Annotated in this window: 116 protein-coding genes, 2 tRNA genes and 1 pseudogene (1 of these 119 running past the window's edge); 60 read left to right on the forward strand and 59 right to left on the reverse strand. The window is 33.1% G+C overall.

Annotation, left to right across the window (positions count from 1 at the left end; genetic code table 11):
* Positions 1-240 precede the first annotated feature (240 nt).
* Positions 241-762, reverse strand: a complete 522-nt coding sequence (locus tag GTZ96_RS08535) for a DUF7935 family protein (protein WP_161643109.1) — start codon at positions 760-762, stop codon at positions 241-243.
* Positions 763-1,033: 271 nt separating this feature from the next.
* Between GTZ96_RS08535 and GTZ96_RS08540 the strand changes: the two genes are divergently transcribed.
* The 5 genes from GTZ96_RS08540 (at position 1,034) to GTZ96_RS08560 (ending at position 6,520) form a co-directional block, all read left to right on the forward strand.
* Positions 1,034-3,367 carry an ATP-dependent helicase gene (locus GTZ96_RS08540; RefSeq protein WP_161643111.1) on the forward strand — a complete coding sequence of 778 codons (2,334 nt, stop codon included), beginning with the start codon at positions 1,034-1,036 and terminating at the stop codon, positions 3,365-3,367.
* Position 3,368: 1 nt separating this feature from the next.
* Positions 3,369-3,767 (forward strand): hypothetical protein, encoded by a 399-nt coding sequence (locus GTZ96_RS08545; protein ID WP_161643113.1) that lies wholly within the window; start codon positions 3,369-3,371, stop codon positions 3,765-3,767.
* 501 nt (positions 3,768-4,268) lie between these two features.
* Positions 4,269-4,778: a HEPN domain-containing protein gene (locus tag GTZ96_RS18470; RefSeq protein ID WP_161643115.1), complete on the forward strand. Its 510-nt coding sequence runs from the start codon at positions 4,269-4,271 to the stop codon at positions 4,776-4,778.
* A 2-nt stretch (positions 4,779-4,780) separates the two neighbouring features.
* Positions 4,781-5,401 carry an L-threonylcarbamoyladenylate synthase gene (locus tag GTZ96_RS08555; RefSeq protein WP_161643117.1) on the forward strand — a complete coding sequence of 207 codons (621 nt, stop codon included), beginning with the start codon at positions 4,781-4,783 and terminating at the stop codon, positions 5,399-5,401.
* Positions 5,402-5,482: 81 nt separating this feature from the next.
* Entirely contained in the window at positions 5,483-6,520 is a 1,038-nt protein-coding gene (locus GTZ96_RS08560) for a carboxypeptidase-like regulatory domain-containing protein (RefSeq protein ID WP_161643119.1), read from the forward strand.
* 94 nt (positions 6,521-6,614) lie between these two features.
* On the opposite strand, the gene GTZ96_RS08565 is transcribed toward GTZ96_RS08560, so the two are convergent.
* The 3 genes from GTZ96_RS08565 to GTZ96_RS08575 all read right to left on the reverse strand — a co-directional run bounded on the left by GTZ96_RS08565 (position 6,615) and on the right by GTZ96_RS08575 (position 8,972).
* A complete protein-coding gene (locus tag GTZ96_RS08565) occupies positions 6,615-7,445 on the reverse strand; it encodes an OmpA/MotB family protein (RefSeq protein ID WP_161643121.1) in 831 nt (276 codons plus the stop codon).
* A gap of 75 nt (positions 7,446-7,520) precedes the next feature.
* The gene (locus tag GTZ96_RS08570; RefSeq protein ID WP_161643123.1) at positions 7,521-8,510 is read right to left on the reverse strand and encodes a glycosyltransferase family 2 protein; all 990 of its coding nucleotides are present in this window, start codon (positions 8,508-8,510) and stop codon (positions 7,521-7,523) included.
* 18 nt (positions 8,511-8,528) lie between these two features.
* Complete coding sequence (locus GTZ96_RS08575) at positions 8,529-8,972, reverse strand: type I restriction enzyme HsdR N-terminal domain-containing protein (protein ID WP_161643341.1); 444 nt, start codon at positions 8,970-8,972, stop codon at positions 8,529-8,531.
* A gap of 91 nt (positions 8,973-9,063) precedes the next feature.
* On the opposite strand from GTZ96_RS08575, the gene holA reads away from it, so the two are divergent.
* The 4 genes from holA to ettA all read left to right on the forward strand — a co-directional run bounded on the left by holA (position 9,064) and on the right by ettA (position 12,481).
* On the forward strand, positions 9,064-10,068 hold the full coding sequence (gene holA, locus GTZ96_RS08580) for a DNA polymerase III subunit delta (protein ID WP_161643125.1): 1,005 nt from the start codon (positions 9,064-9,066) through the stop codon (positions 10,066-10,068).
* Between the two features lie 46 nt (positions 10,069-10,114).
* Positions 10,115-10,297: a CAL67264 family membrane protein gene (locus GTZ96_RS08585; RefSeq protein WP_026713689.1), complete on the forward strand. Its 183-nt coding sequence runs from the start codon at positions 10,115-10,117 to the stop codon at positions 10,295-10,297.
* A 35-nt stretch (positions 10,298-10,332) separates the two neighbouring features.
* Complete coding sequence (locus GTZ96_RS08590) at positions 10,333-10,722, forward strand: four helix bundle protein (RefSeq protein ID WP_140485887.1); 390 nt, start codon at positions 10,333-10,335, stop codon at positions 10,720-10,722.
* A 64-nt stretch (positions 10,723-10,786) separates the two neighbouring features.
* Positions 10,787-12,481 (forward strand): energy-dependent translational throttle protein EttA, encoded by a 1,695-nt coding sequence (gene ettA / locus GTZ96_RS08595; RefSeq protein ID WP_161643127.1) that lies wholly within the window; start codon positions 10,787-10,789, stop codon positions 12,479-12,481.
* Between the two features lie 83 nt (positions 12,482-12,564).
* Here the strand turns inward: ettA and GTZ96_RS08600 are convergent, their stop codons facing one another.
* Both GTZ96_RS08600 and GTZ96_RS08605 read right to left on the reverse strand, forming a co-directional pair.
* Complete coding sequence (locus GTZ96_RS08600) at positions 12,565-13,095, reverse strand: hypothetical protein (RefSeq protein ID WP_161643129.1); 531 nt, start codon at positions 13,093-13,095, stop codon at positions 12,565-12,567.
* Between the two features lie 22 nt (positions 13,096-13,117).
* Complete coding sequence (locus GTZ96_RS08605) at positions 13,118-14,905, reverse strand: ABC transporter ATP-binding protein (RefSeq protein WP_161643132.1); 1,788 nt, start codon at positions 14,903-14,905, stop codon at positions 13,118-13,120.
* Between the two features lie 214 nt (positions 14,906-15,119).
* Between GTZ96_RS08605 and GTZ96_RS08610 the strand changes: the two genes are divergently transcribed.
* The 9 genes from GTZ96_RS08610 to GTZ96_RS08650 all read left to right on the forward strand — a co-directional run bounded on the left by GTZ96_RS08610 (position 15,120) and on the right by GTZ96_RS08650 (position 22,787).
* Positions 15,120-15,197: transfer RNA gene (locus GTZ96_RS08610), tRNA-Val, on the forward strand.
* A 168-nt stretch (positions 15,198-15,365) separates the two neighbouring features.
* Positions 15,366-16,349, forward strand: a complete 984-nt coding sequence (locus GTZ96_RS08615; protein ID WP_161643134.1) for a helix-turn-helix domain-containing protein — start codon at positions 15,366-15,368, stop codon at positions 16,347-16,349.
* 117 nt (positions 16,350-16,466) lie between these two features.
* Positions 16,467-17,540 carry an alkene reductase gene (locus tag GTZ96_RS08620; RefSeq protein ID WP_161643136.1) on the forward strand — a complete coding sequence of 358 codons (1,074 nt, stop codon included), beginning with the start codon at positions 16,467-16,469 and terminating at the stop codon, positions 17,538-17,540.
* A complete protein-coding gene (locus GTZ96_RS08625; RefSeq protein ID WP_161643138.1) occupies positions 17,540-18,463 on the forward strand; it encodes an NADP-dependent oxidoreductase in 924 nt (307 codons plus the stop codon). Before GTZ96_RS08620 ends, GTZ96_RS08625 begins: the two co-directional genes overlap by 1 nt.
* Positions 18,464-18,845: 382 nt before the next feature.
* Positions 18,846-19,439, forward strand: coding sequence for a TetR/AcrR family transcriptional regulator (locus tag GTZ96_RS08630; protein WP_235972919.1), 594 nt, complete (start codon positions 18,846-18,848; stop codon positions 19,437-19,439).
* A 133-nt stretch (positions 19,440-19,572) separates the two neighbouring features.
* Positions 19,573-20,370 carry an SDR family oxidoreductase gene (locus GTZ96_RS08635; protein WP_161643140.1) on the forward strand — a complete coding sequence of 266 codons (798 nt, stop codon included), beginning with the start codon at positions 19,573-19,575 and terminating at the stop codon, positions 20,368-20,370.
* Positions 20,371-20,379: 9 nt separating this feature from the next.
* Positions 20,380-21,384, forward strand: a complete 1,005-nt coding sequence (locus GTZ96_RS08640) for an NADP-dependent oxidoreductase (RefSeq protein ID WP_161643142.1) — start codon at positions 20,380-20,382, stop codon at positions 21,382-21,384.
* A 31-nt stretch (positions 21,385-21,415) separates the two neighbouring features.
* On the forward strand, positions 21,416-22,363 hold the full coding sequence (locus tag GTZ96_RS08645; RefSeq protein WP_161643144.1) for an NADP-dependent oxidoreductase: 948 nt from the start codon (positions 21,416-21,418) through the stop codon (positions 22,361-22,363).
* Between the two features lie 37 nt (positions 22,364-22,400).
* Positions 22,401-22,787 carry a DUF4345 family protein gene (locus GTZ96_RS08650; RefSeq protein ID WP_161643146.1) on the forward strand — a complete coding sequence of 129 codons (387 nt, stop codon included), beginning with the start codon at positions 22,401-22,403 and terminating at the stop codon, positions 22,785-22,787.
* A gap of 12 nt (positions 22,788-22,799) precedes the next feature.
* Here the strand turns inward: GTZ96_RS08650 and GTZ96_RS08655 are convergent, their stop codons facing one another.
* Entirely contained in the window at positions 22,800-24,248 is a 1,449-nt protein-coding gene (locus tag GTZ96_RS08655) for an FAD-dependent oxidoreductase (RefSeq protein ID WP_161643148.1), read from the reverse strand.
* A gap of 208 nt (positions 24,249-24,456) precedes the next feature.
* Here GTZ96_RS08655 and GTZ96_RS08660 point away from each other — a divergent pair, with 208 nt between their 5' ends.
* The 4 genes from GTZ96_RS08660 (at position 24,457) to GTZ96_RS08675 (ending at position 28,245) form a co-directional block, all read left to right on the forward strand.
* Positions 24,457-25,305 (forward strand): chromate resistance protein ChrB domain-containing protein, encoded by an 849-nt coding sequence (locus tag GTZ96_RS08660; RefSeq protein WP_161643150.1) that lies wholly within the window; start codon positions 24,457-24,459, stop codon positions 25,303-25,305.
* A 78-nt stretch (positions 25,306-25,383) separates the two neighbouring features.
* Positions 25,384-25,884, forward strand: coding sequence for a hypothetical protein (locus tag GTZ96_RS08665; protein ID WP_161643152.1), 501 nt, complete (start codon positions 25,384-25,386; stop codon positions 25,882-25,884).
* Positions 25,885-25,896: 12 nt separating this feature from the next.
* Positions 25,897-27,060, forward strand: coding sequence for a chromate transporter (locus GTZ96_RS08670; protein ID WP_161643154.1), 1,164 nt, complete (start codon positions 25,897-25,899; stop codon positions 27,058-27,060).
* 180 nt (positions 27,061-27,240) lie between these two features.
* Positions 27,241-28,245 carry an LLM class flavin-dependent oxidoreductase gene (locus tag GTZ96_RS08675; RefSeq protein WP_161643156.1) on the forward strand — a complete coding sequence of 335 codons (1,005 nt, stop codon included), beginning with the start codon at positions 27,241-27,243 and terminating at the stop codon, positions 28,243-28,245.
* A gap of 271 nt (positions 28,246-28,516) precedes the next feature.
* Here the strand turns inward: GTZ96_RS08675 and GTZ96_RS08680 are convergent, their stop codons facing one another.
* The 9 genes and pseudogenes from GTZ96_RS08680 to GTZ96_RS08720 form a co-directional block, all read right to left on the reverse strand.
* Positions 28,517-29,449: a transglutaminase gene (locus GTZ96_RS08680; RefSeq protein ID WP_161643345.1), complete on the reverse strand. Its 933-nt coding sequence runs from the start codon at positions 29,447-29,449 to the stop codon at positions 28,517-28,519.
* A gap of 20 nt (positions 29,450-29,469) precedes the next feature.
* Positions 29,470-30,321 (reverse strand): substrate-binding domain-containing protein, encoded by an 852-nt coding sequence (locus GTZ96_RS08685; protein WP_161643158.1) that lies wholly within the window; start codon positions 30,319-30,321, stop codon positions 29,470-29,472.
* Positions 30,322-30,332: 11 nt separating this feature from the next.
* Positions 30,333-30,563, reverse strand: coding sequence for a hypothetical protein (locus GTZ96_RS08690; protein WP_161643160.1), 231 nt, complete (start codon positions 30,561-30,563; stop codon positions 30,333-30,335).
* A 4-nt stretch (positions 30,564-30,567) separates the two neighbouring features.
* Positions 30,568-31,434, reverse strand: coding sequence for a nucleoside phosphorylase (locus GTZ96_RS08695; RefSeq protein ID WP_161643163.1), 867 nt, complete (start codon positions 31,432-31,434; stop codon positions 30,568-30,570).
* A 102-nt stretch (positions 31,435-31,536) separates the two neighbouring features.
* Positions 31,537-31,869: a translation initiation factor gene (locus GTZ96_RS08700; RefSeq protein ID WP_161643165.1), complete on the reverse strand. Its 333-nt coding sequence runs from the start codon at positions 31,867-31,869 to the stop codon at positions 31,537-31,539.
* 134 nt (positions 31,870-32,003) lie between these two features.
* On the reverse strand, positions 32,004-32,954 hold the full coding sequence (locus GTZ96_RS08705) for an isopenicillin N synthase family dioxygenase (protein ID WP_161643167.1): 951 nt from the start codon (positions 32,952-32,954) through the stop codon (positions 32,004-32,006).
* Between the two features lie 139 nt (positions 32,955-33,093).
* Positions 33,094-33,174: transfer RNA gene (locus GTZ96_RS08710), tRNA-Tyr, on the reverse strand.
* A gap of 188 nt (positions 33,175-33,362) precedes the next feature.
* Positions 33,363-33,749 (reverse strand): annotated as a pseudogene (locus tag GTZ96_RS18475) (TlpA family protein disulfide reductase); the annotation flags it as partial.
* A gap of 18 nt (positions 33,750-33,767) precedes the next feature.
* Positions 33,768-34,547 (reverse strand): DUF4369 domain-containing protein, encoded by a 780-nt coding sequence (locus GTZ96_RS08720; protein ID WP_161643169.1) that lies wholly within the window; start codon positions 34,545-34,547, stop codon positions 33,768-33,770.
* A 229-nt stretch (positions 34,548-34,776) separates the two neighbouring features.
* On the opposite strand from GTZ96_RS08720, the gene GTZ96_RS08725 reads away from it, so the two are divergent.
* Complete coding sequence (locus GTZ96_RS08725) at positions 34,777-35,001, forward strand: hypothetical protein (protein ID WP_161643171.1); 225 nt, start codon at positions 34,777-34,779, stop codon at positions 34,999-35,001.
* Positions 35,002-35,037: 36 nt separating this feature from the next.
* On the opposite strand, the gene GTZ96_RS08730 is transcribed toward GTZ96_RS08725, so the two are convergent.
* The gene (locus GTZ96_RS08730) at positions 35,038-36,582 is read right to left on the reverse strand and encodes a hypothetical protein (RefSeq protein ID WP_161643173.1); all 1,545 of its coding nucleotides are present in this window, start codon (positions 36,580-36,582) and stop codon (positions 35,038-35,040) included.
* A 154-nt stretch (positions 36,583-36,736) separates the two neighbouring features.
* Between GTZ96_RS08730 and GTZ96_RS08735 the strand changes: the two genes are divergently transcribed.
* The 18 genes from GTZ96_RS08735 to GTZ96_RS08820 all read left to right on the forward strand — a co-directional run bounded on the left by GTZ96_RS08735 (position 36,737) and on the right by GTZ96_RS08820 (position 55,898).
* Positions 36,737-37,912, forward strand: coding sequence for a 2-isopropylmalate synthase (locus tag GTZ96_RS08735; RefSeq protein WP_161643175.1), 1,176 nt, complete (start codon positions 36,737-36,739; stop codon positions 37,910-37,912).
* Positions 37,913-37,971: 59 nt separating this feature from the next.
* A complete protein-coding gene (gene leuB, locus GTZ96_RS08740; RefSeq protein ID WP_161643177.1) occupies positions 37,972-39,090 on the forward strand; it encodes a 3-isopropylmalate dehydrogenase in 1,119 nt (372 codons plus the stop codon).
* A 276-nt stretch (positions 39,091-39,366) separates the two neighbouring features.
* Positions 39,367-41,040: a dihydroxy-acid dehydratase gene (ilvD, locus tag GTZ96_RS08745; protein ID WP_161643179.1), complete on the forward strand. Its 1,674-nt coding sequence runs from the start codon at positions 39,367-39,369 to the stop codon at positions 41,038-41,040.
* Between the two features lie 110 nt (positions 41,041-41,150).
* Positions 41,151-42,839: a biosynthetic-type acetolactate synthase large subunit gene (ilvB, locus tag GTZ96_RS08750; protein WP_161643181.1), complete on the forward strand. Its 1,689-nt coding sequence runs from the start codon at positions 41,151-41,153 to the stop codon at positions 42,837-42,839.
* A 4-nt stretch (positions 42,840-42,843) separates the two neighbouring features.
* Positions 42,844-43,371, forward strand: a complete 528-nt coding sequence (gene ilvN, locus GTZ96_RS08755) for an acetolactate synthase small subunit (RefSeq protein WP_128195401.1) — start codon at positions 42,844-42,846, stop codon at positions 43,369-43,371.
* Between the two features lie 15 nt (positions 43,372-43,386).
* Positions 43,387-44,859, forward strand: a complete 1,473-nt coding sequence (gene ilvC / locus GTZ96_RS08760; protein WP_161643184.1) for a ketol-acid reductoisomerase — start codon at positions 43,387-43,389, stop codon at positions 44,857-44,859.
* Positions 44,860-45,311: 452 nt separating this feature from the next.
* Positions 45,312-46,298: a DUF4238 domain-containing protein gene (locus GTZ96_RS08765; protein WP_161643186.1), complete on the forward strand. Its 987-nt coding sequence runs from the start codon at positions 45,312-45,314 to the stop codon at positions 46,296-46,298.
* A gap of 36 nt (positions 46,299-46,334) precedes the next feature.
* Complete coding sequence (locus GTZ96_RS08770) at positions 46,335-46,556, forward strand: hypothetical protein (protein ID WP_161643188.1); 222 nt, start codon at positions 46,335-46,337, stop codon at positions 46,554-46,556.
* 100 nt (positions 46,557-46,656) lie between these two features.
* The gene (locus GTZ96_RS08775) at positions 46,657-47,343 is read left to right on the forward strand and encodes a hypothetical protein (RefSeq protein ID WP_161643190.1); all 687 of its coding nucleotides are present in this window, start codon (positions 46,657-46,659) and stop codon (positions 47,341-47,343) included.
* Between the two features lie 123 nt (positions 47,344-47,466).
* On the forward strand, positions 47,467-47,877 hold the full coding sequence (locus GTZ96_RS08780; protein WP_161643192.1) for a nuclear transport factor 2 family protein: 411 nt from the start codon (positions 47,467-47,469) through the stop codon (positions 47,875-47,877).
* Positions 47,878-48,102: 225 nt separating this feature from the next.
* Positions 48,103-50,010, forward strand: a complete 1,908-nt coding sequence (acs, locus tag GTZ96_RS08785; protein WP_161643194.1) for an acetate--CoA ligase — start codon at positions 48,103-48,105, stop codon at positions 50,008-50,010.
* A gap of 111 nt (positions 50,011-50,121) precedes the next feature.
* A complete protein-coding gene (locus GTZ96_RS08790; protein ID WP_161643196.1) occupies positions 50,122-51,261 on the forward strand; it encodes an NAD(P)/FAD-dependent oxidoreductase in 1,140 nt (379 codons plus the stop codon).
* A complete protein-coding gene (locus GTZ96_RS08795; RefSeq protein WP_161643198.1) occupies positions 51,255-51,968 on the forward strand; it encodes a methyltransferase domain-containing protein in 714 nt (237 codons plus the stop codon). The genes GTZ96_RS08790 and GTZ96_RS08795 overlap by 7 nt, the downstream gene beginning before the upstream one ends.
* A complete protein-coding gene (locus GTZ96_RS08800; RefSeq protein WP_161643200.1) occupies positions 51,965-53,017 on the forward strand; it encodes a type III polyketide synthase in 1,053 nt (350 codons plus the stop codon). Before GTZ96_RS08795 ends, GTZ96_RS08800 begins: the two co-directional genes overlap by 4 nt.
* 15 nt (positions 53,018-53,032) lie before the next feature.
* A complete protein-coding gene (locus GTZ96_RS08805) occupies positions 53,033-53,464 on the forward strand; it encodes a 3-hydroxyacyl-ACP dehydratase FabZ family protein (RefSeq protein WP_161643202.1) in 432 nt (143 codons plus the stop codon).
* A 39-nt stretch (positions 53,465-53,503) separates the two neighbouring features.
* The gene (locus GTZ96_RS08810; protein WP_161643204.1) at positions 53,504-54,778 is read left to right on the forward strand and encodes a beta-ketoacyl-[acyl-carrier-protein] synthase family protein; all 1,275 of its coding nucleotides are present in this window, start codon (positions 53,504-53,506) and stop codon (positions 54,776-54,778) included.
* Positions 54,779-54,791: 13 nt separating this feature from the next.
* Positions 54,792-55,046, forward strand: coding sequence for an acyl carrier protein (locus GTZ96_RS08815; RefSeq protein ID WP_161643206.1), 255 nt, complete (start codon positions 54,792-54,794; stop codon positions 55,044-55,046).
* A 351-nt stretch (positions 55,047-55,397) separates the two neighbouring features.
* Entirely contained in the window at positions 55,398-55,898 is a 501-nt protein-coding gene (locus tag GTZ96_RS08820) for a 4'-phosphopantetheinyl transferase family protein (RefSeq protein WP_161643208.1), read from the forward strand.
* On the opposite strand, the gene GTZ96_RS08825 is transcribed toward GTZ96_RS08820, so the two are convergent.
* Positions 55,890-56,489: a 3'-5' exonuclease gene (locus GTZ96_RS08825; RefSeq protein ID WP_161643210.1), complete on the reverse strand. Its 600-nt coding sequence runs from the start codon at positions 56,487-56,489 to the stop codon at positions 55,890-55,892. The two genes, GTZ96_RS08820 and GTZ96_RS08825, sit on opposite strands and share 9 nt — an antisense overlap.
* Positions 56,490-56,493: 4 nt before the next feature.
* On the reverse strand, positions 56,494-58,398 hold the full coding sequence (locus GTZ96_RS08830) for a DUF294 nucleotidyltransferase-like domain-containing protein (RefSeq protein WP_161643212.1): 1,905 nt from the start codon (positions 58,396-58,398) through the stop codon (positions 56,494-56,496).
* 354 nt (positions 58,399-58,752) lie between these two features.
* On the opposite strand from GTZ96_RS08830, the gene GTZ96_RS08835 reads away from it, so the two are divergent.
* The 9 genes from GTZ96_RS08835 to GTZ96_RS08875 all read left to right on the forward strand — a co-directional run bounded on the left by GTZ96_RS08835 (position 58,753) and on the right by GTZ96_RS08875 (position 65,176).
* Positions 58,753-59,880, forward strand: coding sequence for a hypothetical protein (locus GTZ96_RS08835; RefSeq protein ID WP_161643214.1), 1,128 nt, complete (start codon positions 58,753-58,755; stop codon positions 59,878-59,880).
* A 765-nt stretch (positions 59,881-60,645) separates the two neighbouring features.
* On the forward strand, positions 60,646-61,392 hold the full coding sequence (locus tag GTZ96_RS08840) for a hypothetical protein (RefSeq protein WP_161643216.1): 747 nt from the start codon (positions 60,646-60,648) through the stop codon (positions 61,390-61,392).
* 63 nt (positions 61,393-61,455) lie between these two features.
* Positions 61,456-61,836, forward strand: coding sequence for a hypothetical protein (locus GTZ96_RS08845; RefSeq protein ID WP_181033164.1), 381 nt, complete (start codon positions 61,456-61,458; stop codon positions 61,834-61,836).
* On the forward strand, positions 61,836-61,997 hold the full coding sequence (locus GTZ96_RS08850) for a hypothetical protein (RefSeq protein ID WP_161643220.1): 162 nt from the start codon (positions 61,836-61,838) through the stop codon (positions 61,995-61,997). Before GTZ96_RS08845 ends, GTZ96_RS08850 begins: the two co-directional genes overlap by 1 nt.
* Positions 61,998-62,477, forward strand: coding sequence for a hypothetical protein (locus GTZ96_RS08855; RefSeq protein WP_161643222.1), 480 nt, complete (start codon positions 61,998-62,000; stop codon positions 62,475-62,477).
* A gap of 135 nt (positions 62,478-62,612) precedes the next feature.
* Positions 62,613-63,206 carry a hypothetical protein gene (locus GTZ96_RS08860; protein ID WP_161643225.1) on the forward strand — a complete coding sequence of 198 codons (594 nt, stop codon included), beginning with the start codon at positions 62,613-62,615 and terminating at the stop codon, positions 63,204-63,206.
* Positions 63,207-63,347: 141 nt separating this feature from the next.
* Entirely contained in the window at positions 63,348-63,890 is a 543-nt protein-coding gene (locus GTZ96_RS08865; protein ID WP_161643227.1) for a hypothetical protein, read from the forward strand.
* A gap of 62 nt (positions 63,891-63,952) precedes the next feature.
* A complete protein-coding gene (locus GTZ96_RS08870) occupies positions 63,953-64,852 on the forward strand; it encodes a hypothetical protein (protein ID WP_181033165.1) in 900 nt (299 codons plus the stop codon).
* A 24-nt stretch (positions 64,853-64,876) separates the two neighbouring features.
* Positions 64,877-65,176: a hypothetical protein gene (locus GTZ96_RS08875; protein WP_161643231.1), complete on the forward strand. Its 300-nt coding sequence runs from the start codon at positions 64,877-64,879 to the stop codon at positions 65,174-65,176.
* 293 nt (positions 65,177-65,469) lie between these two features.
* Here the strand turns inward: GTZ96_RS08875 and fucP are convergent, their stop codons facing one another.
* From fucP to GTZ96_RS08895, 4 genes are all read right to left on the reverse strand, one after another.
* The gene (gene fucP / locus GTZ96_RS08880) at positions 65,470-66,789 is read right to left on the reverse strand and encodes an L-fucose:H+ symporter permease (RefSeq protein ID WP_161643349.1); all 1,320 of its coding nucleotides are present in this window, start codon (positions 66,787-66,789) and stop codon (positions 65,470-65,472) included.
* Between the two features lie 119 nt (positions 66,790-66,908).
* Complete coding sequence (locus GTZ96_RS08885; RefSeq protein WP_161643233.1) at positions 66,909-67,832, reverse strand: carbohydrate kinase family protein; 924 nt, start codon at positions 67,830-67,832, stop codon at positions 66,909-66,911.
* Between the two features lie 24 nt (positions 67,833-67,856).
* Positions 67,857-68,720, reverse strand: coding sequence for a sugar phosphate isomerase/epimerase family protein (locus GTZ96_RS08890; RefSeq protein ID WP_161643236.1), 864 nt, complete (start codon positions 68,718-68,720; stop codon positions 67,857-67,859).
* Between the two features lie 31 nt (positions 68,721-68,751).
* Positions 68,752-70,170: a carbohydrate porin gene (locus GTZ96_RS08895; protein WP_235972921.1), complete on the reverse strand. Its 1,419-nt coding sequence runs from the start codon at positions 70,168-70,170 to the stop codon at positions 68,752-68,754.
* 324 nt (positions 70,171-70,494) lie between these two features.
* On the opposite strand from GTZ96_RS08895, the gene GTZ96_RS08900 reads away from it, so the two are divergent.
* Complete coding sequence (locus GTZ96_RS08900; RefSeq protein WP_161643238.1) at positions 70,495-71,229, forward strand: NUDIX hydrolase; 735 nt, start codon at positions 70,495-70,497, stop codon at positions 71,227-71,229.
* Between the two features lie 265 nt (positions 71,230-71,494).
* Here the strand turns inward: GTZ96_RS08900 and GTZ96_RS08905 are convergent, their stop codons facing one another.
* The 6 genes from GTZ96_RS08905 to GTZ96_RS08930 form a co-directional block, all read right to left on the reverse strand.
* Positions 71,495-71,938 carry a hypothetical protein gene (locus GTZ96_RS08905; RefSeq protein ID WP_161643240.1) on the reverse strand — a complete coding sequence of 148 codons (444 nt, stop codon included), beginning with the start codon at positions 71,936-71,938 and terminating at the stop codon, positions 71,495-71,497.
* 484 nt (positions 71,939-72,422) lie between these two features.
* Positions 72,423-72,980: an RDD family protein gene (locus GTZ96_RS08910; protein WP_161643242.1), complete on the reverse strand. Its 558-nt coding sequence runs from the start codon at positions 72,978-72,980 to the stop codon at positions 72,423-72,425.
* A gap of 424 nt (positions 72,981-73,404) precedes the next feature.
* Positions 73,405-74,673: an NAD(P)/FAD-dependent oxidoreductase gene (locus GTZ96_RS08915; RefSeq protein ID WP_161643244.1), complete on the reverse strand. Its 1,269-nt coding sequence runs from the start codon at positions 74,671-74,673 to the stop codon at positions 73,405-73,407.
* A gap of 59 nt (positions 74,674-74,732) precedes the next feature.
* Positions 74,733-76,073 (reverse strand): DEAD/DEAH box helicase, encoded by a 1,341-nt coding sequence (locus GTZ96_RS08920; RefSeq protein WP_161643246.1) that lies wholly within the window; start codon positions 76,071-76,073, stop codon positions 74,733-74,735.
* A gap of 187 nt (positions 76,074-76,260) precedes the next feature.
* Entirely contained in the window at positions 76,261-77,808 is a 1,548-nt protein-coding gene (locus tag GTZ96_RS08925; protein ID WP_161643248.1) for a DEAD/DEAH box helicase, read from the reverse strand.
* A gap of 105 nt (positions 77,809-77,913) precedes the next feature.
* The gene (locus GTZ96_RS08930) at positions 77,914-78,441 is read right to left on the reverse strand and encodes a DUF6155 family protein (RefSeq protein ID WP_161643250.1); all 528 of its coding nucleotides are present in this window, start codon (positions 78,439-78,441) and stop codon (positions 77,914-77,916) included.
* Between the two features lie 102 nt (positions 78,442-78,543).
* Between GTZ96_RS08930 and GTZ96_RS08935 the strand changes: the two genes are divergently transcribed.
* Positions 78,544-78,843 (forward strand): DUF3817 domain-containing protein, encoded by a 300-nt coding sequence (locus GTZ96_RS08935; protein ID WP_161643252.1) that lies wholly within the window; start codon positions 78,544-78,546, stop codon positions 78,841-78,843.
* An 84-nt stretch (positions 78,844-78,927) separates the two neighbouring features.
* Here GTZ96_RS08935 and GTZ96_RS08940 read toward each other — a convergent pair whose 3' ends face one another.
* Positions 78,928-79,314, reverse strand: a complete 387-nt coding sequence (locus tag GTZ96_RS08940; protein WP_161643254.1) for an acyl-CoA thioesterase — start codon at positions 79,312-79,314, stop codon at positions 78,928-78,930.
* Between the two features lie 68 nt (positions 79,315-79,382).
* Here GTZ96_RS08940 and GTZ96_RS08945 point away from each other — a divergent pair, with 68 nt between their 5' ends.
* The 7 genes from GTZ96_RS08945 to GTZ96_RS08975 all read left to right on the forward strand — a co-directional run bounded on the left by GTZ96_RS08945 (position 79,383) and on the right by GTZ96_RS08975 (position 86,123).
* Positions 79,383-79,787: a glyoxalase gene (locus GTZ96_RS08945; protein WP_161643256.1), complete on the forward strand. Its 405-nt coding sequence runs from the start codon at positions 79,383-79,385 to the stop codon at positions 79,785-79,787.
* A gap of 286 nt (positions 79,788-80,073) precedes the next feature.
* The gene (locus GTZ96_RS08950) at positions 80,074-80,787 is read left to right on the forward strand and encodes an alpha/beta fold hydrolase (RefSeq protein ID WP_161643258.1); all 714 of its coding nucleotides are present in this window, start codon (positions 80,074-80,076) and stop codon (positions 80,785-80,787) included.
* 51 nt (positions 80,788-80,838) lie between these two features.
* Positions 80,839-81,786: an ATP-grasp domain-containing protein gene (locus GTZ96_RS08955; protein ID WP_161643260.1), complete on the forward strand. Its 948-nt coding sequence runs from the start codon at positions 80,839-80,841 to the stop codon at positions 81,784-81,786.
* Between the two features lie 174 nt (positions 81,787-81,960).
* Positions 81,961-83,067, forward strand: coding sequence for a carboxylate-amine ligase (locus GTZ96_RS08960; protein ID WP_161643262.1), 1,107 nt, complete (start codon positions 81,961-81,963; stop codon positions 83,065-83,067).
* Positions 83,068-83,109: 42 nt separating this feature from the next.
* Positions 83,110-83,940 (forward strand): type 1 glutamine amidotransferase, encoded by an 831-nt coding sequence (locus GTZ96_RS08965; protein ID WP_161643264.1) that lies wholly within the window; start codon positions 83,110-83,112, stop codon positions 83,938-83,940.
* Between the two features lie 142 nt (positions 83,941-84,082).
* Positions 84,083-85,273: a hypothetical protein gene (locus tag GTZ96_RS08970; RefSeq protein ID WP_161643266.1), complete on the forward strand. Its 1,191-nt coding sequence runs from the start codon at positions 84,083-84,085 to the stop codon at positions 85,271-85,273.
* A 52-nt stretch (positions 85,274-85,325) separates the two neighbouring features.
* Entirely contained in the window at positions 85,326-86,123 is a 798-nt protein-coding gene (locus tag GTZ96_RS08975) for a hydroxypyruvate isomerase family protein (protein WP_161643268.1), read from the forward strand.
* A 7-nt stretch (positions 86,124-86,130) separates the two neighbouring features.
* Here GTZ96_RS08975 and GTZ96_RS08980 read toward each other — a convergent pair whose 3' ends face one another.
* The 16 genes from GTZ96_RS08980 to GTZ96_RS09055 all read right to left on the reverse strand — a co-directional run bounded on the left by GTZ96_RS08980 (position 86,131) and on the right by GTZ96_RS09055 (position 102,375).
* Positions 86,131-86,829, reverse strand: a complete 699-nt coding sequence (locus GTZ96_RS08980) for a DUF4240 domain-containing protein (RefSeq protein ID WP_161643270.1) — start codon at positions 86,827-86,829, stop codon at positions 86,131-86,133.
* A gap of 55 nt (positions 86,830-86,884) precedes the next feature.
* Positions 86,885-88,540, reverse strand: a complete 1,656-nt coding sequence (locus GTZ96_RS08985; RefSeq protein ID WP_161643272.1) for a M1 family metallopeptidase — start codon at positions 88,538-88,540, stop codon at positions 86,885-86,887.
* Positions 88,541-88,589: 49 nt separating this feature from the next.
* Complete coding sequence (locus GTZ96_RS08990) at positions 88,590-89,804, reverse strand: ATP-grasp domain-containing protein (protein ID WP_161643274.1); 1,215 nt, start codon at positions 89,802-89,804, stop codon at positions 88,590-88,592.
* 4 nt (positions 89,805-89,808) lie between these two features.
* The gene (locus GTZ96_RS08995; protein WP_161643276.1) at positions 89,809-91,239 is read right to left on the reverse strand and encodes a leucyl aminopeptidase family protein; all 1,431 of its coding nucleotides are present in this window, start codon (positions 91,237-91,239) and stop codon (positions 89,809-89,811) included.
* A gap of 12 nt (positions 91,240-91,251) precedes the next feature.
* On the reverse strand, positions 91,252-92,376 hold the full coding sequence (locus tag GTZ96_RS09000) for an alpha/beta hydrolase (RefSeq protein WP_161643278.1): 1,125 nt from the start codon (positions 92,374-92,376) through the stop codon (positions 91,252-91,254).
* A 136-nt stretch (positions 92,377-92,512) separates the two neighbouring features.
* A complete protein-coding gene (hisIE, locus tag GTZ96_RS09005) occupies positions 92,513-93,112 on the reverse strand; it encodes a bifunctional phosphoribosyl-AMP cyclohydrolase/phosphoribosyl-ATP diphosphatase HisIE (RefSeq protein WP_161643280.1) in 600 nt (199 codons plus the stop codon).
* A gap of 116 nt (positions 93,113-93,228) precedes the next feature.
* Positions 93,229-93,984: an imidazole glycerol phosphate synthase subunit HisF gene (gene hisF, locus GTZ96_RS09010; protein WP_161643282.1), complete on the reverse strand. Its 756-nt coding sequence runs from the start codon at positions 93,982-93,984 to the stop codon at positions 93,229-93,231.
* Between the two features lie 57 nt (positions 93,985-94,041).
* On the reverse strand, positions 94,042-94,407 hold the full coding sequence (locus GTZ96_RS09015) for a four helix bundle protein (protein WP_161643284.1): 366 nt from the start codon (positions 94,405-94,407) through the stop codon (positions 94,042-94,044).
* Positions 94,408-94,625: 218 nt separating this feature from the next.
* Positions 94,626-95,351: a 1-(5-phosphoribosyl)-5-[(5-phosphoribosylamino)methylideneamino]imidazole-4-carboxamide isomerase gene (gene hisA / locus GTZ96_RS09020; protein WP_161643286.1), complete on the reverse strand. Its 726-nt coding sequence runs from the start codon at positions 95,349-95,351 to the stop codon at positions 94,626-94,628.
* 79 nt (positions 95,352-95,430) lie between these two features.
* Positions 95,431-96,012, reverse strand: a complete 582-nt coding sequence (gene hisH / locus GTZ96_RS09025) for an imidazole glycerol phosphate synthase subunit HisH (protein WP_161643288.1) — start codon at positions 96,010-96,012, stop codon at positions 95,431-95,433.
* Between the two features lie 72 nt (positions 96,013-96,084).
* Complete coding sequence (hisB, locus tag GTZ96_RS09030) at positions 96,085-97,221, reverse strand: bifunctional histidinol-phosphatase/imidazoleglycerol-phosphate dehydratase HisB (protein ID WP_161643290.1); 1,137 nt, start codon at positions 97,219-97,221, stop codon at positions 96,085-96,087.
* A 39-nt stretch (positions 97,222-97,260) separates the two neighbouring features.
* A complete protein-coding gene (gene pip / locus GTZ96_RS09035; RefSeq protein ID WP_161643292.1) occupies positions 97,261-98,190 on the reverse strand; it encodes a prolyl aminopeptidase in 930 nt (309 codons plus the stop codon).
* A gap of 7 nt (positions 98,191-98,197) precedes the next feature.
* Positions 98,198-99,250, reverse strand: coding sequence for a histidinol-phosphate transaminase (hisC, locus tag GTZ96_RS09040; protein WP_161643294.1), 1,053 nt, complete (start codon positions 99,248-99,250; stop codon positions 98,198-98,200).
* A gap of 104 nt (positions 99,251-99,354) precedes the next feature.
* Positions 99,355-100,638 (reverse strand): histidinol dehydrogenase, encoded by a 1,284-nt coding sequence (gene hisD, locus GTZ96_RS09045; protein WP_161643296.1) that lies wholly within the window; start codon positions 100,636-100,638, stop codon positions 99,355-99,357.
* A 99-nt stretch (positions 100,639-100,737) separates the two neighbouring features.
* Positions 100,738-101,595, reverse strand: coding sequence for an ATP phosphoribosyltransferase (hisG, locus tag GTZ96_RS09050; RefSeq protein ID WP_161643298.1), 858 nt, complete (start codon positions 101,593-101,595; stop codon positions 100,738-100,740).
* Between the two features lie 282 nt (positions 101,596-101,877).
* Positions 101,878-102,375 (reverse strand): hypothetical protein, encoded by a 498-nt coding sequence (locus tag GTZ96_RS09055; protein WP_161643300.1) that lies wholly within the window; start codon positions 102,373-102,375, stop codon positions 101,878-101,880.
* Positions 102,376-102,591: 216 nt separating this feature from the next.
* Here GTZ96_RS09055 and GTZ96_RS09060 point away from each other — a divergent pair, with 216 nt between their 5' ends.
* Positions 102,592-104,688, forward strand: coding sequence for an LTA synthase family protein (locus GTZ96_RS09060; protein WP_161643302.1), 2,097 nt, complete (start codon positions 102,592-102,594; stop codon positions 104,686-104,688).
* A 1-nt stretch (position 104,689) separates the two neighbouring features.
* Here the strand turns inward: GTZ96_RS09060 and GTZ96_RS09065 are convergent, their stop codons facing one another.
* The 13 genes from GTZ96_RS09065 to GTZ96_RS09125 form a co-directional block, all read right to left on the reverse strand.
* Positions 104,690-105,631: a YeiH family protein gene (locus GTZ96_RS09065; protein ID WP_317168892.1), complete on the reverse strand. Its 942-nt coding sequence runs from the start codon at positions 105,629-105,631 to the stop codon at positions 104,690-104,692.
* 67 nt (positions 105,632-105,698) lie between these two features.
* Entirely contained in the window at positions 105,699-107,726 is a 2,028-nt protein-coding gene (locus GTZ96_RS09070; RefSeq protein ID WP_161643304.1) for a hypothetical protein, read from the reverse strand.
* 123 nt (positions 107,727-107,849) lie between these two features.
* A complete protein-coding gene (gene fabG / locus GTZ96_RS09075) occupies positions 107,850-108,596 on the reverse strand; it encodes a 3-oxoacyl-[acyl-carrier-protein] reductase (RefSeq protein WP_161643306.1) in 747 nt (248 codons plus the stop codon).
* Between the two features lie 132 nt (positions 108,597-108,728).
* Positions 108,729-109,121, reverse strand: a complete 393-nt coding sequence (locus GTZ96_RS09080; protein WP_161643308.1) for a DUF5053 domain-containing protein — start codon at positions 109,119-109,121, stop codon at positions 108,729-108,731.
* Positions 109,122-109,151: 30 nt separating this feature from the next.
* Positions 109,152-109,319 (reverse strand): hypothetical protein, encoded by a 168-nt coding sequence (locus GTZ96_RS09085; protein WP_181033166.1) that lies wholly within the window; start codon positions 109,317-109,319, stop codon positions 109,152-109,154.
* 129 nt (positions 109,320-109,448) lie between these two features.
* Entirely contained in the window at positions 109,449-110,288 is an 840-nt protein-coding gene (locus GTZ96_RS09090) for a hypothetical protein (RefSeq protein ID WP_161643310.1), read from the reverse strand.
* 66 nt (positions 110,289-110,354) lie between these two features.
* Entirely contained in the window at positions 110,355-110,654 is a 300-nt protein-coding gene (locus GTZ96_RS09095; RefSeq protein WP_161643312.1) for a hypothetical protein, read from the reverse strand.
* Positions 110,655-110,908: 254 nt separating this feature from the next.
* Positions 110,909-111,331 carry a hypothetical protein gene (locus GTZ96_RS09100; protein WP_161643314.1) on the reverse strand — a complete coding sequence of 141 codons (423 nt, stop codon included), beginning with the start codon at positions 111,329-111,331 and terminating at the stop codon, positions 110,909-110,911.
* 204 nt (positions 111,332-111,535) lie between these two features.
* The gene (sucD, locus tag GTZ96_RS09105; protein ID WP_161643316.1) at positions 111,536-112,408 is read right to left on the reverse strand and encodes a succinate--CoA ligase subunit alpha; all 873 of its coding nucleotides are present in this window, start codon (positions 112,406-112,408) and stop codon (positions 111,536-111,538) included.
* A gap of 167 nt (positions 112,409-112,575) precedes the next feature.
* Positions 112,576-113,508 (reverse strand): UDP-3-O-(3-hydroxymyristoyl)glucosamine N-acyltransferase, encoded by a 933-nt coding sequence (locus GTZ96_RS09110; RefSeq protein ID WP_161643318.1) that lies wholly within the window; start codon positions 113,506-113,508, stop codon positions 112,576-112,578.
* A gap of 119 nt (positions 113,509-113,627) precedes the next feature.
* Positions 113,628-114,194, reverse strand: a complete 567-nt coding sequence (gene efp, locus GTZ96_RS09115; RefSeq protein WP_161643320.1) for an elongation factor P — start codon at positions 114,192-114,194, stop codon at positions 113,628-113,630.
* Positions 114,195-114,332: 138 nt separating this feature from the next.
* Positions 114,333-115,118 (reverse strand): acyl-ACP--UDP-N-acetylglucosamine O-acyltransferase, encoded by a 786-nt coding sequence (gene lpxA / locus GTZ96_RS09120; protein WP_161643322.1) that lies wholly within the window; start codon positions 115,116-115,118, stop codon positions 114,333-114,335.
* 77 nt (positions 115,119-115,195) lie between these two features.
* Positions 115,196-115,343, reverse strand: partial view of a bifunctional UDP-3-O-[3-hydroxymyristoyl] N-acetylglucosamine deacetylase/3-hydroxyacyl-ACP dehydratase gene (locus GTZ96_RS09125; RefSeq protein ID WP_161643355.1) — the 3' end only. Its footprint extends 1,244 nt past the window's final position; the window shows 148 of its 1,392 coding nt (coding positions 1,245-1,392); the start codon falls outside the window, past its right edge; its stop codon occupies positions 115,196-115,198.

Consider the following 115,343-nt stretch of genomic DNA (forward strand, 5'->3'; position numbering starts at 1 on the left):
TAAGCTTTGCAAGCTTCATCATTTGGCAATTCTTTTATAAAGTTTAGTATGCTTTGTCCTTCAAATACTTCCATAACGACTGTTTTTAAAGACATAAAAATACAGAAACTAAATGACTAACTCAATTCTTTTATTTTGCCACAGATTAAAAAGATTAGCACAAATTAATCTGTTTAAATCTGTGTAATCCGTGGCTAAAAAATAAAAACTAAAAGGAAAATGCAGTTTTAATTGTTTGTTTTACCACAATTCGGCTACTTCATTTTTGATAAAAGCTAAAGCAGTATTACTTGGTGATGTTTTATCAAATAACTCAGTTATAACAAGAGTTCTTAATTCATCAGCATTGGTTACTTTTTCATTTTTAGCTGCTGTGCGAATCGTTTGTATGATTGTATTTTTGGCAGTTAAAATAATAGCCCAACACTTATCTGAAACATAAATTTGCTGCGCAATATTGTGTTCAAATTCCTGTTCGATTTGAGCAATTACATAATTCTCATAATCGTTTTTATCATTAGAAATAGGATTGATACGTACCATTAATTGCGAAGGATTAATGCGCTCCATCAACAAAGCCATTCTTTCGTAGGCTTGCAATCTTAAAGGCAAAGCAATTTTTTGATTGTCTTTTTGCAGCAACCAACGTCGGGTGTTTTGTTGGTCTTTAAAATGGGAATTGAATAAAAAATAGGCAACTCCGCCTGTTATTAATGAAGGAATTGTATAAGCTAGAATTTCTATGATTTTTGTTGAATCCATTTTGGTGTAAAATTTTGAAAACAAAAATATACTTTTTGTGTGTATGTAAAAAACTATTACGCAAAGATTCGCTAAGAAACACAGAGAGACACAAAGGATTTTAAGCTTTTTCTTTGTGAAACTTTGCGTATACTCTTTGCGAATCTTTGCATTATATTTTTCAAGCTTTTTTAGCGAATCTCTGTGAAATAAATCAATATAGTACTCTTTTTAAATCTGAGTCTATATTTAATTCTTAAATACTTATTTTTGCATAAATAGACAAAATACAATGCAACAATATATATCCCAACTTAACGAAGCACAGCGCGAACCCGTATTACAAAAAGACGGGCCCATGATTATTATTGCCGGTGCCGGTTCCGGAAAAACACGTGTACTGACTATTAGAATTGCCTATTTGATGCATCAGGGAGTTGATGCTTTTAATATTTTGTCGCTTACGTTTACCAATAAAGCGGCGCGTGAGATGAAAATCCGTATCTCGGATATTGTGGGCGCTAGCGAGGCTAAAAACCTTTGGATGGGAACTTTTCACTCTATTTTTGCTAGAATTTTACGTTCGGAAGCAGATAAATTAGGGTATCCTTCGAATTTTACTATTTATGATTCTCAGGATTCGCTGCGTGCCATTTCGGGAATTATCAAAGAAATGCAATTGGATAGAGATGTTTATAAACCAAAACAAATCTTAAGCCGAATTTCGACTTTTAAAAATAGTCTGATTACGGTAAAAGCCTATTTTAATGATCCTGATTTACAGGAAGCCGATGCGATGTCTAAGAAACCTCGAATGGGCGAAATTTACCAAAATTATGTAGATCGTTGTTTCAAATCGGGAGCGATGGATTTTGATGATTTGTTGTTAAAAACGAATGAATTACTGACTCGTTTTCCGGAGGTTTTGGCTAAATACCAAAATCGTTTCCGTTATATTTTGGTTGATGAGTACCAGGATACCAATCATTCTCAATATTTGATTGTTCGCGCTTTATCGGATAAATTCCAGAATATTTGTGTGGTAGGTGATGATGCGCAGAGTATATATGCTTTTCGTGGCGCCAACATCAATAATATCTTAAACTTCCAAAAAGATTATCAAGGCGTAAAAACCTTTCGATTAGAACAAAATTACCGTTCGTCCCGAAATATTGTTGAAGCGGCAAATACTATTATTGATAAGAATAAAACAAAATTAGATAAGGTGGTTTGGACTGCCAATGAGTTTGGCCCAAAGATAAAAGTGCATCGTAGTTTGACCGATGCCGAAGAAGGACGATTTGTTGCCAGTACCATTTTCGAACAAAAAATGCAAAACCAAATGACCAATGGCCAATTTGCTATTTTGTATCGAACCAATGCGCAATCACGCGCTATGGAGGATGCATTAAGAAAAAGAGATATTCCGTATCGAATTTATGGAGGTTTGTCTTTTTACCAAAGAAAAGAAATAAAGGACGTTTTGTGCTATTTGCGATTGGTTATCAATCCAAAGGATGAGGAAGCCTTAATGCGTGTTATTAATTATCCAGCACGTGGAATAGGGGATACTACTGTCGAAAAACTGACTGTGGCCGCTAATCATTACAAAAGATCGATATTTGAGGTGATGCAGAATATTGATCGTATCGATTTGAAACTGAATTCGGGAACCAAACAGAAATTGCAGGATTTTGTTACGATGATTCAGAGTTTTCAGGTGATTAACGAAAATCAAGATGCTTTTTATATTACCGATCATGTTTCTAAAAAAACAGGATTGGTTCAGGAATTGAAAAAAGATGCCACCCCCGAAGGAATGGCAAAAATCCAGAATATAGAGGAATTATTAAACGGTATTAAAGATTTTACCGAAGGTCAAAGAGAAATTGATGGCGCTCGTGGAGCATTATCTGAGTTTATGGAAGATGTAGCTTTGGCAACTGATTTGGATAAGGATACCAGCGATGAAGATCGTGTGGCTTTGATGACGATTCACTTGGCAAAAGGATTGGAATTTCCTCATGTTTTTGTGGTGGGAATGGAGGAAGATTTGTTTCCGTCGGCAATGAGTATGAGTACCCGTTCGGAATTAGAGGAAGAACGTCGTTTATTTTATGTGGCTTTAACAAGAGCGGAACATCAGGCGTATTTAACATATGCACAATCGCGTTACCGTTGGGGAAAATTAACAGATAGTGAACCTTCGCGTTTTATTGAAGAAATTGATGCACAATTTTTAGAATATCTAACGCCTGCCGAAAGCAATTATCGTTTTAAACCCATGATTGATAAGGATGTTTTTGGCGATGTAGACAAGTCTAAATTACGCTTAGCTAAACCTTCGAATGCTACGCCACCAAAATACATTACAAATAATCAGCCCAAACCTGAGTCAGTTGTTAGAAAACTAAAACCAGTTTCGACTAATGCGCCTTCAGGAGCAGCGAACTTATTTGATAATAAATTGACCGCAGGAAATATTGTGATGCACGAGCGTTTTGGTCGTGGCCAAGTAATAAATTTAGAAGGTGTTGGTGCCGATAAAAAAGCAGAAATCAAATTTGAAGTTGGAGGAATCAAGAAATTGTTATTGCGATTTGCTAAATTGGATGTGATTGGGTGAGATGAAAAAATCAATTAAAAAAATATGTCGATTTCTGGATTCGGAAAAAGAGTTTGATTGTTGTTTTGAAGAGACTAATAATGGTAAAGAAATAATTCTTGAAGTTTATAATTCAGGTAATCAAGATTATGAATTTCAATCATATTATGAAATAATTCATATTGAAGAGTATGGAACTTATTTTACTTTTTTTGGATGTCAATATTATGAGAAATCAAATAATATTTTTTATAAAATAGAAGGCTTTTTTAAAGATGTTTTGATAATTAATTTAGATGATATAAAAGTTAAAACTTATTCAATTCGATTGCCAAAGTATTTAAATCAAATTTTTGAATCTAAATCATTCATTGTAGATGATTTGAATTATTCTTATAAAGATTTATACAGTATAAATTAAAATCTTTCTATCCAATATAAATCATCTATAGAAGAATCGATAATAGGAAATTATTCAGTAACTTATGATCTACTTATTACTTTAAAATTTACTTATGATAAAGAAGTTGAACTGGAAGTTGTCTATAATGATTTAAATATATTAAAGCAGTTTTTCGATTTTAATTCTGGAATTTCAAATAGCATAATCCCTTATTCTTTAAAAATTCAAAAGACTGAAGAATTAAAAGTTTCAAGAAGAATTTCGAATTTTTCTGAAGAACAATGTTATTTATATTTATCACAATTTAATAGTAGATTCTTTATTAATGTTATTGATGATGAAAAAGAAATATCTAAACATAACCTCAAATCGTTTTTTAAATCGAGACAGGACAAAAGGGAGGATATTTTTAGAATTATAAAAAAATGGTATGAAAATGAAAAATATAGTGTTATTTATCAATACTATATTGATTGTAATGATTGGTTACAAGATAGTAATCGATTAATATCAAATGTAATGTTTAATAATAAATTTTTGAATGTTATTCAAGCATTAGAAAATTATCACAGAATAACATTTGGTGATGAAACTAATAATAGTGATTATGAAATAGATTTTAGTAAAAAATTAAATTATTTAAATCTGATTTTAAAAAAGGAAAATAATGATGAATTAAAAAAATGGATTTGTAAGAAATTAAAAGGGGTAAACAAGGGAAAAAGAGATTTTACATTATCAGAGAGACTCGATAAAATTAAAGATTCTTGTGATTTAATGAAAGACATAAATATTGTAGATTTTTCAATTAATTCCAAAAATAAGAGGGATAGCTTATCACATGGAAATATTAATGAGGTTTTTCAGGGTAGGGAATTAGATATGTATTATAATTATTCATTGTTGTTATTATTATCTTCTATTTTTAAAACGTTAGATATTAAAGAAGATAAATTGGAATATTTATTCCAAAATAACTTTCAAATTTTGTCTAAAAAAAATGTAATTAAAGGAAATTTAAATCAATAAAAATGGCAGAATTTATAAAAATATACGAAGACAAACCCTCTGAAGCAGCTATTGCTAAAGTGGTTAAGGTTTTAAGAGATGGTGGTTTGGTAATTTATCCTACGGACACTGTTTACGGTTTGGGTTGCGATATTACCAATTCAAGAGCTTTAGAACGCATTGCGAAAATTAAGGGAGTAAAGCTTGATAAAGCTAAATTCTCGTTCATTTGTCATGACTTGAGTAACCTATCCGATTATGTGAAGCAAATTGATACCGCTACTTTTAAAATTTTAAAGAGAGCCTTGCCAGGACCTTATACCTTTATTTTGCCGGGAAATAATAATTTGCCAAAAGAATTCAAAAAGAAAACTACGGTGGGTATTCGTGTACCTGAAAATAATATTACTCTAGAAATTGTAAGACAACTTGGGAATCCAATTGTTACAACTTCTATTCGCGACGAGGATGATGTAGTAGAATATACTACTGATCCAGAACTTATTTTCGAAAAATGGCAAAATTTAGTAGATATGGTTATCGATGGTGGTTATGGTGATAATGTGGCTTCTACTATTATTGATTTATCAGGACATGAAGCGGTTATAGTCAGGGAAGGAAAGGGAGATATTGATATTTTGTAAGAATAAGTCTTAGATTGTTTAGGATAATAGAAAATGGTTTGGTTAATTAGCATATAATTTAGCCAAACCATTTTTTATTTTATGAAAAACTTTTGTTTCTTTATATTCTTATTTCCTTTCTTTACTTTATTCTCTCAAAATGTTTTAAAAGGAAAAATTTTAGACAAAGATAATATTCCGCTAGATGGTGTAAATATTTATATTGACGGAACTACATTTTCAACTATTTCGGATACAAACGGAAATTTTGCTATTAAGTACGAACCTAAAGCTAATACTATTTTAGTAATTAGCTCGATGGGATATCAAACCCAATACCTTTCAGGTCTGGACGCTACTAAATTATTGAATGTTAGTATGTTGGTTTCGAAAAACGAACTTAAAGAAGTTGTGATTACCACAAATGAATTATTTAGCAGAGAGCAGAAATTAAAACTATTTAGAGACTATTTTTTAGGTAAAACAAATAATGCAAAATCGACCATCATAAAAAACGAATCAGATCTTCGTTTTAAATATGACAAAGAGAAATTAATTTTTACCGCTTCATCAGATAAACCTTTGACGATTGTAAATGCTTCTTTAGGATATAAAATTGATTTTGAATTACTAGCTTTTGAAGTTGCTTTTGATAAATTAAGCATTAATTCTAATCATGTTATAAGAAACTTTTATGAAGGCGTAAGCAGTTTTGAAGATATTGATAATTCAGTCGCTGTTCAGGAACGAAGAGAAAAAACGTATCAGGGATCTCAAATTCAGTTTTTTAGAAATTTTGCTAAAAAAGATTGGGGAAAAAATAAATTTTTATTGCTTTATGGCGATGAAAGTATCGATCCACTTAAAAGTTTTAGAATTATTGAAGAAAAAGATTTTGTAAAAGTTGAAATTTTACCACAACCAAAAGGCGAAATTCAAAATGAAGATCTTAAAGATATCATAGCATTTTACAATATAGCCTTTGATAGAAACGAAAAATCCAGGGTTACTTTTCTAACGGATAGTTTTTACATTTATAAGTACGGAAATAATTCTAATATTGAAAGTATATTATTTTCAGGTAAAATTTCGGAAAAGAAAGTAGGCGATATGTTACCGCTTAACTATGGTATAAAGTAAATTTTTATGTTAAAAAAAAACGTCCCGAATTTTTCGGGACGTTTTTATTATTATAAGGCAACTGAACACTAAAAACTGTTCACTGACCACTGTCTTATTTTTGTTTTTTCATCTCTTTTTCAACCATATCATAGAATTGGTCAATTTTAGGTAAAACAACGATACGAGTTCTTCTATTTCTAGCTCTGTTTTCAGCTGAACTGTTGTCAACTAAAGGTATGTAAGAACTTCTACCTGCAGCGATTAATTGCTCTGGTTTAACTCCTAATTCATTAGTTAATACACGAACAATTGAAGTTGAACGTTTTACACTTAAATCCCAGTTGTCTAATAAGATATTGTTTCCTATATAAGGTACATTATCTGTATGTCCTTCTACCATACATTCAAAATCAGGTTTGTCGTTTACCACTTTAGCTACTTTAGCTAAAACCGCTTTTGCTTTATCAGTTACATTATAGCTTCCGGATTTAAATAATAATTTGTCAGCGATAGAAATAAACACTACTCCTTTTTCAACATTAATTTCGATATCTGGGTCATTTAAACCAACAGCACTTTTTAAACTGGTAACAACAGCTAGTGTAACACTGTCTTTCTTAGTTAATGCATCTTGCATTCTGCTAATTTTTAAGTCTTTTTCTTTGATAGATTCTAAAGCTTTTTCAATGTTTTCAGCACCTTTTGTGGTTAAAATTGTCATTTCCTTAGAAGTATTGATCAATGTTTGATTGTGCTCTTTCAAACCTTCAACTCTGGCTGATAATCCTGCTTTTTCTTCAAGACAAGCATTTAATTTAACAGTAGCCGTATTTAATAAATCTTGAGTTTCTTTGTTTTTGGCTTCTAATGCAGTGTATTTCTTTTTAGATACACATGAAGTTAAAAGAGCTAGTACCGAAAGGGCAATTACAACTTTTTTCATATATTTTATTAGTTTTTGAGTTTTTACAAATTTAGTTTTTAATGTTTAGAATGTAAATATAAATTAATGTTAAAATTATTTTACAAAGATCTTGCCATTCTTCACATAGTAATCAATAACGATGCTTTTCAGTGTATAGTATTGTTTTGATTGAAAATTGTCTCTTTTTTTATAAGTTTTTGAAAATAAGGAATAAAAGGAAAAATGTGCTTTCAAAATGGCCCAACAATGACTAAATTTTCCTTGTGAAATAAAATGAACTCCGGCTATTCCATCTAACAGCATTCGAACAATTAAGACTGAAAACAAACTTTCTTTGGGTAAATTTTTGACCAGCATTAATAATGAATTTCGAAAATTCAGAAAAGTTTTTTTTGGATTTCCTTGCTTCAAAGTAGCACCACCAACATGATAAACGACCGAATTTGGGTTGTATTTAATCTGATGTCCTTTGTTTTTGACACGCCAGCATAAATCAATTTCTTCCTGATGTGCAAAAAAATCATCATCAAAACCTTTTAAGTCATGGTATACTTTGCTTCGAATAAAAAAACAAGCTCCCGAAGCCCAAGTAATTTCACGAGCATCATTATATTGTCCGTTATCTTTTTCAATAGTTTCAAAAATGCGACCACGACAATAAGGATAACCGTATTGGTCTATGAAACCACCGGCAGCTCCCGCATATTCAAAATATTCTTTGTTTTTAAAATCCAACAGTTTAGGCTGAATAATAGCTGTTTTAGCTTCGTTTTCGAAAGTTTCTAAAATAGGTTTTAACCAATTTTCAGTTACTTCAATATCCGAATTTACCAATGCATAAATTTCGGCATCAATATGTTGTAAAGCTTCGTTATAGCCTTTGGCAAAACCATAATTCCCTGTGTTTTTTACAATTTTCACAGTTGGAAAATGTTCTTCAACAAAGGAAATAGAATCATCGGTTGAAGCATTGTCGGCAACATATATACTAGCTTCAGGCGAATATTGAACGACAGAAGGTAAAAATTGTTCTAATAATTGGATTCCATTCCAATTGAGGATAACAACGGCTATTTTTTTCAATGTATTTTATTTGTTTTCTTAGTTATAATCGGGAAGTTCAGCTAGAAATTGGTATTTTTCATTCTCATAATCCATTTGGCAAAAATAATGATTCAATCCATTGCTTACCATCAAAAAACTAGATTTCATCGTCATATTGTAGCGTGCAATTTGGTCAAAAGTCCCTTGGGTGATTTTTACTTCGGGTGCTTTGCATTCGACTAAAATATGGATAGAGCCATCAGTATTAAACACGACTACATCGTATCTTTTTCTTAATCCGTTGACCAATAATACTTTTTCAACGTTAATCAAGGATTTTGGATATTTTTTTTCTTCCAATAAAAACCGAACCACATGCTGACGAACCCATTCTTCAGGTGTGAGAATGATAAATTTTTTCCTGATTTCATCAAAAATAGCCGTTTTATTTTCGCTATTTTTGAAACGAAAAGTATAAGCTTGAAAATTGAGTTTTTGCATGGAGCAAAAATAGTTATTTTGTTTATAGTTTATGGTTTGTTGTTTCGCAAATAAACCATAAACCATAAACTCCAAACTATAAACCAAAAGAATGGACGAAGTCATAAAAATTGTAAACGATATAAAAGCGGGTAACATCAAACCTATTTATTTTTTGATGGGGGAGGAACCTTATTATATAGATAAGTTATCGGATTATATTGAAGAAAATATTTTGTCTGAAGACGAAAAAGGATTCAATCAAACGGTGATGTATGGCAGGGATGTATCGGTTGAAGATATTGTTTCGACAGCTAAGCGTTACCCAATGATGGCGGAGCGTCAGGTTGTGATTGTAAAAGAGGCTCAGGATTTGACTAAAACAATTGACAGATTAGAAAGCTATGCCGAAAACCCAATGACTTCAACGGTTTTAGTACTTTGTTACAAATACAAAACCCTGGATAAAAGGAAAAAAGTGACTAAGATGATTGCCAAATCAGGAGTGATTTTCGAAAGTAAAAAATTATACGAAAATCAGGTAGGCGATTGGATTAAGCGTGTTTTGTCAGGAAAAAAATATGCTATTGAACCCAAAGCTTCGGCAATGTTAGTCGAATTTTTAGGAACTGATTTGAGTAAAATAAACAACGAACTCGAGAAATTACAAATTATCTTACCGAAAGGAAGCACTATTTCTCCAAAAGATATTGAAGAAAACATTGGGTTCAGCAAAGATTTTAATGTCTTTGAATTGCGAAAAGCTATTGGAGAACGCAATCAATTAAGAGCGTACACCATTGCTGAAAATTTCGCCAATAATCCTAAAGAAAACCCGATGGTTGTTACCACAAGTCTGGTTTTTGGATTCTTTATACAATTATTAAAATACCACGGATTAAAAGATAAAAATCCTAAGAATGTAGCAGCTGTTTTAGGAGTAAATCCCTTTTTCTTAAAGGAATACGACCTGGCTTTGAAAAATTACCCGATGCGAAAAGTAAGTCAAATAGTAGCTGCATTGAGAGAAATTGATGTTAAAAGCAAAGGAGTAGGAGCTAATGCCTTGTCTAATGCTGATTTATTGAAAGAAATGCTGTATCATATTTTTAATTAGCATTATAAATTAACGATATTTGCATTTTAAATAAAATACCAGAATAATGGGAATGAATAAGAATACCATCTTAGGATGGGCTACTTTTATAATGATTGTAATGGGATTAATCTTAATTGCTCTAGGAATCTTCAAATACCGTGATGTTTCAGGTATTGGATTTGCTGCCGTGGGAATAGGATTTTTTGCTATTGCATGGGTTTTTAGTTCTCTAAAAGGAAGAGTTTAATGTAGTTTTTGGTTTGAAGTTAATAGTTTGTAGTTATGGCAACAATATCAAAATTTGAAGAATTAGAGATTTGGCAAAAAGCAAGAGAAATTTGCCAATACGTTGAATTATTAATTCAGACTACAAATTTAAAATCAAATTTTTCTCTGAAAGATCAAATCGACAGAAGTTCAGGTTCTATAATGGACAACATAGCCGAGGGGTTTGAAAGGAATGGCAATAGAGAATTTATTCAGTTTTTAAGTATAGCAAAGGGTTCTGCTGGTGAAGCAAAATCACAATCTTATAGAGCTTTTGATAAAAAACTAATTTCAGAAGAACAACATTTGAAACTAAATGAAATGATTGAAATTGAAAAAAATAAAATAGGTTCGATGATGAACTATTTGAATAATTGTGAAATTAAAGGATTAAAATTTAAATAATAAAAAGAGGAGTTTGTAATTGGCAAACTATAAACAACTAACAAAAAACAATAAACTTTAAATTATGTCAGACGATAAGAAAGTAATATTCTCAATGCAAAAATTGAGTAAAACCTATCAGGGAGCAGATAAGCCAGTGTTAAAAAATATTTATTTGAGTTTCTTTTACGGGGCTAAAATTGGTATCCTGGGTTTAAATGGTTCAGGAAAATCTTCACTTTTAAAAATTATTGCCGGAGTTGATAAAAACTATCAGGGTGATGTTGTTTTTCAACCGGGTTATACGGTAGGATATTTGGAACAAGAACCTATTTTAGATGATTCTAAAACTGTTATCGAAATTGTTCGTGAAGGAGCTGCGGAAACAATGGCAGTTTTAGAAGAATACAATAAAATCAATGATTTATTTGGTCTTCCAGAAAACTACGAAGATGCAGATAAAATGGACAAGTTAATGGATCGTCAAGCTGCTTTGCAGGACAAAATTGATGCTTTAGGAGCTTGGGAAATTGATACCAAATTAGAAATTGCAATGGATGCTTTGCGTACTCCAGACGGAGATACGCCAATCAAAAATCTTTCAGGAGGAGAGCGTCGTCGAGTAGCTTTATGTCGTTTGTTGTTGCAACAACCTGATGTATTGTTATTAGATGAGCCTACGAATCACTTGGATGCTGAGTCTGTACTTTGGTTAGAACAACATTTGGCACAATATGCAGGAACTGTAATTGCTGTAACGCACGATAGATACTTCTTAGATAATGTTGCGGGTTGGATTTTGGAATTGGATAGAGGAGAAGGTATTCCTTGGAAAGGAAATTATTCTTCTTGGTTAGACCAAAAATCAAGCCGTATGGCACAAGAAGAAAAAGTAGCTTCGAAAAGAAGAAAAACTTTAGAGCGTGAGTTGGAGTGGGTTCGTCAAGGAGCAAAAGGCCGTCAAACCAAACAAAAAGCACGTTTGCAAAACTACGATAAGTTGTTAAACGAAGACCAAAAACAATTGGATGAAAACTTGGAAATCTATATTCCAAATGGTCCAAGATTGGGAACTAATGTTATCGAAGCCAAGAATGTTGCCAAAGCCTTTGGAGATAAATTATTGTATGATAATTTGAATTTTACTTTGCCACAAGCAGGAATTGTTGGAATTATCGGGCCAAACGGTGCTGGTAAATCGACTATTTTCAAAATGATTATGGGTGAGCAAAAAACGGATAGTGGTGAGTTTTCTGTTGGTGAAACTGTAAAGATCGCTTACGTAGATCAGGCGCATTCTAATATCGATCCTAATAAATCGATTTGGGAAAACTTTGCTGACGGACAAGAGTTGGTTATGATGGGAGGAAAGCAAGTGAATTCAAGAGCTTATTTATCTCGTTTCAACTTTGGTGGTGGCGAACAAAACAAGAAAGTATCGATGCTTTCTGGTGGAGAACGTAACCGTTTACACCTGGCAATGACTTTAAAAGAAGAAGGAAACGTATTGTTACTGGATGAGCCAACGAATGATTTGGACGTAAATACACTTCGTGCACTTGAAGAAGGTTTAGAAAATTTCGCTGGATGTGCTGTGGTTATTTCGCACGACAGATGGTTCTTAGACCGTATTTGTACTCACATTTTAGCTTTCGAAGGAAACTCTGATGTTTATTTCTTCGAAGGAAGTTTTACCGAATATGAAGAGAATAAAAAGAAACGTCTTGGTGGTGATTTGACTCCGAAACGTTTGAAATACAGAAAGTTAATCAGAAGTTAATTTTTTGATTGAGACTAAAAAGGGATGATTTCTTGTAAATCATCCCTTTTTTTATTTGTTTCCACTCAAATATGTGTTCTACATTACTTTTTATCTAATCGTCTCAGTATTATATCTGCTTGTTGTGAGATAGTTCTAAAATAGTTTGCATCTTTTTGAACTTCGTCAAAATGTTTATTCAATATTTCTCTTCGGTTTATTTCGCTGTCAAGTTCACTATATTCAATTATATTGATTAATCGTTGTTTTTCATAGTATGGAAGATCGTAAAGTTGAATTTCGTTTAACTTGCTTATTAATTTTTGTCTATACTCGACATCATGATATTGTTTATTGTCACGAAGTCTTAGACAAGCAGCAATTACTTCATCTTCATTCATAGAAGAAAGAACAATCTCTATTAACTCCTCGGTAGAAGGTTCAGGAAGTTGAATTAAGATGGCGTTTTCACCTCTATGGTATTCTGAATTAACTTGGGATTTTAACCAAAACTGTCCAGTTTTATTATCAAGATATTTAGTCGACAAACCATTTTCTAATGTCTCAACTTTTATTAATTCTTTTAAAAAGTTGGTAATTAAACTGTTGTTGGAGTATAATTTTCTAGGTTCCATGTTTTGAACTTCCACTATTTAATTATGAATGGCTAAACTGAAGGTTGCTTAAATTTTTATAAATTCCGTTTTCTAAGGCAATTAATTCTGAGTGTGTTCCTTGTTCACTAATGACACCATTATCAATTACTAAAATTTGGTCGGCAGAACGAATCGTTGATAAACGGTGCGCAATAATAATGCTTGTTCTTCCTTCCATTAAAATTTCTAAAGCTTCCTGAACTAATTTTTCACTTTCACTGTCTAACGAAGAAGTAGCTTCGTCTAATATTAAAATACTTGGATTTTTAAGTAAAGCACGGGCAATGGCAATACGTTGTCTTTGACCTCCAGAAAGTTTGATTCCTCTTTCTCCCACAACAGTTTCCATTTTTTCTGGAAAACTTTCGATAAAATTAATTGCGTTAGCTTGTTTGGCTGCCAATAGAATTTCGTCGTCAGTGGCATTTGGCTTTCCGTAAGCGATATTTTCTTTTATCGTTCCACCAAATAAAATCACATCTTGAGGCACAATACTCATGTTGCCACGAAGATTTTCCAAATCAAAATCATAGATGTTTTTATCATCGATTAAAATTTCACCTTTTTCAATATCGTAAAAACGCAATAATAAAGAAGCAATGGTTGATTTCCCAACACCACTAGGGCCTACAATAGCAATTTTTTGACCAAATTTAGCCGTGAAATTAACATCTTTCAATACTTGAATTTCTTTTCGGGATGGATAGCTAAAAGCAACATTTTTGAAAGTAACATTTCCTTTTATTTTTTCAATCGAAGCTGTATGTGGAGTTGCATTGATTTTTTCAGGAGTTTCTTCTAATAATTCGAAAACACGTTCTGTAGCTCCAATTGCTTTTTGAACCTGAGCATACAATTCGGCAATTCCACCCGAAGAAGCACCTACATAACTGGAATATAAAATGAAAGTAAACAATTCACCCACAGTGATTTCACCACCAATACTTAATTGAACTCCATACCAAACCACAGCCACAATGGTTCCAAACAAACAAATGATAATAAAAGAAGCAAAATAACCTCTTAATTGCCCGCCTTTGATAGCAACTTTTACTACTTCTTTAATTTTTCCCTGATAACGGGCAATTTCGTACCATTCGTTAGCAAAAGCTTTTACAATACTAATTCCTTGCATGGTTTCTTCAACAACCACCTGACTTTCGGCAACCTGATCTTGTACTTTTTTGGAATATTTTCGAATAAAACGACCAAAAAATACCGCAGCAACTCCTACCAATGGCACCACAGAAACCATCATAATTGTTAACTTGATATTGATACTGGCAAGCATTACAAAACTTCCAATAATCAATATAAACTGACGTAGAAATTCAGCAATGGTAGTGGTTAAAGTATCCTGTATTTGGGTTATATCGTTACTGATTCTACTGTTTAGTTCTCCAACTCTTTTTTGCGAAAAGAACGTCATAGGGAGTTTTACTAAATTAGTATACAATGCTAATCGAACATTAGCCAAGGTATTTTCGGTAAAGTTGACAAACAACGACAATCTAAAAAAAGAAAACACCGATTGTAATATTAAAACTAATCCCAATCCTAAGGCAATTTGGTTCGCTAAGCCGGCATCTTTTTTATTAACGCAGTCTACTAACATTCCCATAAATTTTGGAAAAGCCAATGCAGTTACACTGGTAAGCAGTAAAAAAATCAAACCGATATAAAATTTCCAACTGTTGTTACCTGCATATTTAAAGATAATTTTTGCCTTATTAAGCGAGCTTGCCGTTATTTTTGATTTGGGTAAATCATTCTCTTTGTATCTAGCCATTCTTGAATTTTATTTTAGAATACAAATGTACTACTATAAGGCAGTGATAGCAAAAAAATATGCCAAGCCTGAGTTTGTTTAAAAGACTGTATTTGAGACTTAAAGAAAATAAGCCTGATTTTTTATTGATTTATTTTCAAATTTTGCTTGCAAATATAAAATCTAGCTGTATATTTGCACTCGCAATCAGCAACGATTGCAACCTAATAAAATAGGGCGATTAGCTCAGCTGGTTCAGAGCACCTCGTTTACACCGAGGGGGTCGGGGGTTCGAACCCCTCATCGCCCACCAAGAAACTCCTTAAGAAATTAAGGAGTTTTTTTATGTTTAATATTTAATAAATTCTTCTAGGCTAGGATTACCAGTCAAACTATCTGATTATTTCAAAATAATTAGCAAAATAATATTAGGATATAATTATTTGCGTTAATTTAGTTCATTGATGGTTTATTTAAACACATGATTTTCGAATTTACAACAGCTCCCGGCTTTGACTTTATTAAATTTTTCGCAAAGCATATCAATGCTAATGTGAGAGATAACTATATGGAAATTCCAAATACACTGGGAGAAGGATATGTGCGTAAAGTTGGTTTTGGGAATGATTTCAAATTAACGATCCATCATTATACACTTAAGGAAGATTTGATTATTAAGCGCAATCCTTCCCCAGAAACAAGTAGCATACGCACTTTTTTCTTTTATAATAAAAAACAAAATCTTGAAGTTAAATATGAGAACGAGGAAAATGTACCTTTCTCACAAAAGAGTGATGCCTCTATACTCTTATCTACAAATGACTTGAAGACAGAAATCCGTTTTCCTGCTGACATTAATATCCAATATGTAGTAGTTGCAATTGCGGCAGATAGACTACGCTCGATCTTATCGATTGATAATCCCAACAGCATAATAAAAACGATTACAGGGGAAAACGCTTCGTTTCTCTTCTTCGAAAGTCTGGATACTGAAATGCAATTGCTTCTTAAAAACATTGTATCTGTTGACATGAATAATTCTATGAATAATTTTTATGTACAGATTAAGGTACAGGAATTAATGTACTTGCTTTTTAATAAGCTGTCGCTGAGGGAAAACACGACTTTTAGAAATGTAAATAGTAACGATGCCGAAAAACTTTTGGTCATTCGCAACGAAATATTGAGTGATCTTAGTACCCCGCCAATTTTAAGTGAATTAGCAATCATTGCTTTGATGAGCGAAACGAAACTCAAGCAGCTCTTTAAACAGACATTTGGAGATACAATTTATAATTATTATCAGAAGGCCAGGATGGAAGAAGCCGCTTTTCTGCTGAAACAGGCGAAACATTCCGTTTCTGAGGTTGGCTACGAGTTGGGATTTTCAAACCTTAGCCACTTCAGCCGATTATTTGAGAAGCAGTACGGCATTACTCCCAAGAAGTTCTCCTATACTACATAACTTCTTTACTTAAAAATTAAACATTACCTGTCGGATAGGACTATTATTGCGTCTTTTTCGGTTATTTTACCCATTAAGTAACTTGTAAATTTGTCATATAATTTTAAATGTGATAAAATGAAAAAGTTACTTATGCCTTTTGAGAAAGGCTCCTTGAAATTAAAAAATCATCTGGTAATGGCACCGATGACACGAAGCAGAGCCATAGGCAATCTTCCCAATGAAATAATGGCAACCTATTACGCACAACGCTCAGGTGCAGGTCTGATAGTTACCGAAGGTACTTCTCCAAGCCCCGAAGGACTGGGCTATCCACGTATTCCCGGAATTTATTCTGAAGCACAGGTTGCGGGCTGGAAAAAAGTCACGGATGCTGTTCATCAAAACGGATCAAAAATTTTCTTGCAGCTAATGCATACCGGACGTATCGCCCACGTTGCCAACCTGCCTGACGGAATTCAGCCCGTAGGGCCTTCGGATATTAAGGCGGCGGGTGAAATTTTTACAGATTCCCTTGGCATGCAGGAACACTCCGTTCCGGTAGCCCTTAGTTTAGATGGCATAACCAGTGTTATTGCCGATTTTGTGAACGCTTCTAAAAATGCAATTCTTGCCGGTTTTGATGGGGTAGAGCTTCATGGTGCCAATGGATATTTGCTGGAACAATTCTTGAACCCGAATGTAAATAACAGGGAGGACAAATACGGTGGGAACATAATAAACAGAAGCCGTCTTACATTAGAGATTACCGAAGCAATTACCGCTGCCATAGGCTCGGATAAAGTAGGTATTCGTTTTTCTCCGTTTTCCCAATTAAGTGATCAAGGGGCTTACGATACAGAAGAAGTGCATCAAACATATACTTATTTAAGCAGTGAATTGGACAAATTAGGGATCGCCTATATCCATCTTTCGACCAATCTGGAAATTCCTGAAAAAACATATAAGGCAATCCGTGCAGTATTCACGAATACTATCATAATCTGTAACGGCCTCACTCCGGAAACAGCAGAAGAAAAGCTGTTGGATAACTTTGCAGATCTTGTTGCCTTTGGGCGTGGATTCCTTGCCAATCCTGATTTTATTAGTCGTATCGAAAAAAATGTTCCCCAGAATGATGTAGACTACAATACATTGTATTCTCCAGGCGAAGCAGGCTACACTGATTATCCACTTTACACTTCAAAATAATGAAAGCAATTCAATACAAAGACTATGGAAGTTCAGCTGTGATTGAACTGGTTGATGTTCCGATACCGTCGATCCAAAGTGAAAATGATGTTTTAATCCAGGTTAAGGCGGCAGGCGTGAATCCGATAGATATGAAAATACGCATGGGATTTATGAAGGAAACCCGTCCCGTGGAAATGCCCTTTATACCGGGCGGTGAAGCTGCGGGAATAATTGTTGCCGTTGGAGCGGGTGTATCTAAATTTAAAGTAGGTGACGAGGTCATTGCCCTTACAAGGAAAAATGCTTATGCTCAATATGTGACTGCAAACGAAAATTTTGTTTTGCTGAAACCGAAAAGTCTGTCCTTCGAAGAAGCGGCTTCAATAGTTGTCACTATAGGGACTGCACAATCAGTACTATTTACAGAAGGAAAATTAGAAAAAGGTCAAAAAGTTCTAATCCAGGGCGGTGCCGGTGCTGTTGGAGGTGCTATGGTGCAAATGGCAAAAGCTGTCGGCGCATACGTTATTGCAACAGCATCCGGAAATGGTTTGGCATTAGCAAAAAGCCTTGGTGCCGACGAAGTGATTGATTATAAATTGGAGGACGTGGCCAGTATTGCTAAAGATGTTGACTTGGTGGCAGATACCGTTGGTGGTGAAACTCAGAGAGAGCTTTTTCAGATTTTAAAGCCTGGTGGTAAACTATTGAGTATCGCCACGCCACCATCACAGGAGCTGGCGGGGCAATACAATGTGAATGCCTATTTTGTAGCTTCCGACATATCGCCTAAGACCTTGCAAAACGGAATTGACCTAATAAAAGCCGGGAAATTCCAAACAATTGTTTCCAAAATATTTAAGCTTGAAGAAGCGGCAATAGCCCAGGATTTCTTAACGGCTGGCGGAGTAAATGGGAAGGTTATTCTCCTTGTAGAGTAAAAGAAATAGCATTATTTAGCAAACAAAAAGACTGTCCTAAAAGGTTTTTTTTGTTTATAGACTTTTTTATAAGCAAATTTCATTATTTCTTTAAAGAAAGTCCTCTTGGCTAATCACCTTCGTGAAGCACTATATCAGAATGTAGAAAAAGTGTAAAAGTTGGTGATTAAGTCAATAAGTCCAAGGAATAAAGAGGAATATAATTGAGAAAACCTAAAAGCAAAAGGTGTTTTTTTTCTAAGACAAAATCCAAATAAAATTGATACAAAATTTATTTTCTGCAAAAAGCTACATCATAATAAAAGTTAAAATATTTATAAAAAGATTAAAACATTTTATAAAATAAACTTTTTAGTATATTTTTGCCCTGTAAAATAATATTATGATGTTGACAAAAGCTGAAAGAACAAAACAATTTATCATAGAAACAGCGGCACCAATTTATAATCAAAAAGGAATTTCAGGAGCTAATATTGATGATGTCCTGGATGCTACAAAATTGACAAAAGGCTGTCTTTATGGTCATTTTGAGAACAAAGAAGATCTCTCCCTGCAGGTTATTGATTATATGATTGAAAATAATTCCAAAAAATTAGTTTCAATGATCAGCAAAGAGAAAACAGCTAAAGGAAAAATATTTACCTATTTTGATTTTTATAAAGATCCAATAGAAACTCATATTAAAGGTGGCTGTCCTTTAATTAATATGGCTGTTGAATCTGACGATAATTTTCCTGTTGTTAAGGAAAAAATAGCCGAAGTATTTAGACAAGGCCAAAATATGTTTGTTGAAATTTTAAAACAAGGTATTCAAAATGGAGAATTTTCTAACGACCTCTTACCTGAAATTTATGCTTTTAAAGCTGTTGCCGCAATTGAAGGAGCAGTTGTTATGTGCCGCATTATGAATACAGCAAAACCAATGCAGGGATTGATAAAAAGTTTAAAAGTTGAACTAGGAAATTATTCAGTTTAATTTTTTACATTAAAATATACTTTTTAGTCTATAGTTGATTGGTGAAAAAGCAGAAGAATAAGTGAAACAGCTTATAAAATATACTAAAAAGTCTAAAAGTGATCTAAAAACTAATTTATAAAATAAAATAATTATGAAACAAACAATTTTAATAACAGGTGCATCATCAGGTTTTGGTTTGCTAATTGCAAACGAGCTACACAAAAAAGGTTACAACGTAATTGGTACAAGCAGAAACCCGGAAAAGTATACATCATTACCATTCAAAATGATAGCTTTAGACCTAGATTCAGAGCAATCCATAAACACTTTTTCTGAAAGAATTTTCAAGGAAATAAATCAATTAGATATTTTAATCAATAATGCAGGTTTTTTAGTCTCGGGCATTGCAGAAGAAACACCAATTGAATTAGGAAGACAACAATTGGAAACCAACTTTTGGGGAACCATCAAGGTAACAAACGCTGTATTGCCTTATTTTAGAAAACAAAAATTTGGCAAAATTATAACCGTGGGTTCAATTGTTGGGTTGGTATCATTCCCTAATGCTGCTTACTATGCCGCTTCTAAACACGCATTGGAAGGCTATTTCAAAGCATTGCGTTACGAATTGAATGGGTTTAATATTAACGTAGCTATGATTGAACCGGCTGCTTTTAAAACAAACATTGTAGATAACTCATCATCACCAGTAAATAAAATTGAAGATTACAATGTATTAAGAGGAAAAATCGAAAATTTCACTAAGGATTTGGTAGAACAAGCCGAAGACCCTTCAATGGTAGCAGAAAAAGTGCTTAAAGTAGTCCAGGCAAAAAATCCTAAATTTAGAAACATTGTTGGAAAGGGTACTTCTACGTTACTGAATCTTCAACATTTCGCTTATGGGATTTTAGAAAAAAATGTTCTCAAAAAATTAAATAATTTTTAAAATAAAAAAATGAAAGCATTTATAATAAAAAAATACAGTAAAAAAGAAAAATTACAACTTACCGAAGTAGCGGAACCAATTGTAAAAGGAAATGAGGTTTTGGTTCAAATTCACGCAGCAGGTGTCAATCTTTTAGATTCGATGATAAAGCGGGGAGATTTCAAACTCTTTTTGCCTTATAAGACCCCGCTCATAAATGGGCACGATATGGCTGGAACTGTAGTTAAAGTAGGCTTGGCTGTTAAGAATTTTAAAATTGGTGATGAAGTTTATTCAAGAGTAGGAGATTACAGAATAGGCACTTTTGCTGAATTTATTTCTGTAAATGTAAGCGATTTATCTTTGAAACCTAAAAATCTTACAATGGAAGAAGCCGCATCTATTCCATTAGTCGGATTAACTTCCTGGCAGGCTCTTGTTGAAATTGGAAAGCTAAAGAAAGGACAAAAAGTTTTCATTCAGGCTGGTTCCGGAGGTGTAGGTACTTTCGCAATTCAATTAGCGAAATACCTGGGAGCTTTTGTGGCAACCACAACAAGTACAACTAATATAGATTTAGTAAAAAGTCTTGGTGCTGATTTAGTAGTTGACTACAAAAAAGAAGATTTTGAAACCAAACTTAAAGATTACGATTTGGTGTTACATAGTAATCGTGACCCAAAAATTCTTGAAAAATCACTGCGCATTCTAAAATCCGGCGGACAATTAATTTCTCTAGTCGGACCACCAACACCTGAATTTGCCGATGCACTTGGTTTGTCTTGGCCTTTAAAATTGGTGATTAACCTATTAAGTTTTAGTGCAAGAAAAAAGGCAAAGAAACAGAATGTATCTTTTAAATTCCTGTTTATGAAAGCAGAAGGAAAACAATTAGAACAAATTACCCAGCTCATAGAGTCAGGTGTCATAAAACCAGTTATTGACAAAGTTTTTCCATTTGAACAAACCAACGATGCTATGGCTTATGTAGAATCGGGTAGAACTAAAGGCAAGGTGGTTATAAAAGTAAAATAATCCTAAAAACAAAGTAATCTTAAAAACAAAAATGAAAGCAATAATCTTAAATGAAGCAGGCAGTGTTGATAATCTACAATTTGTAGATATTGTAAAACCAACAATTAAGGATAATGAAGTTTTGGTAAAAACAATTTCATTAAGTGTCAATCCAGTTGATTATAAAGTAAGATCAAGTGATGGAGCATTAAATTGGATTCTCGGTGCAGACAGACCAGCAATTATAGGTTGGGATTTGTCAGGAAAAATAGTTGAAGTTGGAGAAAACGTGACAGATTTCAAAATTGGTGATCCTGTTTTTGGAATGGCAAATTTCCCCGGAAAAGGAAATACTTATGCAGAATTTGTTGCAGTACCATCAGCACATTTAACCTTGAAACCTGCAAATGTTTCTCACCAGGAAGCAGCATCGGCTACACTTGCAGCACTTACGGCCTGGCAAACTTTGGTAGAAAGAGGGAATGTGAAAAAAGGAGACAAAGTGTTAATTCACGCAGCATCGGGCGGCGTTGGACACTATGCCACACAAATTGCTAAACATTTTGGAGCTTATGTAATTGGTACTTCATCAGCAAAAAACAAGGGATTTGTTTTACAAAATGGAGCAGATAAACATATAGATTATGCAACAGAAAATTTTCAAGACATAGTTTCAGACGTTGATTTTGTGTTAGATACCATTGGAGGTGATACTATTTTAAAATCATTAGATATAACAAAACAAGGTGGAACAATTGTTTCAATTGCAAATAGCAATATTTCTAATGAAGAGCTTGAAAAAGCAAAATCAAAAGATGTGAATTTATCGTTTCTACTTGTACAGTCATCAGGTGATGATATGTTGCAAATTGCACAGTTAATGGAAAAAGGCATATTGAAATCGCACGTTTCCAAAACATTTTCTTTTGATGAGATTGGTGAGGCTCATTTGTATTTAGAAAAAGGCAGAACTGTTGGCAAAATTGTAATAAATATTTAAGTATAATTTTGAAACTGTTGATTAAAAAATAAAATATATGAAAAAAATAGTTAATGCTTTAGTAGCGCTAAGTATTATTACAGTATTATTATTAGGGGGCAAAAATATGTTTTTCCCTTCAGATACATTAGAATTGTATGGTATAGATTTAAAGGGAGCATTAATCCATAATACATTTCGTGGAGCCATAAGTGGAACGCTTATAGGAATTGGGCTGATGTTACTTATGGGTTTGCGGACTAAAAATAAAACTTGGTATCAATCTGCTCTATTGCTTGTATCAGTAATACTTTTTGGCAGAATATATAGCATTATAGTTGATGGTTGGGCAGATGCATTAATGCCACCAATAGTAGTAGAAGTTTTTTTAGTTGTTGTATTGTACTTTGCTTCTAAACAATTAAATGCTACTAAAAACAAGTAGAGTTGCTTACTTTTATTCGTCTTTTTTCTTTAAAAAACGTCCTCTCGGCTCATCACCTTCGTGAAGCACTATATCAGAATGTAAGAACTGTGCGGCATCGGCTGAATCTTTCACTTTAGTAGCAGAGCGTTCTAACATTTCCGCTTCAAACTCACTTAATACACTTTCTCTTATTCCGGCTTTTCTCCATTCAGATAAAGGTCGGCATCCTTTAAAAATCCTGCGAGCCAGCTTGAGCGCATCCAGCAGTGCTTGATTTGCCCCTTGTCCTTTGAATGGACTCATGGGGTGAGCTGCATCTCCAATCAGAGTTGCTTTTCCTGCTTTCGATAATAATTCTGAACTGAGTAATTCCCGGTCATACACGGGATAGCCCGAAATTTGAGCTTCTAAAGTTGCCGCTAAAATTTCAGGTATAGGACTGTGCCACTGTGTTCTACGGAAGGCTTCTTCTTTGAGTGCTTGAGGTCCTTGAACACTTAATTCCTTTGCTGCATTTTCTGTCATTGGAAAGCTAAGCTGCCACATTACTGATTCTGAGTTGAAAGGCATGATGTAGATTCGTTCATTGCCATTGGCGGTTTGAAATACAGTAGCCGAGTCCAGTAAAGGATTGTTAAGACCTTCGAGAGCACTCAAAGGACAAATACCCAAAATCACTATACAATCCAGATAACGCAAAGGAGTAGTCTCTTCACCAATCAATATTCTTCGAACCGAACTACGAATACCATCGGCTCCAACCACCAAATCTGCTTTGTAGCTTTTGATTTCACAGTTCACTTGAAAGTTGAGATTAACAGCTTCATCCTCAGATTCCTTAAAATCCACTAACTGGTGTCCCCAATGTACCATATTCTGTCCGCCAAGCTGTTGAAGTAATGTTAAACGTAAAGATTGTCGTGCGATATGCACATTGGTACGTTTCTGAAAGGTTTTCGCATCTGAGGCTATCCACTTTCTGATACCCCATTCACCAATAACTTTTCCATCGGTAGTATGAACCAAATGTCTTGTGGAAATCACACCTTCTTCTAACGAAAAAATACCCAATCCCTCAATTGCCTTACTCGCTTGTTGTAGAGTGAGTCCATAGCCTTGAGATCGGGCTTCGAAGTTATTATCGCGTTCAAAAAGTGTAAAAGGGATTCCGCGGTGTAAACAAGCCACAGCCAGAGCTACACCGCCAATACCACCGCCAACAATAGCAACATGCGGGTAGTTTTCTTTATCCGCTATAGGAGGACTGGCAGCGGGAATCAAACCGGATCCGGAACATTTAATGCAACTGTGTAAGTGTCCTTTAGGGCGAACAGGAGTAATTCCTTCACCATTCGATTTTTCAAATTCATCTAATGCTTTCCGGTAGCGGAGTCGTGCTTTATCGCTGAGTCCACGACTTTTTTTGCCTCGTCCCTTACATTCGGGACAAATAGTCCAGCTTAGTTCTTTGTTTTCCACTTTTTTCTTGATTTACAGCACAAAACTACTTTTTTCAAATTGAAAAGGAAAGGATTTATCAGCGCTATTTTATTGAAGTTTTCTTCAAATACTGTGAAAAATGGTTTGTAAATAGCTCTTTTTAAATTTTTAAGAATGACTATTAAAAGTTTTTTAATGTAAATTAGCTCCGTATTTGAGATACAAAACTTCCTTTATATTATTTTAAATGAAATGGATTACTAGAGAAAGACCTAAAATAGACCGAATTGCCTGCCCTTGGTTAATTAAAAAATTTGTTGATCCGGAAGCTGAATTCATTTATGTCCCATTCAGCGATGTTTTAGATAAAGCAAAAGAATTAGACGCTATTCCTTTTGATATCCCCGATACCGAATACACGCATTATAACGAGCAAACTACCTTTGATTATATCATCAAAAAACATCAAATTGATGATGCAGCCGTTTTAATTATTGCAGGAATTGTACGTGGTGCAGACACTGACCAACATGATATTGCACAAGAATCGGCGGGACTTTGGGCTATTTCTGCCGGACTTTCTTATAATATTACCGATGATGCTAAATTGTTAGAAACAGGAATGGTTCTTTATGATGCGCTATACAGCTGGGCCACTCATCTATACAAACAGAATCATTTACAAAATAGTCCTTTTGAAAACTTATTACATCAGGTTTATAATAAGTTGTTGAATGAAAAAAAATCTAAAAACAAAAAAACACCTACTTGGGTCAAGGATTTAAAAGAAATGATTCAGGATCAAATTGACACTCAATTTACATTTGATTTAAAACAAATTTCAAATGATTTGGAATTGAATCCTTCGTATTTATCCAGAGAGTTTTCTAAATACTTCGAAGATTTAAATTTTGGTGATTATGTGCGGAAATTGCGAATTGAAAAAGCAATTAATCTAATTGAGAATTCATCGTATACACTAACTGAAATAGCCTATAGAACCGGTTTTTCAGATCAAAGTCATTTTACCAGAATTTTCAAATTGCATACCGGAAAAAATCCATCATCTTACCGTAAAAAAAACACAAAAAAGTAATTCAGATACAAAAGGTAAATACTATACTATTTCTACCTTTTTAGTATGATTAGTTTTGCATTCATAATAAATAACGTTATGATACAAATTAGACATGCTATTATTTTAGTTTTACTGGTATTGAGTACCACTGTTTTTTCACAAACCACTTATCCTAAAATTACAGGATACTTTGGTATATTGCATCCGTTAGTTTCGATTAATAAAGATGAAACGACGGTGAATTTTAGAGATTATTATGCTGTAGGTTTCCCAACAGGAATTAACATCTGGAAAAGTGAAAAAATCGGATTTTCTTTCGAAATTGTTCCTAGTATAAAAGACGATCAGGGAGTCAGTAAGGTAAACAATTTATTAATCCATCCTGGAGTTTTAGTAGCTTTAGGCCATGGATATACCTTTGCAGGAAGAGTTGCATTCGAAACTAGTGGAAGATATGGTGTAACACCGGTATTTAATAAAACAATAAAGAAAAACGCCAATAGTAGTTACTTTGTAGCTGTGCCACTACCAGTTCGATTTGGTAATGACCACCCAGCAAGTTTTACGCTAGGTTTTCAATTTGGAATTGCCTTTTAAATTATTTAGACTATGACTGAAAAACCAAAATATACATTAAGAGAATTAACTCTGTATTTCTTAAAATTGGGCACCATTGGATTTGGTGGCCCAGTAGCATTGATTGGCTACATGCACCGTGATTTAGTTGAAGATCGAAAATGGATCTCAGAAGAGGAGTATAAAGAAGGCCTGGCTTTAGCACAATTAGCTCCGGGGCCTTTAGCAGCTCAATTAGGAATCTATTTAGGATTTGTTCATTATAGAATTTTGGGCGCTACACTGGTAGGCTTTGCATTTATACTGCCTTCGTTTATAATGGTCGTATTATTAGGGATAATCTATAAATTATTTGGCGGCTTATTATGGATACAAGCTGTGTTTTATGGTGTTGGTGCAGCCGTTGTTGGGATTATAGCGCTGAGTTCTTATAAACTTACATTAAAATCAATTGGTAAATTCAATCTGGATTCTTTTAAATCGAAATGGATGTTGTGGTTGTTTTTTATTCTGGCTACAGTTATAACTTATGTAACTGAACAAGAACAAATTTTATTGTTTATAGCTGCCGGTCTTTTATATATGCTGGTAAAAGCTTGTCCTAAATGGTGGAATGTAAGTACAGTAAACTCTTTAGTTCTTGTTCCATTTGCTTTTTGGAGTTATGAAAGCACAACGCTAACAAAAATAGCTGTTTTCTTTACTGAAGCAGGTGCTTTTGTTTTTGGAAGCGGATTAGCCATTGTTCCTTTTTTACATTCAGGTGTAGTGGTAGAAAATCAATGGTTAACAGAACAACAGTTTCTGGATTCGGTTGCTGTAGCGATGATTACACCAGGTCCTGTTGTTATCACAGTGGGGTTTATTGGGTATTTAGTCGAAGGTTTCTCAGGAGCATTAGTGGCAGCTCTGGCTACATTTTTACCTTGTTATTTCTTCACCATTGCAATGGCTCCATATTTTAAAAAAATATCAAAAAATGAGCCTGTAAAAGCATTTGTAGAAGGTATTACCGCTGCAGTTGTAGGTGCTTTAGTAGGTTCGGTAATTGTAATAGCAAAAAGAAGTATAATTGATGTTCCAACAATAGTCATAGCTATTTTAAGCATTGCTGCTTTACTTTATTACAAGAAAATTCAAGAGCCTTATATCATTGCTGTTGCTGCCGTTTTAGGACTTATGATAAAACTAATATGAAGTCAAAAATCAAGTTTTTTATAAACACCCAATTGATTGTTAGTATTATACAATCAATTGGGTGTTTTTTTTTATTTCCAATACGAATGCATCGTATTTTAACTTCGTATTAGTATTTAATAGCATCAATAGCAATTTTACAATTCTTACCTTTGTATATACAAATAAGAAGCTGCTTTCATGACTACAAATACACTTTCCAAAATTAAAATATCCGTTCTCGATTTAGCAATAGTTAGAGACGGAGGAAATCCTGCCGACACTTTTAAAAACAGTTTAGACTTGGCTCAAAAGGTCGAAAAGTGGGGCTACAACCGATTTTGGTTAGCAGAACATCACAATATGCAAGGTATTGCCAGTACTGCAACTGTCGTATTAATTGGTCACATAGCTGCTGGAACTTCAACCTTAAGAGTAGGTTCTGGCGGAATTATGCTTCCCAATCACGCTCCTTTGATAGTAGCCGAACAGTTTGGAACTTTGGCCACGCTTTTTCCTGACCGAATTGATTTGGGCTTAGGACGCGCGCCAGGAACCGATCAGTTTACAGCTGCGGCTTTAAAAAGAGACGAACATGCCGCTATGGAATTCCCTTCTAATGTAGAAGAATTACAACGTTATTTATCTGAAGGCAACAAAAATGGACGTGTTCGAGCCTTTCCCGGAGAAGGATTGGATATTCCAATTTGGATTTTAGGTTCCAGTACTGATAGTGCCTATTTGGCCGCTTCTTTAGGTTTGCCTTACGCTTTTGCAAGTCATTTTGCACCTGCTCAATTGCATAACGCATTAGCTATTTACAGGAGAAATTTCAAAGCATCAGTGCAATTAAAAGAACCTTATGTAATAGCTTGTGTGAATGTAATTGCTGCCGATACAGATTATGAAGCGGAGCGATTAGCGACTTCGTTTAAAAAATTATTCCTTGGAATCATCACTGGAAACAGGCAGCAACTAAAAGCACCAGAAGTACCTAATGAAGATTTTATGGATCCAATGGAAGAAGCAGCACTGCAACAAATGATTCAGTATACTTTTATTGGTAGCCCTGAAAAAATTAAAAAAGAATTGGAAAACTTTATCGAAATTACTCAAGTTGATGAATTAATGGTTGCTTCTGCAGTTTACGAACACGAGGCGAGATTGCATTCGTATAAAATTTTAGGACAATTAAATAAAGGATAATAGTTGACTTTCTATATATCAAACTACTATTATTTTGAGGTTCAAATGTCCTTAGCTTCCGCAGTCGAGTGTCAAATGTTTGAAGAATGCGTAAAAAGAAAAGCTGTTTGATCCGCTGCGGCGGAGAGTTCTTTTCTTTTAGCATTCGAAAACTAATTTGACCGACGAGGAAGTGTAAGACTTGATTTTTTTGTTTCTTTTTTGATCAAGCAAAAAAGAAAATTGATAAATCTAATTTTTCACTTTTAATAAAAACGGTGTTAATAGTGTTTTAATTCAAAGTCAAAGCCCCCAGAATTTCTTCTGACATAAATGGTCCTCCGGGATATTTAGCAGTATAATCAAGGTTAAGCCAAATTTGATTGCGCTCATCAATGTGATAATGTAATTGTTTTCCATAGCTTTCTTTTACAAAAAGTTTGTTTTTAACTAAAAAATTGACCGTTTCAAGATCATTCATAGCTCCAATTAGAATTTCCGGATAAATGTGTCCTTTGGTATGAATTAATCTTGGAGTTCCTCCAATAGCTCTAACGCAGGCAGCCATTAAAATCGAATGATCATCACAATCTCCGGATAAATATTCTAAAGATTCGCTGGCAGAGGCAATGTAATCACCATCTTTAGGATCGCTTACGTAATTCCAACGGCTATTGATTTCTTTAAAAATTGCAAAACACTGAATAACAGTGCGGTAATCAGAGTATCCTTTGGTATTTTTAAAATTTTTATTGACTGCCATTACAGCAAAATTACGAACCTTAGGATTTTTGTATTCAATAGCATTAAGAATTTCCGATTTATTGGGAAAAGGCAATAGTTTAGAAATAATAATATCCTGAGGGTTTGGATTGTCTGACATAGTGTAAATCATAGAATCATAATCTTCATATACACTTTCGAAACCATAATTTCCAAATACACTACCGAAAAACAGAACAAAAATATAAACGATAATACAGATGATAATTATCGTTCTAAGCGATCGTAGAACTAATTGTGTTGCAACTATAATAAAAAGAAACAATATAATTCGATCTAAATTGATTATCCAATTTAATTCGATTAAATTTTCATGTGCAATGATAAATAAAGGAACGCTAATCAAAATGTTCAAAACAAAAATAATCACATCATCCCAGGGCTTCTTGACCTGAAGTTTTTGTTTAATATTTTGAGGAGTAAGATTTTTAAAGTTTATCATGCGAAGCAAAAAAGGTAAAACTACACTGTTTTAACTATTTCATCAAAAGTACCTATTTTATCAATAATTTTCAGTTCTAATAACTGATTTTGAATATTGTTTAACATTTCTTTAGATAATTGTCTTTGCGACCATTCCGTAAGCGAAAGCCATTCTTGGATATCGGCTGTTTTTTGATGGTATTTTTGAGCTAAAATGCTATCAATATTTGGAATCGACTTAAATGAAGCTGTTTTTTTATTAATGATATTTAAAATTTTCTGAATTGCTTCTGGCTCTTTTTCTGAAATTTCATCGCGAACCGCAATTACAAAACAAGGCCAGGGAGTAGGGCAGTCGGCTATTTTTCTAAAAATACCTTTATCAACCAGCGGTTTGGTCATAAAACGTTCCCACATAAAATAATCGGCAGTTCCATTAGTTAAAGCTTCTACGGCTCCATCAATAGTATTTACAATTTCAAATTGAAGAGAATTGGTTTCCCAACCTTGATTATTGGCGTTTACATAAGCCATTAATTGGGAGCCTGAACCCAAACGGGAAATAGCAATCTTCGTGTTTTCAATATCAGCTAAGGTTTTATAATTGGATTTTGCTGCTACGTGTATTCCCCAAATTAAAGGCGAATCAACATAAACCTGTACAATTTTTGTTGGATTTCCAGCTAATATATCTTTTACAATTCCTTCGGTAAGAATTACAGCAATATCGGTTTCACCATCACGAAGCATCTGACACATTTTTCCTGTTCCTTCGGGAACATCTGTCCATAGTAAATCGATATTCTGACTTTCAAATTCTTTATTATCAATGCTTAAATACCAAGGCAAATTAAAATGTTCTGGTACACCTGCTATTTTTATCGTTTTCATGTTATTTTTAATTAAAAAGAGTCTAATGAAATAATGATGACGATAAAAACAAATATTCCAAGAACAAATCTTATGCCTTCTGATGAAAAACCAGTATTGTCATCTATTTTAAAATCCTCAAAAAGATAATATCCAATATCTGTTCTGTTATTTTTATGCATACAACTATTCATTAATAGTGCCCAAATCCATAACGCTAATCCTCCTAATGCTAAAAATATCTTTTGAATCAAATGTCCCATAATTTTATTTTGCTAATTTATCTAAAGTGTAACGGATTAAATTATCAATCGTTTGATATGGATTTTTACTAAAACTTCCATCGGAACGATTGGCAATAATAGCATTTAACGAAATGGATTTATGCCCTAAAAGTGCAGCCAATCCATAAATGGCAGCAGTTTCCATTTCGAGATTTGTAATTTGGATTCCGTTAAAATCAAATTGATCCATTTTTCGATTCAAATCGGCATCTTGAATATTCAAACGTAAAACACGTCCTTGAGGGCCGTAAAAACCACCAGCCGTTGCGGTAAATCCTTTTTGAATTTCAGTAGTATAGAAACGGTCTGCTAAAGTTTCGCTTGAAGAAATTACATAAGGTTTTCCTTTTTGTGTATCCCAATTCGTTTGCTCAATAAAAGCGGCTTCAATTTCAGTATTCGAAATTTCATCAATGCAATAGGAGCGAAGCATATTGTCCAGACCAATGGCATATTGACTCATAACAAAGCTGTCAACAGGAATAGCGGCTTGAAGTGAACCCGAAGTTCCTATTCGAATAATATTTAGTGATGTTAGTTTTTCTTTTACTTTTCGAGTCTTAAAATCGATATTAACCAAAGCATCTAATTCGTTCAGGACAATATCAATATTATCAGGACCAATTCCGGTAGAAATTACGGTGATTCTTTTGCCTTTATAGGTTCCTGTTTGTGTTTTAAATTCTCTTTTTTGAGTTGTGAATTCGATACTGTCAAAAAGTGCGGTGATTTTTCCAACCCGATCCTGATCTCCAACAAAAATAATATCTTGAGCAATTTGCCCGGGTTTTAGATTCAGATGATAAATACTTCCATCTGCATTTAGAATCAATTCTGATGCTGCTATCATTTTTTCTTTGTAGGTTTCTAAGGTTTATAAAAATTCCAATTTTAAAAATTCCAAATTCCAAAAATGAATAATTGGAATTTGGAATTTATTTTTTGGAATTTATCAACCTCCAACACGTTTGGTTTTAAAACCTTTTTCCTGTAAAATTTTCATGATTTTGTCACGATAGTCTCCTTGAATGATAATCGCTCCATCTTTAAAACTTCCGCCTACACTTAATTTGGTTTTGATTTCTTTGGCAAGAATTTTAAAATCCTCCTCATCTCCTTCATAACCTTCGATTATAGTAGTTGGTTTCCCTTTTCTTTTTTCGAATTTACAAATCATAGGTTCTTTTTGAACGTATAATTCATGTGATGTTTCTTCTTTTTCTTCCGGTTCGTTGCTTGGAACGTGATCTGGGAAAAGGTTTTTTAATTGGTCTTGTAAATCCATAATTTATATTTTTTGGGAACACAGATGAAACTGATTCGCTAAAGCGAAAACACAGATAAAACGGATTTTTAATTAATATAATCTGTTTTTTCTGTGTCTTTACAAAGTAAATCCGTTTTATCCGCGTCCTATTTTTATTTCTTAATCAATCCTAAATCCACTAATCGCTCATATAAAAAATCCCCTGCGGTAATATCTTCAAATTGTTTTGGGTTTTCATTATCAATACAATTTTCTAAGCAATTTAATGGCATATCGCTTACCGGATGCATAAAAAATGGAACCGAATAACGTGAAGTTCCCCATAATTCTCTTGGTGGATTCACTACTTGATGAATCGTCGATTTTAATCTGTTGTTGGTATGTCTTGATAACATATCGCCCACATTAATTACCAATTCATCAGCTTCAGCAATAGCGTCAATCCATTCTCCATCGTGATTTTGAACCTGAAGTCCTTTGCCTTGAGCACCCATTAAAAGCGTTATCAAATTTATATCGCCATGCGCGGCTGCACGAATAGCATTTTCCGGTTCAGAGGTAATAGGTGGATAATGAATAGGTCTTAAAATCGAATTTCCCTCTTTGGCATAGTTATCAAAATAGAATTCGTCCAGTCCTAAACGCAAAGCCAATGCTCGCAATACATAGATTCCTGTTTTTTCAAGCATTTGATACGCTTGTTTTCCAACTTCATTAAAATGCGGCAATTCTTTTACTGTGACATTTTCAGGGTATTCAGAGGCGTATTTTGAATCTGCGGACACATATTGTCCAAAATGCCAAAACTCCTTTAAATCGCCTTCTTTTCTTCCCTTAGCGTGTTCTTTTCCAAAAGAAACATATCCTCTTTGTCCTCCCAGTTCAGGATTTTCATAGCTTTTTTTAATCTCTAGTGGTAAACTGAAAAATTGTCTGATTTCGCTATACAATTCTTCAACTAATTGCTGGTCTAAAAAATGTCCTTTTAAGGCAACGAAACCAATATCTTCAAAAGCATTTCCAATTTCATTCACAAATTTTTGTTTGCGTGCTGGATCATCCGAAAGGAAGTCACGTAAATCAACACTAGGGATGTTTTGCATATTGTACTATTTTATTTTATGTAACGTTAGTAAAGAGATTCTAGCTTCTCTTTACAAATGTATTTAATAGAATTTTAAAACAAAACAGTTGGTGAAAATTAGAGATAAAAAAAACGCTTCAATTTCTTGAAGCGTTTCGTGGGGAGAGCAGGATTCGAACCTGCGAAGTTTACACAGCAGATTTACAGTCTGCCCTCGTTGGCCGCTTGAGTATCTCCCCGAAGCCTTTGAGTACAACAGTTGTTTGTTGTTGTTAGCGGTGCAAATATAGGAACACTTTTCGTTTCTGCAAACTAATTTGGGACTATTTTTGCAATATTTTGCATGGTTTATTTTAACATGTTGGTCTTGAATAAAATAAAAAATCTCCACTAGGGAGATTTTTTATTTTTATGATATGAAACTGCTTTATTTAGCCAAAAGTTCTATGATTTTTGCTCTAAGTTCAGCACCTCTTAAGTCTCTTGCAACAACTTTTCCTGAAGCATCGAGTATAAAAGTGGCAGGAATAGCTTCAACTTTATATTGAGCGGCTATTGGTTCTTGCCAACCTTTTAAATTAGAAACCTGATTCCAAGTTAATTTATCTTTTGCAATTGCTTCTTTCCATTTGTTAGCGTCTTCGTCTAAAGATACTCCTATAATGTTAAGCCCTTTTGAGTGAAACTCTTTATAAATGGCTACAACATTTGGATTCTCTTTTCTACAAGGACCACACCATGAAGCCCAAAAGTCAACTATTGTAACTTTTCCTAAACTTTCCTTAAGAGAAATTACTTTTCCTTCTGGATTAGGAGCAGAAAATTCGGTTCTTCATTTAGTAGCCGCTGGCGCTGGTGCAGCTCCTGGAGCCGCTGGTGCACCTGGTACAGAAGAGTTAATTGCAGTAAGTCTTTCTTTGATGGCTTTACCTGGCTTAGTGATTTTCAATTCTTCTTCAAATCCGTTAAAGATTTTTTCTGCTTTTTTGACATCTGCAGATGGATCTTGCAACATACTTTGAAGGATTAAAGCACTGATGAATGATTTTGGATGAGATTCAGCGTAAGCAACATATTTAGTTTTAGAATTAGTACCAACTTCTTCTTGAATTGTTTGGTATTGTTTCATTAAACTATTGATTACAGCAGTATCTTTAGCTTGTTGAGCTTGGTTCATTTTTAGCATATTAGCTGATTGGAAATCAATTAATTTCTTTTGAACCACTTTCATTTCGTCGTTAAATTTCACATACTCATCATTGTTGTAAGTACCTGAAACTTTAGATTTCTGAATGCTATCTTTGTTAACTTCGATGTTTATTTCTCCAGATTCCAAGATAAATGGGATTGGTTGATTAGCAGCTTCTAATTGAAGTATGTGGAATGAAGGCTCAGTAACTTTTCCTTTAATTTCAAATTTTCCATTTTCAACTTTTACAGTATCAATATTGATTAATCCACCCATACCGTTTGGATCCTGTGTTTGAAGAATGATAGTTTTTCCGTTTTCAATTCCTTTTGCAATACCAGTGATAATGTACTCGTCTTTACCAACTTTACTACAAGAAAATAGCACAGCAGACGCAGAAAGTAATAAAAATAATTTTTTCATTATTAATTAGTTAAATTAGTTAAGTCTGCAAAAGTATTTAAATTTATAAAATGGCAATAATTTAATTCGCTAAATTTTTGTTATAATTACTAATATTAATGGTTAAGTGGGAATGATTCTATATTCTAGTTAAAACAATAATGAAATAATAATTTAGAAAGTCAGAGTTTGATAATTTGTTTTTGTAATCAGACTGATTTATTTTTGATAAAAAAATGAATACGGTTTTATGAAGCGGTTAAAAGAAATACTATTAATAAAAGATGCTACAATTAATAAGGTACAATTTGATAAAGAATGGTTTTTTAAACTTGACGACATGGCTTTTTACTTAAAAGAAGATTTGTCAGAAGTTGAGTTTGTTTATTTACCGATGTTGATTGAGGGAGAAAGAGAAATTGTAAAATGCAGTTCTTTTGAAGATATTCTTAGAGGCAGAAAAGAATTAAAATAAAAAAGAGAGAAGGGTGACTTCTCTCTTTCGAATGTATTATCGGTTACTTAGTTTTGCTTTTTCTTTAATGATATCACTTATTTTTCGGTTTTCTATTTTACTTTCCAGCCAGGAAATAATATCGAGATAAAGAAAGGCTCTTTTTTCATAAGTGCTTTGTTCTAATTCTATAAAGCGCTCTTTCATTTTAATAAATTCCTTTTTTATATCACTTGGATAAATTGAATTTAAGTTTTTTAAGAAACGAATGATCTCTTTTTGTACTTCATGCAAATCATTCATTTTGAGTAAAAACTTGTAGGTGTTTTTCAATTGACTTTCTAAGTAATAATCTTTTCCTAATTCATAATGCGCAATCAAACATAAAATACGAGCAAAGCACATCAAATCTTCGCGCATACTTAGGTTTTTGTTATTGATGATTTTTTCTAAATAGAAAATAGATTCATTGTATTTTTCAACTCCAAAATAAATACTGGCAATTTTATAGAAAAACAACATTTCGTGATGTTCGTCTAAATGCTCGTTGTGTATTTTTAGTTTGCTTAGAATATCAGGAATTAAATATTCGCTTTCCGCAAATGTTCCTTCCATAATATGGTAATTCAATTTATTGTTATACACATACAGGAAAGCTAATGAAGCTATATTGTCATTAATAGGAAAACGATCGTCTTTTATAGTTTCTTCAAGCCGTGTCAGGTATTTTTTAAACTTGGTTTTATACTTTAACATGTATAAAGATTCCAATAAGTAATTATTTCCTTTTAAGAAAAACACAGGATTTAAAAAAATCATGTTTTCATTATCATAAAAAAGAGTCACCCATTTAGACGCAAATTTATAACTGGCTAAAAAATCCTGAACTAAGAAACTGCGCCAAAGATTAGCATTGTAAAACCAATATTTTTCCCGGAATCCAAAGTTATTTTCGTCTAATTTAGAAATGTGTTTGTTGAAATAATCGTCAATATATTTATATTCCGTATCGCTTTTTACATAACCTGTTTTAAGCATGATTCCGTACAATTGTAGAGATAAATTAGATAATTTACTGGAAATTGTATTCTGATAATTCAATTCTTTGGCTTGAATTACCAATTCGTCAGCTCGTCCCTGAATACTTCGGGTAATGTATTGCGATTCGATTAATTTTTCGAATTCTACAATTTCATACGCCATTAATTTTTCGTCGTTTTCTATAGCCTGAGTTTTGGTTTTATCCAAAATCTTTAAGCTTTGCCTGTATAAACCTTTGTTGTATAGGATGGTAGCAAAATCAATTTGTTCTCTTAGTTGGTAACGGATGTTTTGACTTGGAATATTAAGGCGAATACTTACTAAAATTTGCTTGTATAAATATGATTTTAGATTCGATAATTGCACTTTTTTAATGATGCCACTTTTTAAAATAAGTTTTTCATCATAGCTCTCCGATTTGTCTAAAATATTGAACAGTTCAATGAATTTTGTATTCGAACTGGTCTCTAATCGACTCGCAAAAATCTTAAATTGTCGTTTTTCAGATTTAGATAAGGACTTAATTAGAACGAATAAAAAATCTTTTTGATGGTTAGCCATTGTAAAATAAATAGATTTAACTAATTGATTTTGAATAGTTTAAGTAGCCAATACTAGGCTTATAAACAGTATATTCGATTAAAATGAATTTTCTATTCAAACTAAAGAATATATTTTTGTTATCAAGATGTGAAATTACATTAAATAAATGAAAATGAATAGAGAGAAAGTCCAAATTTTTGATACCACTTTGCGAGATGGCGAACAAGTCCCAGGATGTAAATTAGATACCAATCAGAAACTCGTTATAGCGGAACGATTAGACGGAATGGGGGTTGACATTATTGAAGCTGGTTTTCCGGTTTCTAGTCCTGGCGATTTTTTATCTGTTACTGAGATTAGTAAACTTGTTCAAAATGCAACTGTTTGTGGTTTGACCAGAGCTGTGAAAAACGACATTGATGTAGCAGCGGCAGCCCTAAAACATGCTAAAAGACCACGTATTCATACTGGAATAGGAACTTCAGACTCTCATATATTACATAAATTACAAACAACAAGAGAAGATATTATAGCAAGAGCTAAAGCGGCTGTTGCTCATGCAAAATCTTATGTAGAAGATGTAGAATTTTATGCAGAAGACGCAGGAAGAACCGATAATGCTTTCTTGGCTCAAGTTTGTGAAGAAGTTATTAAATCAGGAGCTACAGTTTTAAATATCCCTGATACAACCGGTTATTGTTTGCCTGATGAGTATGGAGCAAAGATTAAATACTTAAAAGAAAACGTAAAAGGTATTGAAAATGTAACGATCTCTTGTCACTGTCATAACGATTTAGGAATGGCAACTGCCAATTCTATTGCTGGCGCTATAAATGGAGCAAGACAAATCGAATGTACTATTAACGGTATTGGAGAAAGAGCAGGAAACACAGCACTTGAAGAAGTGGTAATGATTTTCAAACAACATCCAGATTTGAATTTATATACTGATATCAATACAAGACAATTGAACGAAATGAGTCGTTTGGTTTCTGAAAGTATGGGTATGATGGTGCAACCTAATAAAGCAATTGTTGGAGCTAATGCTTTTGCTCATAGTTCTGGAATTCACCAGGATGGTGTAATCAAAAACAGAGCTACCTATGAAATCATCGATCCTTTAGATGTAGGAGTTAATGAATCATCAATTGTTCTTACCGCCAGAAGCGGTAGAGCGGCATTGGCTTACCGAGCTAAAAAAGTAGGTTACGAGTTAACAAAAACGCAGTTAGATGTCGTCTACGTCGAGTTTTTGAAATTTGCTGACGTCAAAAAAGAAGTTTTAGACGATGATATTCATTTAATTATTGCTGCTTCAAAAATAGAAGGAGATTTAATTAAGCGATAGTTAGGGGTTAGGAGTTTTAAATTATTAAATTTGCAGCTTTTACTTAAAAAATTAATCTCATGAACTTAAAAATTGCTGTATTATCGGGTGATGGTGTTGGTCCTGAAGTAATCTTACAGGCAAAAAAAGCTTTGTATGCTATAGGAGTGGTTTACGAACATGATTTTATTTTTGAAGATGCTCTTGTGGGAGCTATCGCAATAGATAAAGCAGGTTCTCCACTTCCGGAACAAACACTAAATCTATGTCTTAATACAGATGCTGTTTTGCTGGGTGCAATTGGTGATCCAAAATATGATACTGATTCTAATGCAAAAGTTCGTCCAGAGCAAGGATTATTGCGATTGAGAAAAGAGTTAGGTCTTTATGCTAATATCAGACCTCTTAAACCTTTTAAAGGTTTGGTTGATGTTTCTCCTTTAAAAAGAGAAAAAGTAGAAGGGGTTGATTTTATTATTTATAGAGAGTTAACCGCTGGAATTTATTTTGGAGAAAAAAAATTAAACGAATCAGGAACAATTGCTTCTGATTTATGTGAATATACGGAAGACGAGATTTCAAGAATCGCTCATTTAGCATTTAAATCGGCTCAAAATAGAAGAAAAAAAGTAACCTTAGTTGATATGGCTAACGTTCTTGAAACTTCACGTTTATGGAGAAATGTGGTTAAAAATGTTGGAGCTAATTATCCTGATGTAACTTTAGAATTTTTGTATGCTGATAATGCAGCAAAGCAAATTATATCTAATCCAAAGCAATTTGATGTAATATTGACCGAAAATTTATTTGGAGATATCTTGTCTGATGAAGCAAGTGTTATTACAGGTTCAATAGGAGTGTTAGCATCGGCTTCATTAGGAGAAAAAAATGTGTTGTTTGAGCCAGTTCATGGTTCTTATCCTCACGCCAAAGGAAGGAATATTGCCAATCCTTTTGCAGCCATACTTTCAGCAGCGATGTTATTAGAACATTTTGGTCTTAACGAAGAAGCTAAGAAAGTATATCAAGGTGTAGAAAAAGCGATTGAATTCAATGTTGTTACAATAGATTTAAATCCAGATTCAAAATTTGGAACCAATGAAGTTGGAGAATTTATTTCCAATTTTATTTTGAATAAAGATGACTTGATGTATTTTAATAATGATAATGTACATTTAGGTCAGTCAACAATAGTATAATACACTATTTTGATAGATAATTGAGGTTAATGGTAAGAAATCCATAAAATTTTATTTTTTATTTTTTTAGATATAAAGGTTTTTATACTTTTGTTCCATCAAAAAAAGAAAATGAAAAATTCAATAGTATTAGTTTCTGTCGTTAATGTCATTGTTGTATCAACAAATGCATAAGGGAAGCTATTAATATAATTGAAAAATAATATTATATAACTCCCAGTAAATTGGGAGTTTTTTTTTGGAATTATATTACACAAAAAATAAATAAAAAATACGATGGAATTAAACAAATATAGCAAGACAATTACTCAGGACGAAACACAACCGGCTTCTCAAGCGATGTTTTACGGAATTGGATTGACAGAAGAGGATCTTAAAAAAGCTCAGGTAGGAATTGTAAGTATGGGTTACGACGGAAATCCGTGTAACATGCACTTAAATGATTTGGCTAAAGATATTAAGACTGGAGTCTGGAAAGAAGATTTAGTAGGATTGATTTTTAATACTATCGGTGTTAGTGATGGTATTTCAAATGGGAATGATGGAATGCGTTTTTCTTTAGTTTCTCGCGATGTAATTGCCGATTCTATCGAAACAGTTATGGGTGCACAATGGTACGATGGTATGATTGCTGTTCCAGGTTGTGATAAAAATATGCCAGGAGCTCTAATGGCTATGGGAAGAGTAAATCGCCCTTCTATTATGGTTTATGGAGGATCGATTCACCCAGGAAAATGGAAAGGTCAGGATTTGAATATTGTTTCTGCATTTGAAGCCTTAGGGAAAAAAATCAGCAACACAATTACGCCGGAAGATTTCAAAGGTGTAATTCAAAATGCTTGCCCAGGCGCAGGTGCTTGCGGTGGAATGTACACTGCTAACACTATGTCATCGGCAATTGAAGCATTAGGAATGAGTTTGCCTTACAGTTCTTCTAACCCTGCTTTAAGCCCGGAAAAAAAACAAGAATGTGTTGATGCCGGAAAAGCGATCAGAATATTATTAGAAAAAGATATTAAGCCTAGAGATATTATGACTCGTAAAGCTTTCGAAAATGCTATTACAATGGTAGCTGTTTTAGGAGGTTCTACAAATGCAGTAATGCACTTAATTGCAATGGCTCATTCTGTAGGTATTGAATTAACATTAAAAGATTTCCAGGATATCAGCGATAAAACACCATTATTAGCCGACTTGAAACCAAGTGGTAAATACTTAATGGAAGATTTACATAATGTAGGTGGTGTTCCTGCAGTAATGAAATATTTATTAAAAGAAGGTTTCTTACACGGTGAATGTTTGACTGTAACAGGTAAAACAATTGCTGAAAATTTAGCTTCTATTCCTGATTTACACGATGGTCAGGAAGTAATTTTTGAAATCCAAAAAGCATTAAAAGCAACTGGAAATATCCAAATTTTATACGGAAATATTGCTTCAGAAGGTTGTGTGGCAAAAATTAGTGGAAAAGAAGGAGAATTTTTTGAAGGTACAGCTGTAGTTTTTGAAGGTGAAAAAGATGTAATCAGAGGAATCCAAGCAGGTGAAGTAAAACCAGGTAATGTCGTCATTATCCGCTATTGCGGCCCAAAAGGTGGTCCTGGAATGTCTGAAATGTTGAAACCAACCTCTGCTATTATGGGAGCTGGTTTAGGAAATACTGTAGCTTTGATTACTGACGGACGTTTCTCTGGAGGTTCTCATGGTTTTGTAGTTGGACATGTTACTCCGGAAGCTTACGAAGGTGGAGGAATTGCTTTAATCGAAAACGGAGATGTTATTACAATTGATGCTGTGAAAAACACTATTGATATGAAAATCTCTGATGAAGAATTCGCAAAACGTAAAGCTAACTGGAAACAACCAGAATCACCAATCAAACAAGGAGTTTTACTTAAGTATATGCGTTCAGTATCCAGTGCATCTGAGGGATGTGTTACTGACAAATAATAAATAACAATATCAATTGGAATATCAATGAAAATATGAATAATCAGTTTACTATTGAAATTGATTTTTGACATTGCCATTGACATTGATTTTTTGAAAAAAAATAAAGTATGAAAATATCAGGAGCAGAAGCAGTTATCAGATGCTTATTAGCCGAAGGAGTTGACTTAGTTTATGGATACCCTGGAGGTGCCATAATGCCGGTTTACGACGAATTATATAAATTTCAAGATCAATTGCACCACGTATTGGTGCGTCACGAACAAGGTGCTGCTCATGCTGCACAAGGTTTTGCCAGAGCTACCGGAAAAGTAGGGGTTGCTATTGCAACTTCTGGACCAGGAGCAACAAACTTGGTTACAGGTATTGCCGATGCTCAAATCGATTCTACTCCAATGGTATGTATCACTGGACAGGTAGGGAAACATTTATTGGGTTCTGATGCTTTTCAGGAAACAGATATTATTGGAATTTCGACTCCGGTAACAAAATGGAATTACCAAATTACTGAGGCTGATGAAATTCCTGAAATTATGGCAAAGGCATTTTATATTGCCCGTTCAGGACGCCCGGGACCAGTATTAGTTGATATTACTAAAAATGCACAGTTTGATACTTTAGATTTTAGTTACAAAAAATGTACTGATATCAGAAGTTACCACCCAAAACCGGTTCTAAAAATAGAAAAGGTTGCGGCAGCGGCTGAAATAATCAATAAGGCTAAAAAGCCGATGATTATTTTTGGTCAGGGAATCATTCTTAGTAAGGCTGAAGAAGAATTGAAAGCATTGATTGAAAAATCAGGAATACCAGCAGCCTGGACTATATTAGGTCTTTCTGCTTTGCCTACAGAACACGAATTGAACGTAGGAATGGTTGGAATGCACGGAAATTACGGACCGAATGTTTTAACTAACGAATGCGATGTTTTAATTGCGTTAGGAATGCGTTTTGATGACCGTGTTACTGGAAATCTAGCTACTTATGCTAAACAGGCTAAGGTGGTTCATTTCGAAATTGACCCGGCAGAAATTGATAAAAACGTAAAAACTGAGGTGGCTGTATTAGCTGATTTAAAAGAAGCTTTAACAGCATTATTGCCTCTTATTGAAAAGAATTCTCACGAAGAATGGCATAACGAATTCAAGAAGAAATACGAAATTGAATTAGATGCGGTTATCAATGAAGAATTGGCTCCAACGAATGGAAAAGGAATTTCAATGGGGGAAACTATCGAAATGATTAACAAACACTCGAAAGGGGATGCAATAATGGTTTCTGATGTTGGTCAACACCAAATGTTTGCTTGCCGTTATGCTAAATTTAACCAAACTAAAAGTAATGTAACTTCAGGAGGTTTAGGAACAATGGGATTTGCTTTACCGGCTGCAATTGGAGCTAAAATGGGTAGACCGGATCGCGAAGTTGTTGCAATTATTGGTGATGGTGGTTTCCAGATGAATATTCAGGAATTAGGAACTATTCATCAAACTAAGGTACCGGTAAAAATTGTGGTATTGAACAACGAATTTTTAGGAATGGTAAGACAATGGCAAGAATTGTTTTTTGACTATAGATATGCTTCTACAGTGATGACAAATCCTAACTTTTGTGCTATTGCCGAAGGTTATTATATCAAAGCCAGAAAAGTAACTAAGAGAGAAGAATTAGATGAAGCAATTGCTGAAATGATGGCTTCTAAAGACTCTTATTTCCTTGAAGTTATGGTTGAAAAAGAGAACAATGTATTCCCAATGATTCCAACAGGAGCTTCGGTTTCTGACATCCGATTAAGTTAATATTATGGAAAATAAAACATTCACCATTTCTGTATATTCAGAAAACAACGTTGGCTTATTGAACAGAATATCCGGGATATTCTTAAAACGCCACATCAATATATTGAGTTTAAATGTATCCGAATCGGAAATTGAAAACGTTTCCCGATTTGTAATTGTAGTGGATACTACTGAAAAATGGGTACAAAATATTGTTGGTCAAATCGAAAAACAAATTGAAGTAATTAAAGCGTTTTATCACGTAGATGAAGAAACTATCTTCCTGGAAAGTGCTTTATTCAAAATCAATTCGAGTTTATTATTTGACGAAAGACAAATTCAAAACATTATCAAAGAAAGTCATTCCGAAATTGTAACTGTATCCAGAGACTTTTTTGTGATTTCAAAATCAGGAAGACGTTCAGAAATTGAAGAACTACATTCTAAATTAAAGCCTTTTGGAATTATGCAGTTTGTACGTTCAGGAAGAATATCAGTTTCCAAAGAAAAAATGGAAGTGACAAGTTTATTATTAGAAGAATTAAAATCATAAATTAAATATTAGAAAATGGCAAATTATTTCAATTCATTACCACTTAGATTACAATTAGAACAATTAGGCGTTTGCGAATTCATGGATCAATCAGAATTTGCTAATGGAATCGAAGCTTTAAAAGGTAAAAAAGTAGTTATCGTTGGTTGTGGTGCTCAAGGTTTGAACCAAGGTTTAAACATGAGAGATTCAGGTTTAGATATTTCTTATGCATTACGTCCTGAAGCTATTGCTCAAAAAAGAGCTTCTTTCATGAACGCTGCTGATAACGGTTTCAACGTGGGAACTTATGAAGAATTAATTCCAACTGCTGATTTAGTATGTAACCTTACACCAGATAAACAACACACTGCTGTAGTTACTACAATTATGCCATTAATGAAGCAAGGAGCTACTTTAGCTTACTCTCATGGTTTTAATATTGTAGAAGAAGGAATGCAAATCCGTAAAGACTTAACAGTTATTATGTGTGCTCCTAAATGTCCGGGATCTGAAGTACGTGAAGAGTACAAAAGAGGATTTGGTGTACCTACATTAATCGCTGTTCACCCTGAAAATGATCCAAACGGTTTAGGTTTAGATCAGGCAAAAGCTTACGCAGTTGCAACAGGAGGAAACAGAGCAGGAGTTTTACGTTCATCTTTCGTAGCTGAAGTAAAATCTGATTTAATGGGAGAGCAAACTATCCTTTGTGGATTGTTACAAACAGGATCTATCTTATGTTTTGATAAAATGGTTGCTGAAGGTGTTGATGCTGGATATGCTTCTAAATTAATCCAATACGGATGGGAAACTATCACTGAAGGATTGAAACATGGTGGTATCACTAACATGATGGACAGATTGTCTAATCCTGCTAAAATCGCTGCATTTAAAGTTGCTGATGAATTAAAAGACATCATGCGTCCATTGTTCCAAAAGCACATGGATGATATCATCTCTGGAGAATTCTCTAAAACTATGATGGAAGACTGGGCTAATGACGATAAAAACTTATTAACTTGGAGAGCTGCTACTGAAGCAACTAACTTCGAGAAAACTCCGGCTGGAGATGTTGAAATCTCTGAGCAAGAGTACTACGATAACGGAGTATTAATGGTAGCTATGGTAAAAGCTGGTGTTGAATTAGCTTTTGAAGCTATGACTGATTCAGGAATTATCGAAGAGTCTGCTTACTACGAGTCATTACACGAAACTCCACTTATTGCTAATACAATTGCAAGAAAGAAATTGTTTGAAATGAACCGTGTAATCTCTGATACAGCTGAGTACGGATGTTATTTGTTTGATCATGCTGCTAAGCCATTAATCGCTGAGTACGTTAAAAATGCACCATCTAACTTAGTTGGACGTCCATTTGGTAACGGAACAAATGGTGTTGATAACAAAGAATTAATCGAAGTTAATTCAATTATCAGAAACCACCCTGTTGAAGAAGTAGGAGCTTGGTTGAGAGAGTCTATGACTGCAATGAAAAAAATCGTTTAATCACGATATTTTAATAAAGAAAAGAAAGCGGAGTAAATAATTACTCCGTTTTTTTTGTGCCCAGATTTTTAGGAGCAGAACTCTTTCGGTATTCAATAGCGTATGCTCCCGCTTTTCGCTACAATCTTTTCTTTTTTAAGAAAAAAAGAAAAGGATTTCCACTACAATCGGGGCTAAGAAACACGAATAGTTTCATAATAAACACCCAATATAGTCATTGAGAGTTCCGATAGCTATCGGAACGACGCAATCACATTAGCTAGAAAATAATTATTTATAAGATAAATTTTATATATTTGATAAAAGCAAAAATAATAACGACAATTTTAAAATTGGCATTGTGTTTTTTATGTTTTCGAAATAGAATAATTAAAATCAATAAAGTAAATATATTTCAACTTTTGAAGTTGCGTATATAACAAATTAGCTGTAAGGCTTAAATACCCAAATATATGGCAAAGGAACACGTAAGACAACATTTTATTCCTCAATGCTACTTGAGAAACTTTTCCGAAAATGAAAAATTTGTTTTTGTTTATAGCAAAACAAACAAAAACAAAGGCTATCCGCAAAGCATTGCTAAAACTGCCTATAAAGACAATTTTTACGCAATTCCCGAAAAATATTTAAATCGGGGATTTTCGGAAGACATAGATAGTAATTTCATTGAGAAAAAAGTATTAGCAGAAAATATTGAAAGCCTACACTCTGAGCTTTTAAATAAAATAATTAAAGCAGCATCAGTGTGGACTAATCATAAAGAAACATTAGAGATTTTTAACAATAAAGAACGTGACCTATTTGCTGTTCTAATAGCCATACAATATTTGAGAATGCCCAATATTAGAGATATGTATTGGGATGCTCAACAAAAAGCACAAAAAGAAAGAAACGAGGTTGTATCTGCAATGAAAAAAAAATACGAAGACATTGACTGTAGCGAAGCCACTGCCCTTAATAGGGAAAGCGATTTTGCCCCTGTTTTACATTCGGAGATATTCTTAGATGAAAAACTAATTGCAGACATACAAGACCAATTAATTAAAAAAATATGGAAATATAAAATTGCTACAAACAACACCGTTTTCACGTCAGATAACCCAATTATATTAAAGCCGCATCTCAAAAATCAAACTGCTTTCTATGACGGATTTGGTATGAAAGGAGTTGAAATAATTTTTCCTATTAGCAAAAACATCATCTTGACAATATGGGACGACGAAGTATTTTGTGACGACAAAACTGAAAATAACAAATTCAAAATTTTAACAGAGCTAGAATTAAGACAATATAATTGTTCTCAATATATTTTGGCTAACGACGAAGTATATTCTTCAAAAAAGGACTTCAAATTAATAGAGAAGCTTAAATTGGCTAATGGGGACATAAATAAAGAAATATCAATAGAACGAGCGACAATTAAAGTTAATGGAAAATGATAGTTCCTCTGGTTCTCTTTTGCAACGAGAACCTACTTGCTTTTAAAAACAAAATGGCTTCCATTAGGAATATCAATAATTGCAGTTTTTGTTACCATCATTTTTGGATTAAAAGATACTTCTAAAAACAATGAATTAGAAGAACGCATATTAAACCTAGAACAGAAATTAGAATTGTTAAAAAATGATGCCAAACCTTTAAAGATGTATCCCAAGGAAGTGGTTGAAAAAGTAGCAACAAAAAAAACGACACTTTAAAAAAAACTTTACCATAATAGTATAATTTTAAAAATCATTCACTTAAAAAGACGGAATGAATAAACCCGAAAACCTTTAATCCTAAAAAACAAACCTTAATATGAAAAAAATAGCTTTTATAATTTTTATGTTGTTTATTTTTTCTTGTAAAGAAAAAGAAATGACTGATGCAGAAATAGATAGAATAGATAAGTTAGCAGATAGCATTGTAAATTCTGAAAATAAAAATAAAAAAATGCCAGACAGTATTGTCCTTACCGAACAAGAAAAAGTGATTGGAGATATAAAATTTGGAGACTCAGAAAAGGAAACAAAAAAAAAACTTGAAGATTTTATAAAAAAAAGTAAAAGAAAAGAATATTCAAACTCAGACTTTCCTGATTGTTTTATCGGAAATTATAAGTTTAGTGAATACGGACTATATGGTTTATATTATAAATCAAAACTATACCTATTACACATTTATGGAACCCCAATTCACTACGACGAATATGAATCTGAAATTCCAAGACAAATTGAGTTTCTTAAATCCGTAATTTCGGAAAAGTATAAAGAACCCTATACTAGCAATACAATTCCCGAAAGTTTTGAAACCAAAAAAGGTTATAGTTATGAAGTTTATAGTTGGAACATTGGCACAAAGAGAATTGAAATCCGATTAAAAGATAGGGGTGTTTATTATTCAGTTGATATTGAAATTTACCAACCAAATATTGTGAAAATATTAGAAAATGCTCAATTAGAAGAAGATAAAAATATGACAAATAAAGATAAAAATACTTTCTAAAAAACATATCCCAATCTGGTTCTCATTTACAACGAGAACCTACTTACTTTTAAAAACAAAACAAAGCGTTTGCAATGCGGCTTATTAAAGAGCCACTTGATGAGATGACAAAAAAATAAAAAAATGACACAAAAACTACCACTTCCGCCGTTTAATTTTGAAACTGCAACTCAGAAAGTACGAATGGCGGAAGATGCCTGGAATACTAAAGACCCTGAAAAAGTTTCATTGGCTTACACCATTGATACGGAATGGAGAAATAGAGATCTTTTTATTAATGGAAGAGAAGAAGTAAGGCAATTTTTGACTGCCAAATGGGAAAAAGAATTGGATTATAAACTCAAAAAAGAACTTTGGGCTTTTACCGATAACAAGATTGCGGTTCGTTTTGAATATGAATGGCGTAATAATAATGGACAATGGTTTCGTTCTTACGGTAATGAAAATTGGGAATTTGACGAAAATGGGTTTATGAAAAAACGCTTTGCAAGTATTAACGATTTAGCAATAAACGAAACAGAAAGAAGATTGTAATTGAGACTTGACATACAATTAACGTTAATTCAAAAAAGGCGAAGTAATAATCTATTTCGTCTTTTTTGTTTTTGTAAATTTGGTGTTTTTAAACGGGATTTTGAATAATTTGCATTTTTATTAGGATTGGATTTCATTATTTTAATTAAATTGCACTGATTTATGATTTATTTTGTTTTAAAAATAGAATCAGATTTAATACATTTATACAAAATATAAACAGGGATGAGTTACTATAAAGTTGATAATTTAGAGCAATATTTTAAGCATTACAATAAGTCGATTCGTGAACCAAGAAAATTTTGGGGAAAAATAGCAGAAGAAAATTTCACATGGTACCAACCATGGGATAAAGTCGTTGAATTTGATATGGCAGAAGCTGAAGTTCAATGGTTTGCCGGTGCTAAAGTAAATATGACTAAAAACTGTATTGACAGGCATTTAAATAAAAGAGGGGAGAAGACTGCCATCATTTTCGAACCTAACAATCCAGACGAAGAAGCATTACACATCACCTATAATGAATTACACCAACGCGTGTGTAAGATGGCTAATGTATTGCGTGAGCAAGGAATTAAAAAAGGAGATCGTGTTTGTATCTACTTACCAATGATTCCTGAATTAGCTGTATCTATTTTAGCTTGTGCCAGAATTGGAGCAATACACTCAGTTGTATTTGCAGGATTTTCATCTAAAGCTCTAGCTACCCGAATCAATGATAGTGATAGTAAAATGGTAATTACTTCTGATGGAGGTTTCCGCGGAAATAAAACAATTGAATTAAAAGAAATTGTTGATGATGCATTAGATAAAAGTCCATCTGTTAGTACTGTTTTAGTGGTGAAAAGAACCAACACTGCGGTTAACATGAAAGAAGGCAGAGACATTTGGTTACAACCTTTATTAGATGAAGCTTCAGATAATAGTGTTGCCGAAATAATGGATGCCGAAGATCCTTTGTTCATTCTTTACACTTCTGGTTCTACCGGGAATCCTAAAGGAATGGTGCATACTACAGCGGGTTATATGGTTTTTACAGCCTATACTTTCAAAAATGTTTTCAGCTATGAAGAGAATGATATTTTCTGGTGTACCGCCGATATTGGTTGGATAACAGGTCATTCTTATATTTTATACGGTCCATTGTTGAATGGGGCTACAACTGTAATATTCGAAGGCGTACCTTCTTACCCAGACCACAGTCGTTTTTGGGAAGTAATTGAAAAACATAAGGTGAGTCAATTTTATACGGCGCCAACTGCTATTAGAGCCTTGGCAAAAGAAAAATTGGAATACGTTCAAAAATATCCTTTAAAAAGTTTAAAAGTAATTGGATCAGTAGGAGAACCTATCAATGAAGAAGCCTGGCACTGGTTTAATGATCATGTAGGAGGTAAAAAATGTCCTGTAGTTGATACTTGGTGGCAAACTGAAACGGGAGGAATTATGATTTCGCCATTGGCTTTCATCACACCTACAAAACCTACTTATGCTACTTTTCCATTACCTGGAATCCAAGCGGTTTTGATGGATGATAAGAGAAATGAAATCGAAGGAAATCAAGTAGTAGGAAGTTTGTGTATTAAATTTCCTTGGCCAGGAATGGCTAGAACGATTTGGAATGATCACCAACGTTATAAGGATACTTATTTTTCTCAATATCCGGGTAAATATTTTACTGGAGACGGCGCTTTACGTGACGAAGTAGGTTATTACAGAATCACAGGTCGTGTGGATGATGTGATCATTGTTTCAGGTCATAATTTAGGTACGGCTCCAATTGAAGATGCTATTAATGAGCATCCTGCAGTTGCTGAAAGTGCTGTAGTAGGATTTCCACACGATGTAAAAGGGAAAGCTTTGTATGGTTATGTAATATTGAAAGAAACAGGTGAAATTAGAAATAAGGAAAACCTTTTTATCGAAATAAACCAACATATAACCGATCACGTAGGTCCAATTGCAAAATTAGATAAGATTCAATTTGTTTCAGGATTACCAAAAACGCGTTCAGGAAAAATTATGCGTAGAATCCTTAGGAAAATTGCCGAAGGTAATTTTACAGATTATGGTGACACGAGTACTTTATTGAATCCAGAGATTATTGAAGAGATTCAAAACGAAAAAAAATAACAAAAAACTATAAATATAAGTAACCAATTGGAAAAGCTGTTTCGTCATGAAGCAGCTTTTTTTTTATCAAAAAAGTTTTTTTTGAAAGAAATAGCCTAAATTAGTGATTCTATGGAAAAAGAGAAAGCGATACTAATTGTAGGTGGCGGATTAGCGGGACTTACCGCTGCTATTCATTTATCTAAAATTGGTTTGAAAGTTATTTTGATCGAAAAGAATGAATTCCCAAAACATAAGGTTTGTGGTGAATACATTTCAAATGAAGTGCTGTCGTATTTGAATTGGTTAGATGTAGATTGTGAAGATTTAAAACCAACGCACTTAACTAAATTTCAGTTTTCTTTTCTTGATGATAAAATCCTCGATAGTGATTTGCCTCTTGGAGGTTTTGGTGTCAGCAGGTATTTATTGGATGAATTTTTATGCAAAAAAGCAATAGAAAATGGATGCGAAATCATTCCCGATTCAGTTGAAAATATTTCTTTTTCAGAAAATCAATTTACCGTAACTACTGCAAAAAATGCTGTTTTAAAATCTGAAATTCTAATTGGAGCTTTTGGCAAACGGTCTAATATTGATCAAAAATTAGGTAGAGATTTTATTCATAAAAAAGCGCCATGGTTAGCGGTAAAAGCTCATTATTCAGGTGTTTTTCCAAATGATTTAGTTGGATTACATCATTTTAAAGGAGGCTATTGCGGTGTTTCTAAAGTGGAGAATGAAAGAATTAATATTTGTTACTTAGCCGATTACAAAACATTCAAACAGTACAAGAATATTGAAGAATATCAAATGAATGTAATTTCTAAAAATCCTCATTTAAAGTCGATTTTGGATAATTGCCTGCCGTTATTTGAAAAACCTTTAACGATAAGCCAAATTTCTTTTGATAAAAAAAAAGCGGTAGAAAATCATATTCTGATGATTGGTGATACCGCCGGATTAATTCATCCATTATGCGGAAACGGAATGGCCATGGCGATACATAGTGCAAAAATTGTATCGGAATTGATTGGGGAATATTTCAATCACAAAATTAAATCACGACTGGAATTAGAAACCAAATACCAAAATGAATGGAATCGTAATTTTAGTAACAGATTAAAAATGGGACGCTTGTTAGCTGCTGTTTTACAAAGGCAAAAGTTAGCGGCACTAATTATGCGTATAATAATCAAATTTCCTTTTTTACTGTCAATTATAATAAAACATACACACGGCAAACCCATTAATATCCATCCAAAATGTTAATCAGTACTAAATATAGAACAGAGAAGTCTGAAATCATGGATGATTTTACGTTGGAAGGGGAAATTTTGCGTGATGCATTGGATAAAATTGCCAAAATCAATCAACTTTTGGGAGGAAACAAGCTAACTTTACTAGGTGTCAAAACCTTATTAAAAAATGTTCCTATTGATACTGAAATTACAATTGTAGATATAGGTTGCGGCAATGGCGATATGTTGAGAACTCTGGCTGATTACGGTTTTCAAAACAATTTAAAATTAAAACTAATTGGTATCGATGCCAATAATTTCACCATAAATCATGCGATTCATTTATCAAAAAAGTATTCCAATATAAGCTATCGATGCGAGAATGTATTTGACGAAGCTTTTACTGAATTAAAATATGATATTGTGCTATCTACCTTGGTGTTGCATCATTTTAAAGAAGATGAAATTATTGAAATATTGACTGTTTTTTATACTAATGCATGTCTTGGGATTGTTATTAATGATTTACAAAGAAGCCCCATTGCGTATCGATTATTTCAGTTGTTGTGTTTTGTTTTCCGATTGAATTCAATGTCTAGGAAAGATGGATTAATTTCGATTTTAAGAGGTTTTAAAAAGGAAGATTTAATACGGTTTTCTAAAAAATTAGATTTTAAAAAATATACCATTCACTGGAAATGGGCTTTTCGTTACCAATGGATAATATCAAAAATATGAGTGTAAAAATACATACAGTTGCAAAACAACTGCCTAAATATTCAAGGACTACAGCCGAAATTATTCCGTTTTTGGATGCGTGGTTAGAAGGTCAGGAGGAACGTTTTATTCGGAAAGTAAAAAAAATATTTGAAGGTGCAGCAGTAGACAAACGTTATTCTGTTATGGATCCCATTGAAGTTTTTACCAATACTTCTTTTGAAGATAGAAATGATATTTACGTTCGTGAGGTGATTGATTTAGGTGAAAAAGTCTTAAAAAAAGCTTTGCTGAAGTCAAAATGGAAACCAGAAGATTTAGATTATATTATCACGGTAAGTTGTACCGGAATTATGATTCCGTCATTAGATGCTTATTTGATTAATAAGCTGCAATTAAGGCAGGATATTGTGCGGCTTCCTGTGACCGAAATGGGGTGCGCAGCAGGAATTTCGGGGATTATTTATGCTAAAAACTTCTTGCAGGCCAATCCTGGGAAACGTGCAGCAGTAATAGCTGTTGAAAGTCCAACGGCTACCTTTCAACTAGATGATTTTTCGATGGCCAATATTGTGAGTGCCGCTATATTTGGTGATGGTGCTGCCTGCGTTTTGCTTTCTTCACATGAAGACGATGACGGCCCGGAAATACTAGCCGAAGAAATGTATCATTTTTATGATAATGAACACATGATGGGTTTTAAACTGACTAATTCAGGCTTGCAAATGGTTTTGGATATCGAAGTTCCGGATACAATTATGGCTCATTTTCCAGCTATCATTCACCCATTTTTAGAGAAAAACAACTTGAAAATAGCAGACATTGATCATTTAATATTTCATCCCGGAGGAAAAAAGATAGTACAAACCGTTGAAGATTTATTTTCTGATTTAGGTAAAAATATAGACGATACTAAAGAAGTATTGCGTTTGTATGGGAATATGTCCAGTGCTACCGTTTTATATGTTTTAGAACGTTTTATGGATTCTAAACCTGAAAAAGGTTCTACAGGACTAATGCTGAGTTTTGGTCCCGGATTTTCGGCTCAACGGGTTTTATTGCGGTTTTAAAATAAAAATAGAACAATGACGAATCAAAATATTTTATCCAAATTACCGTATTCCAAGCCTTTTTTGTTTGTCGATGAAATCATTCGTATTGATGAAAATGGAGTGGAAGGCTGTTATACTTTTGATAAAAACCTAGATTTTTATAAAGGTCATTTTAAAGATAATCCCATTACTCCAGGTGTGATTTTGACCGAAGTCATGGCGCAAATAGGAGTAGTGTGTTTGGGTATATTTCTGTTAAATGATACACTTAATAATAATACCGCAATTGCTTTAACATCAACGGATATCGAATTTTTAAAAGCGGTTTGGCCAAATGAAAAAGTAACGGTAATTTCAGAAAAAATCTATTTTAGATTCGGGAAATTAAAATGCAAGGTGACGATGAAAAACGAAAAAGAGGAAGTTGTTTGCAGTGGAGAAATTGCAGGAATGATAACTTCTTAAATTTAGTTTTGGGAAACATTTAATTCAAATTCAGTAAAAATGGAAAAACGTGTCGTAATAACAGGATTAGGTATAGTAGCTCCAAATGGAGTAGGACTTGATGCATTTACAAACGCCATTAAAAATGGAATTTCTGGTGTTAAAAAAGATGCCGAGTTAGAACGATTACAGTTTTCTTGTCAAATCTCTGCTAAACCTGAAGTTTCGACTGAATTAGCATTGGGTTATTTTTCGGAATTAGAACTGAGAAATTTTAATTCTTCAGGGATTTTATATGGTGTTATTGCTGGAATGGATGCCTGGAAAGATGCCGGTTTATCGATAGAAAATAATGAAGAACCCGATTGGGATAGCGGAACTATTTTTGGAACAGGGACATCGGGAATTGATAAATTTCGCGAAAGCATTTATAAAATTGATGAATTACAAACGCGTAAATTAGGTAGCACTGCTGTAGCCCAAACCATGAACAGCGGAATTAGCGCTTATTTGGGTGGAAAATTAGGATTAGGAAACCAAGTGACAACTAATTCATCAGCCTGTACCACAGGAACCGAAAGTATCATGATAGCTTACGATCGTATTAAATCAGGACAAGCCAAACGGATTTTAGCAGGTAGTACCAGCGATTCCGGGCCTTATATTTGGGGCGGATTTGACGCAATGCGAGTGTGTACTTTTAAATACAATGAAACTCCGGAACAAGGATCCCGACCTATGAGTGCCAGTGCATCTGGATTTGTGCCCGGAAGTGGTGCAGGAGCAATGATTTTGGAAGATTTAGAAGCAGCTTTGGCGAGAGGTGCACGAATTTATGCTGAAGTCTTAGGCGGAAATATCAATTCAGGAGGACAGCGTGGATTAGGAACGATGACTGCGCCAAATCCAATTGCGGTACAAAAATGCATTACAGATGCTATTGAAAATGCTGGAATTAATGCAGATGAAATCGATGCCATAAACGGGCATTTAACGGCCACTTCAAAAGATAGTTTAGAAATACAAAATTGGAGTGAAGCTTTAGGTCGAAAGGGAAATAATTTTCCGTATATTAATTCCTTGAAATCCATGGTTGGTCATTGTTTATCGGGAGCGGGTAGTGTTGAAAGTGTTGCTACAGTGTTGCAATTGTATCAAGGATTTATTTTTCCAAATAGCAATTGTGAAGACTTGCATCCTGAAATAACTAATCTAATTGATGCGTCCAGAATTCCGCAACAATTGATTGAAACCGAATTGAATATTATTGCCAAAGCCAGTTTTGGTTTTGGAGATGTGAATGGATGTGTTATTTTTAAGAAATTTAAAAATTAAATAAAAACAAACTATGAATAAACAAGAAATAATAGAGCATTTAAAAGTAATTGTAAAACCGTATATCCAAGATCAGCTAGCCTTTGATTCATTAACGGAAGAAACTGATTTTATTAATGATTTAAAGATAAATTCGGCTAATCTGGTGGATGTAATTTTAGATATTGAAGAAAAATTCGATATCATAATTGACAACCAGGCGATGGAAAAAATGTTTAATGTTAAGGCTGCAATAGAAATTATTGAAACGCATTTATCTGAAAAATAAGTATGATAATTATAATTGTTGGATGTAATTAGTTTTTGATGATGATTTTGTCTGTTCGAGGTATTTTTAGATTTACCAATTTTCTTTTTTGCTTGATCAAAAAAGAAACAAAACCTTCCTCGTCGGTCAAATTAGTTTTCGAATTAGCTTCGCTCTGTTCGCCTTCGGCTCGAGTCTAAAAGAAAAGAACTCTCCGCCGCGGCGGATCAAACAGCTTTTCTTTTACGCATTCTTCAAACATTTGACACTCGACTGCGGAAGCTAAGGACAGTTGAAAATCGAAAACAACAGTATTTTGTTTTATAAATAATACAAATTATTGAATTAACTGTTTTGTAGCAAATTGAAAAAATGATAGGAAACGACATTGTAGATTTGGCTTTAGCCCAAAAAGAAAGCAACTGGAAGCGAAAAGGTTTTTTAGATAAAATATTTACCCAAGAGGAGCAATCGCTTGTCGCCAATGCCGAAAACCCTGAAGTTATGGTCTGGAATTTATGGTCTAGAAAAGAAGCAGCCTATAAAATTTACAATCGGGAAACGGGAATTCGGGGATATATTCCGTTGCAATTAGTTTGTTTTTACGAAAGTGAAACAACAGGAACGGTTTCTTGCAATGGACGCATTTATTATACAGAAACTATTGTTACAAATGATTTTGTGTACACTATAGCTGCAGTCAAAACAGATTTATTCAGTCAGATAAAAAAGATTAATTTGGATGAAAAAATCAGTAAAACAAATGGACTTCCTTTTATAATTGATGCTCAAACAACTATTTCAAATCCCGTTTCTATTACGCATCATGGGCATTTTTGGGAAGGAATAACACTATATATAAATCTACTTTAGTCCTAACTTAAATTTCAATTTTAAGAATAGTAAAGCAATTTTATATGCTTTTTCAGTAGTTGAATTTGTATGTGTTTTTTGAATTTTATAATAATCCGTAAGCTCTTCTAAAGACAATTCTTTATCATCGTTAATCTCATTTAATTTCCGATGCATGATATCAATATCTAAAGCTTCGTTGCGCAATTTTCCGCATTCTAATCTTTCTAAGGAGGCATTAATCATGGCAACATCAGATTGTATTTGATGCCCTACAAGGATTCCATTCCCTAAATATTCGATGAAAGTTTTTAAAGCTTCTGGTTCTGACAATTTGAGTAATCTACTTTCAATAATATATTCATTTGAAAGATGGTTGTCATGCATAAAACGATACTGTAGCAATATCGTTTCAAAACTATCTTTGATAGAAATAGAATCATTCACTACCGCAAAAGCACTAATAAAGGTAATGACATCTTTTTCAATTGAATCCCCAGTGGCTTCAGTTGATAAAATGACATATCGATTTGATTTTTTGCTGAATTTAGCTAAGTATTCTTTCCAAAATTCAGGATGTTCCTTATTGATATTTTTTAACCAGTCTAACATAAATCTATGAGAATTGGGTGAGTTGAAACTTATCTTTAATTAATTCTTCTAATTCTTTCATTGGAATCAGGGCATTCTTCAATTTTTCCCTGTCATTTTTCGAAAGTTCCTCTAAGTTAATATATTGTCCTGAATTTTCATTTTTTATACCTTCCAAAGTTCTGATTCTGGTTAAAAATAAATAGGCTTCGGCACAATTCAGATAAATTTCTGAATGTTTAGGATCGGCTATAGCCAGTTGCTTAAATCGGGTATAAGTATTGTTGATTCCTTTGATTTCATGACTCAAAGTAAAGAGTCTGGCACTATCAATTAAAGGCATCAACGCTCGGGTTTTAATGTCAAATTTGTCTTTATGGATTCCTTCTTCTTCAACTATAAATTTTTTGAAGAAACTTAAAGGAGAATTTTTTCTCAAAGCATCATTCCCCAGAAAATCAAAAAACAAATTATTGTTATAGGCATTTTCAGAAATAATATTATTGATAGCACTTTCAATTTTCAACTCTCCAATAACCAACTCACAATCAAAGAAAATACTACTTAAATTATCTGTATTTTCTCTTGTAGTATTCATCCAATTGTTATATTGTTTAATCCAGTCAGTCAAAGACTTACACCACAACATATTACTTGCCATGTGTCCGTTTGGACATAATCCGTAACCTATTTTTTCTAAGGTTGCGGTTGTCTTTTTCCCAAGCTTTAAAAAGTAATCTTTTACTTCAATATATTTATCCTGAGCAACATCTTCAAATACTAAAATACTATCTTGATCAGTTAATAAAAGTTGTTCTTTACGTCCTTGACTACCAATACTCAACCAGGCAAATCGAGCAGGAGGGGAGCCTAATTCTAAAATTGATAATTCAACAGCACGTTTTAAAACAGCAAAATTAATTTCACTGGCAATATTGGTAATATGTGTTAGTGGAATGTTTTTTTGAATCGAAGATTGAATTAAATTAGTCAATCGGGCGCGAATTTCTTTAAGCTCATTTGATGATAAAGAACGTTTTACTTCTTTGATCAATACACCTGGATTACTTGCTTGAGCAGCAATTAAATCGTGCTCAGAAATCACTCCTTTAATAGTTGATTTATCAGTTCCGTCAACGGTTACACATAAATGCGTAACATTGTTTTTAAGCATTAGTAATTGGGCTTCCGCCAAAGAAACATTTTCTAAAACAGTCACTACCGGAGAAGACATAATATTGCTTACCGGAATATTAATAGGATAGCGCCCTGTAGCAATTTTTGAAGCCAAATCAGCATGAGTTACAATTCCGATAGGGCCGCTTTTTTCAAAAATAATAACGTTATTCTTTAACGATTCAGCCATTAATTGGGCAACTTCCTGTGCGGTATTATCAGAAGTAGCTAATAAAGGGGTGGTGTTGTACGCTAAAGTTTGGAAAAACTGGGCTTCCGATTGTTTTTCAGAATAAAAACCGTCCGAAGCAATATTTCCTTCTGAGGAACGATCTTCAGGTAAATTACTGGCAAAATTTTCCAAAAGAAAGTTTAAAACCTCCGAATTATTTGCCAATAAAGGTTTGAAAACTGCAATAGGGATGGCATATACCAAACTTTCTTCTCTGGCTTTAGCAGTTGTTTTGTATTTATTTTTAGCAAAAAACGGACGCAATCCAAAAATAGTTCCTTCGTGGCATTTATTAATGACACTTTCTTCGGCGTCAGCAATTACTGATACGTTGACAACACCAGAAGCGACAACATAAAAACTGTCATGCAGTGTTTCGTTAATCTTGAATAAAGTTTGCTTTTTTTCTAAATTAATTACACGAATATTGTTAGCAATCTCAGCTAATTGATCTGATGTAAGCTGATTAAAAGGTGCGTAATTTTTTAAAAAATCGGCAATTTGTCCCGCAATTATATTCATGTTTTTTCGATAAAATAGTAAAACAAAATTAGTAAATAAATTAGTTACAATTTGTACTTATTAATTTTAATATAATAGATTTATTTAAATGAAACATTTTGCAATTTATTGTTAGAGAATCTGTTTTTTTTCGAAAAAAAGTTTTCATTTTAATAGATTGAAATTAGGAAACAATAGAAATAACTAGTTGTGTAATTGAAATAAACATAGTTTTAATAATCATTTAGATAGAATGAAAAATTATGAGAATTAAATGTTTTCAGAAGAAGTAGCCTTAATTAAATAAAAGTTCTATTTTACATAATATAAATTATAGTTCATTGCTTTACATAACTGATTCTAAAAGAGTTGATTATGGAAGCTAAAAAAATCCCTATTAATATACCGTTAACGGATTCGTTCAGTCTTAAGATACCTTTTCACTTATGTGAAGTCGTAGACTTACGTTTAACAAGCCAAACGGCTGTTTATTATGAATCTTTGGACGCTGTAGATTGCGAACTTTTTCCGCCAAAACCTCTAAAATTTGAAATCAACGGAATGACTATAAGAATCGGACTTTGTGAAATTCCGATTTTTGACAATGAAACTAAAGAAAAGAATCAAACGAAATTCATTAACCTTACAGTTTCTTCTAAGTTACTCAAGTACAGGTATTTTGAGGGGATAAACAAAAATAACATCGAAATACTCTATAAAGAATTTTTAGATTTTAAGGTCTTTACTTGCAGTTTTGAAACGTTCTTAAGCGGGTATATTTCAGACGTTGATATTTGTATTAATCGCTATTCAAATTCACCGCAATGTTTTGAAGATGCTTTACACGTATTAACGGCTCAATGTGGCAATAAGCAAAAACATCTACATTTTGTAAGCCAACCAAACAATTTAGGATTGGCATTTAATAAGCGTGATTATGCTAAACCCTCAATCCCATTTATAAAATTCTATCATAAAGAATTCGAACTTATTTCTAAATCAGCAGAATTTTACAACTTTTATCTTTTCCCTCAGTATTACCACGCTATTAAAAACCTTACGAGAATTGAGGTAACTATAAAAAACTACGCTCACAAAGAGAGACTTAAAAAGTTTGGGGTCTGCCCGCAATTTAAAACCTTAGAGGAATATTTACAGATTTCCCAAAAGGATCTGTACAATGTTGTAATTTTTTCTATAAACTCCTATATCGAGAATAAAGCAAGGCAAAAAGCCCCCAATTTAAGCCCTACAGACCACCTTATTTACGAGTTAATCCAAAATTGCGTTTTCAAAGGCTATGACTATAAAGCATTGCTTCCTATAGTGGATTCCTTTAAAGGTGCAAACGCTCAGTCTACAGAAGTCGCAAAATCCCGAATGAGAAAAAAAGTAAAAGAACTTTTTGACTTATTGATTCATAAAGACGTAAAAATTCAGAGCGAAGTACGTCACAACGCCCACGTATTAGAATATTTAAACTTTATAAATTTTAAATTATGAAAAAACAACACTTTTTAAATCACTACTACAGACTGTTAACAGTGCATCAAAAAATCAATTTAAAAGCCTTTTTTATAAAGAATTTGAGCTTTAATTACGCAATATCCGAATTTGAATTTTTGTGTATAACTGAGCCTTAAAAAGGCTAAAAAACTAAATTATCAAGTCACGGAAAAAGCCGACCTATGATAGTCGGCTTTTCTTAACAAATATGTTAATTTACTCTTACAAAATGAACTCACAAATTCCTACAAAAACAGACCCCCCTCCGACCCCTGACTTTCGAGAGAAGTTCACGGAGTATAAGCTACAGACTTCTAAAGAAATTTTAGTATTGAAAGTAGAAAGTTTTGAAGCTGCAATACGTCCCAAAGGCGAAAATTATTCGAGAGACAATAAAAGAATACATAATCAATTATCAATTTTTTAATTGGGGCGGTAATCCCTACAATCCCGCCCCGCTAAAATCAATACCAATGCAAATAACAGAAATGAAACCTACAACCGCACTAGATGCAAAAATGATTCAAAGCTTATTAGAAAACATTACTTACAGAACGGCACAGTACTATTTGACTGATATTAAAAAACAATATAATACAAAGTGTGTGCTATACTGTCATTTTAAAAATTATTTTAACATAATTTAACACAAAATACGTAAAACTACGCAAAACTACGCCAAACCGCAAAATTCACTTTTTGCGGTTTTTTTATTGCCAAAATTTGTCACAGATAAAATTATTAATTCATTTAAAAAACATTATGGCACAAATTTATAATGCTACAAACAAGACTAAATCGGATGTAATAGAAGTCTCTAAAGGCTTTGCACATTTAGCAATTGGTACTGATGGTGCGTTAACTGACATTACAACGGAAACAATCACTTTGTACGTTGAAAGAAAAGGAGACACAGCAGACATCGCAAGAGAAATGCTCTTAATCGATTTCATCGCTTTAGGTACAGAGGGTCAGGATGCAATTGTTTCAATGGGTACTTTGAAATGTGTTGCTTGTTGCGACTTAACCGTAAACGGTGGTAACGTCAAATTAGGCGAAAACGAAAAAATCAAAGTTCAGTTGACCAATTTGAAAACGGCAAAAACGTATCAAATGAACACAATTGAAAGTTCTTTCGAAGATTCAGAGTTGCAAGATTACACACGTAAAACTATGGCTTCTGAAACCCTTAACCAAGATTTTGATGTAAGAGGTCACGACCTTTTAAGCTTGCAAAAAGATGATTCTATTACAGAAATCAACTTTACTTATGACAACGGACACGTTGCCAAAATGGATGCTTTCGAAGCGGAACTTTTCCACAAGACACTTGACCCAGTTGTAGCAATCAACGAGGCGGGAGTTGTTCAATCAGGTTTCCCTACAAGATTAGTTTTCCTTTTGACAGGAATTACAAACGTAAACATTAGAAAATCGGCAGGGGTATTATTGAATTTCTCAACGAGAATCAACGCAGACGATGCCCTATTGTATAACGTAAAACGCTAGAAAATGGGTTTAAAAATCTCAAAATTCCTTAAGAAAAACGTCAATTTTAAAAGTGCTGTAAAATTGGCGGGAACTATTGTTCCGGGAGTGGGTGGCTCAATCATCCAAGGGCTTCAAGCCTCAGCCGAAGGAAAAAAACAAGCTAGAGACCAAGCCGCTCAAGAACAGGCAAACCAAATGGCTCAAGATGTTGGCGCACAAATCGGAAGCTATGGCGGTACGGTTGCAGGAAATGTTATCCAAGGAGCAACTAAAAAGATACTTGCAGGGGCTTCAAACGGCGTAAACCAAGCTTCTGGAATGGTTGGCGCACAGGTGGTAGATAATACCATTAAAGAGTGGTTCACTAAGCATAAATCTATCGTTTTAGGTGTTTTAGGCTCTGTAGTATTGTTCTTTGTGTTTTTCAGAAAAGCTGGTAATCATTCAAGACGCAGACGATAATGGTAAATACTGTCTTAACTGCATCGTCAGGAATTGGGGCTGTTGAACTGGTGGAACAAATTCCGCCAGTTAGCCCAAAAATCGAAGTAATTAAATTAATCATTCAGCTTGCAATTGGTGTTGTAGCCTTGCTAAGACTGAGAAAACCAAAACAGCAATAGATGGACTTATTCGACGGAAACGGCAAAAAAATTGGTTACACAGACAAGAACGGAAAAACCGTTTTGTTTAGCAACAACCAAAGTACTTCAACTTCATCAGGTCAAAAGAAAACTTACGAAAGTAAGTCTCACGCAGAATTACAAACAGTGATTCCAAAGGCTGACCAAAAGAAATTCGACCCATTCCATACCATTTGGGCTTGGAAAACTACAAAGAGATTCGGGCTTATTTCAGTGAACGCACGTAAGCAATTAGATCAAAAAAATCTTGACGGCTCACACGTTAAAGATGGTTTCGAAAAGTGGGTTATCAAATTGAAAACAGCCACAGACAGCCAAACTATTTTTGGCATGTATTCAGTGAGAAAAGGATGTTTGTTTTTTGATATGGGTACAACAAAATGTTGTGTAAACCACAAGAAAGGATTTTTCTCATTCATTCAACCCGATTTCGTAACCAATAAAAATAAGCGTAAATAATGAAAAACGTAACTTCTATAATTTCGGTAGTAAAAATGCTCGCTAAGTATGGGGCTTACGTAATCGTCATTATTGACGGCTTAAGCTTCATTGCTGACGGCTTAGAGCGAGTGGATAACGAGAAAAATTCAAAAAATGAAAGTAAGTAGCTTTTTTACACAAAAACTTCCTGAAAGGCACGTAAGTAAGGTAATTGAGGTCGCTCAGAAACTTAAAATAGATGCTAATTCATTGCTTGCAGTAATGTATTTCGAAACTGCAAAGACTTTCAGCCCACAGAAAACGAACTCAATCGGTTCTGTGGGATTAATTCAATTCACGGCAGATGTTGGAACTCCAAAACAAAAGAAAATCAACGGAAAAGTTTATTCTTTGGCTTACATTAAGAGTCTATCTTTTATCAAACAAATGGATTTGGTTTATGAATATTATAAGCCCTATACTGGTAAAATGAGCAACTTTTTAGATGTTTACCTAGTGACTTTCTTTCCTGCTGCACTTTCTAAGTCGGATTCATTTGTACTGAAAACATCAAGCTTAAGCGCTTCTTTGATTGCGTTACAAAATCCGATTTTTGACACTAACAAGGATAAACAAATCACACGTCAAGAAATAACGGATTTCTTTAAAAAGTGGTACACTCCAAGTGTTTTTCAAGAGATTCAAAAGGGCTTCGACTTGAAAATACCGTTAATGCTATTAGCCCTATTATTTTTAATCAAATTTTAAAATTTACATTATGCAAAAATTACAAGACTTTTATACAGAACACAAGAAATCAATTTTAATCGGTCTAGCCGTTTTGGGAGTGTTTTTCTTCCTTAAAAGACGTCAATAGTTATGTTGTCGAGATATAGTAAAAACAAGCTTATGAATAGTAAGCTTGTTTTGTTCTTTCAGAATAACGCTGTCTATATTGTAGCAGTACTATTTGCAATACCCTACATCATTAGATACTTTAATTCTCAGGAACAAAAGGACAGCTCACAGGCTTTAGATTTAGCAGTAAAACAGAACAGTGCGGAAAATGCGAAATCTTCTCCAACCATCATAAACGATAAAGCAAAGGTTATTAATAAAAAGTATCCAAATTTAAAATCAAAAGATTCAGACAGATTGAAAACCATTGCACAGAAAATCGCCTTTTCGCTTGGTACGAATCCTGAAGACAATCACATTATTTTTAATGGTTCTGTTGAACTTTTTAATATTAGAGCCTTAGTAGAAGACGAAAATACAGTAGTTAAACTTTTAAAGACAACTACAGGAACTTTCCCAATTGTAGAAGATTACTACTATTCCCTATTCACCCGATCACGTAATTTAAAAACAGACCTTTATAAATATCTCTCAGCTGAGAACATATCACAGCTTCGAGTTGCTTACAAAAAGGCAAATAAAAATTGGATTTAGAAATGAAAACATTAGTTTATATAACAGAAAACAAGAAACTGTATACCAAGGATTTTACAGATATGACCGATTATGAACAAGTCGAAATTTCAGAGCCTTATTTAATCGTAGGTATTTTTGAAAATGGTTTGTTTTTATCACCATTAACAAATGATTTGAGTGACTACGATTTGAAGCCTATAGAAAAGTATTTAATGGTTAGTACAAACGTTGATTTTGTGATTAACTCAGTAGAGTATAGAACCCCAAATTTACCTTTCTTGTTTGGTCAAATACCGCCACCAATACCAAATATGTTCTTAAACCCTTTGAGAATTTTTTCTACAAGGTCTAGAACCTCTTACGGTGGGACTGAAGAAATAAGTATTGCGGTTCCAATTACAGGAACAGTAAAACTTTACATCGATGGATTCGAGGAAAAAGATTTGGGAATAATTGAGTCTATGCCTGATCCTGTGCCAACTGGTTTTGATTATGCAGTTTGGACAGAATCACATACTTATGACGTAACCGATACTGCTTTGGATGTAATGGATATGTCAAACATTTCTTTTACACTTACTGTCAGAGGCGTAGAGTACTATTTAACACATGAGGGACTAAGCAATTTAGCTTATGTAGATAATAGCAACACAATTGGTGAAATAACTAGTGTTGTAAAAGAATATGACTCTGGTTTTGATGCTGACGTAATTAAGATTCATACTAACTTTAATAGTACTGTAGATGCTAGAATAGTAAGTACATTTAACTTCAATTATAAAAAGCCAGGGCAGACAACTTTTACAACTGCTTTTGTAAATTATGGCTCAGGAAATAACACTCTTTTTATTCTGGAAGATATTGTAGATGAATTATTCGGGGTTTCAGATGTTTATAGTGTATTACCAATAGATACTGAATTTTTCTTCTCAGATTCACTAGGTGTATTTACAGAATCTAATCATAAAAAAATTATTTAATTCAAATAAGAAAAATATGTATATTTGGCAAAACTTCAACGGGAGATAAAAGCGTCTGGAAACGCTCTCTTAGAGATAAAAATCGAATATATGTCTGCAAAAATTAAAAACGGCTTATTAAAAGTCACTTTTTCCCATACGTTAAAGAACGGTACACCTAGTTGCTGGTTCAAATTTAAAGAAGCAACCCTCTCATACTTGTGCCATTATTGGCGAAGTAAGGAGGGTTTTCGCTATTTGAAAATATACGAAAAATTAGAAAATGGTTCTTGTGGCAATCAAATTGGCTACATCACAAAAGATACCCAAGCTTTAAACGGTTAATTATTAATTCGTTAACAGCGTAGCTTTTTTTCCTGCGTAGCTTTCCCACCGATAGGGGAGGTAAAGAGTTCAATTATAAACAAAAAAAAGAGGCTCAAATGGTACTGGAATACCTCGCCTCTTATTGATAAAAATCTATGGCAAATATAAGAAAAATTTCTAAACATACTATAAATTATAGTTCATTTTGGAATTGACCAAATAATAGCAAAACCAACACAAATAATAAAGATTTTACTATCAGTGTTGGTTTTGCTGTGTATAAATAACCTATTGTAATCAAGTATTTGTAATTATTTTGATGTTCTATAAGTCGTTTTACCATACCAAGCAACCACAGCCAAACAAATTAAAGGTAAAATGAAAGAGAAATTCACTTCGGGAATGAATCCAAAAAGTTTGATATCTGAGAATCCTGAACCGCCCCAGTCCAAAATACTTCCTTGTAAAACAGGCATTAAAGCACCGCCAACAATAGCCATAACCAATCCTGCAGAACCAATTTTAGCTTCGTCGCCCATGTCTTTAAGCGCAATTCCATAGATAGTTGGAAACATAATCGACATAAAAATAGAGATACAAATCAAAGAAATTAAGCCTGGCATACCTTGTAAAACAATTGCTCCAGCGGCACATAGAACACCTCCAATACCAAATACCATCAGTATTTTAGAAGGATTTATACTTTTCATCAAAGCGGTTCCAATCCATCTTCCTAATAAAAATAAAATCATAGCCGTAATGTTGTAATACGTAGCGGTTAATTCTAATCCGAATGTTTTATTGATATTGTCTACATATTGAAAAATAAATGTCCAACACATAATTTGTGCACCCACATAAAAAGCCTGTGCAATAACACCGTGTTTGTAATTTTTATTGGCAAATAATTTTTTGAAAGATTCGCTAACAGACATTTTATCTTCATGTGCTGTTTTAGGCATTTTTGTAAGGCAGATAATGATTAGAATCATTAACACAAAAATTCCCAATCCGATATATGGAATACTAATAACACCTAAGTCATTTTCTCTAATGCTGGCCAGCTCATTTGAGGATAAAGCTTTAAAAGCTGCTGGTGTGTAGTCATCTGATTTTATTTCTTTAATGACTAAAAACTGCGCCATTACTAATCCTGTTATTGCTCCGATTGGGTTAAATGCCTGAGCTAAATTCAAACGTTGTGTGGCTGTTTCTTTATTTCCTAAGAATAAAATCAACGGATTTGAAGTAGTTTCCAAAAAGGCCAAACCACAGGTAATGACCCATAATGATACTAAAAAGAACGTATAACTTTGATAATGTGCCGCCGGATAGAATAAAAAAGCGCCTGTTGCATACAAAAGCAATCCTAAGATAATTCCCGATTTATAGCTGTATTTTCTAATGAATAAAGCCGCTGGCAAAGCCATAAAGAAATAGCCAAAATAGAACGCAAATTGCACTAATGAAGCTTGTGTATTGGAAAGTTCGGGCATCACTTTTTTGAAAGTAGAAACCATTGGCGTTGTTAAATCATTTGCAATTCCCCAAAGAGCAAATAATATAGTAATGATGATAAACTGAAAAACGTACTCTTTACTGATTACGGGTATTTTTTTAATTAAATCCATCTTTTTAATTGGATCAAATTTGGAAGGACTAATTTGTTCTTGAAGATCAATTTCCTCACTGATTACTGCTGTTTTTTCAAATTGTGTCATTGTTTTCTTTTTTTTGGTTTGGTTATAAATTACAGTATTTCATGTTGTGATGGTTTGTGGTTAAAACCACTTAAAAACTCCTCAATTTCTGATGTAGAAATTACAGGGTTTGCTCCTTCATTTTGCGCCACAATTGCTCCAATTGCACTGGCGAAATTAATTGCATATTGAGGATCTTTTCCAGTAAGTAACATAGTAATTAAGGAAGCCAAAAATGAATCTCCTGAGCCTACGGTGTCCACAACATTTACCTTGAATCCGCAATTGTGATAAAAAGTATCATTACAATACAAGACCGCTCCATGAGAACCTAGGGTAACACAAACAATAGCTGTATTGGTTTCTTTGGCAATGAATTTAATATTTTGCTCTAATGACTTTTTATTCGAATGTAAATCTTCGCAAATTTCATTCAATTCCTCATCATTGAATTTGATAAAATCGGCTGCATGTAATAATTCTAAAATATTCTTCTTTGTATAATGTGGCGATCTCAAATTCACATCAAATATTTTGTATTTGGCCACTTTCAAAAGTTTATCCAATGTATTTCTAGACACCGAATCTCTGCAAGACAAACTGCCGTAAACAAAGAAATCTGATTCTGCTACAATTGTCGTACTTATATCTGAAGACTCAATTTTGTCCCAGGCCGAAGGATAATTAATATCATAAGAAGCATTTCCTTTTTCGTTCAAAATAACATTCACCACTCCCGTTGGATGATTTTCTTTTACCTGAACCGCTGTTGTATTGATCCCAACACTACTTAAATAATCAATCAATTTTGCTCCGTTGCTGTCGTTTCCTATCGCGCTAATCATAGCCACGTCAATACCTAGTGAACTCAATCTAGACGCTACATTTAGCGGTGCTCCACCAATTTTTTTATGCTCCAGAAAAACATCAAAAAGGATTTCTCCAAAACACACTCCTGTTAGTTTTTTTTTCATTTTTATATCTTTTTTTAGTTCGATTTATTTGTACTCTGTTGGATTGTTATACCATTTTTCTACCATCTTTTTCATAAACAACAAGCTGCCTTTGGCAAGGTCTTCCGAATTGTATTTCGATGGTCTCCACAATGACGTTGGTCCAATTAATTCGCTTATTTCAGATGAGAAATTTTCAAGAACTAGAGGGCCTTGGTAATTAATTTCAGCCAAAGCTTTAAATAAATCATCCCAATGCACATTGCCTTCGCCAGTCATTCCTCGATCCGATTCTGTAATATGAAGGTGATTTAAATTATTTCCAGCTCTAATAATGGGATCGTAAAAATTACGTTCTTCAATATTCATGTGAAAAGTATCCAAATGCAATCCGATATTAGTAGCACCAATGCTTTCAATCATTTTTAAAACGTCATCGGCTTCGGTAAAAACATAGCTTTCATAGCGGTTAATGGGTTCGATTCCTAAACTTATGTTGCGCTCTTTGGCGTAAGCTGCAACTTCAGTAAAAACTTGATAAATAATTTGTTTTTCATCCGCAGTACAAGGATTTCTGGTGAATGTTCCAATGGCAGAATGCAGTACACCTCCCAAAAAATCACCATTCATTTCCGCTACTTTATCCAAAGCTGATTTAATGATGGTTACAGCCTGTTCAGGATAAAAAGGAATGTGTGCGTTTGCGGGTAAATTCAAGCTACAACGTCCTAAAATACCGTTTTGTTCCAGTTGTTTTTGAGTGGTTTTAGCATCAAAATCCAATGTGGCAGGTAAGCTGATTTCGAGCATATCAAAACCGTATTCTGCCGTTTTTTTGATTGCGAAATGCCCTCCTGCACTACTCCATCCGGGAATAAATGATAAAATTGATGTTCCGAAAATCGGCATATTTCTATATTTTTAAATTAATTTATCCTGTTTAAAACAACCACCATTCGGTTCTAACGCCAATGTAAGATCCCCAACGTTTTTGGTTGATTTGCAAAAAAGGAGAATAATTATGGTCTTTTGCGTAATCATTATATCGGGCTACAGTAGCTACCAATCGAATGTGAGGACGACTCCATGGATCTCTTTTTCCTAATGGAACAATTGTTGGAGCCAATGAGAATTTCCACATACTAGCCTCAGGATTGTCACCATCTTTTCGAACTGCATAATGCACTTCCTGAATTAGGTGAAACCAATTGGTCACATAGTAAAAGTTTCTTAAGCCAACAACAAAATCGGTTTTTCGATTATAGAGTTGGTTTCCATTGAAATATTCATCGGTATTAGTACTTGATGATCCACCTTTACTTTTGGTAAAAACTCCATAACCGTTAACACTGAACTTGTTTGACAGATTCAGTAAAAAATGCTCCACCATCGTAAACGAATAGGCATTAGTATATTTTCCTGCGTCATCAGGTGCTCCATAAGTAGCCCAGGTAAAGGTATTTCCGTTGTCACCACCATTAGCAATTCCAGAACCATAACGCGCTGAAATTTGGTTAAACGAACCTGGTTTCGCCGTTTTAAACGGACTATTGTATTTGATTCCGGCTACCCATCCGTTATCAGAAGGAAAGTTTTTTGAAGCTGCTGCCGAGTTTTTAGAAACATAATGGAATTCGCCTAAAAGTTTGATGGTGCTATTGTTTTGTAAATGAATACTATGTTCACCTATCCAAACCATGCGTTGACGAATAGCCGGATTTGTTGCTCCTGCAACGGTAACTTGATAATTATATGGATACACTCCTGTAGAATCTGTAGAAGCAGGCATCAACATGGTCAATTCGGTGTTTTTATATTTTACCCCAAATCCCTGTGCCGAATGATCATCAAAATAGAAATAATCACTAATGTGGATATCGTCATATCTGCGAAAACGAGAACCCACCCAGGCTGACCATTTACTACCCATAATATTGGTGGCTTCTACAAAAGCTTCCGGAAGAATGAAAGTCAATCCATTATTAGAACGGCTACTCACATTCCCTACAAATTGACCATTAGCAGAATACATTCCTAAACGAACTTGAAAAGTTACATTAGTGCTGTCTTTTCCAATTCTTTTTGGCGTAAAATGAATTGCTGGTAATAAATCCAAATAATCATTTTGCTCCATACGACCTCCCAAAGAACCTTGTCCGGATAAATTCAACGGTTTCCACATATTTCCTTCTCCATTTGGCGAAAGCCCAACTCCTATTCTACCGGTTGTTCCCAGAGAAAAATTCGGATTTGTAATCACAACCTGGGCTTTTGTACTGATTGCGATACAGCACAAAGCTAAAATCCAAAGAGCTTTTTTATTTCTGTAATGGGAACTGAATTTATAAATCATTTTCATTATTAGTGGTTACTTTAGCAGCTGTAATTATTAAACGTCTTTTTGACTATTATTTTTCAAATGTATTATTTTATTTTAATATCCAATAAAAAAATAGCAATATTTTTTCACATTAAACAGTATTATCATAAATATATTACACATAAACAGTGCTTTATCTTGTAATAAAGAGAATAATGATTAGTTAAATTATTAATAGTTATATGTACGTTTAATTAAATTTAACCAAGTGATTTTAGTAATGAGTTAGTTAGAATTAAATTGTTAAATTTGTGTTCCTACATCAAACTATTAAAACGGGTTGATGCAGTTAAAACTTTAAATATGAAAGCTGAAATAATCCCAAATATATCTGTAGACTGTGTCATTTTTGGATTTGACAATACGACAAAATCATTGAATGTATTATTAATCGAACGTGTTTTAAAACTGGAAAATGCTGCCCCTCCTGTCGTTAATGATTATGTACTCAGAGGATTTCATACCTATGAAAACGAAACCATAGACGACACAGCTAACAGGCTTTTAAAAGAGTTAACGGGTTTGGATAATTGGTACAAAAAACAATTCAAGGTTTTTGGTGATCCCAATCGTTTGAAGAATGAAAAAGACATAATTTGGGCCGAAAGCGAACATTTCAGTGAAAGAACCATCACCATTGCCTATTATATTTTATTACCAACGGATGTAGTTCAAAGAGCAAACAAATACAATCCGCAATGGTTTCCAGTAAATCAGCTGCCTGAACTAGGTTTTGATCATAAAAAAATCATTGATGAAGCTTATGCCGATTTAAAAGAGGATGCCTTGTCTAAACCCATTGTTTTTGAGTTACTTGCCGATAAGTTTACTATTAAAGACTTACAAGATGCTTATGAAGCCATATTAGGAGTTGAAATTGACAACAGGAATTTTAGAAGAAAACTGATTACCAAAAAATACATCATTGCTCTGGACGAAAAACAAGTGGGCGTTTCTAAAAAACCGTCCCAACTCTATATGTTTAGCAAAGATGTGTACCAAAAAATCTATAAGGAGAGTTTTTTGATTAATATTTAAATTTTCTTTTTTGCTTGATCAAAAAAGAAACAAAAAAATCAAGTCTTGCGCTTCCTCGTCGGTCAAATTAGTTTTTGAATACTAAAAGAAAATAACTCGCTACGCTCAAACAGATTTTCTTTTTACGTATTCTTCAAACATTTGACGCTCGACTGCGAAAGCTAAGGACAATTGAAATCAGGAAATAACACTAATTTGATTTATAATTGATTACATTAAATGACTTGGCTATTTTTTAATTGAATTTCTATATAAAATAAGCTTTCTAAGCTTTTATTAGTTTTACAATTATACCAATTAAGAAAACGATTTGAGATAAAAGAATACCAAAAAAAGTAGCAACAGTAATGTAAGTAAAATATTTATCAATTTTTATTGCTCTTAATATTTCTTCAAAATTAGCAGAAGAATGAAATTTTTTTTGAAGTAATAACCAAATTAAAATCAAACCACCAATTGATAGAATGGTATGGGAATAAATAATCCAGTTATTTAATTGGATATCATTCTTGATTAAGAAATAATAAACTACACCAAGAATCAAATAAAAAAATGATAATACTATTCCTAAGTGAGGATGTTTTATAACGTAATAAATGTCCCCAATATTGACATCCAATGTTTCTTTTGGTTTATAAAATGAAACAGCAAGAATCAACGGGATTATCAAAAAGAAAAACAGGTATGTTTTATTAAGTAGAATATTCATATTTAGTAGAAGTGATAAATTTACTAAAACAACTGTTTCACAAAAATTTGTTATTTAGACAAAGAAGAAATCTTAGTAAGTTTTTTTTAAAAAATTTGATTAACTATTTTTCTTTAGAAATTTATAAAATACTTTGCCGAATTTTACTGCAAAATATATTATTGCAATGAATAATACGAATATTATTATTTGCCAAACAAATAGTCCTAGACTGAAATCATTTAACGTTTTTTCCATTTTAAATTTATTTGATTGGTAATTTATAAATACAACCCTATTTCATCATTTCCAAATATAACAAGTTTACTTAAAGTAATCTATTTCTTATTACTAAAAATAATCACATAAAAAAACCGATACAGCGTTTGTATCGGTTTTCTGTCTTCTAGAAATAGAATAAAATAGTTTTAGTTTTCGATTGAGTTATCATTTTTTTCTGAATACATCACCTCGTTTATTTTGTTGATATAAACATTTCTAACAATCACTGTACCAGCAATAAATCATGTGCAGCTCTTTTTCTTTTATTAGTCAGTAAAACTATAAATTCGCCATAAATCCAAATATTAGCTGCCCATGTATACATCATAAAAGAAGTTTTAGCAAGAGACATTAAATACTCTGTTCTTTTAAGCCAACTCAAACTATTGAATACTGTTTCATCTGCTTTCAATAAGCAGATAATCATTATTATAACGCTGAAAACAGTTAGTGCTAATAAAACTGAATGCCTCAAAATGGCTTCTTTCCAACCAATTGGCTTTCCATCCATTTTTATAATTTTTATACCTGCAATTAATTTTCCAGGAGTTCCTCCATATTTCTTTGGAAGATAAATATTATACCAAATTCCAAATAATAAATTTGGGATTATTGTATAAAAATACATGTTTACTGAAAGTCCATTTAGATATAAAACTATAAAAAGTAGTGGCAACATAATTATTGCATCTAATAGCATAGAAGCAAATCTTACTAAAAATCCAGCATAAATGTTATTATCAATTCCCGGAATTGTAATAGGTATTTGTGTTTCGTTCATTTTGTTTAATTTTTGTTTATAGCTGAAGTTTGATTTTAAATCCTTCAGTTTTGGTTAAAAAGTCAGTTATTCTTTTCAAATATAACAATTTCATCCAAAGTAATATATTTCTTATTATAAAAAAAACTAACCGTAAAACATAAATAAATTTTGAACTTAATTTATTAATGTATAATTACAGTTCGCTCCGCTGGAGCTTATTTTTGGAAATCCCCTTTTCCTACAAACAGTCTGTCCCGATGGGACTACAATAGCTCCGTTAGAAGCGAAATGTTTGTAGAAAACAATTATTATTAGCTGAATAAAGCTCCAGCGGAGCGAGCTACTGTACGTTATTTATAAAATTTGGATCTAATGTTATAAAAAATGACATAAAAAAACCGATACAATAGCTGCATCGGTTTTCTATATTATTGAAAGAAAGTTAAATTTCTTTTACTTTTTTATCGGGTCTGATAATCATTCGTAACGAATTGTCTTTAGAGAAATAAGCTATCATCCAGTTGTAGAATGTTTTTATTTTGTTTCTATACGTAATCAACGAAATCAAGTGAATGAACAACCAAATAACCCAGGCAAAGAATCCTTTGAAGTGCATTTTTGGTTTTGGTAAATCAACTACGGCTTTGTTTTTTCCAATGATTGCCATTGAACCTTTATCAACATATTTAAAAGGAACTAAGGCTTTTTGTTGAATACCATTTTTGAAGTTTTTAGCCAAATTAATCCCTTGTTGAATAGCAACTTGTGCTACTTGAGGATGTCCATGAGGGAAACTTTCATCATTAAATTGGATACAAGTATCACCAATGGCGTAAATATTATCTGTTCCGTTAATTTTATTAAAAGCATCCGTCGTTAAACGTTTTCCACGTCCGTAACTTTCAGTAGGAAGTCCTTTGAATTCGCGAGCTGTAACTCCAGCTGCCCAAATTAAGTTTTTAGTTTGAATGGTATCTCCGTTAGCAAAATGTACCGTATCATCAACATAATCCACTACGTTATTGTTCAATTTTACAACAACACCTAAGTCGGTAATGGCTTTTAGAGTATCTTCTTGAGATTCTTTACTCATTGGAGTTAACAAAGCAGGCGCACCATCTACTAAATAGATATTACTTGCTGTTGTTTCTAATTCAGGGTATTCTTTTAAAAGGATATTTTTACGCATTTCGGCAAACATTCCTGAAATCTCCACTCCTGTAGGTCCTCCTCCGGCAACTACAATAGTTAATAGTTTTCTACGCTTACGAATGTCTTTAGTAATAGCTGCTTTTTCTAAGTTTTTAAGCAAAGTATTACGCATTACAATGGCATCGTTCAAGGTTTTCATTGGAATGGCGTTCTTTTTAACGTTTTCCATACCAAAATAACTCGTCTCCGCTCCAGTTGCAAAAACAAGTTTATCGTATTGTAATTCGCCATTACTAAGAATTACTTTGTTCTCAGTAGGAACTACTTCTACTAATTCTCCCAAACGAAATTGCAGATTCTTTTTTCCTGCGAAAAATTTTCTAAAAGGATAACTAATACTTGATGGCTCTAAATAAGCCGTCGCTACTTGATAAATAAGTGGTGGAAAAAAATTATAATTGTTTTTATCAACCAGAGTCACGTGTACTCCGTCTTGATTTAATAATTCTTTTGCCAGATTCATTCCTGCAAAACCGCCTCCGATTATTACGATTTCCATATTTTACAATTTTAAAAATAACCTCTTTTGTTAGTCACCAAAAGAGATTTTTAGTGTTTTTATTTTTTTTGTTTTAGTTTTTTAACTGGTTTTTCTACAACTTGGTTTTTATTTTGTAATAAATGGTTGGCTAGTATTTTTTCAATTAATTCATCCTTGGTTAAATGATGAAAAATAGTTTTTATCTTCGTTTTTAACTCGGCATCCACTTCGTGATTGGGTTTCGTTTTAAAAATTTGTTTCGCCCAAAGCAAAGTATTGTTGTCTTCAATACTGGTAGCAGAAGGTTTTGAAAATGGTTTGAATTGGATACCTAATTCCTTTTCAAAATCAGCAATTTCTATTTCTTCTTCGGCTTGTAAAACGGTTAATGATAATCCGTTTGCCCCTGCTCTAGCGGTTCTACCACTTCTATGAACGTAATTTTCGTAAGTATCCGGCAAATGATAATTGACTACATAAGCAATTTCTTTTACGTCAATTCCTCTGGCAGCCAAATCAGTAGCTACTAATATATTGATGTGTCCTTCACGAAATTGTTCCATAATTCGGTCACGAATTCCCTGAGACAAACTTCCGTGCAAAGCTCCTGACGAAAAACGATTGATGGCTAAATTTTTAGCTAATTTATTTACGGCTGCTTTTGTTTTGCAAAAAATAATTCCGCGTTGTCCTTCTCTGGAATTCAAAAAGTGCATTAAAACATCTAATTTTTCAATAGGATCTACAACAATGTATTGATGATCAATGCTTTGATTTCCAGAAGTTTCCATATTGGCACTTATTTGCACTACATTTTTATGCAAATAGTTCTGAATCAATTGCTTTATCGTTCCAGGCATAGTAGCCGAAAACAAAAAAGTACGGTGATTTTTAGGCAATTCGGTAACAATTTCATCTAAGCTTTCTTTTAGAATGCTCACCATTTCATCGGCTTCATCAAGAACCAAAAATGAAGTTTCTTTTAGACTGATGGCTTTTCGTTGCAACAAATCAATCAAACGTCCCGGAGTTGCCACCACAATATGAGTGGGATTGCTTAAGCGTTCAATTTGTGGTTTTATTGGAATTCCACCGCAAACAGCAGCAATGGAAACTGCCGGTAGATTTTGAGCAAAAGCTTCTATGTTTTTAAAAACCTGTTGTCCTAATTCTCTGGTTGGAACTAATATTACGGCTTGTACATTTGGTTTTGAGCTATCAATTAATTGTAAAATTGGTAAACCAAAAGCGGCTGTTTTTCCCGTACCTGTTTTTGCTAATCCTACCAAATCGGTTTGATTTGCTAAAAGTAACGGGATCACTTGTTCTTGAATAGCTGTAGGCTCAACAAGATTCAATTGAGTTAAGGTTTGTACTAAAGCTGTCGAAATTCCTAAATCTGAGAATTGTTTGGACATTATTTTGTTTTATTATTTGTATGAAAAACAGTTTTCCTAGCCCCGACCTGTCTGCCGACAGGCAGATAGTAGTGAAAATCTTTTTTTGAGGTTTTTTACCAAAAAAAAGATTACTTCACGTTACATTTATTTCAATCGGAGTTCAGTGAACTTCGTTTGTAACGAATAACGGGATTAGCTCCTTATTTTAATCTTCATCATCAGGTTCGTTCATGATTTTTTCACGATACTTTTTCCCTAATAACAAGGTCAATTTTAGTTTGTAATCATCTACAAGCCATTCGCGGTAGTTTTTACTGCATTGGCTTAGACATTTTGCGTAACGTTTGATACGACATTCGATATCATCATCTAATTCTTTGCATAAAGATTTAGCTTCTTGCAAAGTTTCAGTGTTATAAACACACATCGTAGCGTGCTGATCCAATGATTTATCAAGAACAACCTTAGAACGTAAATTTTGTTTTATGGCTAATTTATGTTCTTCGTCAACATCAAAAGTTACATCTTCAGTTTTACTGAATTTAGCTCTTAATTCTGGCGGCATGGTGTATTTAAAATACAACTCAATTTCGGCATCGTCACGTAAATTTTCCAAATAAAATTCAGGCGATTTAAAGATGTGTTGCCAGTTTACAGGCTCACTCCAAAGTCCAAAACGTGCGGCATTATTACCTAAATCGATAACAGTAAATTCGTTTTTAAGAGGTAATTTACGTGAACCACGACCAATCATTTGATAATATAAAGTCAATGATTTTGTGGCACGGTTTAATATAATGGTTTCTACTGTTGGTTCGTCAAAACCTGTTGTCAAAATTCCTACCGAAGTAAGAATGGCATCTTCAGTATGTTTGAACCAATGTAAAATTTCTTTTCTTTCTTCGTTACTACTGGTATTATCCAGGTGACGAATTTCATAACCTGCTTCTCTAAAAGTTTCATATACATATAAGGATGTATTGATACCATTATTAAAAATCAAGGTTTTTTTCCCTAATGATCTTTCGGTATACGCATGCAATAATTTTTCCTGCATTAGGGTATTGGTATACAAATCATCGGATGATTTTACGGTATAATCTCCATTGATACCTACTTTTAAAGAGGTCAAACCCACATCATAACTATAGGTAGTTGCTTTGGCCAAAAAGCCATTTTCAATCAATGAACTAATAGTGTCTCCTACAATTAATTCGCTGTAGCTTTGATTCATTGGCAATTTAATATTAGAACTCAACGGCGTAGCGGTTACTCCTAATATAAAAGCATTGGTAAATGAACTTAATAATTTTCTAAACGAATTATAATGCGCTTCATCAATAATGACCAAACCAATATTATCCAATATCAATTTTTCGTCATTGATACGGTTTTTAAGGGTTTCTACCATCGCTACAAAACAAGAATATTCGTTTTGATCTGGCAGGTCTTTTACTTTAGAATTGATGATTTTATTTTTAACCCCAAACCCTTTTAGCATTTTAGAAGTTTGCTTACACAACTCAATACGATGTGTTAAAACAACTACTTTTTTATCGTGTTTGGATAGGTAACGGCGAACAATTTCTGAGAATATTACTGTTTTTCCACCACCAGTAGGCAGTTGATATAACAGGTGGTGTTGTGCAGGACCGTTATCGATGCGCTCAAAAATGGCATCAATATCTCCTTGCTGGTAGGCATAAAGTTCTTTTTTTTCTGTTTTTTCTATTTCTATCGTACTTTCGAACATTGCTTTTTGTTGAATTTTTGCAAAAATACGTCTAAAAAACAGTTATCTTGTTATATTTAATTTAAATTATTAACTCAATATGAAATAATTTGATTTACAAGGGGCTTATTCATTAATTCGCTCGATAATTAGCAAGAAATCGCTCTTATTTTTCCATTTTTGCTTGATAATTTCTTCATAAATGCTGTTTATTCGGCTTTTAAATTCGCTCAAAACACCATTTGCTATTAAAAATTGTACCGCTTGATCAAAAGAATTGTAGATACTTTTATAAAATGCGTCTTGTTTAATAAGATTTTCGGCTGAAAAAGTCTGTGCAATTTCGATAGTGTACAACATCACATCGGCAATCACAAAAGAATCCACTCCTAAAGTAATAAAGTGTTTGATGATTTTTTGAGCTACTGAACGGCGCATCTTAGGTTTTCTTCTTTTGCCGCTGGTAGAAACAGGGTAATATTCATTAGAGATTTTCAGTTTGGCTTCCTGTAGTCGTTTTTCTTCTTTTGGATTAAAAACAAAATCATAATATTCTTTTACAGCAGTAAATTTTTCATACAGTTCAATAAGTTGCTCCTGAAGTTGTTCTTTGTCAAGTTCGCCCAAATATTTTTTTAAATCTCTTTTACTCATTATGGAAATTTTATGATTACAAAAGTAAATTACTTTGCGTTTTAATACCTATAAAATCAATGATTTTACTTAATTTTGGCGCAAAATAATTAAAAGATAGCCATGCTCAGAATTTTTAAAATCACTGCCGTCCTTGAGGGAATATCCTATTTAGTTTTATTCTCAAATATGCTTTTTATAAAACCCAACAATTTCGAATTGTACCACACACTATTATATCCTATCGGAATGAGTCACGGGATTTTGTTTATTGGTTATATTATTTTGGCATTTTTGTTGAAAAACGCACAAAATTGGAATCTAAAAGATTTTGGAATTATTTTAATTGCTTCTTTGTTGCCATTTGGTACTTTTTATGTAGAAAAGAAATACTGTAAAAATCTGTTTTTAGTAAAAGAATAAAACCAGACTATAAAAGATTAACCGCCAATTTGTAAATTTTAAAACTAGTTTACAAATTGGCGGTTAAAATTTAAGACCTAATAATTACTCCAAACGGTCTTTTACAAATTCAATCTCCGTTTTTCCGTGTGCTTTCGGTTTGCCGTCTTCACCTAAATTCACCATTATCGTTTTATCTATAGTAATGATAGTTTCGCGAGTCATCATATTACGAACTTCACATTCTAATGTAATAGAAGTATTTCCAAAACGAACTACATCAATTCCTATTTCGATAATATCTCCTTGTCTTGCTGAACTTTTAAAATTAATTTCAGACATATATTTAGTGACTACTTTGGAATTTTCAAATTGAATAATGGTGTACAAAGCCAGTTCTTCGTCTATCCAAGCCAATAGTTTTCCTCCAAATAAAGTTCCGTTAGGATTGAGGTCTTCGGGCTTTACCCATTTTCTAGTGTGAAATCTCATAATTTTTAATTATTTATGCTAAAATAAGACATCCTTGATGATTTTTTTCCTATTTTTAAGAAAAAAAGATGAGCCAAAGAGATAGTTTTTTAAGTGAATTCCGAGGTGCTCCTATAGGTAGTGTTAGCACCCAATCTTCAGCTGATGAAATTTTTCAAAATGAAGTTTTGAGACCCATCCTAAAACTACAAAATGATTTATTCATTGCTTCTTTTCATAATTATATAAGTAAATACAAACGGGATTTCTATTTGCTTAGCGTAGAAAAAAAATTAGCCACTATTGAAAATGCGATTCAAAAAGACATCAAGTTCAGGAACGCCTTAAAAGGAATGATTATCGCCTTGTTCACGGTTGACGAATATACTTTGTATATTCAAAACTCATCGAGTTTGAACAAAAGGATGATGAATATGCTTATTGAAAGATTAAAAAATCAAGTCCAATTATTTGAAAAAAATCTTGTTGAATAAACGCTGTAATTTTTTAAGCTAAAGTTGATCCTCTTTAAAAATTAATCTCAATCCCTACACCAGATTAATTTTTAAAGTAGCAGGCTTTATTTGTTTATTCTTTACTGATTTTATCCTATATAACTCTTCTGTTATGTTAACAAATCGGTACTAAACAGGACAAAAAAATCAAATTATATTCAACGTCAAATAAGAAAATATTATTTTTTTGTTAAAAGTAAAATACTACAATCTAATTATTATTTTAGTATTATTAATTTCATTATAATTGTCAAAACCAAAGTTTATGCAAGAAAACTATTTGAAGTGGTATTCTCCAAATTTGAATAGAGATACAGAAATGCTCGTATTTGGACATTCAGGTTATCCTGTAGTCTTATTTCCTACTTCTATGGGGAGTTTTCATGAAAACAAAGACATGGGATTAATTGAATCGGCTAGATGGTATCTCGAGCAAGGATTAATACAAATTTACTGTCCCGATAGTATCGACAAGGACAGTTTTTACAACAAACAAATTCATCCGGTACATCGTATAGAAAATCACGATTGGTACGATAAAATGATTTGTCATGAGGTGGTAGAAAAGCTAAGACATAATACGCCTTCAGGAAAAGTGGTTATGGCAGGTTGTAGTTTTGGAGGTTATCACGCGGCTAATTTTGCTTTTAGACACCCAGGTTATGTGAGTCATTTATTTAGTATGAGTGGTATTTTTAATATCAAAAGTTATTTAGATGGTTTTCATAATGATACTGTTTTTTATCATACTCCCGATGATTATTTACACGGACTCAACGATTATGAATTGTGGAATATGGATATTGCTCTGGGAACTTCTAATTGGGATATTTGTTTTGATGCCAATTTAAAAATGAGCAAATTATTAGCTCATAAAAACATGGAACATTGGCTGGATATCAGACAAGATAAGCAACACGATTGGCCACTTTGGAAAGAAATGTTCCCTCATTATTTGTCCCGAATCAAATTTTTCTGAAACTAGCTTTCAGTATTATTATAAAAAAGTTAAAGAAACAATAAATAAAATATGAAAAAGATTGGAATTTTATTTGGAATGGAAGACACCTTTCCACAGGCTTTTATTGATAGAGTAAATTCAAAAAACGAAAAAGAAATTATAGCCGAAGCAGTTTCTATTGATAAGGTCGTTCAAAATAAAGCCAGCGAATATGCTGTAATTATAGATAGAATTTCACAGGATGTTCCTTTTTACCGCGCCTTTCTTAAAAATGCAGCTTTAACAGGAACAAATGTTATTAACAATCCTTTTTGGTGGAGTGCAGATGATAAATTTTTCAATAATGCCTTAGCTGATACGCTTGGTGTTCCGTTGCCAAATACGGTAATTCTTCCATCGGCAGAACATCCTACGGATACGACATCTAATTCATTTAGAAACTTGACATTTCCATTAGATTGGGAAGGGATTTTTGACTATGTAAAATTCCCGGCTTATATGAAGCCTTATGCAGGTGGCGGATGGAAAAACGTATATCGTTTGGAAAACAAAGAAGAATTCTGGGAAAAACACCGTGAAACAGGACAATTAGTAATGTTATTGCAAGAGGAAATTGTTTTTACCGAATATTTCAGAGTGTATTGTCTGGGTTGTAAAGCAGTTAAAATCATGCAATACGAACCTAGAAATCAGCCTCATTTGCGTTATGTTCACAACGGACCTCCAGTAGATAAAAAGTTATTGGCTACCATAAAAGACTATACTATTCGTCTTTGTAAAGGTTTAGGTTATGATTTTAATACAGTGGAATTTGCTGTTCGTGACGGTATTCCTTATGCTATCGATTTTGGAAACCCTGCTCCCGACGCCGATATTAATTCGGTAGGCGCTGAAAATTTTGAATGGGTTGTTGAAGAATCTGCTAAAATGGCAATTGCAGCGGCAAAAAAACAAAAACCAGGAAAAATTAACCTAAGCTGGGGAACATTTATGAAAGAGGCTGTTGAAAGTAAATAAAACCGCTATTTGTTCTACCAAAAAATAAATAACAGATGAAACGAGTTTTAGTCGGTTTAGAATAATCTGCTTAATCCTTTAAATCTGTGTTGCCTGTGTGCTATTTTCTCTTTAAACTTATAAACCTACTTTATTAAGTTAAAAAAATAGCCAGATTAAATTAAAGAAATGACAATGAGAAAATTGCCTGTTTTTACGCTTGGTATAGAAGAAGAATACCAAATTATAGATCCCGAAACCAGAGATCTACGCTCCCATTTATCAAAAATTGTTGATGGAGCTAAAATATTATTAAATGAACAAGTAAAAGCCGAAATGCACCAATCGGTAGTGGAAGTAGGAACTAATATTTGTAAAAATGTAAAAGAAGCCGAATGCGAAATTAAATTTTTAAGGACTAAAATTGTCGAACTGGCCGAAAAACAAGACCTTATTGTGGGTGGTGCGGGAACGCATCCGTTTTCAAAATGGCAAGACCAAGCCATAACTGATGATCCGCGTTATCACAATATTGTCAATGAATTGCAGGATGCAGCACGTTCTAACTTGATTTTTGGAATGCATTGCCATGTGGGAATTGAAAATCGCGAAATAGGTTTAAAATTAATCAATCAAGCCTGTTATTTCTTGCCTCATATTTTTGCGTTATCTACTAATTCCCCATTTTGGGAAGGAAGACAAACAGGTTATAAATCCTATAGAACAAAAGTTTTTGATAAGTTCCCAAGAACAGGATTGCCGGAATATTTTGATTCGGTGGCTTCTTATGACAACTTTTTAGAAACCTTGGTTAAAACCAATTGTATTGACAATCCAAAGAAAATCTGGTGGGATTTGCGTTTGCATCCTTTTTATGATACCATTGAATTCCGAATTTGCGACATGGCATTAACAGTTGAAGAAACCATGTGTATTGTATCTATAATTCAGGCAATTGTAGCTAAATTATATCGCCTGAACACTCAGAATTTAAAATTCAATACGTATCGTTTAGCGTTGATAAAAGAAAATAAATTTCGTGCTGCACGTTATGGAATTGAAGGAAACATGATTGATTTTGGTCTTCAAAAAGAAGTAGAAACGAGTATGCTTATTTTAGAATTATTAGATTTTATTGATGATGTTGTAGACGAATTAGGCAGTAGAGAACACATTAATTATGCACATGAAATTCTAAGAAACGGAACAGGAGCCGACAGACAATTGGCTGTTTTTGAAGAGACAAAATGTCTAACTAAAGTGGTCGATTTTATTACATCAGAATTTACTAAAGGGCTATAAATTATTATGTTATCTTTGTAATTATAAAAAAAGGATGGACTAATGGGAAAGAAAAGCATAACAATAGCAATATTAGACATGTACAATGGAGAACCTAATCAGGGAATGCGTTGTATTATTGATGTTGTAAGTCGATTTGCACCATTTGTGTGTTTTAAAATATTTGATGTACGAGGAAAATGTGAACTGCCTGAACTCGATGAATTTGATATCTATATTTCTTCAGGAGGTCCTGGAAATCCGCTTGAAGGTGATGGCGAATGGGACAAAAAATACTATGCTTTTATTGATTCTATAGTGAAATGGAACAATGAAAATCCGATAAAAAAACACGTATTATTTATTTGTCATTCTTATCAAATGGCTTGCAAACATTTTGGCTTAGCCGAAATAACCAAAAGACATGATACCTCATTTGGTGTAATGACCATTCACAAAACCCAAGATGGTCTTAAAGATTTATTATTCGAAGGGCTATCTGATCCATTTTATGCTATCGATTCCAGAGATTATCAAGTAGTCCAACCCAAATTAAGTGTTTTTGCCAAAAAAGGAGCTAAAATACTTTCCTTAGAAAAAATAAGAGATAATGTGCAATACGAAAGAGCTATCATGGCTGTGCGTTTCACCGATCATTTGGTGGGAACACAATTTCATCCCGAAGCCGATCCAATCAGTTTTCTTTCTCATTTAAGAAATAAGGAAGTAAAAGAAAAAATCAGAAAGATGAAAGGCAAAAGAAAGTTTAGAAACATGCTCGAAGATTTAGTAGATGATGATAAAATATATCGCACTAACGAGACTTTGATTCCAAATTTCCTTCGTTCCGCAATTACCGACTTGATGAGAACTAAAAAAATCATGTCCAATTAATCAATAATAATATTTAGGATCACAGACCTTTCTGCCGACAGGCAGATCAAACAGATTAAGGAAATTATCGCAAATTGTTTTTTAATTTCTTTTATCCGTCAAATCATTTTCTGTGTTCCAATTTTTTAACAATTAAAATTGTATGATTTCTAAATATCGAAAATTATTTAACGAGCAATTTACCGAAGAAAAATACCAAGCTTTAAAAGATGATATCGCAGCTGATTTTGGTTACACTCCTACTTTTCGATTAGGAGAAACTCCATTTTTTATTTCTAACGAACTTAAAAAGCAATTACTGGAAGGTTGTAATGATGTTATAGCTTTAATTCAACAAGAAAACTTTAAAGAGCTTACAAATAAAGCATTAGAATTAAACAACAAAGTTCCTAACGAAGACGATCATAGTACTTTTATAGCTATTGATTTTGGTATTTGTGAAGAAGATGGAGCAATTATTCCTAAATTAATTGAAGTGCAGGGGTTTCCTTCTTTATTTAATTATCAAATTAATTTATACGAAAAATTCCAAAAGCAATATCCTTTTTTAGAGGAGTTGACTCCGTTTTTAAATGAGCTAACGCCACAGGAATATCTTGAAAATTTGAAAGCTGTTTTTTGCAACAATCATCCCGATGAAAATGTTGTACTGCTGGAAATAGAACCCGAAAAACAAAACACTACAATTGATTTTTATTATTGCAAAAGAGACCTTGGATTATCCATTGTTTGCGTTACGGAAGTAATAAAAAAAGAAAAACAATTGTTTTATAAAAATAAAAAAGGCGAAGAAATCCAAATAAAACGCATTTACAACAGAGTCATTTTTGACGAATTGGATTTACGTACCGATTTGAAATTGAATTTTAGTTTTTCGGACGAATTAGATGTAGAATGGGCGGGTCATCCCAATTGGTTTTTCAGAATCAGTAAGTTTATTTTGCCTTTGCTAAAAGGAAAATATTTTATTGAAACCACATTATTAAGTGAGTTAAAAGAAATCCCCGAAGACTTGGAAAATTATGTTTTAAAACCTTTATTCTCGTTCTCAGGTTCAGGTGTTATTTTCCATGTAAAAAGAGAAGATATTGAAGCAGTTGTGGACAAAGAACTATATATTCTTCAGAAAAAAGTCAATTATTTACCTATTGTACAATCGCCTGACGGAAAAGTGAAAGCCGAAGTGAGAATGCTTTGTACCTGGAAAAAAGAGGATACGGCTCCTACTCTACTTTGTAATTTAGTGCGTTTGAGTCGCGGAGAAATGATTGGTGTGAAATACAATCAGGACAAAGACTGGGTTGGCGGAACTATTGGACTATTTGAAAGATAATCTTTTTAAAATTATAATACATCGAATATTTTATAGAATAAATTTTAGCATTATGTCAAAAGAAGAAATTAATCCATCAATCTTTCGGAAAGGAAATATCAATCATTCTGTTTGTCGATGGTGTTTTGATTCAATTGATCTGGAGACTCTTTGTGTTGAAGCAAAAAAAATCGGAATCACCGGAATTGATTTAATTGGTCCCGAAGGCTGGCCGATATTAAAAAAATACGGGCTTGATTCTCCTATGTGTAATGGTGCTGAAATTAATTTAGAAGATGGCTTTAATGATGAAAAATTTCACAAAACGCTTATTGAAAATTACAGCAAAATGATACCATTAGTAGCTAAAGCGGGTTATAAAAATCTAATCTGTTTTAGTGGGAATAAAAGAGAAAAAACAGACGAAGAAGGTTGGAACAATTGTGTCAAAGGTTTACAAGCATTAATTCCTTTAGCTGAGAAACATGGTGTAACATTGGTTATGGAATTGCTTAACAGTAAAATTGACCATAACGATTACCAATGTGATACTACAAAATGGGGTGTTGAGCTAGCAAAACGTCTGGGTTCTGAAAATTTTAAATTATTATATGATATTTACCATATGCAAATTAGTGAAGGTGATATAATACGAAACATAAAAGAAAATCATCATTATATCGCTCATTACCACACTGCAGGAGTTCCTGGTCGAAATGAAATTGACAGCACTCAAGAATTAAATTATCCCGCCATAATGAAAACAATTGCCGAGACTGGTTTCAAGGGCTATGTTGCACAAGAATTTATTGCTAAAAGTAAAGATAGTTTGAACTCTTTAAAAAAGGCAATTGAAATTTGTGATATTTAGATTGGTTTTATTTTTTCCAGAATTTTTTAAATAAAACAGGACAAACTTTTTCCATTGTTTTAGGATCATCAACATTCCAGTTGAATTCTAATATTGGATAATTTTCATCTGTTGTTTTAAATTTTTCATAATCAATATAGGCTTCAGCTTCTTTATTGGTAAGGTTTTTAAAAGCATTATTTGCTACATACCAAAAACCTTCAAAATCATAAGCATGTGGTTCATTTCCAACTAAATTAACTAAGTAGTCCGGGTTTTCTTGCGTTTTATAATAGGCATCTTTACCTCTTGAAATCAACCAACATCTGAAATAATCAAAACCATCATCGGCAGCTCCATTACTAATAATGTAATTAGCACACCATAAATTAGAAGTGTACGAATCAAACATGAGCTTATCAGTTCTCAAACGAAAACCAATCATTTCCTTTGGAGAAAGTTTCTCTAAAGCCGAAGCAAGAAAAAGTTCCTGATCTTCCTGGGTTGTAGTTTCCTTTAATGAGTTTTCAATAATTTTCCAATAACTTTCTTCGTCTAACATTTCACTTGAAGGCGCAAAATGGATAGAATCCAGATTGATTCTAGGTGCCGCTTCAATGGAATCAGTACTTGTAAGTAATTCATTTTGATTTACTTTAGTATTTTGACCATAATTAATCCCTGAAAGCAAAAGAGAAAAAGACAGAAAAAAATAGTGATGTCTCATGTTGATGGAATATTCGATTAGACAGTGCTGAATTAATGTATAAAATTAGTCTATTTTATTTTGCAATATTAATTCCTAGTACATAAAAATTAGGATCAATCATCAATTTTAGATTTTCGCCAATATTTGTCTCTGTTTTCCAATCTGTTTGCGGTTTTATCCACTTTTCAATACCGTTAATAGTCACTTTTATAGGTATATTAAATCCTGGAACACAATTTGTCCAACGATATACTAAGTTCGATTTTTCAAAATAATATTCTAATTTTGGAATTCTAGTATCTCTTAGATATTGATTAAAAAACGGATTCAAATCCATTGCTGTTTGTTCACTCAGGTAATCTTCAATCTGTTTTGTAGTAACCGTTTGGTGGTAAAAAGTAGCGTTTAAACCTCTCAAAATAGCTCTCCATTTTTTGTCATCATTTACAATTTGGCGTAAAGTATGCAACATATTCGAACCTTTATAATACATATCACCCGAACCTTCATTGTTTACATTGTAATGACCAATTATAGGTTTGTCATTCAAAATATTTTTTCGAATACCACGTAAGTATGTATAGGCTGCCTCTTTTCCGTAATAATATTCCAGAAAAAGACTTTCGGAATAATTAGTAAAACTTTCATGAATCCACATGTCAGCAATATCTTTATTCGTAATACTATTTCCAAACCATTCATGCCCTGATTCGTGAACAATAATAAAATCAAATTTTAAACCCCAGCCTGTTCCACTTAAATCGTCTCCTAAAAAACCATTTTTAAATCCATTGCCATAGGTTATCGAACTTTGATGTTCCATTCCTAAATAAGGTGCTTCAACCAATTTATAACCGTCTTTGTAAAAAGGATAAGGACCAAACCAATATTCGAAAGCTTTTAACATTCTGGGAACTTCCTTGAATTGTTTTTTGGCTTTCGCCAAATCAGCACTCAAAACATAATAACTACAATCTAAAATTCCTTTTTCTCCTTTATATTTCTCTGAAAAAGAAACATAATCTCCAATATTGATATTTACTCCGTAATTATTTATCGGATTTGAAACGTACCAGTTATAAGTTGTGCTGCCGTTTTTTTGTTTTTTGACACTCAGCAAACGACCATTGGAAACATCTATTAAATATGACGGAACATTTACACTAATATACATATCATCTACTTCATCATACATGTGGTCTTTATTAGGCCACCAAACACTAGCACCTAATCCTTCACATGAAGAAGCAATAAACGGTTTACCGTTACTGTCTTTTTTCCAAGTGATTCCGCCATCCCAAGGTGGATTGACAGCAACTTTGGGTTTACCTCCATAAAAAACAATTAGCTCTTTTATAGCGCCGACTTTTTGCAAAGAAAGCAAATCAACAAAATAGACATTTCCTTCTCTGCGGTATTTTAATTCTAATCCGTCCTGGACAATTTTGCTGATTTCTAAAGGATTTTGCAAATCAATTTGCATTACATTGTATTCCTGTACTACTTTATATCTAATCACATTAGAACCTGTAATTGTGCTATCTAAAGGATTTACTTTTATATCTAAACGATACTGTTTCAAATCCCACCAGGATCTTGCTTTTGTAATACTTCCACGCAAACTGTCTTGCCTGTTAAAAAGAATTTCCTTTTTACCTAAAAGTGATTGTGCTTTTATTGGATTCGAAAAAACGAATAAAACAAAAATGATAAAAGAAAGAATTCGCATAAATTTAAAGTCTTGTGAGTAAACTTTTTTAGAGGAAATTAATTAAAAATTAGTGCAAATTAGTCACTTTATTTTGTTCGACAACCACGGTATAATCAGCAATTAAACGATCGACATATTGGTTTAGCAATTCCAGAATTCTTTCATTTTTATCTGATTTTACAATTAATCCGGCATGATAATCTAATGGAACTCTAAAACAAACTTCGGGATCTGAGAAAGAAGATAAATCAGGATGTTGAAATTTTGATAAAGTCAAAACAATACCGGCATATTCTTTTTTTACTTTTGGTAATTGATATGCTTTTTCTTTTACCAAAGCATCTTCAATAGTCGCCCATTCTTTCCAAAGATTGATATTAGAAGCGGCTTCGACCATTTCGGCAATATGAGCACCACCTACGCGAGAGGAAGTTTCCAAAAAATAGATTTTTCCATCTTCTTTACATTTTATAAATTCGGTATGAGCAGCACCATTTTTTAAACCAAAGCTTTTTAAAACCTGTTCGTTTACTTTTTTGATTTCGGTATCATCCTCAGAATTATAAGGAATATTAGAACTTCTAAAAACACCACCACCTTGCGAAATTTCCATTGGCGTAGCCAAATATTTTGAAGTCAAACTGAATAGTATTTTTCGATCTAAAAGTAAGCTGTCACAATGGTAAACATCGCCAGGTTTAAATTGTTCCAATAAATATTTGAATCGATTATTACCCATTTCGTTAATGTGAATCCACAAAGCCTCTTTGTCAAAAACTTTAATAATTCCTGAAGAAGAAGCTTCCGAACGCGGTTTTAAAACCCAGGGAGCCGAAACCGTATCGGCAAAAGTGTTAATGTCATGATCATTGAATAAAGAACAAAAGGCTGGAATAGGAATTCCACAACTTTTGGCTCTCATACGCATCGCTAATTTATCTCTAAAATAACGCCCCGTAGTTTGCCCCATGCCATCAATCCGAAGGTTTTCTCTAAGGTAAGTCGCTTTTTCAACATCGAAATCGTCCAGAGCAACAATTGCATCAACCGTATTTGATTTCATCAAATTCCCGACTCCTAATAATAAATGTTCTAAATTCCATTCGGTATCCGAACCTTGCATATAGAAAATTTCGTCTATATACTCATGAGGCCAAGGCTTGTCTCTTAGTTTTCCACTAGTTACGAGATATACCGTATTACCTAGTTTTTTTAACTGAATTAAAAAATCAGTTCCTTTAAAATAATTTGAAATACAAACGAAGCTTTTAGCACTTTCCATAAATTCATAAATTTTCTATGAATTTAGTTAATAAATGCACACCATAAGCAGTTGCATGTTTACTTTTTGCAAATTCATCATCACCAAAGGCAACTCCGGCAATATCCAAGTGCGCCCAGGCGTTATGTTCCTTAGTAAAAAACTCTAAAAACTTAGCTGCACTGATGGCTCCGGCTACTGGTTTTCCACTGAAATTCTTGACATCGGCAATATCACTTTCGATATCTTTTTTATAGGAATCCCATAATGGTAAAGGCCATAAAAGTTCGCCTATTGATTCTCCTGCTACTTGCATTTTTTTAGAAATAGATTCGTTATTGGTAAACAAAGCAGCACATTCGTATCCAAAAGTAGCTACACTACTTCCAGTAAGTGTGGCAATGTCAACAATATATTCGGGATTGAAATTTTTAATTAAATAAGACAATCCATCGGCTAAAACCAAACGCCCTTCGGCATCGGTATCGATAATTTCAATCGAATTTCCACTATAACTATGAATGACTTCACTAGGTAAAAAAGACTTGCTGTCAACCGAATTTTCTGCACATGGAACAATCGCTGTCACATTTATAGGTAATTGTAAATCGGCGATCAATTGCATTGCACCAAAAACAGCAGCTCCGCCAGCCATATCACATTTCATATGTACCATTCCTGCCGTTTTGATATTCAATCCTCCAGTATCAAATGTGATTCCTTTACCTACTAAACCAACATGTTTTAAATTAGCAACAGCTTCTTTAGGACTGTAATCCATAATTACAAATTGAGCTTCATTTTCACTGCCTTTCCCAACAGCTACAAAAGCACCTAAATTTTCTTTTTTAGCGGCTTCTAATCCTAATATTTTGACATCAAAACCATATTTACTTCCTTTCTCTTGCGCCCATTGCGCTAAATATTTTGGAGTAACTGTATTGGGAGGTAAATCAACCAGTGCAAAAGTTTCCAGTTGCGCTCGTGCAATTTTTATAGCCTTACTAATTGATTCTGAGTAATCTTTACCGGATAAATTTTTGAGTTCAAACTCCGCATTTAAAAACGGATGTATTTCTTTCTTTTTATAATGTCCTAAATTATAGGTTCCTAAATACAATCCTGAAATAGCAGCTTCTACTTGCTCTTCAGTAAAAACTTCCGGTAAAAATAAAGACACATTCTTGGTAAATGTGTCTTTTTCTTTAAATGTAATTCTCCTGAATATTGTTTTTAACGACTTATAATCAATCGTTTTTCCTAGTCCAATAAAAATGTAGATTGTATCGTTTTTTTCGACTAAATAATGGGTGTCTTTTTTTCCTGAAAAAATCTTTGGAGTTATTTCCACGCCGTCAAATTGGATAGGAGCCAAATTCTTAGCAGCCGTTTCAAAAACGGGAATTAAAACGGTTCCTGAAAAATTTTCTAAACTATCATTTTTTGTCGTTTTCATCTAATTATTGTCTTAAGTGTTAAAAAAGAGCCATTCTATTGCCTTAGGGAATTCATCACTCCAATAGGTTTCATTGTGTTTTCCTAGTTTGTTAATGCTTAGATTTATCTTCATTTTATCATCAACAAATTCACTTTCCAGTATTCTGCTTTTAAAAGTTTCCACATGTTCAATCATCGTTTCGCTTTCATCACCACCTGCGTACAAATAGATTTTAGTATTTACAGAATCGGCATCATTTTTAATCTTAATTTGAGGAACGACCCAAAGCGAAGGAGAAAAAATCATCAATTTACCAAAAATATCCGGATGTCTCAAACCAGAAAAAATACTGATTAAACCGCCCATAGAACTACCGCCAATTCCGGTAAATTCTCTTTCTTTTTTGGTTCTGAAATTACTATCAACATAAGGTTTTAGTGTTTCAACTAAAAATTTAATGTATTTTTTACCTTGTCCTTTTCCTAAAATTGTTTTCCCAACATTGTATTCTTTTAATCGATCTTCTTCAGCATGTTCTACTGCAATAACGATAATCTTTCCCACATTATACTCGGACATTACCGCTAGTTTTTTATCTATTTCCCAATTGCCATATTCGGCATTTTCATTGAATAAATTTTGAGCGTCCTGCAAATACATCACGGGATAATTTTCGTTAGAATAATCATAATCATGAGGCAAAAGCGCCCAAACTTTACGTGTTGCATTCAATTGCGGAATTTCAAATTCATCTGAAATCAATTGAATTTGAGGTAAAAAATTAGGTTTAAAAGGCAACCAATTCCTTCTCCAACGAAATACATGCTCCTTCTGAATTCCAGTATGTTTAGTGGTGGAACGATTTTCTGTCCGCTCTTCATTAGCATCAATTTCTACCGCACTCCAATCTCCTTTTGTGAATTTATACAGTAAGGTTTCAGGATAATTAAAATCATGAGTGAATTTATAATGATACAATCCTGCGCCTACTTTTTCCATCACAAAATCTTTGTCCTGGGTAAGCCAATTGTTAAAATTACCAGATAAATATACTGGACGTGAATCGTCTTCGTCAGTGGTCAATATGATATATAATCCTGTTTTTATTTTGCTAGTGATTAAGTCTTCTGAAAAATGAGTTTTATCAAAAATCATAAGTTGTTGTGTAATTATTAATTTCTTTGGTAAATATAGCGGATTGCTTTTTTTCGAAAAAGGAAAAACGAGTCTAGGAATGAATTTTATTCACTAATAGACTCGTTTTAATATAAATTAACACAAAATAAGGTTGTTATTTCTGACGACTTTTTAAAACATTGATCACATCCTCAAGTTTAAATCCTTTGGCTTGTAATAAAATCAAATAATGAAATAATAAATCGGCGCTTTCACTCAAGAATAAATCATCATTAGCATCTTTAGCTTCGATAACTACTTCTACTGCTTCTTCACCCACTTTTTGGGCAATTTTGTTAATTCCTTTTGCAAAAAGAGAAGCAACATAACTTTGTTCTGAATCGGCATTTTCTCTTCTTGATTGAATAGTGTCTTCCAAATGAGAAATAAATCCATAAGAAGAATTGTTTGGCGTTTGCCAACAAGTATCAGCACCTGTGTGACAAGTTGGCCCTACAGGGTTGGCTTGTATCAATAATGTATCCTCGTCGCAATCATTTTTAATATTAACCAAGTTTAAAAAATGACCGCTTTCTTCTCCTTTAGTCCAAAGACGTTGCTTAGAACGGCTATAAAAAGTTACTTTTCCTGTTTCAATTGTTTTTTGATAAGCCTCGGCATTCATATAACCTAACATCAAAACATTTTTGGTTTCACTATCTTGAATAATTGCAGGAATTAACCCGTGTGCCAATCTTGAAAAATCTATTTCCATTTTTTTTAAAATTATGTTATAAGTTAGATGTTATGGGTTAAAGATTTAGGTGTTATGTAGTTACTCTTTAGAACTTTTAGTTCTTAACGCTTAACTCCTAACACATAACTTTTTAACTATATTCTAACTTCTATATTATTATTTTTTAATTCGTTTTTCAAAGTTTTGATTTCAATTTCTTTAAAATGAAAAACACTTGCTGCCAAAGCTGCATCGGCTTTTCCTTTAGTAAAACTATCCACAAAATGCTGAATGTTTCCGGCTCCACCCGAAGCAATAATCGGAATATTTACTAAACTTGACAATTTAGCCAAAGCTTCATTAGCAAATCCGTTTTTAGTTCCGTCATTATCCATTGAGGTAAAAAGGATTTCTCCTGCGCCTCTCTGTTCTACTTCTTGTGCCCAGTCAAAAAGATTCAATTCGGTAGGTACTTTTCCTCCTACTAAATGAACAATCCATTGTCCGTCAATTTGCTTGGCATCAATAGCTACCACCACACATTGACTTCCAAATTTCTGCGCCAAATCATTAATCAACTGCGGATTTTTAACCGCCGAAGAATTAATTGAAACTTTGTCGGCACCATTTTGCAACAACACTTCCACATCAGAAACTGCTGCAATTCCTCCACCTACAGTAAATGGAATATTTATAGTCGAAGCTACTTTTCGAACCAAATCAACCAAAGTTTTTCTGCGTTCTTCAGTCGCTGAGATATCTAAAAACACCAATTCATCCGCACCTTCATCCGAATAAATTTTAGCTAATTCCACCGGATCTCCTGCATCGCGCAAATCTACGAAATTAACGCCTTTAACAGTACGTCCATTTTTGATATCGAGACAAGGGATAATTCTTTTTGTTAACATAATTTAAAGTTAGAAATAAGAGGTTAGAAATTAGAAGTTTCATAACCTCAAAAAAAGTTATTTTAATTTACTTTTTGCCGTATTAATAGAAGCTACTATTATAGCAACCAATTCATTTGCTTCTTTACATAATCTTATCATTTCATTCTTTACATCTTCATCGCCTAAATCATATAGTTCCAGCAAAATTTCAATAAAAAAATGGCTTTCATCAGCTTCTTCTTCAACTATTTTTAATTTATTGATGAAATCTGCTGTAGATTTTCCTCTTTGTGATGCTCTATAATTTGCACCAACTGAACTCGAACATCGTATCAATTGATTAACATAAGCATTATATTCTCTTGAATGAGGAAAATTTCTGCAAAGCTTTCCACAATCAATAGCAAATTTTTTAGTTCTCGCCTTTAAATCCTGAGCCATAATTTTAAAGTTAGAGGTTAGAAATAATTTAAAGTTTAAGGTAAGAAGTTAGAGATTAGAAGTAAAAGGTTGAATTGAAAATATTAAATTAAGTAAGTACGATTACAAATCGAAAAATTGGATTAAAATTAATAAAAGTTTTCAATTTCAACTATTTCTAACCTCTAACTTCTTATTTCCATTCATTCCGACTACTTCTAACCTCTAACTTCTGACTTCTAACCTTGAATTATATAATTCTCTAGTTGCTTCAAACTAATTCTTCCTTCGTAAATTGCTTTTCCTATTATTGTACCTTCGCAACCCAATTCGGCTAATTTAGGTAATTCGTCAAAGGTAGAAATTCCACCAGAAGCAATCAATTTTATTCCGTTAGCTTCCTTTAGAATCTTAGCATACAAATCAAAACTAGGTCCTTCAAGCATTCCATCTTTGGCGATATCAGTACAAATTACGTACTGAATTCCTTTAGATTGGTACTCTTGAATAAAAGGAACTAAATCTTCATTAGAATCTTCTAACCAACCAGAAACCGCTACTTTTTCATTATTTGCATCAGCTCCTAAAATGATTTTATCAGCACCATATTCGGCAATCCATTTTTCAAAAATAGCACGATTTTTTACCGCAATACTTCCCCCTGTAATTTGATTGGCACCACTTTCGAAAGCAATTTTCAAATCAGAATCGGCTTTTAATCCACCACCAAAATCAATTTTCAATTTGGTTTGTGAAGCAATTTGTTCCAATATTTTATAATTGACAATTTTGCTTGATTTGGCTCCATCTAAGTCCACCAAATGCAAATATTCGATTCCGTGTGCTTCAAATTCCTTAGCAACTTCAAGCGGATTTTCGTTATATATAATTTTAGTATTGTAATCCCCTTTGGATAAGCGAACACATTTTCCGTCGATGATGTCTATAGCTGGTATTATTCTCATTTTAAAGTTAGAAGTTAGAGGTTAGGAGTAAGAAGTTTGAATTACTATTGAAATTGATTTTTGCTATTGACATTGCTATTTATAATTTTAAGAAATTCCCAAGGATTTGCTCTCCTACATCACCACTTTTTTCAGGGTGAAATTGAGTTCCATAGAAATTATTATTCTCTAATGCCGAAGCGTATTCTTCTTCATAATTAGTCGTTGCAATGGCTTCATCACAAAGTGGTGCATAAAAACTATGTACCAAATACATGTATTCGTTTTCGGCAATTCCTTTAAACAAACCCGATTTCAAATTATAAATCTGATTCCACCCCATTTGTGGCACTTTTACTTTTGGTGTAAACTTAATCACATCTACGTCAAAAATCCCTAAACCAGTAGTATCGCCTTCCTGTGTGTGTTTGCACATCAATTGCATCCCCAGACAAATTCCCAAAACGGGTTGTGTCAAGGTTGGAATTAAAGTATCTAATCCACTTTCCTTTAGCATTTTCATGGCATAACTAGCCTCTCCCACACCTGGAAAAATAACTTTATCCGCTGCTTTGATTTCCTCAGGATTATTGGTTAACATAGCCGTAAAACCAAGTCTTTCTATTGCAAATAGAATGCTTTGAATGTTTCCTGCTCCGTAATTTATGATAACTATTTTCATTACTTTAAGTTAGAAGTCAGAAGTTAGAAGTCAGAAGTTTTAAACTTCCCTCTTCAAACTTCCAGCTTTATTTTACAACATCCCTTTCGTGCTTGGCAAAATCATTTTTTCGGTATCACGTTTTACAGCCACTTTTATCGCTTTCGCAAAAGCTTTAAAGATGGCTTCAATTTTGTGATGTTCATTATCGCCTTCCGCTTTGATATTGATATTGGCTTTCGCTCCATCAGAAAATGATTTAAAGAAGTGGAAAAACATCTCTGTTGGCATTTTACCCACCATTTCGCGTTTGAATTCGGTTTCCCAAATCAACCAGTTTCTTCCACCAAAATCGATAGCTACCTGTGCCAAACAGTCATCCATTGGCAAACAGAAACCGTAACGCTCAATACCTAATTTATTTCCTAAGGCTTTCGCGTAAACTTCACCTAAAGCAATCGCAGTATCTTCTATCGTGTGGTGTTCATCCACTTCCAAATCTCCTTTTACTTTGATATCCAGGTCCATTTGTCCGTGACGCGAAATTTGGTCTAACATGTGGTCGAAGAAAGCAATTCCAGTATCGATGTTGCTTTTTCCAGTTCCGTCCAGGTTTAATTTGATATAAATATCCGTTTCGTGTGTTTTTCTGGTAATCGAAGCCGTACGTTCTTCTAATTTCAAGAACTCATATATTTGTTTCCAATCGGTAGATTGTAACACTATTGTAGCGTCTAATTCTTCTCTTTTAGCACTGATTTCTTCACTTCCAGCTCCATCAGTAGTATTCATAAAGATGGCTTTAGCGCCAAGGTTTTTAGCTAATTCCACATCGGTAAGTCGGTCACCAAGAACAAATGAGTTTGCCAAATCGTAGTTTGGATTATCAATGTATTTGGTCAACATTCCTGTGCGAGGCTTACGTGTAGGCGCATTGTCTTCAGGGAAAGAACGATCAATAAAAATATCATCAAAAAGAACTCCTTCGTTTTGAAACGCTTTCAGAATAAAATCCTGTGTTGGCCAAAAGGTATCTTCAGGAAAACTAGCTGTTCCCAAACCATCTTGATTGGTTACCATTGCTAATTCATAATCCAATTCGGTAGCAATTTTAGCCAAATATTGAAATGCTTTTGGATAAAACTCTAATTTTTCCAAGCTGTCTAATTGGTATCCTTCTGGTTCCAAAACAATCGTTCCATCACGATCTATAAAAAGTACTTTTTTCATTTATTTTTGGTCTTTTAGTTATTTATGGTAAAATTGCATTTACCAAGCATTTTTATTTATTATTTCTATCAATTTATTCTCTATTTCAGGTTCTGAATCAGAATGTCCACCTTCAACAATAAATAATTCACTGTTTTTTAGCATTGAATCTAATTCAATAGCAAACTCTACAGGACATATAGCATCTTCTTTTCCATGTACAATCTTTACAGGAATTTGTTCTATTTGTTTCAGATTTTTAAGAATATAATTTTCTTCAAAAAAGCAATTGTTTCGTAAATAGTGTGCTTCCATTATAGCTAATGATTCATAAGGAATTTGCTCTAAAACGGCTTTTATTTGGTCTTTTGTGATACCTTTTTTATAGATTGATATTTCATAAAAAGCCCACTCATAAGAAAAAAAATGTTTCTCTTTAGGAGTTCCATTTATGATTTTTTCCAAATAATAATCTGCAATTGATAATTCATTCTCTTTTGGAACATTTTTACTAAACCTATTCCATATTTCTGGAAACTCTTTTTCTACACCACCATTCAAATAATGATTAATTGAAACTTTATTAGCTAAAAAAACACCTCTTAACAGCAATCCTTTTATTCTATCAGGATTTTTAATCGCATAAACCAATCCAAGGGTTGTCCCCCAAGACCCTCCAAACAACAACACTGTTTCAATTTGCAAATAATCAAGAAGTTTAGTTATATCATTTACTAAATCTTGAGTTGTATTTTCTTCAATACAGCCAAAAGGAATGCTTTTGGATGATCCTCTTTGATCAAAAAAAATAACACGTTGTTTGTCAAAATTAAAAAATCGCTTATCATGATCTGAAAATCCAGCACCAGGTCCACCGTGAATAAACAAAATTGTTTCTTCAATAGGATTTCCACAAACTTCATAATATATTTTATGAGTTGCACTGACTTCAAGAAAATCTGTCTTGGTATTAAATTTTGACTTTTCCATTTATCACTTATATACCAATATCAATCAATGCCTCCATCAACTTCTTATTCTCTTCTTCGGTTCCAATAGTAAAACGCAAACAGTTTTCACATAAAGGCTGCGTAGTTCTGTTTCTGATTACGATTCCTTTAGTTATTAATTCGTCGTAACGTTTGTTAGCATCATCCACTTTTACCAAGATAAAATTAGCCTCTGTTGGATAGATTTTTTCAACAAAAGATACTTTATCTAAAACTTGCAATAAAGCTTCTCTTTGTGCTATAATTGAAGTGATTTCGTTATCAATTTTTGATTGATCTTTTAATCTTTCTAAAGCTCTTTGTTGTGTCAATTCGTTTACGTTATACGGCGGTTTGATTTTATTCAAAACTGCAATAACTTCTAGCGAACCGTAACAAATCCCCAAACGAATTCCTGCCAAACCATACGCTTTTGACAAGGTTTGTGTAATAATCAAATTTGGATATTGATCTAATTTGGCCAACCAACTCGCCTTATCTGAAAAGTCAATGTAAGCTTCGTCAATTACTACAAAACCATTAAATTTTTCTAATATGGTAGTCACGCTTTCTTCAGTAAACGAATTCCCAGTTGGGTTATTCGGTGAACACAAAAAGATAATTTTAGTTTTTGCTGTCACCGCTTCTAAAATAGCTTCTACTCTTGGTTGGAAACTTTCAGAAAGTAAAATTTCTTTGTGCTCTACATTGTTGATATTAGCCAAAACACCATACATTCCGTAAGTAGGCGGCAACGAAATTACATTATCTTCTTTTGGTTCACAAAAAGCTCTGAACAACAAATCCAATACTTCATCACTTCCGTTTCCTAACAAAATTTGCTTTGGACTCAAACCTTTATTTTTGGCTAAAACCACTTTCACACTCGCTTGTTGCGGGTCTGGATAACGGTTTACCCCATTTTGATACGGATTCTCATTGGCATCCAAAAACACCATATTAGCAGTATCAAAATCTTCAAATTCATCTCTCGCCGACGAATACGGTTTTAAAACCTTAACGTTATCACGAACAAGAGTATTTATATCAAAATTTTTCATTTTCTTATTTTAAAAAGAGTAAAGAAAATAGAGCATAGAATATAGACTTTACTATGATTCTAAATTTCTATCTATTCTCTTTTATCTATATTCTATTATCTTTTTTATTCTAAACTCTTCAATCTCAAAGTAATCGCATTTTTGTGCGCTTGCAATCCTTCGGCTTCTGCCATTATTTCAATCGCTTTCCCTATGTTTTGAATTCCTGCGGAAGATATTTTTTGAAAAGTCATCGATTTCATAAAACTATCCAAATTCACACCACTGTAATTCTTAGCATAACCATTTGTTGGTAAAGTATGATTGGTTCCTGAAGCATAATCTCCGGCACTTTCCGGCGTATAATTACCAATGAAAACTGAACCTGCATTTTGGATTCCATCTACATAAAAATCATTATTGGCAGTACAAACAATAAAGTGTTCCGGGCCGTATTTGTTGATTAAATCTAAAGCAATAGTATCATTTTCAACAAAAATCAATTTCGAATTAGCAATCGCTTTTTCGGCAATGGCTTTACGAGGTAACACTTCCAATTGAGATTGAATTTCGTTTTCAACTGCATCTATCATTTCTTTAGAAGTCGAAACTAAAATTACCTGACTATCCGTTCCGTGTTCTGCTTGCGACAATAAATCAGAAGCTACAAAGGCAGGAACAGCAGTATCATCAGCTACAACCAACAATTCAGATGGTCCGGCAGGCATATCAATCGCCACGCCAAATTGTGTTGCCAACTGTTTCGCCACGGTTACATATTGATTTCCAGGTCCGAAAATTTTATACACTTTTGGGATTGCTTGGGTTCCGAAAGTCATTCCCGCAATCGCCTGAATTCCTCCTACTTTGATTATTTTGGTCACACCACATAAGTTAGCAGCATATAAAATCGCAGGATTAATATTTCCGTTTTTATCGGGAGGCGAACACAAAACAATTTCGTTACAACCCGCAATCTTAGCAGGGACAGCCAGCATTAATACTGTTGAAAATAAAGGCGCTGTTCCGCCAGGAATGTACAAACCCACTTTTTGAATTGGTCTTTTTTCCTGCCAGCATTGCACACCAGGAGCCGTTTCAACTGAAACACGTGACGTTTTTTGTGCCTGGTGAAACTTTTCTACATTGGCTTTCGCCAAAGCAATTGCTTCTTTCAAGTCATTTGGCAAAGTCGCAACAGCAGCATCGATTTCCGTAGCAGTAACTTCGATGTTTTCAAAACTTACACCATCAAATTGCGTAGTATATTTGGCAACAGCCACATCTCCGTCTTTTTGAACAGCCGCAAAAATTTCTTTTACCGTTTGTTCAATATCTTTTACCGTTTTAGTTGGTCTTTCTAAAATAGAAGTCCAGGTATCGGGTGTTGGATTATATATTTTGTTCATTTTTTTCCTCTCCCCCAGCCCCTCTCCAAAAGAGAGGGGAGCCGAGTCGTTAAAATTATTTATTCAAAAGCCCTCCCTTTGGGAAGGTTGGGTGGGATTTTAAAGTACCATTTTCTCGATTGGGCAAACCAAAATTCCTTCAGCTCCCGCTGCTTTCAATTGGTCAATAACTTCCCAAAAAGTATCTTTGTCAATCACGGTGTGCACACTACTCCAACCTTCTTGAGCTAATGGCATTACCGTAGCACTTTTCAATACTGGAAGAATACTGCTTACCGCTTCGATTTTATCGTTAGGTACATTCATCAAAATGTATTTTGATTTACGGGCTCTTAAAACCGATTCGATTCTGAATTTTAAAGTATCGATGATTTTTTGAGATTCAGCAGAAACTTTTGGCGAAACAGCTAAAACAGCTTCACTTTTAAAAATAACTTCTACCTCTTTCAAGTTATTTTTAAACAAGGTACTTCCGCTGGAAACAATATCCACAATTGCATCAGCCAATCCAATGTTTGGTGCAATTTCTACTGAACCAGAAATTTGGTGAATATCAACGGTTACTCCTTTTGAATTACAATAATCAATCACTGTATTTGGATAAGAAGTCGCAACACGTAAACCATTCAAATCCTGAATAGAGTTGTATTCAAACGCCTTAGGTACGGCAATAGAAACTTTACATTTAGAAAAACCTAATTTTTGGATTACTTCAATGTTTTTTCCTTTTTCAACCAATAAATTGTCTCCTACAATAGCAATGTCCACTACTCCATCAATCAAATATTGAGGAATATCGGAGTTTCTTAAATACAAAACTTCCAATGGAAAATTAGATGCTTCAGCCTTTAACTGATCAATACCATTGTTGATAGAAATCCCCGCATCTTTTAAGATTTGGATACTTTCTTCGTTTAATCTACCTGATTTTTGAATTGCAATTTTTAAAGTACTCATTGTTTTGTTTTTTTATGTTTTATTGAATGTGTTTGAGTACAAAGGACTTAACACACAATGAAAAACCCGTTTGATGTACTCAAACGGGTTTATTAATATGATGACTTACACGCATACCATTAACACATCGCTTGAGAGCAATAATGTGAATGATGATGATGCAATTGATTTGATAACATTATGATTTTGTATTAATCTTAAAATTGTGCTGCAAATATAAGTGATAAAATAGTTACAACCAAATTTTTAATTTAACTAAATGTTTCGAAAATATTAAAAATATTAATACTCATTCGTTTCTGATTTTGGACTTGCAACATTAGTATTCTGAACCGCTGCTTCTGAACGAATTTCGGTATGACGTATTTCTCCTCCGGAAGTCCCCACTTTTGTCGATAAAAACACAGCTACAATAGCGATAACAGTTATTGCATAAGAAAAGAATGTGGCTTTAGCATGATGTCTAATATTAGTAATCAAACCTATCACTGAAACCACTCCTAATAAATACATCACAATAGCAAATTTCTCAGCTAATTCCTCATGATTATGAATGATTTCACGCCCTATTGTTGGCATATCTTCCACTAACTCTTCAGCTCCTTCACCTGTTGCCATAGAAAACACTGTAAAAACAGTGGCTATCACAAATAAAAAATAAGCGGTATTTTTAATCGAAACACTTCTAAAATAGATACCTCCTATCAAAATTACTAATCCTAAAATAGTGCCTACAATTGGAAAATGATTAACCAACATATGTAAATGTGCTTCATTCATAATATTTATTTTTAATTAGTGTATTTCACCTACTAAAATAAATTATTTAATATTATCCAGCAAGCAAAACTTCTTATTATCGAACTAATTTTAAATAGCTACCTGGATTTCATTATATATTAAAACAAAAATGAATTCACATTTTAGAAAAGCATGTTAACGAGTCTTAATTATTGTGTTAAAATAACTAATTTTACCAAAAAATAAATTCAAAACATGTTCCTTTCAAAAAAATTAGCTCCGTTTTACAACCTTACTTTATTTTATATCACTATCAGTATCATTCTTAGAATTGTACTCGTTTTTCATCCTATTACACAGTCTTCTTTTTCAGGATTAGAAATTGCAAAGATTTTTTCATTGGGTTTAATTTCTGATATGCTCGTATTTATTGTAGCCAGTGGATTTTTGTGGTTGTATCTTATTTTTATTTCTAATGCTAAATATCAAAAACCTTATGGATACATTCATTTGGGATTATTATTAGCATTATTTATCTACATTCTTTCAGGAAAATCAATTCTTTCTGAATATGGAGGTGCTTTACCAACAATAGGACTTGCTTTTGTCGGGATTAAAACATTGCTTTTTAGTTTACTATTGTTTTTACCTGAAAAAAGAGATAAAATAAGGTATTGGCTTTTTGCTTTTGTAATGTTTCTATATGTTGTTTTGATATTGCAAAATGCGATTAGTGAGTACTTTTTTTGGAACGAATTTGGAGTGAAATACAATTTTATTGCTGTGAATTATTTGGTTTATACCAATGAAGTTATTGGGAATATCATGGAATCTTATCCTGTAATTCCTATTTTTTCTTGCTTATTTATCATCGCTGGAATTATAACTTATTTTATCATCAAAAGATCAAAGATTTACATTGAAAAAATCCCTACTGTTTTTGAAAAAATCCAAATCTCATTTATCTATTTTCTTTTGTTTGGACTTGCACTTTGGAGCATTCCTAAATTAGCAAAAACCGAAAATGCCTCTAATGTATTTACCAATGAATTACAAGCTAATGGTATTTATCGTTTTTATTTGGCTTTTATGAATAGCGAATTGGATTATTTCAAATTCTACAAAACCTTACCAGAGAACGAAGCTTATGCTTTATTAGAAAAACAATTACCTACTATCCAAAACTTATCTTCTACCAGAATGATTCAGTCAGATAGTGCCGAAATACATAAGAATGTTGTGCTGATAACAATTGAAAGTTATAGCGCCGATTTTATGAAAATGTATGGAAACAAGGATAATATCACACCATTTTTAGACGATTTAGCTACTAAAAGTTTAGTGTTTACCAATTTATATGCTTCAGGAAACAGAACTGTTCGTGGGTTAGAAGCCGTAACTTTATGTCTTCCTCCTACTGCCGGAGAAAGCGTAGTAAAACGAAAAGACAACAAAAACAAATTCTCTACAGGAAGCATTTTTAAATCCAAAGGATACAATGTAAAATACCTTTATGGAGGAGATGCATTTTTTGACAATATGCAAGATTTCTTTACTGGAAACGGCTATGATATTGTAGATAAAAAAACATTCAAACCGGAAGAAATTACTTTCTCTAACATTTGGGGAGTTTGTGATGAGGACATGGTGAATAAAGCCATTAAAACCATGAATGCCGAAGCGCAATCAGGGAAACCATTTTTTAATCATTGGATGACGGTAAGTAACCACAGACCTTTTACTTATCCTAATGGAAAAATAGACATCCCCGGAGATGCTAAATCACGTAGCGGCGGTGTGAAATATACCGATTATGCAATGAAAAAATTCTTTGAAATGGCCGAAAAACAGCCGTGGTTCAAGAATACAGTTTTTGTAATTATTGCTGATCACTGTGCTTCTAGCGCAGGAAAAACTGAACTTCCTTTAGACAAATACAGAATTCCAGCTATGATTTATGCACCTGGATTTGTCAAACCACAACATTATACCCAATTAATGTCTCAAATTGATATAATGCCTACTGCTTTAGGATTGCTGAACTTTAATTATCAATCGAAATTTTTTGGACAAGATGTATTAAAAGCAGATTATAAACCAAGAGCTTTGATTGCTACTTACCAAGACTTAGGATTGATTAAGGACAATGTTTTGACTATTCTTTCGCCTAAGCAACAAGTAAAACAATACGCACTTACATTAGAACCAAAGGAAGGAATTGAAGCTGATTTTCAGTTGTATTACAATCAAAAACCTTTGAAAAATGAAAGAACCGATTTAGTAAACGAAACCATTTCTTTTTACCAAACCGCTTCTGATATTTTGAAGAAAAAGAAATATCAAAAACAATAATTTAGTTCAGATACAAAATTGCCATTAAAGCCATTGAAGCAATGAATCCCCATAGTAAAATTCCTTGTATCAATGGTTTTATTCCAACGGCTAGTAAAACCGAACTACTGAGTCCTGAACCAATAAAAAACAAGGTAACAGTTAATCCAATTTTGGCAGCAGCAACAATATAAGGAGTAGCAATTGCTACTTGAGGAACATAAGTATTCACAATCATAGCCAGAATAAAAAAACCAATAAAATAAGGGATTTTTATTCTGCTTGTTTTGTTTTTAAACAAGAAACTTGTCATTAGTACAATTGGAATTATCCATAAGGCACGCGCTAATTTTACTGTAGTTGCAATGGCTAAGGCTTCTGGACCATACTTGTTAGCCGCTCCCACAACCGAACTGGTATCATGAATGGCTAAGGCGCACCACAATCCGAAATCTTGCTGAGATAAGTTTAGCCAATGTCCAATGGTTGGAAACAAAAACAAGGCAATAGAGTTTAAGATAAAAATCACTCCTAAAGCTACTGAAGTCTGTTTTTCATCTGATTGGATAACCGGAGTAATTGCTGCAATGGCACTTCCACCACAAATTGCAGTTCCGCACGAAATTAAATGGGATGTTTTTCTATCGGTATTGAGCCATTTCCCTAAAACACTTCCTAAGAAAACAGTACTAAATATTGTAGCAACTGTGAGTATGAAACTTTCTTTACTCGACAATAAAGCATTAGTAACATTCATACCAAAACCCAAACCCACTACCGAAACCTGAAGTAAAAAACGAATGATTTTATGATTTAAATGCAACCAGGGATGTCCCGAAATATTAGCAACAAGCAAACCCAATAATAATGCAATAGGCGGAGTGATAATCCCTGTTAAACAAATCAATAGCAAACAAACAAAAATTACTTGTTGTGTTCTAGTGTGTTTTTCTAAATTAAAGATTCCGTTTTCAGGGAAAATTTTGGATTTTTTTTTCAAGAGAAATCTTTTTATTAAAATTTAAAATCACTTACAACAAACCGTTGTATTTTCGAACAAACCATTCGATGGTAAAAAAACTACAAATGAAAACCAACAACCATTTCCAATCAATCAAAGGAGAGCGTTTTATATTGTTTTTTTCAATAGTTTTATAATTCTCATCGGCTAAAAGCGATTGGATCAAAGCATCTATTTGATTCGGATAATAGACTTTTCCTTGTGTCAATGAGGCTAATTGTTTCAATCGATCCAAATCAGGATTTACAAATTGCTTTTCGATATCAAAATCTAAAATTTCAAAATGACTCGAATACGCAGCATTTGAATTCAATTTTTTCACTGTAAACTGATAATTTCCTGCGGTTAATCCGTCCAGATTTACCTTGTAGGCATTGTTTCCTTTTAGTAAATCGTAATTTTTAGTTTGCTTTGTTTTAGAATTAACTAATGCAATTGTCAAATGTGCTTTTTCGTCAAATTCATAATTCTTATTAAAATATTGAGCCGTGATTTCGATAGCATCTCCTGAGTTGTAAAAGCTTTCATGATTGACAACCAAGGATTTTTTAGCATTATTTGTTGCTAAAAACTGAATGATTTTATCAATAAAAATATCATATTTTTCAAAAGACTCATTTGTAATATGACTTTCTAAACGCCATTTCCAACTGTTTTCTCCTAACAAAAATGCAGAACGGCTTCCTTGATTTTCACTAAAAGCAAGCAATGGTGCTTGAGTGTCGATATTTCTAATTTTTGAAGAAAGTAAAACAGTAGTGTTTCCATTTACTTTAATTTTTCCATAAGGATTTTGTAAAGGAGGAAAATTTTCGAAACCAATATTATCAATAGCAAACAAATTAAATTGCGAATTATATTCAGCCAAATAATCTTCTTTTTGAGAAGTCATTTTAAAATCTAAATTGCTTTGTTGTTGGTTTAAAAATCCAAAATCAGTATGTGTTCCGGTAATAAAAAATGTATTAATTCGAGCTAATTTATTCGCATCAAAAACAGATTTGAATTCGGTTGTAGGTTGGTAAAAAACCAAAACATTATAATCATTTAATCCGTTGATTTGTTTTGGATTAACTATAGTTGCTTTACGTTGTGCATTAGATTCAATGGCACGTTTCAAAGCCGCTATATCAGGATGGTTAATTGACGAAACTATGGCAACATTGGTCTTTTGATCTATAACTTCTACAGCAAAATTTTTATTATTATTATAGCTGTTTTTTTCTTTTTCATTCGAAACCAAACTCGCTTTATACAACTGCGTTCCTATTTTATTTGCTGACAACAAAAGACTAATAACAGCTGTATTTTTAGCCGCTGAAAAAAAAACTTTCTGTTTACTCAAAACTGAATTTCCTTGAGAAATCTGAAAATCGGCTGTTGTATTTTTTGTACCTGAATATTGTAAAAATACTTCTACAGGAAATTTATTCTTGAGAAAAGCATATTTATTAACATTCAGTTGGTTGATTTTTAAATCTAAAACCCTGGTTGTATCTCCTAAAACTATGGGAAAAAATTTATTAGAAGCATCAAAACTATATACATAATCATTGCCTGAAGTTTGATTTCCATCACTAATTAGTACCGTAGGAAACTGGCTGTTTTTGTTGATTGCTTTTAAATCTTTAGCAGCTACATTCAAATTGGTTTGAGTTCCTTTAAAATTTAATTTTTCTAAAAGAGAAAACTCCGAATCAAATTGATAGGATTGAATGTTGAATTTTTCATTCAATGCTTTATTATCCTTTAGTTTCAAATACAATTCAGAAGCTATTTTTTCAGCTTTTAAATAAGATATGGAACTGGAATTATCAACCACTACAGCAAGCGGTGGCTTTAACATTTCTATATTATTGGTTGTTATTATTGGATTGACTAACAACAATAATATTCCGAAAATGCTTAAAAAACGTAAAAAAGCCAAAAGTAAATTGATCTTTAATTTACTTTTGGCTTTGTAATAATATTGAAAATAAGACAACCCAGCTGCTATTAATAATGAAAGTAATACTAATAGAATGGTGTTTGTTGTCATATTTATTTAGTAATCAGTGGTCAGTTTTTTAGTAATCAGACAAGTTATAGCGGTCAATTTTTAGTATTCACTGAACACTAAAAATCTAAACACCTGTCTGCCGACAGGCAGGCTGAACACTTTTTACGTAAGCATTCCTCCGCAAACATTCAATACTTGTCCTGTAACATAAGCACTCATATCTGAAGCTAAGAATAAACAAGCATTCGCAACATCTTCTGTAGTTCCACCGCGTTTCAAAGGAATTCCTTCTGTCCATCCTTTTACAACATCTTCACTTAATTTAGCAGTCATTTCAGTTTCAATGAATCCTGGCGCAATAGCATTACAACGGATGTTACGAGAACCTAATTCTAAAGCTACTGATTTTGTAAATCCAATAGCACCAGCCTTAGAGGCAGCATAATTAGTTTGTCCTGCATTTCCAGAAACCCCTACAACTGAACTAATATTGATGATTGAACCCGCACGTTTTTTCAAAAATGTTTTTTGAATGGCTTTAGTCATATTAAATACCGATTTCAAATTCACATCGATTACTTGGTCAAAATCAGCCTCTGACATACGCATTAACAAATTATCTTTAGTAATTCCGGCATTATTGATCAAAATATCAACTGTGCCAAAATCAGCTAAAACAGTATCTACTAAAGTTTGTGCTTCGTTAAAATCGGCTGCATTGGATTTATACCCTTTTGCTTTAACACCTAAAGCGTTCAATTCATTTTCTAAAGCCAAAGCTGATTCAGCTGATGAGCTGTAAGTAAAAGCTACATTAGCCCCGCTTTTTGCAAAAACTTCAGCAATTCCTCTTCCAATTCCGCGACTTGCTCCTGTTATAATAGCTACTTTTCCTTCGAGTAATTTCATATTATGATAATAAGTTTGTTTTCTAAATCGAGGTACAAATATAAACGATTTAGCTGTTTTATAAAATTTATGCTATAAAAAAAGCCTTACCGAAGTAAAGCTTTTAAAGTTTTGAATTAAATATTGGGATTACTATAATATGAGTGAGGCTGATGCACTTAATTTTTGTCCTATTTCTTTTAAAGCAAGTGCTAGTGTTTCTAATTCTTTGTGAGTAAAATGCGCTTCTTTACCATTTACATTATTTCCATTTAACCTTTGATAAAACCATTGCGGTGTTTTTTTGAAATAATTTTTAGCTAAATAAGAAACCGAAATTACAGGTAAAATATCCTCAAGCTTTTGCTTTAACAACAATTCATCGGCTTTTTTATTACTTTCTTTTATACATTCCAATAAAGAATCTGCAAATGCATTGGGATTTTCAGTAAACAACAAATTCATTTCGCTATGAATAGAAGCGATTTCGTTTTCATTTTCTGTATTTTGATATTTTTCTTTTAGTTTTTTAATTTCATCTAACATAACTTTCTGTATTAAATTAGTAATGCAATGTTATTTCCCGAGTTCTTTTAATTTTTGAACTAACTTTTTGATTTCTAAATCCACAACCTTTTTCATTTGCGGACTTCTACCAGACAATTCTTTGTAAAACTCAAGATAAAACAATAAATCTTTTTGAAGTTTATTCTTCTCGCTTTTAAATTGTTCTTTATCATTCATAACTTGATTTTCAAATTTAATAACATTTTTGTTATTACGCAATGAATTTAACTTTTACTTCAAAATCTACTAAAATAAAAATACTATTCCAACCACGGCAAATAAATCATAAATAGAAATTCTTTACAATTATTCAAGTTTCATAGATGTTCTAAGTATTATTTCCTCAGACAGATCTAATCTATTCGTTTTTATATATTTATCAAATATTTCTTGAACAAATGGAGCTACCCAATATTGTGAATCCTCCTCTGGAGTTAAGCCTAATTCAAGACAATCTATATAATTACTTGCTGCCATATATTCTTGTTTTAACGAAAATAAGTATGAAAAATGCTGAATAAATATTGTGACTAAATCTTCAGAAAAAGCATCTAATAACTTTATTCTATAATCGTGTTCAATATCCTCTTCATTATTTAGGCACATATTAAGATAATAGTTGTAATGGGTATTATCATTACATCTATCTCTAATATTATCATAACGTTCGTCCTTTTTCAAAACACTCGTTATTTCTTTTAATATTTCAGATTCTTGTACATATTTAAAAATAGTTCCACTTCTTGGAAGCTTTTTTGTTCCATTTCTCCAATTTTCAATATCTTTAACTATAAGTCCATCTATCTTTCCAGATTTAAAACTATCTTCAATAAACAAGATTATATAAATATTAATAATAGTTACATCATAATATTTTCTCAATAAAGAATAAGCATCATTTACTCTCCCTTTGTGCAATACGTGTTGTATTGACTCTAGAGTTCCCTTAATAGAAGTGAAAGTTTGTTTGTCTAAATTAATATGATTCTTTACCCCTAAAGTAATAGCACCTATAGTAGCAAATGATAATCCATCATAAAACTCTGAAATATCTTTAAGTTGTTTGAATACTTTATGAGTTTCAAAAATTTTATTTCTGATTTTAATCAAATCTTCTTGTATATTAGCAAAATCAATAGCTGTCATACCTTTACTTATTTTCTACTATAATATTTTCTTCTCACCCAATCTATCAATTCACAAACGAATTTGTCAATTTCCTTGTGTTGTAATATCTAAACTCAATTTAAATTGTATTCGATTATAGTTAGTTGATTTTGAAATGTCTTCTTTGTCTATACCAGCGTTAAAAAAAATTACTACATTCAATTTTCCACCAATTCCTGTTTTTTCCTCTTCATTAGTTGTAACTGCAATATCGAAACTCACTTCTTTATATGTTACATCGTTAATACCACTGCCCAAACTATTTGAAACTACATATTCGTGACCACCTCTGACTCCATCAGTTATTTGTATAATAGTTTGTTTTATAAATTCGTTTAATTCCATATTTTTTTATTTTAACTTATTTCAACAATTCCAATCTCCTCCTCTCTCAACCTGCACAACTCATAAACCATTGCATGAATAGCTTTGAGTGTCAATTCTATTATCAATATACTAATATAAAAAATTAAAATTCAAAGTTTAACAAAACACAAAGAAAAGTAATCCTTACAAATAAAAATATTTTACTAGATATTTAAACAAAAAAAATGCCCAACGAATTACGTGGGCATTTCAATTATTTTATGAATTATGGTTTAGAAAGCCACATTCCATCTTGGTAATTTTGCATTTTCACTCAAAAAGTTTTGCAAAACTTGTCCTTCAACAAAAGTAGGAATCACTTTTGTATCATCGTTAAATGTTTCATACCAAACCACTTCTAAACGGCTAATTTCTTCTTTTTTCATTTGTGCAGGCCAAGAATATTTCCTTCCTGTTTTTGCAAATTGGTGACCGTTTACAATTTTGTCATACAATCCACCATTTTTAGTCTTCAAAGTACCATCATTTTGTACTGTTCCAGTAGAACCTACCATGATTAATTCTTTTGCTTCAGCAACATCAAAAACTAAAAACACACCTGAACCCTCAGTAGCATTACAAACTTCTTCTAAGCTATCTTCGATTGTTAATGAAAATTGATTTTTAACTTTGAATCCTTCTAATTCCTTATACATAATATTCTCTTTTGAATTGATTTTTCAAAAAAAGCCCAAACAAAAGCACGCTTTTTAGAAACCAATTATTAATTTTTTATTTATTTCAAGCAAAATTAGTATTCCTAATTTTAATCGAGTGCAAATGTATTTCTTTAATTCTGTTTTATACTAAAAAAGCCCCACAAATGTGAGGCTTAATTTATTTAAATTTGGTTTTAGAGATTATCCTAAAACTTCTTTTACTTTTTTACCAATTTCAGCTGGTGAATCAACAACGTGAATTCCGTTGTCTCTCATGATTTGTTTTTTAGCAGCAGCAGTATCGTCAGAACCTCCAACAATAGCACCAGCATGCCCCATAGTTCTACCAGCAGGAGCAGTTTCTCCAGCGATAAAACCAACAACTGGTTTACGGTTACCATCAGCTCTAATCCATTTAGCAGCATCAGCTTCTAATTGACCTCCAATTTCACCAATCATGATGATAATTTCAGTTTCAGGATCGTTCATCAATAATTCAACTGCTTCTTTAGTAGTTGTTCCAATGATTGGATCTCCACCAATACCGATAGCTGTAGTGATTCCTAAACCTTGTTTTACAACTTGGTCAGCAGCTTCGTAAGTTAAAGTTCCTGATTTAGAAACAATCCCTACAGTTCCTTTTTTGAAAACGAAACCTGGCATGATACCTACTTTAGCTTCACCTGGAGTAATGATACCAGGACAGTTAGGTCCAATTAATCTAGCGTTTCTCTCTTTAACGTAGTTGTTAGCATAGATCATATCCGCAACTGGAATACCTTCAGTAATTGCAATAATTACTTTAATTCCAGCATCAGCAGCTTCCATAATAGCATCAGCAGCAAAAGCTGGTGGTACAAAAATAATAGTAGTATCAGCTCCAGCTTGATCCACTGCATCTTTAACAGTGTTAAAAACAGGAAGATCTAAGTGAGTTGATCCTCCTTTTCCTGGAGTTACACCACCTACAACGTTAGTACCGTATTCAATCATTTGAGAAGCATGGAAAGTACCTTCGCTTCCTGTAAATCCTTGTACAATTATTTTGGAATCTTTGTTAACTAAAACACTCATGATATATATTTTATATGATTTTTAAATTTGTGATGCAAAAATAAGGTTTTCGAAATTATTTTGAGCGGTTTTCTTATCAAAAAAAAGATTGATATTTGACTCATTTTGTTAGCTTACTCACAAACTATTGGGTTTTTAAACAAAACACAATAATTATGGTAAGTTTTCTATTGTTTCAGCTTATCAAGAATTTCCGGAATTTTTTTGATATTGGCTAATTGTTTTAATTTTTCTCTGGATTCTTGAATTGGTGTTCCAAAATAAGTTTTCCCACCAGCAACCGATTTGGTTACTCCTGTTTGACCTAATAAAACTGCTTTCTCTCCAATGGTGATTCCGCTTGTTGTTCCTACTTGTCCCCAAATGGTTACTTCGTCTTCGATAATAACACAACCGGCAATTCCTGTTTGAGAAGCAATCAAACATTTTTTTCCAATAACAGTATCATGACCTACATGAACCTGATTGTCAATTTTTGTTCCTTCTCCAATAGTAGTATCACCAGTAACTCCTTTATCAATGGTACATAACGCACCAATTCCAACATTGTCTTTAATAACTACTCGCCCACCAGAAAGCAATTGGTCAAAACCATCAGGACGTTTTTTATAATAAAAAGCATCTGCACCCAAAATGGTTCCAGCATGGATAATAACATTATCACCTAAAACAGTATGGTCATAGATAGAAACATTAGAATGTATCACACAGTTTTTTCCAATAACTACACCGTTTCCAATAAAAGAATTAGGCTGAATTATAGTTCCTTCGCCAATAATAGCAGTTGGAGAAATAGCAACTCCTGAAAACTGAAAAGGTTTGAAATAATTAGTTAGTTTATTAAAATCTCGAAATGGATCATCCGAAATAAGAAGTGCTTTTCCTTCAGGACAGTCCACTTTTTTATTAATCAACACAATAGTAGCTGCTGAGTTTAATGCTTTGTCGTAATATTTAGGATGATCTACAAAAACAATATCTCCTTTTTCTACCACATGAATTTCGTTCATGCCCAAAACCTCAAAATTCTCATTCCCTACAAATTCACAATTAAGTAAATTTGCGATTTCTTTTAAAGAATATGCTGTTGTAAATTTCATATATTTTAATTTGAAAATGTGTCAATTTGAAAATGTGTCAATTAGAAAATAAATTACGAAACTGATATTGCATCAGCAATTTTCTAATTGACTCATTGACAAATTATCAAATTGATTCATTACTCTTTAACACGCTCCATGTAAGAACCTGAAGCGGTATCGATTTTAATTTTATCCCCTTCATTAATAAACAAAGGTACGTTAACTGTAGCTCCTGTTTCAACAGTTGCTGATTTAGTTGCATTTGTTGCTGTATTTCCTTTTACTCCTGGCTCAGCATAAGTTACTTCAAGAATAATTGAAGCTGGCATATCTACTGATAAAGGCAAATCAGTTTCAGTATTAACCTGAACCATTACATTAGTACCTTCTTTCAATAAATCCGGATTATCAAGAATGCTTTTGTTCAAAGTAATTTGCTCAAAAGATTCGTTATTCATGAAATGAAATTGATCTCCTTCAGCATATAAATACTGGTAAGTATGTGTTTCTACACGTACATCTTCAATTTTATGTCCTGCTGAGAATGTATTATCCAATACTTTTCCAGTTGTTAAACTTTTCAATTTTGTTCTTACAAAAGCAGGTCCTTTTCCTGGTTTAACATGTAAAAATTCGATAATTTTATAAATATCGTGATTGTATTTAATACAAAGTCCGTTTCTAATATCTGATGTAGATGCCATTGTTTTAATTTTTTCCCCACCCCAACCCTCCCCGAAGGGGAAGGTGACTAGATGGAATTATGTTACTTAATTAATTTATATATGTTTTTTTGCAATCTGAATTAACTCCCTCTCCTTTGGAGAGGGCTGGGGTGAGGATTAATAATTTCCTGAATATCCTTTCATAATACCGCGAGAAGAATTTCTAATAAAATCGATGATTTCATCTCTTTCTGGAGTTGCTTCCATTTCAGCTTCAATGATTCCTAAAGCCTGAGTAGTATTGTAATTCTTTTGATATAAAATTCTGTAAATATCTTGAATCTCTCTGATTTTTTCGGTTGCGAAACCTCTTCTTCTTAATCCAACAGAATTTATACCTACATAAGACAAAGGTTCTTTAGCCGCTTTAGTATAAGGAGGAACATCTTTACGAATTAATGAACCACCTGAAACCATAGCGTGATCTCCAATATTGATAAACTGATGCACTGCTGCTAAACCACCTAATACGGCGTGTTTACCCACAATTACATGGCCACCTAAAAGCACACCATTTACAATAATAGCATTATCACCTACAACACAATCATGTGCAATGTGTGCTGCCGCCATTATTAAACAATTATTTCCAATAACGGTTTGCCCTGAAGCACTTGTACCTCTATTGATTGTTACACATTCTCTAATGGTACAATTATCACCAATTATAGCCAATGAATCTTCGCCACCAAATTTTAAATCTTGAGGAACTGCTGAGATAACTGCTCCGGGAAAAATATTGCAATTTTTTCCAATTCTTGCACCTTCCATGATGGTTACATTAGAACCTATCCAAGTACCATCACCAATAATCACATTATTGTGAATAGTAGTAAAAGGTTCAATAACCACATTTTTGGCAATTTTAGCGCCAGGATGAACATATGCTAACGGTTGATTCATCTATTTTGTTTTTATAATTAATTACCTTAATTACTATTAAAAAATCTTTATAGTAACAGGGAGGGAACTGTTTCTATCTATTGTTGTTTCTTTGCTATTTGCGCCATTAATTCAGCTTCAGCAACTAATCGTCCATTAGCATAAGCATTCGCTTGCATGTGACAAATTCCTCTTCTAATAGGAGTAATTAAATCACACTTAAATATCAAAGTATCACCAGGCAAT

The organism is Flavobacterium undicola, assembly GCF_009909155.2.
Taxonomy (GTDB): Bacteria; Bacteroidota; Bacteroidia; order Flavobacteriales; family Flavobacteriaceae; genus Flavobacterium; species Flavobacterium undicola.

What these genes read in the sequence shown, in the direction of transcription:
- GTZ96_RS08535 (WP_161643109.1), bottom strand. Translation starts at nt 762, where the DNA reads ATGGATTCAACAAAAATCATAGAAATTCTAGCTTATACAATTCCTTCA.
- GTZ96_RS08540 (WP_161643111.1), top strand. Translation starts at nt 1,034, where the DNA reads ATGCAACAATATATATCCCAACTTAACGAAGCACAGCGCGAACCCGTA.
- GTZ96_RS08545 (WP_161643113.1), top strand. Translation starts at nt 3,369, where the DNA reads ATGAAAAAATCAATTAAAAAAATATGTCGATTTCTGGATTCGGAAAAA.
- GTZ96_RS18470 (WP_161643115.1), top strand. Translation starts at nt 4,269, where the DNA reads ATGTTTAATAATAAATTTTTGAATGTTATTCAAGCATTAGAAAATTAT.
- GTZ96_RS08555 (WP_161643117.1), top strand. Translation starts at nt 4,781, where the DNA reads ATGGCAGAATTTATAAAAATATACGAAGACAAACCCTCTGAAGCAGCT.
- GTZ96_RS08560 (WP_161643119.1), top strand. Translation starts at nt 5,483, where the DNA reads ATGAAAAACTTTTGTTTCTTTATATTCTTATTTCCTTTCTTTACTTTA.
- GTZ96_RS08565 (WP_161643121.1), bottom strand. Translation starts at nt 7,445, where the DNA reads ATGAAAAAAGTTGTAATTGCCCTTTCGGTACTAGCTCTTTTAACTTCA.
- GTZ96_RS08575 (WP_161643341.1), bottom strand. Translation starts at nt 8,972, where the DNA reads ATGCAAAAACTCAATTTTCAAGCTTATACTTTTCGTTTCAAAAATAGC.
- holA (WP_161643125.1), top strand. Translation starts at nt 9,064, where the DNA reads ATGGACGAAGTCATAAAAATTGTAAACGATATAAAAGCGGGTAACATC.
- GTZ96_RS08585 (WP_026713689.1), top strand. Translation starts at nt 10,115, where the DNA reads ATGGGAATGAATAAGAATACCATCTTAGGATGGGCTACTTTTATAATG.
- GTZ96_RS08590 (WP_140485887.1), top strand. Translation starts at nt 10,333, where the DNA reads ATGGCAACAATATCAAAATTTGAAGAATTAGAGATTTGGCAAAAAGCA.
- ettA (WP_161643127.1), top strand. Translation starts at nt 10,787, where the DNA reads ATGTCAGACGATAAGAAAGTAATATTCTCAATGCAAAAATTGAGTAAA.
- GTZ96_RS08600 (WP_161643129.1), bottom strand. Translation starts at nt 13,095, where the DNA reads ATGGAACCTAGAAAATTATACTCCAACAACAGTTTAATTACCAACTTT.
- GTZ96_RS08605 (WP_161643132.1), bottom strand. Translation starts at nt 14,905, where the DNA reads ATGGCTAGATACAAAGAGAATGATTTACCCAAATCAAAAATAACGGCA.
- GTZ96_RS08615 (WP_161643134.1), top strand. Translation starts at nt 15,366, where the DNA reads ATGATTTTCGAATTTACAACAGCTCCCGGCTTTGACTTTATTAAATTT.
- GTZ96_RS08620 (WP_161643136.1), top strand. Translation starts at nt 16,467, where the DNA reads ATGAAAAAGTTACTTATGCCTTTTGAGAAAGGCTCCTTGAAATTAAAA.
- GTZ96_RS08625 (WP_161643138.1), top strand. Translation starts at nt 17,540, where the DNA reads ATGAAAGCAATTCAATACAAAGACTATGGAAGTTCAGCTGTGATTGAA.
- GTZ96_RS08630 (WP_235972919.1), top strand. Translation starts at nt 18,846, where the DNA reads ATGATGTTGACAAAAGCTGAAAGAACAAAACAATTTATCATAGAAACA.
- GTZ96_RS08635 (WP_161643140.1), top strand. Translation starts at nt 19,573, where the DNA reads ATGAAACAAACAATTTTAATAACAGGTGCATCATCAGGTTTTGGTTTG.
- GTZ96_RS08640 (WP_161643142.1), top strand. Translation starts at nt 20,380, where the DNA reads ATGAAAGCATTTATAATAAAAAAATACAGTAAAAAAGAAAAATTACAA.
- GTZ96_RS08645 (WP_161643144.1), top strand. Translation starts at nt 21,416, where the DNA reads ATGAAAGCAATAATCTTAAATGAAGCAGGCAGTGTTGATAATCTACAA.
- GTZ96_RS08650 (WP_161643146.1), top strand. Translation starts at nt 22,401, where the DNA reads ATGAAAAAAATAGTTAATGCTTTAGTAGCGCTAAGTATTATTACAGTA.
- GTZ96_RS08660 (WP_161643150.1), top strand. Translation starts at nt 24,457, where the DNA reads ATGAAATGGATTACTAGAGAAAGACCTAAAATAGACCGAATTGCCTGC.
- GTZ96_RS08665 (WP_161643152.1), top strand. Translation starts at nt 25,384, where the DNA reads ATGATACAAATTAGACATGCTATTATTTTAGTTTTACTGGTATTGAGT.
- GTZ96_RS08670 (WP_161643154.1), top strand. Translation starts at nt 25,897, where the DNA reads ATGACTGAAAAACCAAAATATACATTAAGAGAATTAACTCTGTATTTC.
- GTZ96_RS08675 (WP_161643156.1), top strand. Translation starts at nt 27,241, where the DNA reads ATGACTACAAATACACTTTCCAAAATTAAAATATCCGTTCTCGATTTA.
- GTZ96_RS08680 (WP_161643345.1), bottom strand. Translation starts at nt 29,449, where the DNA reads ATGATAAACTTTAAAAATCTTACTCCTCAAAATATTAAACAAAAACTT.
- GTZ96_RS08685 (WP_161643158.1), bottom strand. Translation starts at nt 30,321, where the DNA reads ATGAAAACGATAAAAATAGCAGGTGTACCAGAACATTTTAATTTGCCT.
- GTZ96_RS08690 (WP_161643160.1), bottom strand. Translation starts at nt 30,563, where the DNA reads ATGGGACATTTGATTCAAAAGATATTTTTAGCATTAGGAGGATTAGCG.
- GTZ96_RS08695 (WP_161643163.1), bottom strand. Translation starts at nt 31,434, where the DNA reads ATGATAGCAGCATCAGAATTGATTCTAAATGCAGATGGAAGTATTTAT.
- GTZ96_RS08700 (WP_161643165.1), bottom strand. Translation starts at nt 31,869, where the DNA reads ATGGATTTACAAGACCAATTAAAAAACCTTTTCCCAGATCACGTTCCA.
- GTZ96_RS08705 (WP_161643167.1), bottom strand. Translation starts at nt 32,954, where the DNA reads ATGCAAAACATCCCTAGTGTTGATTTACGTGACTTCCTTTCGGATGAT.
- GTZ96_RS08720 (WP_161643169.1), bottom strand. Translation starts at nt 34,547, where the DNA reads ATGAAAAAATTATTTTTATTACTTTCTGCGTCTGCTGTGCTATTTTCT.
- GTZ96_RS08725 (WP_161643171.1), top strand. Translation starts at nt 34,777, where the DNA reads ATGAAGCGGTTAAAAGAAATACTATTAATAAAAGATGCTACAATTAAT.
- GTZ96_RS08730 (WP_161643173.1), bottom strand. Translation starts at nt 36,582, where the DNA reads ATGGCTAACCATCAAAAAGATTTTTTATTCGTTCTAATTAAGTCCTTA.
- GTZ96_RS08735 (WP_161643175.1), top strand. Translation starts at nt 36,737, where the DNA reads ATGAATAGAGAGAAAGTCCAAATTTTTGATACCACTTTGCGAGATGGC.
- leuB (WP_161643177.1), top strand. Translation starts at nt 37,972, where the DNA reads ATGAACTTAAAAATTGCTGTATTATCGGGTGATGGTGTTGGTCCTGAA.
- ilvD (WP_161643179.1), top strand. Translation starts at nt 39,367, where the DNA reads ATGGAATTAAACAAATATAGCAAGACAATTACTCAGGACGAAACACAA.
- ilvB (WP_161643181.1), top strand. Translation starts at nt 41,151, where the DNA reads ATGAAAATATCAGGAGCAGAAGCAGTTATCAGATGCTTATTAGCCGAA.
- ilvN (WP_128195401.1), top strand. Translation starts at nt 42,844, where the DNA reads ATGGAAAATAAAACATTCACCATTTCTGTATATTCAGAAAACAACGTT.
- ilvC (WP_161643184.1), top strand. Translation starts at nt 43,387, where the DNA reads ATGGCAAATTATTTCAATTCATTACCACTTAGATTACAATTAGAACAA.
- GTZ96_RS08765 (WP_161643186.1), top strand. Translation starts at nt 45,312, where the DNA reads ATGGCAAAGGAACACGTAAGACAACATTTTATTCCTCAATGCTACTTG.
- GTZ96_RS08775 (WP_161643190.1), top strand. Translation starts at nt 46,657, where the DNA reads ATGAAAAAAATAGCTTTTATAATTTTTATGTTGTTTATTTTTTCTTGT.
- GTZ96_RS08780 (WP_161643192.1), top strand. Translation starts at nt 47,467, where the DNA reads ATGACACAAAAACTACCACTTCCGCCGTTTAATTTTGAAACTGCAACT.
- acs (WP_161643194.1), top strand. Translation starts at nt 48,103, where the DNA reads ATGAGTTACTATAAAGTTGATAATTTAGAGCAATATTTTAAGCATTAC.
- GTZ96_RS08790 (WP_161643196.1), top strand. Translation starts at nt 50,122, where the DNA reads ATGGAAAAAGAGAAAGCGATACTAATTGTAGGTGGCGGATTAGCGGGA.
- GTZ96_RS08795 (WP_161643198.1), top strand. Translation starts at nt 51,255, where the DNA reads ATGTTAATCAGTACTAAATATAGAACAGAGAAGTCTGAAATCATGGAT.
- GTZ96_RS08800 (WP_161643200.1), top strand. Translation starts at nt 51,965, where the DNA reads ATGAGTGTAAAAATACATACAGTTGCAAAACAACTGCCTAAATATTCA.
- GTZ96_RS08805 (WP_161643202.1), top strand. Translation starts at nt 53,033, where the DNA reads ATGACGAATCAAAATATTTTATCCAAATTACCGTATTCCAAGCCTTTT.
- GTZ96_RS08810 (WP_161643204.1), top strand. Translation starts at nt 53,504, where the DNA reads ATGGAAAAACGTGTCGTAATAACAGGATTAGGTATAGTAGCTCCAAAT.
- GTZ96_RS08815 (WP_161643206.1), top strand. Translation starts at nt 54,792, where the DNA reads ATGAATAAACAAGAAATAATAGAGCATTTAAAAGTAATTGTAAAACCG.
- GTZ96_RS08820 (WP_161643208.1), top strand. Translation starts at nt 55,398, where the DNA reads ATGATAGGAAACGACATTGTAGATTTGGCTTTAGCCCAAAAAGAAAGC.
- GTZ96_RS08825 (WP_161643210.1), bottom strand. Translation starts at nt 56,489, where the DNA reads ATGTTAGACTGGTTAAAAAATATCAATAAGGAACATCCTGAATTTTGG.
- GTZ96_RS08830 (WP_161643212.1), bottom strand. Translation starts at nt 58,398, where the DNA reads ATGAATATAATTGCGGGACAAATTGCCGATTTTTTAAAAAATTACGCA.
- GTZ96_RS08835 (WP_161643214.1), top strand. Translation starts at nt 58,753, where the DNA reads ATGGAAGCTAAAAAAATCCCTATTAATATACCGTTAACGGATTCGTTC.
- GTZ96_RS08840 (WP_161643216.1), top strand. Translation starts at nt 60,646, where the DNA reads ATGGCACAAATTTATAATGCTACAAACAAGACTAAATCGGATGTAATA.
- GTZ96_RS08850 (WP_161643220.1), top strand. Translation starts at nt 61,836, where the DNA reads ATGGTAAATACTGTCTTAACTGCATCGTCAGGAATTGGGGCTGTTGAA.
- GTZ96_RS08855 (WP_161643222.1), top strand. Translation starts at nt 61,998, where the DNA reads ATGGACTTATTCGACGGAAACGGCAAAAAAATTGGTTACACAGACAAG.
- GTZ96_RS08860 (WP_161643225.1), top strand. Translation starts at nt 62,613, where the DNA reads ATGAAAGTAAGTAGCTTTTTTACACAAAAACTTCCTGAAAGGCACGTA.
- GTZ96_RS08865 (WP_161643227.1), top strand. Translation starts at nt 63,348, where the DNA reads ATGAATAGTAAGCTTGTTTTGTTCTTTCAGAATAACGCTGTCTATATT.
- GTZ96_RS08870 (WP_181033165.1), top strand. Translation starts at nt 63,953, where the DNA reads ATGACCGATTATGAACAAGTCGAAATTTCAGAGCCTTATTTAATCGTA.
- fucP (WP_161643349.1), bottom strand. Translation starts at nt 66,789, where the DNA reads ATGGATTTAATTAAAAAAATACCCGTAATCAGTAAAGAGTACGTTTTT.
- GTZ96_RS08885 (WP_161643233.1), bottom strand. Translation starts at nt 67,832, where the DNA reads ATGAAAAAAAAACTAACAGGAGTGTGTTTTGGAGAAATCCTTTTTGAT.
- GTZ96_RS08890 (WP_161643236.1), bottom strand. Translation starts at nt 68,720, where the DNA reads ATGCCGATTTTCGGAACATCAATTTTATCATTTATTCCCGGATGGAGT.
- GTZ96_RS08895 (WP_235972921.1), bottom strand. Translation starts at nt 70,170, where the DNA reads ATGAAAATGATTTATAAATTCAGTTCCCATTACAGAAATAAAAAAGCT.
- GTZ96_RS08900 (WP_161643238.1), top strand. Translation starts at nt 70,495, where the DNA reads ATGAAAGCTGAAATAATCCCAAATATATCTGTAGACTGTGTCATTTTT.
- GTZ96_RS08905 (WP_161643240.1), bottom strand. Translation starts at nt 71,938, where the DNA reads ATGAATATTCTACTTAATAAAACATACCTGTTTTTCTTTTTGATAATC.
- GTZ96_RS08910 (WP_161643242.1), bottom strand. Translation starts at nt 72,980, where the DNA reads ATGAACGAAACACAAATACCTATTACAATTCCGGGAATTGATAATAAC.
- GTZ96_RS08915 (WP_161643244.1), bottom strand. Translation starts at nt 74,673, where the DNA reads ATGGAAATCGTAATAATCGGAGGCGGTTTTGCAGGAATGAATCTGGCA.
- GTZ96_RS08920 (WP_161643246.1), bottom strand. Translation starts at nt 76,073, where the DNA reads ATGTCCAAACAATTCTCAGATTTAGGAATTTCGACAGCTTTAGTACAA.
- GTZ96_RS08925 (WP_161643248.1), bottom strand. Translation starts at nt 77,808, where the DNA reads ATGTTCGAAAGTACGATAGAAATAGAAAAAACAGAAAAAAAAGAACTT.
- GTZ96_RS08930 (WP_161643250.1), bottom strand. Translation starts at nt 78,441, where the DNA reads ATGAGTAAAAGAGATTTAAAAAAATATTTGGGCGAACTTGACAAAGAA.
- GTZ96_RS08935 (WP_161643252.1), top strand. Translation starts at nt 78,544, where the DNA reads ATGCTCAGAATTTTTAAAATCACTGCCGTCCTTGAGGGAATATCCTAT.
- GTZ96_RS08940 (WP_161643254.1), bottom strand. Translation starts at nt 79,314, where the DNA reads ATGAGATTTCACACTAGAAAATGGGTAAAGCCCGAAGACCTCAATCCT.
- GTZ96_RS08945 (WP_161643256.1), top strand. Translation starts at nt 79,383, where the DNA reads ATGAGCCAAAGAGATAGTTTTTTAAGTGAATTCCGAGGTGCTCCTATA.
- GTZ96_RS08950 (WP_161643258.1), top strand. Translation starts at nt 80,074, where the DNA reads ATGCAAGAAAACTATTTGAAGTGGTATTCTCCAAATTTGAATAGAGAT.
- GTZ96_RS08955 (WP_161643260.1), top strand. Translation starts at nt 80,839, where the DNA reads ATGAAAAAGATTGGAATTTTATTTGGAATGGAAGACACCTTTCCACAG.
- GTZ96_RS08960 (WP_161643262.1), top strand. Translation starts at nt 81,961, where the DNA reads ATGAGAAAATTGCCTGTTTTTACGCTTGGTATAGAAGAAGAATACCAA.
- GTZ96_RS08965 (WP_161643264.1), top strand. Translation starts at nt 83,110, where the DNA reads ATGGGAAAGAAAAGCATAACAATAGCAATATTAGACATGTACAATGGA.
- GTZ96_RS08970 (WP_161643266.1), top strand. Translation starts at nt 84,083, where the DNA reads ATGATTTCTAAATATCGAAAATTATTTAACGAGCAATTTACCGAAGAA.
- GTZ96_RS08975 (WP_161643268.1), top strand. Translation starts at nt 85,326, where the DNA reads ATGTCAAAAGAAGAAATTAATCCATCAATCTTTCGGAAAGGAAATATC.
- GTZ96_RS08980 (WP_161643270.1), bottom strand. Translation starts at nt 86,829, where the DNA reads ATGAGACATCACTATTTTTTTCTGTCTTTTTCTCTTTTGCTTTCAGGG.
- GTZ96_RS08985 (WP_161643272.1), bottom strand. Translation starts at nt 88,540, where the DNA reads ATGCGAATTCTTTCTTTTATCATTTTTGTTTTATTCGTTTTTTCGAAT.
- GTZ96_RS08990 (WP_161643274.1), bottom strand. Translation starts at nt 89,804, where the DNA reads ATGGAAAGTGCTAAAAGCTTCGTTTGTATTTCAAATTATTTTAAAGGA.
- GTZ96_RS08995 (WP_161643276.1), bottom strand. Translation starts at nt 91,239, where the DNA reads ATGAAAACGACAAAAAATGATAGTTTAGAAAATTTTTCAGGAACCGTT.
- GTZ96_RS09000 (WP_161643278.1), bottom strand. Translation starts at nt 92,376, where the DNA reads ATGATTTTTGATAAAACTCATTTTTCAGAAGACTTAATCACTAGCAAA.
- hisIE (WP_161643280.1), bottom strand. Translation starts at nt 93,112, where the DNA reads ATGGAAATAGATTTTTCAAGATTGGCACACGGGTTAATTCCTGCAATT.
- hisF (WP_161643282.1), bottom strand. Translation starts at nt 93,984, where the DNA reads ATGTTAACAAAAAGAATTATCCCTTGTCTCGATATCAAAAATGGACGT.
- GTZ96_RS09015 (WP_161643284.1), bottom strand. Translation starts at nt 94,407, where the DNA reads ATGGCTCAGGATTTAAAGGCGAGAACTAAAAAATTTGCTATTGATTGT.
- hisA (WP_161643286.1), bottom strand. Translation starts at nt 95,351, where the DNA reads ATGAGAATAATACCAGCTATAGACATCATCGACGGAAAATGTGTTCGC.
- hisH (WP_161643288.1), bottom strand. Translation starts at nt 96,012, where the DNA reads ATGAAAATAGTTATCATAAATTACGGAGCAGGAAACATTCAAAGCATT.
- hisB (WP_161643290.1), bottom strand. Translation starts at nt 97,221, where the DNA reads ATGAAAAAAGTACTTTTTATAGATCGTGATGGAACGATTGTTTTGGAA.
- pip (WP_161643292.1), bottom strand. Translation starts at nt 98,190, where the DNA reads ATGGAAAAGTCAAAATTTAATACCAAGACAGATTTTCTTGAAGTCAGT.
- hisC (WP_161643294.1), bottom strand. Translation starts at nt 99,250, where the DNA reads ATGAAAAATTTTGATATAAATACTCTTGTTCGTGATAACGTTAAGGTT.
- hisD (WP_161643296.1), bottom strand. Translation starts at nt 100,638, where the DNA reads ATGAACAAAATATATAATCCAACACCCGATACCTGGACTTCTATTTTA.
- hisG (WP_161643298.1), bottom strand. Translation starts at nt 101,595, where the DNA reads ATGAGTACTTTAAAAATTGCAATTCAAAAATCAGGTAGATTAAACGAA.
- GTZ96_RS09055 (WP_161643300.1), bottom strand. Translation starts at nt 102,375, where the DNA reads ATGAATGAAGCACATTTACATATGTTGGTTAATCATTTTCCAATTGTA.
- GTZ96_RS09060 (WP_161643302.1), top strand. Translation starts at nt 102,592, where the DNA reads ATGTTCCTTTCAAAAAAATTAGCTCCGTTTTACAACCTTACTTTATTT.
- GTZ96_RS09070 (WP_161643304.1), bottom strand. Translation starts at nt 107,726, where the DNA reads ATGACAACAAACACCATTCTATTAGTATTACTTTCATTATTAATAGCA.
- fabG (WP_161643306.1), bottom strand. Translation starts at nt 108,596, where the DNA reads ATGAAATTACTCGAAGGAAAAGTAGCTATTATAACAGGAGCAAGTCGC.
- GTZ96_RS09080 (WP_161643308.1), bottom strand. Translation starts at nt 109,121, where the DNA reads ATGTTAGATGAAATTAAAAAACTAAAAGAAAAATATCAAAATACAGAA.
- GTZ96_RS09085 (WP_181033166.1), bottom strand. Translation starts at nt 109,319, where the DNA reads ATGAATGATAAAGAACAATTTAAAAGCGAGAAGAATAAACTTCAAAAA.
- GTZ96_RS09090 (WP_161643310.1), bottom strand. Translation starts at nt 110,288, where the DNA reads ATGACAGCTATTGATTTTGCTAATATACAAGAAGATTTGATTAAAATC.
- GTZ96_RS09095 (WP_161643312.1), bottom strand. Translation starts at nt 110,654, where the DNA reads ATGGAATTAAACGAATTTATAAAACAAACTATTATACAAATAACTGAT.
- GTZ96_RS09100 (WP_161643314.1), bottom strand. Translation starts at nt 111,331, where the DNA reads ATGTATAAGGAATTAGAAGGATTCAAAGTTAAAAATCAATTTTCATTA.
- sucD (WP_161643316.1), bottom strand. Translation starts at nt 112,408, where the DNA reads ATGAGTGTTTTAGTTAACAAAGATTCCAAAATAATTGTACAAGGATTT.
- GTZ96_RS09110 (WP_161643318.1), bottom strand. Translation starts at nt 113,508, where the DNA reads ATGAAATTTACAACAGCATATTCTTTAAAAGAAATCGCAAATTTACTT.
- efp (WP_161643320.1), bottom strand. Translation starts at nt 114,194, where the DNA reads ATGGCATCTACATCAGATATTAGAAACGGACTTTGTATTAAATACAAT.
- lpxA (WP_161643322.1), bottom strand. Translation starts at nt 115,118, where the DNA reads ATGAATCAACCGTTAGCATATGTTCATCCTGGCGCTAAAATTGCCAAA.